The organism is Kitasatospora sp. NPDC057692 (assembly GCF_042799475.1).
Classification (GTDB): domain Bacteria; phylum Actinomycetota; class Actinomycetes; order Streptomycetales; family Streptomycetaceae; genus Kitasatospora.
Genome location: NZ_JBHVIV010000026.1, coordinates 2,874 through 99,245 on the forward strand (window position 1 = coordinate 2,874; position 96,372 = coordinate 99,245).

At 74.9% G+C, this 96,372-nt stretch carries 82 protein-coding genes, 1 pseudogene and 2 riboswitches; of the genes and pseudogenes, 41 read left to right on the forward strand and 42 right to left on the reverse strand.

The annotated features are described in order from the left end of the window. The first annotated feature begins 474 nt into the window (after nucleotides 1-474). On the forward strand, nucleotides 475-2,118 hold the full coding sequence (locus ACFVFS_RS16700) for an alpha/beta hydrolase (protein WP_380624694.1): 1,644 nt from the start codon (nucleotides 475-477) through the stop codon (nucleotides 2,116-2,118). Nucleotides 2,119-2,386: 268 nt separating this feature from the next. On the opposite strand, the gene ACFVFS_RS16705 is transcribed toward ACFVFS_RS16700, so the two are convergent. The 3 genes from ACFVFS_RS16705 to ACFVFS_RS16715 all read right to left on the reverse strand — a co-directional run bounded on the left by ACFVFS_RS16705 (nucleotide 2,387) and on the right by ACFVFS_RS16715 (nucleotide 4,160). After that, nucleotides 2,387-2,755 carry a hypothetical protein gene (locus ACFVFS_RS16705; protein ID WP_380624696.1) on the reverse strand — a complete coding sequence of 123 codons (369 nt, stop codon included), beginning with the start codon at nucleotides 2,753-2,755 and terminating at the stop codon, nucleotides 2,387-2,389. Next, nucleotides 2,752-3,312: a universal stress protein gene (locus tag ACFVFS_RS16710; RefSeq protein WP_380624698.1), complete on the reverse strand. Its 561-nt coding sequence runs from the start codon at nucleotides 3,310-3,312 to the stop codon at nucleotides 2,752-2,754. Before ACFVFS_RS16710 ends, ACFVFS_RS16705 begins: the two co-directional genes overlap by 4 nt. 161 nt (nucleotides 3,313-3,473) lie before the next feature. Then, a complete protein-coding gene (locus ACFVFS_RS16715) occupies nucleotides 3,474-4,160 on the reverse strand; it encodes a TetR/AcrR family transcriptional regulator (RefSeq protein ID WP_380624700.1) in 687 nt (228 codons plus the stop codon). A 70-nt stretch (nucleotides 4,161-4,230) separates the two neighbouring features. Between ACFVFS_RS16715 and ACFVFS_RS16720 the strand changes: the two genes are divergently transcribed. From ACFVFS_RS16720 to ACFVFS_RS16780, 13 genes are all read left to right on the forward strand, one after another. Continuing rightward, nucleotides 4,231-4,857: a DJ-1/PfpI family protein gene (locus tag ACFVFS_RS16720; protein ID WP_380624702.1), complete on the forward strand. Its 627-nt coding sequence runs from the start codon at nucleotides 4,231-4,233 to the stop codon at nucleotides 4,855-4,857. Nucleotides 4,858-5,049: 192 nt separating this feature from the next. Continuing rightward, nucleotides 5,050-6,141, forward strand: a complete 1,092-nt coding sequence (locus ACFVFS_RS16725) for a substrate-binding domain-containing protein (RefSeq protein WP_380624704.1) — start codon at nucleotides 5,050-5,052, stop codon at nucleotides 6,139-6,141. 41 nt (nucleotides 6,142-6,182) lie between these two features. After that, complete coding sequence (locus ACFVFS_RS16730; protein WP_380624706.1) at nucleotides 6,183-7,274, forward strand: hypothetical protein; 1,092 nt, start codon at nucleotides 6,183-6,185, stop codon at nucleotides 7,272-7,274. A gap of 296 nt (nucleotides 7,275-7,570) precedes the next feature. Beyond that, nucleotides 7,571-8,620 (forward strand): substrate-binding domain-containing protein, encoded by a 1,050-nt coding sequence (locus ACFVFS_RS16735; RefSeq protein ID WP_380624708.1) that lies wholly within the window; start codon nucleotides 7,571-7,573, stop codon nucleotides 8,618-8,620. 39 nt (nucleotides 8,621-8,659) lie between these two features. After that, nucleotides 8,660-9,709, forward strand: coding sequence for a substrate-binding domain-containing protein (locus ACFVFS_RS16740; protein WP_380624710.1), 1,050 nt, complete (start codon nucleotides 8,660-8,662; stop codon nucleotides 9,707-9,709). A 37-nt stretch (nucleotides 9,710-9,746) separates the two neighbouring features. Continuing rightward, on the forward strand, nucleotides 9,747-10,802 hold the full coding sequence (locus ACFVFS_RS16745) for a substrate-binding domain-containing protein (RefSeq protein WP_380624712.1): 1,056 nt from the start codon (nucleotides 9,747-9,749) through the stop codon (nucleotides 10,800-10,802). Between the two features lie 205 nt (nucleotides 10,803-11,007). Beyond that, nucleotides 11,008-12,537, forward strand: coding sequence for a carboxyl transferase domain-containing protein (locus tag ACFVFS_RS16750; RefSeq protein WP_380624714.1), 1,530 nt, complete (start codon nucleotides 11,008-11,010; stop codon nucleotides 12,535-12,537). Between the two features lie 151 nt (nucleotides 12,538-12,688). Continuing rightward, nucleotides 12,689-13,045, forward strand: a complete 357-nt coding sequence (locus ACFVFS_RS16755) for a CU044_2847 family protein (RefSeq protein ID WP_380624716.1) — start codon at nucleotides 12,689-12,691, stop codon at nucleotides 13,043-13,045. A gap of 49 nt (nucleotides 13,046-13,094) precedes the next feature. Continuing rightward, nucleotides 13,095-13,988 (forward strand): trypsin-like peptidase domain-containing protein, encoded by an 894-nt coding sequence (locus ACFVFS_RS16760; RefSeq protein ID WP_380624718.1) that lies wholly within the window; start codon nucleotides 13,095-13,097, stop codon nucleotides 13,986-13,988. 549 nt (nucleotides 13,989-14,537) lie between these two features. Next, a complete protein-coding gene (locus ACFVFS_RS16765) occupies nucleotides 14,538-14,927 on the forward strand; it encodes a transglycosylase SLT domain-containing protein (protein WP_380624720.1) in 390 nt (129 codons plus the stop codon). Nucleotides 14,928-15,211: 284 nt separating this feature from the next. After that, complete coding sequence (locus ACFVFS_RS16770; RefSeq protein ID WP_380624722.1) at nucleotides 15,212-16,432, forward strand: ROK family transcriptional regulator; 1,221 nt, start codon at nucleotides 15,212-15,214, stop codon at nucleotides 16,430-16,432. 103 nt (nucleotides 16,433-16,535) lie between these two features. Continuing rightward, nucleotides 16,536-17,561, forward strand: a complete 1,026-nt coding sequence (locus ACFVFS_RS16775) for a hydroxyacid dehydrogenase (protein ID WP_380624724.1) — start codon at nucleotides 16,536-16,538, stop codon at nucleotides 17,559-17,561. Nucleotides 17,562-17,564: 3 nt separating this feature from the next. Then, a complete protein-coding gene (locus tag ACFVFS_RS16780) occupies nucleotides 17,565-18,857 on the forward strand; it encodes a sulfatase (RefSeq protein ID WP_380624726.1) in 1,293 nt (430 codons plus the stop codon). Nucleotides 18,858-18,864: 7 nt separating this feature from the next. Here ACFVFS_RS16780 and ACFVFS_RS16785 read toward each other — a convergent pair whose 3' ends face one another. Continuing rightward, nucleotides 18,865-19,320: an HD domain-containing protein gene (locus tag ACFVFS_RS16785; RefSeq protein WP_380624728.1), complete on the reverse strand. Its 456-nt coding sequence runs from the start codon at nucleotides 19,318-19,320 to the stop codon at nucleotides 18,865-18,867. Nucleotides 19,321-19,447: 127 nt separating this feature from the next. On the opposite strand from ACFVFS_RS16785, the gene ACFVFS_RS16790 reads away from it, so the two are divergent. Next, on the forward strand, nucleotides 19,448-20,374 hold the full coding sequence (locus ACFVFS_RS16790; RefSeq protein ID WP_380624730.1) for an AEC family transporter: 927 nt from the start codon (nucleotides 19,448-19,450) through the stop codon (nucleotides 20,372-20,374). A 42-nt stretch (nucleotides 20,375-20,416) separates the two neighbouring features. On the opposite strand, the gene ACFVFS_RS16795 is transcribed toward ACFVFS_RS16790, so the two are convergent. Both ACFVFS_RS16795 and ACFVFS_RS16800 read right to left on the reverse strand, forming a co-directional pair. Next, on the reverse strand, nucleotides 20,417-22,156 hold the full coding sequence (locus ACFVFS_RS16795) for a glycoside hydrolase family 3 protein (protein WP_380624732.1): 1,740 nt from the start codon (nucleotides 22,154-22,156) through the stop codon (nucleotides 20,417-20,419). A 56-nt stretch (nucleotides 22,157-22,212) separates the two neighbouring features. After that, nucleotides 22,213-23,502: an MFS transporter gene (locus tag ACFVFS_RS16800; RefSeq protein WP_380624734.1), complete on the reverse strand. Its 1,290-nt coding sequence runs from the start codon at nucleotides 23,500-23,502 to the stop codon at nucleotides 22,213-22,215. 97 nt (nucleotides 23,503-23,599) lie between these two features. Here ACFVFS_RS16800 and ACFVFS_RS16805 point away from each other — a divergent pair, with 97 nt between their 5' ends. Further along, nucleotides 23,600-24,250, forward strand: coding sequence for a TetR/AcrR family transcriptional regulator (locus tag ACFVFS_RS16805; protein ID WP_380624736.1), 651 nt, complete (start codon nucleotides 23,600-23,602; stop codon nucleotides 24,248-24,250). Between the two features lie 33 nt (nucleotides 24,251-24,283). Here ACFVFS_RS16805 and ACFVFS_RS16810 read toward each other — a convergent pair whose 3' ends face one another. From ACFVFS_RS16810 to ACFVFS_RS16845, 8 genes are all read right to left on the reverse strand, one after another. Continuing rightward, nucleotides 24,284-24,688, reverse strand: a complete 405-nt coding sequence (locus ACFVFS_RS16810; protein WP_380624738.1) for a hypothetical protein — start codon at nucleotides 24,686-24,688, stop codon at nucleotides 24,284-24,286. A 34-nt stretch (nucleotides 24,689-24,722) separates the two neighbouring features. Beyond that, nucleotides 24,723-26,747, reverse strand: a complete 2,025-nt coding sequence (locus ACFVFS_RS16815; protein WP_380624740.1) for a PQQ-binding-like beta-propeller repeat protein — start codon at nucleotides 26,745-26,747, stop codon at nucleotides 24,723-24,725. Between the two features lie 31 nt (nucleotides 26,748-26,778). Continuing rightward, nucleotides 26,779-28,641, reverse strand: coding sequence for a dipeptide ABC transporter ATP-binding protein (locus ACFVFS_RS16820; protein WP_380624742.1), 1,863 nt, complete (start codon nucleotides 28,639-28,641; stop codon nucleotides 26,779-26,781). Beyond that, nucleotides 28,638-29,501, reverse strand: a complete 864-nt coding sequence (locus ACFVFS_RS16825) for an ABC transporter permease (RefSeq protein ID WP_380624744.1) — start codon at nucleotides 29,499-29,501, stop codon at nucleotides 28,638-28,640. Before ACFVFS_RS16825 ends, ACFVFS_RS16820 begins: the two co-directional genes overlap by 4 nt. Next, entirely contained in the window at nucleotides 29,498-30,457 is a 960-nt protein-coding gene (locus ACFVFS_RS16830) for an ABC transporter permease (RefSeq protein WP_380624746.1), read from the reverse strand. The genes ACFVFS_RS16825 and ACFVFS_RS16830 overlap by 4 nt, the downstream gene beginning before the upstream one ends. A gap of 182 nt (nucleotides 30,458-30,639) precedes the next feature. After that, the gene (locus ACFVFS_RS16835) at nucleotides 30,640-32,205 is read right to left on the reverse strand and encodes an ABC transporter substrate-binding protein (RefSeq protein ID WP_380624748.1); all 1,566 of its coding nucleotides are present in this window, start codon (nucleotides 32,203-32,205) and stop codon (nucleotides 30,640-30,642) included. Nucleotides 32,206-32,258: 53 nt separating this feature from the next. Further along, nucleotides 32,259-33,110: a polysaccharide lyase gene (locus ACFVFS_RS16840; RefSeq protein ID WP_380624750.1), complete on the reverse strand. Its 852-nt coding sequence runs from the start codon at nucleotides 33,108-33,110 to the stop codon at nucleotides 32,259-32,261. Between the two features lie 79 nt (nucleotides 33,111-33,189). Beyond that, nucleotides 33,190-34,770, reverse strand: a complete 1,581-nt coding sequence (locus ACFVFS_RS16845) for a DUF3604 domain-containing protein (protein WP_380624752.1) — start codon at nucleotides 34,768-34,770, stop codon at nucleotides 33,190-33,192. Nucleotides 34,771-35,035: 265 nt separating this feature from the next. Between ACFVFS_RS16845 and ACFVFS_RS16850 the strand changes: the two genes are divergently transcribed. Further along, entirely contained in the window at nucleotides 35,036-36,022 is a 987-nt protein-coding gene (locus ACFVFS_RS16850; protein ID WP_380624754.1) for a hypothetical protein, read from the forward strand. 88 nt (nucleotides 36,023-36,110) lie between these two features. Here the strand turns inward: ACFVFS_RS16850 and ACFVFS_RS16855 are convergent, their stop codons facing one another. Beyond that, nucleotides 36,111-36,545: a MarR family transcriptional regulator gene (locus ACFVFS_RS16855; RefSeq protein WP_380624845.1), complete on the reverse strand. Its 435-nt coding sequence runs from the start codon at nucleotides 36,543-36,545 to the stop codon at nucleotides 36,111-36,113. A gap of 116 nt (nucleotides 36,546-36,661) precedes the next feature. Between ACFVFS_RS16855 and ACFVFS_RS16860 the strand changes: the two genes are divergently transcribed. Together ACFVFS_RS16860 and ACFVFS_RS16865 are read left to right on the forward strand one after the other, a co-directional pair. After that, nucleotides 36,662-37,576, forward strand: a complete 915-nt coding sequence (locus ACFVFS_RS16860; protein ID WP_380624756.1) for an alpha/beta fold hydrolase — start codon at nucleotides 36,662-36,664, stop codon at nucleotides 37,574-37,576. 64 nt (nucleotides 37,577-37,640) lie between these two features. After that, nucleotides 37,641-38,405 (forward strand): GNAT family N-acetyltransferase, encoded by a 765-nt coding sequence (locus ACFVFS_RS16865; RefSeq protein WP_380624847.1) that lies wholly within the window; start codon nucleotides 37,641-37,643, stop codon nucleotides 38,403-38,405. A 218-nt stretch (nucleotides 38,406-38,623) separates the two neighbouring features. On the opposite strand, the pseudogene ACFVFS_RS16870 reads toward ACFVFS_RS16865, so the two are convergent. Next, a pseudogene (locus tag ACFVFS_RS16870) lies at nucleotides 38,624-38,815 on the reverse strand (oxidoreductase C-terminal domain-containing protein); the annotation flags it as partial. Nucleotides 38,816-38,868: 53 nt separating this feature from the next. Next, nucleotides 38,869-39,627, reverse strand: coding sequence for a TetR/AcrR family transcriptional regulator (locus ACFVFS_RS16875; protein WP_380624758.1), 759 nt, complete (start codon nucleotides 39,625-39,627; stop codon nucleotides 38,869-38,871). Between the two features lie 107 nt (nucleotides 39,628-39,734). On the opposite strand from ACFVFS_RS16875, the gene ACFVFS_RS16880 reads away from it, so the two are divergent. Beyond that, on the forward strand, nucleotides 39,735-41,312 hold the full coding sequence (locus tag ACFVFS_RS16880) for an MFS transporter (RefSeq protein WP_380624760.1): 1,578 nt from the start codon (nucleotides 39,735-39,737) through the stop codon (nucleotides 41,310-41,312). On the opposite strand, the gene ACFVFS_RS16885 is transcribed toward ACFVFS_RS16880, so the two are convergent. Further along, a complete protein-coding gene (locus ACFVFS_RS16885) occupies nucleotides 41,306-41,569 on the reverse strand; it encodes a dsRBD fold-containing protein (RefSeq protein WP_350547934.1) in 264 nt (87 codons plus the stop codon). The two genes, ACFVFS_RS16880 and ACFVFS_RS16885, sit on opposite strands and share 7 nt — an antisense overlap. Before the next feature lie 337 nt (nucleotides 41,570-41,906). Here ACFVFS_RS16885 and ACFVFS_RS16890 point away from each other — a divergent pair, with 337 nt between their 5' ends. Both ACFVFS_RS16890 and ACFVFS_RS16895 read left to right on the forward strand, forming a co-directional pair. Continuing rightward, the gene (locus ACFVFS_RS16890) at nucleotides 41,907-42,899 is read left to right on the forward strand and encodes a DMT family transporter (protein ID WP_380624762.1); all 993 of its coding nucleotides are present in this window, start codon (nucleotides 41,907-41,909) and stop codon (nucleotides 42,897-42,899) included. An 18-nt stretch (nucleotides 42,900-42,917) separates the two neighbouring features. Beyond that, nucleotides 42,918-43,598, forward strand: a complete 681-nt coding sequence (locus tag ACFVFS_RS16895) for a DUF6629 family protein (protein WP_380624764.1) — start codon at nucleotides 42,918-42,920, stop codon at nucleotides 43,596-43,598. Here ACFVFS_RS16895 and ACFVFS_RS16900 read toward each other — a convergent pair. The 4 genes from ACFVFS_RS16900 to ACFVFS_RS16915 form a co-directional block, all read right to left on the reverse strand. After that, the gene (locus tag ACFVFS_RS16900; RefSeq protein WP_380624766.1) at nucleotides 43,595-44,089 is read right to left on the reverse strand and encodes a DUF6882 domain-containing protein; all 495 of its coding nucleotides are present in this window, start codon (nucleotides 44,087-44,089) and stop codon (nucleotides 43,595-43,597) included. The genes ACFVFS_RS16895 and ACFVFS_RS16900 overlap by 4 nt on opposite strands. Nucleotides 44,090-44,192: 103 nt before the next feature. Continuing rightward, the gene (locus ACFVFS_RS16905; protein WP_380624768.1) at nucleotides 44,193-45,563 is read right to left on the reverse strand and encodes an MFS transporter; all 1,371 of its coding nucleotides are present in this window, start codon (nucleotides 45,561-45,563) and stop codon (nucleotides 44,193-44,195) included. Continuing rightward, nucleotides 45,560-46,192, reverse strand: coding sequence for an ArsR/SmtB family transcription factor (locus ACFVFS_RS16910; protein ID WP_380624771.1), 633 nt, complete (start codon nucleotides 46,190-46,192; stop codon nucleotides 45,560-45,562). The genes ACFVFS_RS16905 and ACFVFS_RS16910 overlap by 4 nt, the downstream gene beginning before the upstream one ends. Nucleotides 46,193-46,379: 187 nt before the next feature. Then, nucleotides 46,380-47,324, reverse strand: a complete 945-nt coding sequence (locus tag ACFVFS_RS16915; RefSeq protein WP_380624773.1) for a hypothetical protein — start codon at nucleotides 47,322-47,324, stop codon at nucleotides 46,380-46,382. Between the two features lie 343 nt (nucleotides 47,325-47,667). Between ACFVFS_RS16915 and polX the strand changes: the two genes are divergently transcribed. Beyond that, nucleotides 47,668-49,398, forward strand: a complete 1,731-nt coding sequence (gene polX, locus ACFVFS_RS16920) for a DNA polymerase/3'-5' exonuclease PolX (RefSeq protein ID WP_380624775.1) — start codon at nucleotides 47,668-47,670, stop codon at nucleotides 49,396-49,398. Between the two features lie 269 nt (nucleotides 49,399-49,667). On the opposite strand, the gene ACFVFS_RS16925 is transcribed toward polX, so the two are convergent. From ACFVFS_RS16925 to ACFVFS_RS16935, 3 genes are all read right to left on the reverse strand, one after another. Beyond that, a complete protein-coding gene (locus ACFVFS_RS16925) occupies nucleotides 49,668-50,351 on the reverse strand; it encodes a response regulator (protein ID WP_376090468.1) in 684 nt (227 codons plus the stop codon). Nucleotides 50,352-50,389: 38 nt separating this feature from the next. Next, entirely contained in the window at nucleotides 50,390-50,878 is a 489-nt protein-coding gene (locus tag ACFVFS_RS16930) for a hypothetical protein (protein ID WP_380624777.1), read from the reverse strand. 116 nt (nucleotides 50,879-50,994) lie between these two features. Further along, nucleotides 50,995-52,326 carry a histidine kinase gene (locus tag ACFVFS_RS16935; protein ID WP_380624779.1) on the reverse strand — a complete coding sequence of 444 codons (1,332 nt, stop codon included), beginning with the start codon at nucleotides 52,324-52,326 and terminating at the stop codon, nucleotides 50,995-50,997. Nucleotides 52,327-52,541: 215 nt separating this feature from the next. Here ACFVFS_RS16935 and ACFVFS_RS16940 point away from each other — a divergent pair, with 215 nt between their 5' ends. Beyond that, nucleotides 52,542-53,267, forward strand: a complete 726-nt coding sequence (locus ACFVFS_RS16940) for a (2Fe-2S)-binding protein (protein ID WP_380624781.1) — start codon at nucleotides 52,542-52,544, stop codon at nucleotides 53,265-53,267. Between the two features lie 226 nt (nucleotides 53,268-53,493). Here the strand turns inward: ACFVFS_RS16940 and ACFVFS_RS16945 are convergent, their stop codons facing one another. The 5 genes from ACFVFS_RS16945 to ACFVFS_RS16965 all read right to left on the reverse strand — a co-directional run bounded on the left by ACFVFS_RS16945 (nucleotide 53,494) and on the right by ACFVFS_RS16965 (nucleotide 60,432). Further along, a complete protein-coding gene (locus tag ACFVFS_RS16945) occupies nucleotides 53,494-54,576 on the reverse strand; it encodes a hypothetical protein (RefSeq protein WP_380624783.1) in 1,083 nt (360 codons plus the stop codon). A gap of 163 nt (nucleotides 54,577-54,739) precedes the next feature. Then, nucleotides 54,740-56,338, reverse strand: coding sequence for an alpha-amylase family glycosyl hydrolase (locus tag ACFVFS_RS16950; RefSeq protein WP_380624785.1), 1,599 nt, complete (start codon nucleotides 56,336-56,338; stop codon nucleotides 54,740-54,742). A gap of 305 nt (nucleotides 56,339-56,643) precedes the next feature. Continuing rightward, a complete protein-coding gene (locus ACFVFS_RS16955; protein ID WP_380624787.1) occupies nucleotides 56,644-57,300 on the reverse strand; it encodes a bifunctional 4-hydroxy-2-oxoglutarate aldolase/2-dehydro-3-deoxy-phosphogluconate aldolase in 657 nt (218 codons plus the stop codon). Between the two features lie 163 nt (nucleotides 57,301-57,463). Next, nucleotides 57,464-59,125, reverse strand: a complete 1,662-nt coding sequence (locus tag ACFVFS_RS16960; RefSeq protein WP_380624789.1) for an amidohydrolase family protein — start codon at nucleotides 59,123-59,125, stop codon at nucleotides 57,464-57,466. Further along, nucleotides 59,125-60,432: an amino acid deaminase gene (locus ACFVFS_RS16965; RefSeq protein WP_380624791.1), complete on the reverse strand. Its 1,308-nt coding sequence runs from the start codon at nucleotides 60,430-60,432 to the stop codon at nucleotides 59,125-59,127. Before ACFVFS_RS16965 ends, ACFVFS_RS16960 begins: the two co-directional genes overlap by 1 nt. Nucleotides 60,433-60,612: 180 nt before the next feature. Here ACFVFS_RS16965 and ACFVFS_RS16970 point away from each other — a divergent pair, with 180 nt between their 5' ends. The 4 genes from ACFVFS_RS16970 to ACFVFS_RS16985 all read left to right on the forward strand — a co-directional run bounded on the left by ACFVFS_RS16970 (nucleotide 60,613) and on the right by ACFVFS_RS16985 (nucleotide 64,024). Then, a complete protein-coding gene (locus ACFVFS_RS16970; protein ID WP_380624793.1) occupies nucleotides 60,613-61,887 on the forward strand; it encodes a sugar kinase in 1,275 nt (424 codons plus the stop codon). Next, nucleotides 61,884-62,636: an IclR family transcriptional regulator gene (locus ACFVFS_RS16975; protein WP_380624795.1), complete on the forward strand. Its 753-nt coding sequence runs from the start codon at nucleotides 61,884-61,886 to the stop codon at nucleotides 62,634-62,636. The genes ACFVFS_RS16970 and ACFVFS_RS16975 overlap by 4 nt, the downstream gene beginning before the upstream one ends. An 86-nt stretch (nucleotides 62,637-62,722) precedes the next feature. Continuing rightward, nucleotides 62,723-63,130 (forward strand): RidA family protein, encoded by a 408-nt coding sequence (locus ACFVFS_RS16980; protein WP_380624797.1) that lies wholly within the window; start codon nucleotides 62,723-62,725, stop codon nucleotides 63,128-63,130. A gap of 147 nt (nucleotides 63,131-63,277) precedes the next feature. Further along, nucleotides 63,278-64,024 carry a DUF2470 domain-containing protein gene (locus ACFVFS_RS16985; protein ID WP_380624799.1) on the forward strand — a complete coding sequence of 249 codons (747 nt, stop codon included), beginning with the start codon at nucleotides 63,278-63,280 and terminating at the stop codon, nucleotides 64,022-64,024. 22 nt (nucleotides 64,025-64,046) lie between these two features. Here the strand turns inward: ACFVFS_RS16985 and ACFVFS_RS16990 are convergent, their stop codons facing one another. Together ACFVFS_RS16990 and ACFVFS_RS16995 are read right to left on the reverse strand one after the other, a co-directional pair. After that, on the reverse strand, nucleotides 64,047-65,612 hold the full coding sequence (locus ACFVFS_RS16990) for an APC family permease (protein ID WP_380624801.1): 1,566 nt from the start codon (nucleotides 65,610-65,612) through the stop codon (nucleotides 64,047-64,049). A gap of 417 nt (nucleotides 65,613-66,029) precedes the next feature. Beyond that, on the reverse strand, nucleotides 66,030-67,022 hold the full coding sequence (locus ACFVFS_RS16995) for a peptidoglycan DD-metalloendopeptidase family protein (RefSeq protein ID WP_380624803.1): 993 nt from the start codon (nucleotides 67,020-67,022) through the stop codon (nucleotides 66,030-66,032). Between the two features lie 2 nt (nucleotides 67,023-67,024). Continuing rightward, nucleotides 67,025-67,192, reverse strand: a riboswitch (cyclic di-AMP (ydaO/yuaA leader). 210 nt (nucleotides 67,193-67,402) lie between these two features. Between ACFVFS_RS16995 and ACFVFS_RS17000 the strand changes: the two genes are divergently transcribed. After that, nucleotides 67,403-69,049 (forward strand): MFS transporter, encoded by a 1,647-nt coding sequence (locus ACFVFS_RS17000; RefSeq protein WP_380624805.1) that lies wholly within the window; start codon nucleotides 67,403-67,405, stop codon nucleotides 69,047-69,049. Nucleotides 69,050-69,065: 16 nt separating this feature from the next. Here ACFVFS_RS17000 and purB read toward each other — a convergent pair whose 3' ends face one another. After that, nucleotides 69,066-70,496, reverse strand: coding sequence for an adenylosuccinate lyase (gene purB / locus ACFVFS_RS17005; protein WP_380624807.1), 1,431 nt, complete (start codon nucleotides 70,494-70,496; stop codon nucleotides 69,066-69,068). A 118-nt stretch (nucleotides 70,497-70,614) separates the two neighbouring features. Here purB and ACFVFS_RS17010 point away from each other — a divergent pair, with 118 nt between their 5' ends. Next, nucleotides 70,615-72,843, forward strand: coding sequence for a HelD family protein (locus ACFVFS_RS17010; protein ID WP_380624809.1), 2,229 nt, complete (start codon nucleotides 70,615-70,617; stop codon nucleotides 72,841-72,843). Here ACFVFS_RS17010 and ACFVFS_RS17015 read toward each other — a convergent pair whose 3' ends face one another. The 3 genes from ACFVFS_RS17015 to ACFVFS_RS17025 form a co-directional block, all read right to left on the reverse strand. Then, nucleotides 72,844-73,290 carry a MarR family winged helix-turn-helix transcriptional regulator gene (locus ACFVFS_RS17015; protein WP_380624811.1) on the reverse strand — a complete coding sequence of 149 codons (447 nt, stop codon included), beginning with the start codon at nucleotides 73,288-73,290 and terminating at the stop codon, nucleotides 72,844-72,846. Nucleotides 73,291-73,384: 94 nt separating this feature from the next. Continuing rightward, a complete protein-coding gene (locus tag ACFVFS_RS17020; RefSeq protein ID WP_380624849.1) occupies nucleotides 73,385-73,777 on the reverse strand; it encodes a DUF3037 domain-containing protein in 393 nt (130 codons plus the stop codon). A gap of 194 nt (nucleotides 73,778-73,971) precedes the next feature. Beyond that, nucleotides 73,972-74,727 carry a HipA family kinase gene (locus tag ACFVFS_RS17025; protein WP_380624813.1) on the reverse strand — a complete coding sequence of 252 codons (756 nt, stop codon included), beginning with the start codon at nucleotides 74,725-74,727 and terminating at the stop codon, nucleotides 73,972-73,974. Between the two features lie 191 nt (nucleotides 74,728-74,918). Between ACFVFS_RS17025 and ACFVFS_RS17030 the strand changes: the two genes are divergently transcribed. Then, nucleotides 74,919-76,277 carry an NAD(P)/FAD-dependent oxidoreductase gene (locus tag ACFVFS_RS17030; RefSeq protein WP_380624815.1) on the forward strand — a complete coding sequence of 453 codons (1,359 nt, stop codon included), beginning with the start codon at nucleotides 74,919-74,921 and terminating at the stop codon, nucleotides 76,275-76,277. Between the two features lie 90 nt (nucleotides 76,278-76,367). Here the strand turns inward: ACFVFS_RS17030 and ACFVFS_RS17035 are convergent, their stop codons facing one another. Continuing rightward, entirely contained in the window at nucleotides 76,368-77,732 is a 1,365-nt protein-coding gene (locus ACFVFS_RS17035; RefSeq protein WP_380624817.1) for an aminotransferase class I/II-fold pyridoxal phosphate-dependent enzyme, read from the reverse strand. Nucleotides 77,733-77,766: 34 nt separating this feature from the next. Here ACFVFS_RS17035 and ACFVFS_RS17040 point away from each other — a divergent pair, with 34 nt between their 5' ends. The 6 genes from ACFVFS_RS17040 to ACFVFS_RS17065 all read left to right on the forward strand — a co-directional run bounded on the left by ACFVFS_RS17040 (nucleotide 77,767) and on the right by ACFVFS_RS17065 (nucleotide 83,530). After that, nucleotides 77,767-78,450: a pyridoxamine 5'-phosphate oxidase family protein gene (locus ACFVFS_RS17040; RefSeq protein ID WP_380624819.1), complete on the forward strand. Its 684-nt coding sequence runs from the start codon at nucleotides 77,767-77,769 to the stop codon at nucleotides 78,448-78,450. Between the two features lie 13 nt (nucleotides 78,451-78,463). Then, nucleotides 78,464-79,126 carry an FMN-binding negative transcriptional regulator gene (locus ACFVFS_RS17045; RefSeq protein WP_380624821.1) on the forward strand — a complete coding sequence of 221 codons (663 nt, stop codon included), beginning with the start codon at nucleotides 78,464-78,466 and terminating at the stop codon, nucleotides 79,124-79,126. Between the two features lie 119 nt (nucleotides 79,127-79,245). After that, nucleotides 79,246-80,658 (forward strand): sugar porter family MFS transporter, encoded by a 1,413-nt coding sequence (locus ACFVFS_RS17050; RefSeq protein WP_380624823.1) that lies wholly within the window; start codon nucleotides 79,246-79,248, stop codon nucleotides 80,656-80,658. Between the two features lie 113 nt (nucleotides 80,659-80,771). Beyond that, entirely contained in the window at nucleotides 80,772-81,473 is a 702-nt protein-coding gene (locus ACFVFS_RS17055; RefSeq protein ID WP_380624825.1) for a dienelactone hydrolase family protein, read from the forward strand. 81 nt (nucleotides 81,474-81,554) lie between these two features. After that, the gene (locus ACFVFS_RS17060; RefSeq protein ID WP_380624827.1) at nucleotides 81,555-82,889 is read left to right on the forward strand and encodes an MFS transporter; all 1,335 of its coding nucleotides are present in this window, start codon (nucleotides 81,555-81,557) and stop codon (nucleotides 82,887-82,889) included. A gap of 110 nt (nucleotides 82,890-82,999) precedes the next feature. After that, on the forward strand, nucleotides 83,000-83,530 hold the full coding sequence (locus tag ACFVFS_RS17065) for an HAD domain-containing protein (RefSeq protein WP_380624829.1): 531 nt from the start codon (nucleotides 83,000-83,002) through the stop codon (nucleotides 83,528-83,530). On the opposite strand, the gene ACFVFS_RS17070 is transcribed toward ACFVFS_RS17065, so the two are convergent. Together ACFVFS_RS17070 and ACFVFS_RS17075 are read right to left on the reverse strand one after the other, a co-directional pair. Further along, nucleotides 83,508-84,296 (reverse strand): CPBP family intramembrane glutamic endopeptidase, encoded by a 789-nt coding sequence (locus ACFVFS_RS17070; RefSeq protein WP_380624831.1) that lies wholly within the window; start codon nucleotides 84,294-84,296, stop codon nucleotides 83,508-83,510. The two genes, ACFVFS_RS17065 and ACFVFS_RS17070, sit on opposite strands and share 23 nt — an antisense overlap. Before the next feature lie 125 nt (nucleotides 84,297-84,421). Further along, entirely contained in the window at nucleotides 84,422-85,927 is a 1,506-nt protein-coding gene (locus ACFVFS_RS17075) for a glutamate--cysteine ligase (RefSeq protein ID WP_380624833.1), read from the reverse strand. A gap of 369 nt (nucleotides 85,928-86,296) precedes the next feature. Here ACFVFS_RS17075 and ACFVFS_RS17080 point away from each other — a divergent pair, with 369 nt between their 5' ends. Both ACFVFS_RS17080 and ACFVFS_RS17085 read left to right on the forward strand, forming a co-directional pair. Further along, nucleotides 86,297-86,917 (forward strand): hypothetical protein, encoded by a 621-nt coding sequence (locus ACFVFS_RS17080; RefSeq protein ID WP_380624835.1) that lies wholly within the window; start codon nucleotides 86,297-86,299, stop codon nucleotides 86,915-86,917. Between the two features lie 337 nt (nucleotides 86,918-87,254). Continuing rightward, a complete protein-coding gene (locus tag ACFVFS_RS17085; protein WP_266273201.1) occupies nucleotides 87,255-87,446 on the forward strand; it encodes a DUF5999 family protein in 192 nt (63 codons plus the stop codon). An 87-nt stretch (nucleotides 87,447-87,533) separates the two neighbouring features. Here ACFVFS_RS17085 and gcvP read toward each other — a convergent pair whose 3' ends face one another. Further along, entirely contained in the window at nucleotides 87,534-90,434 is a 2,901-nt protein-coding gene (gcvP, locus tag ACFVFS_RS17090; protein WP_380624837.1) for an aminomethyl-transferring glycine dehydrogenase, read from the reverse strand. A 240-nt stretch (nucleotides 90,435-90,674) separates the two neighbouring features. Further along, nucleotides 90,675-90,778: riboswitch (glycine riboswitch) on the reverse strand. A 215-nt stretch (nucleotides 90,779-90,993) separates the two neighbouring features. Between gcvP and ACFVFS_RS17095 the strand changes: the two genes are divergently transcribed. Both ACFVFS_RS17095 and ACFVFS_RS17100 read left to right on the forward strand, forming a co-directional pair. Further along, complete coding sequence (locus ACFVFS_RS17095) at nucleotides 90,994-92,178, forward strand: PRC and DUF2382 domain-containing protein (protein WP_380624839.1); 1,185 nt, start codon at nucleotides 90,994-90,996, stop codon at nucleotides 92,176-92,178. Between the two features lie 147 nt (nucleotides 92,179-92,325). Further along, on the forward strand, nucleotides 92,326-93,816 hold the full coding sequence (locus ACFVFS_RS17100) for an MFS transporter (RefSeq protein ID WP_380624841.1): 1,491 nt from the start codon (nucleotides 92,326-92,328) through the stop codon (nucleotides 93,814-93,816). Nucleotides 93,817-93,966: 150 nt separating this feature from the next. Here ACFVFS_RS17100 and ACFVFS_RS17105 read toward each other — a convergent pair whose 3' ends face one another. Further along, nucleotides 93,967-95,373, reverse strand: coding sequence for a DNA polymerase IV (locus tag ACFVFS_RS17105; RefSeq protein ID WP_380624843.1), 1,407 nt, complete (start codon nucleotides 95,371-95,373; stop codon nucleotides 93,967-93,969). A gap of 52 nt (nucleotides 95,374-95,425) precedes the next feature. Then, nucleotides 95,426-96,130, reverse strand: coding sequence for a vancomycin high temperature exclusion protein (locus ACFVFS_RS17110; RefSeq protein WP_380624851.1), 705 nt, complete (start codon nucleotides 96,128-96,130; stop codon nucleotides 95,426-95,428). Nucleotides 96,131-96,372 lie beyond the last annotated feature (242 nt).

Here is a 96,372-nt window from a genome sequence, read left to right on the forward strand (position 1 = left end):
CGGGCCCTTCCGACTTGGAGCGCCAGGCCCGGGTCGCACGGACTCTCCCCACTGAAAGTGGGACGTGCTCTGGTAGCACCACTGACGCCTGACGAGGAATCATCTCCCTCGCGACAGGAAGAACACTACCAGGTCGGAACGGGTGCCCGAACCGCAGGAGAACCTTCGGCAACCACTCACCCGCACACGCGGAAGGGCCCGGCACCTGAACGAACAGGTGCCGGGCCCTTCCGACTTGGAGCGCCAGGCCCGGGTCGCACGGACTCTCCCCACTGAAAGTGGGACGTGCTCTGGTAGCACCACTGACGCCTGACGAGAGATCATCTCCCTCGCGACGGGATGAACACTACCAGGCCGGGCGGGGTGCGCCGGACCACGAACGGTCGCCGGCACCGAACCACGCTGCCGTCACAGCTTCATAACGTCCCGTCAGTCGAGTAGCTGTGCCATTGCACATATCACATCATGCTCCCCATGAGAAAAGTCATCGCCTTACTGTCCACCGCCACCGCCATCGCCGTCCTCGGCGGCGCCGTCGCCGTCGGGGCCGAACCCGGGGCCGGCGGGCTCGGCCCCGAGAGCGTGCTCGCCGACACCGGGCAGGGCACCCTGGCGTGGAGCTCGTGCGAGGACCCGGCCACGCCCGCGCTGCAGTGCGCGATGCTCGACGTGCCCGTGGACTACTCCGAGCCGCGCGGACGCAAGATCAAGATCAAGCTGAACCGGCTCCCGGCCACCGCGCCCAAGGAGAAGCGCCAGGGGCCGATCCTGCTCAACCCCGGCGGTCCGGGGAACTCCGGCCTCTGGATGCCCGCCTTCATCTCCGGGCAGATCCCGGCCGACGTCGCCTCGACCTACGACTGGATCGGCTTCGACCCGCGCGGCACCAACGGCAGCGAGCCCCATGTCGTCTGCGACCCCGACTACTTCGACGCCGAGCGCCCCGACTACCAGCCGAGCCAGGGCACCGCGAAGGCCTGGCTGAAGAAGGCCGCCGGGTACGCCTCCGACTGCGCCGCGCAGTGGTCCTGGCTGCTGCCGCACATGACCACCGTCGACAACGCGCGCGACCTGGACAGCATCCGGCGGGCGCTCCACGAGCCGAAGATCAACTTCTACGGCGGCTCCTGGGGCACCACGCTCGGCTCGACCTACGGGCAGCTGTTCCCCTCCCGGGTGCGCCGGATGGTCCTCGACAGCATCGTCGGGCCGACCATCACCTGGTACGAGCACAACAAGCTCCAGGACAAGGAGCACCAGCGCCGCTTCGACGCCTTCGCCGCCTGGACCGCCAAGGCCGACTCCGTCTACCACCTCGGCACCGACCCGGCGGGGGTGAAGCGGGCCTACGACCAGGTCGAGGCCGCCCTGCGGACCGACCCGGTGGACGCCGCCCCGGCCGTCGGGAAGATCGGGCCCGCCGAGTTCGAGGACACCTTCTACGGCGGCGGCTACAACTTCCTGCGCTGGCCCCGGATGGCCACCGTGATCTCCGCGTACGTGAACCAGCACGACACCCGGCCGCTCGCCATCGCCTACAACCGCTACGCGGCCCCCGGCCCGGACGACGGCTCGTTCCCGGCCTACAACGCGGTCCAGTGCACCGAGAACGCCTGGCCCCGCGACTGGGAGTACTGGAAGAAGGACCAGGCCGAGGTCAACGCCGTCGCACCCTTCTACACCTACAACAACATGTGGTACAACGCCGCCTGCATGTTCTGGCCCTACGAGGGCAACCGGGCCGGCCGGCTGAAGATCACCGGAAAGGGCCTGCCGCCCGTCCTCCTCTTCCAGTCCACCGAGGACGGCGCCACCCCGTACGAGGGCGGGCTCGCCATGCGCGACGCGCTGCCCAGCGCCAAGCTCGTCGTGCAGGACGGCGGCAGCTTCCACGAGATCCTGTTCCACGGCAACGCCTGCCTGGACGACGCCTTCACCGCCTACCTCCGCGACGGCAGCCTGCCGAACGGCAAGGGCCGGATCGCCAAGACCTGCGCCCCCACCGCCGAACCCGCCCCGGTCTACGTGACCCCGCCGCCGGCCGCCAAGGCCGCCACCGATACCGCCGCCCCGCTCTCCCCCGCCGACCCCGAGGCCGTCCGCGGCGTCCTGCGCTGACGGACCGCCGGAAACGCGAGCGGGCCCGGTACCTGAAGAGGTACCGGGCCCGCTTGACCATGGAGCGCCAGGCCCGGGTTGCACGGACTCTCCCCACTGAAAGTGGGACGTGCTCTGGTAGCACCGCTGACGCCTGAGGAGGAATCACTTCCTCCCGACAGGAAGAACACTACCAGGTCGGAACGGGTGCCCGAACCGCCGGTGAACGGCGGTCCGGCCGGGTGGTTCGCGCCGGGTGCTCCAGGCCGGGTGGTTCAGGCCGGGTGGTTCAGGCGGCGAGGTCGTAGGGGGTGCGTCCGGTCCGGGGGCTTCCGGTCCCGGGGCGTCCGGGGAGGAGCGCGGGGGCGAGGGCGGTGGCCGCGAGCAGGAGGAGGTGGAGGGCCTCCGGGGCGGACGCGGTGAGGGTGCCGTGGTGGTTCTCGACGAAGCCGTTGTGGAAGAGCCAGGCGGCCAGGCCGATCAGCGGGGCGGCGGGCGGGCGGGAGCGGCGGCCGACGGCGGCGCAGAGGGCGGCGTAGGCGGCGAGGGCCACCCAGGTGGGGCGGAGTTCGCCGAGGACGGCGAGCGCCGGAAGCAGCGCGGCGGAGGCGGTGAGGGAGACCGCGAGCGCCGCCGAGGGGGCGAGGCGGGCCGTCATGCGCTCGCCGTCAGTCGGGTGCGCGGGTGGCGCTGCAGGGCCTCCAGTTCGCGTTGGAGGGGCGGCTTGGGGACGGCGAGGACCGGGCAGCCGGCGTGGCGGGCGCAGTAGGCGGTGATCGACGGGTGCAGGACGCGGGCGAGGGTGCCGCGGCCGCCGGCGCCGAGGACGAGCAGGTCGTCCGGGCGGTCGGCGCAGCGGACCAGGGCCTGGCCGGTCTCGCCGCGGACGGCGATGCTGCGCAGCCGGACGCCGGACCAGGCTCCGGCGAAGGCCTGGTCGAGGGCGTCGCGCAGCCGGGTGGCGGCGGCGTCGCGACAGGCGGACAGCAGCGGCGGGCAGGGCGAGCGGCGGTAGCCGAACTCGCCGCCGACCGGGGTCCAGCAGTGCACGGCGAGCACCTCGGCGTCGAGCCGGCGGGCCTCGGCCACGGCGCGGTGCAGGGCGGCGAGGCTGCCGAGCGAGCCGCTGACGCCGACGACGACCCGGCCGCGGCCGTCGTCCCCGGGGACCGGAAGCCCGGTCGCGCTGGTGAGGTCTGTCGGCTCGTCCGCCATGGTGCTGTCCGTCCTCGCGGGTGGTGGCTGGTGCTGTCGGATCCAGCCAAGCCGGGGCGGAGGGGGGCGGGCGGTTCGTTGACGGAGCCCTGACGCGGGCGGGCCCGGTCCGTACGGGTTCCTGACGCGGCGGCGGAGGCCGCTCAGGCGGTGCCGGGTGCTCAGGCGGTGCCGGGCCCGTCGGCCTCCCAGAGGTCGGCGAACATCCGGTCCAGGTGCTCCTCGCCGATCGGCGGGACCGGCAGCGGGTGGGTGGCCCGGGTGCGGAAGCCGTCGAGCAGCAGGGCGAGGTAGCGGCGCCACAGGTCGGGGCGCAGGTCGGTGGTGGCGGGCAGCGCGCGGCAGAGCGGGCCGAGCATGAACAGCAGGTCCATGGTGACGACGTCGGTGCGCAGGGTGCCCTGCTCCTGGGCGCGGGCGACCAGGGCGCCGACCGTCTCGGCGTTGCGCCGGCTGATCTCGATCATCCCGGGGACGGTCGGGATGGCCTGGGTGACCAGGTCGTTGATGCCCCGGTCGGCGGCGACCAGTTCGAAGATCCGCGCGAAGTAGCGCTCGATGGCGCTCCAGGCGTCCTCGGTGGCGAGCGCCTCGGCGCCGGCCTCGTCCAGCAGATGGGCGGCGTCCGCGAAGACCTCGCCGATCAGCGCCTCGCGGGTCGGGAAGTGCCGGTAGAGCGTGGCGTTGCCGACGCCCGCCTCCTTGGCGATCTGGTCGAGCGGCACGTCCAGCCCGTGCGCGGCGAACAGGTCCCGGGCGGTGGCGAGCAGCAGGTCACGGTTGCGCTGCGCGTCGCGCCGCAGCCGTGCCGGGGGGTTCGCTCCGCCGCCCGTTCTGCTCGTTGCCATGCCCCGACCCTAGCAACCGGGTCGTTTATTGCCGGGCGGGAGCGTCGGGACCCTGCTTGAATCCAGGGCCATGGACACCAGCGCCCAGACCGGCGGGCCGCCCGAACGGCTCCGCCACATCGCGATCCTGCTGTTCCCCGGCGTCGAGGAGTTGGACGCCATCGGCCCGTGGGAGGTGCTCGCCTACTGGACGCGGAACTTCCCCGAGGACGGCTGGCGGGTTTCGTGCGTCTCCCGGGACGGCGGGCCGGTGGAGTGCGCCAAGGGACTCACCGTGCAGGCGCACCACTCGTGGGCGTCGATGCCCGCCCCGGACGTGGTGGTGCACCCCGGCGGGCAGGGCACCCGGCCGCTGCTGGCGGACGAGGAACACCTGGCGCGGGTGCGGGAGCTGGCCGCCGCGGTGCCGCTGATGACCAGCGTCTGCACCGGCGCACTGGTGTACGCGAAGGCGGGCCTGCTGCGCGGCCGGCCGGTCACCACGCACTGGGCCTCGCTCGACCTGCTGGCCGAGCTGGAGCCGACCGCCGAGGTGCGGCGGGAGGACCGGTTCGTCGACGACAGGGACGTGATCACCTCGGCGGGGATCTCGGCGGGGATGGACATGTCGCTGCACCTGGTGGCCCGGCTCGCCTCGGTGGAGCGCGCCCGCCGGGTGCGGTACGGGATCCAGTACGACCCGCGGCCGCCGGTGTAGCCGGGGGTGGGAGGGGCGGTGACCGGGGGGACACCGGTGGAAGAACAGGCGGTGGCGGGATCCTCCGGGCGACGGGGGTGACCTGCGGGGGTCGCGTGCGCCGGATTCCCGGGCACTTCCGGGGGTGGGACGGACGGACCGAGGATGCCCGTGATGGGAACATCCACCCTCGGTTGCAAGGGAGTTCACACCATGCTCCGCCTCGCCACCCGGGCCGTCTCGGCCCTCGCCGCCGCCTCCGCGCTGGCCCTCACCGCCATCACCCCCGCCGGCGCCGACCCGCTCGCGCTGCCGGCTGCGACCGACATCGTCGGCGTGGGGGCAGGCGTCACCGAGACCCTGCTCACTCAGTTCTCCACCGACTACAACGCCTTCCTCGCCGCCTCCGGGGACACCACCTCGGCCCGCCTCTTCAGCTGGGACACCACCGGCACTCCCCAGATCACCACCAAGACCGGCGCGACCCCGATCAACCGTCCGGACCAGAGCGGCGCGGGCCTGGCGGTACTGAACGCCACCACCAGCAGCACCGTCGACTTCGTCCGCACCACCCGCTTCCCCGGCGCCAACGACCTCCCCGGCAACCTGTTCGTGGCGTTCGCCAAGGACGCGGTCAGCTGGGCCGCGCCCGCCGGCGGCAACGCCCCACAGAACCTGACCACGTCCGACCTGTCCAACATCTACAACTGCCGCGTCACCAACTGGAAGCAGATCGACCCCGCACTGCCCGACGCCACCATCGTCCCCGTGCTCGCCGGCCACCTCTACGTCGACCGGTGGGGCGTCACCGGCTCACCGATGGAGTCCTCGGATTTCCTCCTCAAGGCCATCAACTACCCGCCCGCGGGCACCGACGGCCCCAGCGACCGCTCGTGCGTGCGCGTCGTCGAGCGGGGGGACCAGGGCTGGGACGCACTCCTGCACGACCCCAACGCGATCGTCCCCTACTCCGTCGGCCGCTTCATCGGCCAGGCCTACCGCGGACACTCCCGCCCCGGCGACGACCCCGTCATCCTCACCGTCCGCAGCATCGACGGAATCGCCCCGGTGGACTCCTTGGACAGGAGTATGTCCCCCACCTTCTCGAACACGTCCTACGGTCGGGTCCTCTTCAACGTGGTGCGCGAGGCCGACTGGAACAGCGCCTCCACAACGAACGCCCTGCGCAAGGTCTTCGGCAGCACCGGGTGGATCTGCAAGAACGCCGGCGCCACCGCCACCATCAAGAGCTACGGGTTCCGGGTCCTGCCCGTCGGAGCCTGCGGCTCGACGCGCCACGCCTGACCGAACGTCCACGGCCCCTTCCACCACCTGGAGTCCGCCCCGTGCTCCGATTCGCCGCCCGGGCCGCCTCGGCCCTCGCCCTCACCACCGCCCTGGCCCTCACCGCCACCACCCCCGCCGGCGCCGACCCGGCCGTGCTGCCCGCCGCCACTGACATCGTCGGCGTGGGAGCGGGCGTCACCGAGACCCTGTTCACCCAGTTCTCCACCGACTACAACGCCTTCCTCACCGCCTCCGGGGACACCACCTCGCCCCGCCTCCACAGCTGGGACTCCACCGGGACCACGGCGATCACCCCCAAGGCCGGCGCGACCACGATCGCCCGCCCGGACCGGACCGACCCGGGGCTGACGGCGTTGAACGCCACCACCAGGAGCAGCATCGACTTCGTCCGCACCACCCGTGTCCCGAACGCCAACGACCTCCCCGGCAACCTGTTCGTCGCCATGGCGTGGGACGCGGTCAGCTGGGCCGCGCCCGCCGGCGGCAACGCCCCGCAGAACCTGACCACCCACGACCTGTCCGACATCTACAACTGCCGCGTCACCAAATGGAATCAGATCAACCCCGCACTGCCCGACGCCACCATCGTCCCCGTACTCGCCGGCCACCTCTCCGTCGACCGGTCGGGCGTCACCGGCGCACCGATGGAGTCCTCGGACTTCTTCCTCAAGGCCATCAAGTACCCGCCCGCGGGCACCGACGGCCCCAGCGACCGCTCGTGCGTGCGCACCGTCGAACGCGGCGACCAGGGCTGGGACGCGCTCCTGCACGACCCCAACGCGATCGTCCCCTACTCCGTCGGCCGCTTCGTCGGCCAGGTCTACGGCGGCCACACCCGCCCGGGTGACGATCCCGTCATCCTCACCGTCCGCGGCATCGACGGAATCGCCCCGGTGGACCCCACGAACAATCGGATGTCCAGTGCCTTCTCGAACACGTCCTACGGGCGGTGGCTCTTCAACGTGGTGCGCGAGGCCGACTGGAATGGCACCGCGACAGCCGCCGGCCTGCACAAGGTCTTCGGCGTCACCGGGTGGATCTGCAAGAACGCCGTCGCTGCCGCCGCCATCAAGAGCTACGGGTTCCGGGTCCTGCCCGTCGGCGCCTGCGGCTCGACGCGCCACGCCTGACCCGACCTCCCGCGCCCTCCTTCCACGACCGGGAGTCAAGGCCATGCTCCGCCTCGCTGCCCGGGCCGCCTCCCGCGGGTCGGTGACCCGACCACGAACGCGGACGCCGCGATGGCGGGGGAGACGGTAGCCGGGGGGCCACCGGTGGAAGAAGAGTTGGCGGCGGGGTGCGGGCCCGGCGGGAATGACCTGCGGGGACCCGGAACCCCCAGGTTCCTGGGGGTTCCGGGCGCGGGCGGGCGGGCCGAGGATGCCGGTGCCCCGCCCGCCACCGTCCCCGACCGGGAGTCCACGCCGTGCTTCGCCTCGCCGCCCGGGCCGCCTCGGCCCTCGCCCTCGCCTCCGCACTGGCCCTCACCGCCACCACCCCCGCCCTCGCCGACCCGCCCCAACCCGCCGCCACCGACATCGTCGGCGTCGGATCCGGGGTGACGGCAGCGCTGTTCAACCAGATCTCCGCCGACTACAACGCCTCGCTCGCCGCCGCCGGGAACACCACCTCGCCCCGCCTCTACAGCTGGGACGCCACCGGCACGACGTACATCACCCCTGCGGCGGGGGCCGTCCCGATCTTCCGCCCGTCCGGCACCAAGAACGGAATCACGACGCTGGACAACACCGACTCCAAGACCGTGGACTTCGTCCGCAGCAACCGCCCGCCGCAGCCCGGCGACATCCCCACCGACCTGTTCGTCCCCCTGGCGAAGGACGCGGTCAGCTGGGCCGCGCCGACCGGCGGCCACGCCCCCGGCGAGCTCTCGAAGATCGCCCTGAACAACATCTACGCCTGCGCGATCACCAACTGGCGGCAGCTGGGCGCCGCGTTCCCCGACGCGGCCATCCGGCCCGTCCTGCCACCGTACGGCACGGACGCCCGACGGGCGTTCCTCCAGGCGCTCGGCCTCACGGACCGACCCGTCATGCCCGGCTCCTGCCTGACCGAGGTCGCGCAGGAGAACCAGGGCGCGGACGCGATCCTGCACGACCCCGACGCGATCGTCCCCTACTCCGTCGGCCACTACATCGGCCAGGTGTACGGCGGCCACGCCCGCCCCGGCGACGAACCCGGCGCGCTGGTCCCCCGCCCCCTCGACGGGATACTCCCGGTGGACCCGGTCACCCACACCCTCTCCAACATCTTCGGCAACACGGACTTCGCCTACGCGCTCTTCACCGTGGTGCGCCAGAGCGAGTGGAACGCCACCAGCCCCCAGGGAACAGCCCTGCGCGACATCTTCGGCCGGAACGGGTGGATCTGCCGCTCCAACAGCGGCCTGCCCGTCCTCCGCAGCTACGGCTTCCTGCCGCTGCCCGTCGGCGCCTGCGGATCGTCCCTGCACGCCTGATCCACCACCGGTCCTCTTCCCAGAGCGGGAGTCCACTTCGTGCTTCGCCTCGCCGCCCGGGCTGCCTCGGCCCTCGCCCTCGCCCTCGTCTCCACCCTCGCGCTCACCACCACCCCCGCGCTCGCCGACCCGCCCCAGCCCGCCGCCACCGACATCGTCGGGGTGGGAACGGCGATCACGGAGCAGCTGTTCAACCAGCTCTCCACCGACTACAACGCCTTCCTCACCGCCGCCGGAAACACCACCTCACCCCGCCTCTACAGCTGGGACACCACCGGTACGACGTACATCACCCCCAAGACCGGGGCCACCTCGATCTACCGGCCGAACACGAGCAACGCGGGCATCACGGCGTTGACCATCACCACCAGCGGCACAGTCGACTTCGCCCGCAGCACCCGCGGGCCGCAGGTCGGCGACGTGTCCAGTACCGTGTTCGTCGCGATGGCGAAGGACGCGGTGAGCTGGGCCGCCCCGACCGGCGGACACGCCCCCGGCAGTCTCACCACCGGCCAGCTGGCCGACATCTACGCCTGCAACGTCACCAACTGGCGGCAGATCGACCCGGCCCTGCCCGACGCGACCATCAAGCCGGTCCTGCCGATCATCTCGTCGGAGGTCCGCCAGATGTTCCTGCGCTCCGTGGGCCTGACGGGCCTGCCCGGCGTCGGGAACTGCGTGGTCAGCGGCGTCGAGGAGAACCAGGGCACCGAGGCGTTCCTGCACGACCCCGACGTGCTCGTCCCGTACTCCGTGGGCCGCTACGTCGGCCAGGTCTACGGCGGGCACGCCCGTCCGAGCGACGAGCCCGGCGTGCTGGTCCCCCGCGCCGTCAACGGGATCGCCCCGGTGGACACGTCCAATCGGCAGATCAGCCAGCCGTTCGCCGCGACGGCCTTCAGCCGGGTCCTGTACAACGCGGTGCGCGAGGCCGAGTGGACGGCATCCGACGCCCACGGCCAGGCGCTGCGCGACATCTTCGGCCGGTCCGGGTGGATCTGCCGGACCAACGGCGGCGCACCCCTCATCCGCAGCTACGGCTTCCTGACCATCCCCGCCGGCGCCTGCGGCTCGACCACGCACATCTGAACCACCACCCACCCTTTCCCGAAGGGGAGTTCACGCCATGCTCCGCCTCGCCGCCCGGGCCGCCTCGGCCCTCACCCTCGCCTCCGCCCTGGCCTTGACCGCCACCACCCCCGCCCTCGCCGACCCGCTGTCCCAGCCCACCGCCACCGACGTCGTCGGTACGGGATCGGCGACCACGGAGCAGCTGTACAACCGGCTCTCCACCGACTACAACGCCTCCCTGGCCGCCGCCGGGGACACCGTGTCCCCCCGGCTGTACAGCTGGGACGCCACCGGGGCGTCGCCGATCACCCCCAAGGCCGGTGCGGCGGCCATCAGTCGCCCCTACGGCCCCAACAGCGGTATCACCGCGCTGACCGCCTACCCCGACACCGTCGACTTCGCCCGCAGCAACCGCGGCCCACAGCCCGAGGACCCGGTCACGGACACCTTCGTGGCCCTGGCCAAGGACGCGGTGGCCTGGGCCGCCCCGGTCGGCGGCAACGCTCCGGTCAACCTCTCGGCGTCCGAGCTGCGGCTCATCTACAGCTGCCTCCACACCAACTGGCGGCAGATCAGCCCGTCGCTGCCCGACGCCGAGATCCGGCCGGTCCTTCCCCGCTTCCCGTCGGAGACCCGTCGGGCGTTCCTCCAGATGCTGGACAGTCTGGAGGGCCCCGGCCCGTTCCCCACGCCCGGTCCGTGCGTCACCACCGGCGAGCAGGAAAACCAGGGCACCGACGCGCTCCTGCACGACCCCAACGCGATCGTCCCCTACTCGGTCGGCCACTACATCGGCCAGGTCTACGGCGGACTCGGCCGGCCCGGCGACGAGCCCGGCCTCCTCACGCCGCGCGCGATGAACGGGATGGCCTCGCTCGACCCGGCCGCGGCCGTGGTCCCGGCGGCCTACTCCGCGAGCTTCGGATTCGTGCTCTACACCGTCGTGCGCGAGGTCGACTGGATCAGCCCGGGCGCCCGCGGCCAGGCGCTTCGCAACATCTTCGGCCGGACCGGCTGGGTCTGCCGGTCCCCCGACGCGCAGTACGCCATCCGCATCCACGGGTTCCGGCCACTGCCCGCCACGGCCTGCGGCTCGACGACGCACTCCTGACACCACCCTCCGTCGGCCCCGGGCGCGCGGCGCGTCCGGGGCCGACGGCTTGCCGGGGCGGGGTCGGCGACGGGCGCCCGGGCGGAGCACGGCCCGAGGCTGTCGGCCTCCTCACACCCGCCGCGCAATCCCGCCCCGCGCTCCGCGCTCCCCCTAGGGTGATCTTCGTCGGCGCGGACCCGGATCACGCGATGGGGTGGAACAGATGGGCGTCTCCTTGACAGCGCACCAGCTGATCGGGCTGCTGGTCGACCCCGGAAGCTACCGGAGCTGGGACGAACCCACCGCCGGGTCCGCCGCCGAGCCCGCCGACCCCGGCTACCGGGCGAGCCTCGCCCGGGCGCGGGAGCGGACCGGCGTGGACGAGGCGGTGCTCACCGGCCTCGGCCGGATCGGCGGGGAGGCGGTGGCCCTGGTCGCCTCCGAGTTCGGCTTCCTCGGCGGGTCCATCGGCGTGGCCACCGCCGAACGGATCACCCGCGCCGTGGAACGGGCCACCGCCGAACGCCTCCCGCTGGTCGCCCTGCCGGTCTCCGGCGGGACCCGGATGCAGGAGGGCACGGCCGCCTTCCTCTGCATGCTGCGGATCACCGCCGCCGTCCAGGCCCACCGGGCGGCGGGACTGCCGTACCTCACCTACCTGCGCAACCCGACCATGGGCGGGGTGTTCGCCTCCTGGGGAACGCTCGGGCAGCTGGTGTTCGCCGAACCGGGGGCGCGGCTGGGCTTCCTCGGCCCGCGGGTGTACGAGGAACTGCGCGGCGTCGAGCTTCCCCCCGAGGTCCAGTGCGCCGAGACGCTCGCCGAACGCGGCCTGGTGGACGCGGTGGTGGAGCCCGAGGAACTGCGCGAGGTGCTGCGCCGCTCGCTGTCCGTCCTGACCCGCCGACCGCTGCCCGTCCCCACCGCCGGACCCGCGGCGTCCGCCGAACCCGCCGAACCCGCCGAACCCGCGGAGCGCCCCGACGCCTGGGAGGCGGTCCTGCGCACCCGCCGACCCGACCGCCCCGGCACCCGCGAGCTGCTGCGCCGCACCGCCGAGGAACTGGTCCTGCTCGACGCCCCGGGCGGCCGCGACGGCGCGCTCGTCCGGGCGCTCGCCGTCCTGGACGGGCAGCCCGCCGTGGTCGTCGGCCAGCAGCGCCAGGCCGGCGCCCGGGAGCGCCCCTTCACCACCGCCGACCTGCGCGCCGTCCGCCGCACCGCCCGCCTCGCCGAGCAGCTCGGCCTCCCCCTCGTCACCGTGGTCGACACCGCGGGCGCCGAACTCTCCGTCCAGGCCGAGCTGGACGGCGTGGCCGTCGAGATCGCCCACTGCCTCACCACCCTGCTCGCCCTGCGCACCCCCGTCCTCGCCGTCCTCCTCGGCCAGGGCTCCGGCGGCGGCGCCCTGGCCCTCCTCCCCGCCGACCGCGTCCTCGCCGCCGCCAACGCCTGGCTCGCCCCGCTCCCGCCGGAAGGCGCCTCCGCCATCGTCCACCGCGACGGCGCCCACGCCCCCGAACTGGCCCGCGCCCAGGGCATCACCGCCCACGACCTCGCGGCCGTCGGCCTGGTCGACACCGTGGTCCCCGAACTCCCCGACGCCGCCGACGAACCCGCCGCCTTCTGCGCCCGCCTCGGCCACGCCGCCGCCACCGCCCTGGCCGCCCTCACCGCCGTCCCCGAACGCACCCGCCTCACCGCCCGGGCCGCCCGCCACCGCCGTCTGGGGGACGTCCTGGCCGCCGAGTGACCCGCACCCGGTCCGGTGCCGGCCCGCCGGGGCGCGAGCGGCCCGGGCCCCGGGCCGGGGTCGTCCGGATGGCCGGACCCGGGTGCAGCGCTCCTGACTGCGGATGACGATGCGAGGAACCGCGACGCGCACGACGCCGAAGGAGGGGGCCATGGCAGGTCTGGCTCGCATTCCCCTGGAGGACGGCGGCTGGGTGCTGATCGAGGCACCCGGCGGCGCGGAGGGGCCGGTGAAGGCCGGCCGGGTCGGCGAGGCCATCCGCGAGCTGCCGACGACGCTGCGGGGAGCCCTCGTCCCGGTCACCACGGCCGCCCACGTGGCGCTCGACGAACTGCGCCGGATCGGTCCCGACGAGATCGCGGTGGAGTTCGGCGTCGACCTCTCGGTCGAGGCCGGGGCCGTGATCACCAGGAGCGGCGCCAACTGCCACCTGCTGGTGAGAGCGCTGTGGCGGCAGGGCGGCCCCGGCGCTCCGGCCGCCGGCCGACCCGGCCCGTCCGGTGGCTGAGGCGGACCGGCCGCCGATCGGTGGTCGCGCGGGTGAGCTGCTTCCGGCCGTGGCCCAGGTGCTCGGGCCGGACGGCGCGGTCGTCGGAGCGGGCTTCCTGGTCGGCGAGGACGTCCTGCTGACCTGTGCCCACGTCGTGCGCGCCGCCGGGGCCGGCCCCGGCGAACAGGTGCGGCCGGCCTTCCCCAACGTGGCGGGCGCGCCCCTGGTCGAGGGCGACGTCCTGGCGGAGCCGTGGCGCGAGCACGACGGCGAGGACGTGGCCGTCGTCCGCCCGGCCCGGACCGTCCCGGGGACGGCGGCGTTGCCGCGGGGTTCCCCGGAGGGCTGTCGGGGCCACCAGGTGCGGTCGTTCGGGGCCGGCACGATCCGCAACACGGCCACCTCCACCGGAACCCCGCCCCGCGGCGAGCCCCCGGTGTCGCCGCCGTCCGAGACCACCGTCCTGTCCAACGGACAGGGCGCCCTCGACCTGGTCAAGACCGCCGAAACCACCGACGTCAACGGCAACGGAAAGACCGACACCGGCGACACCATCCAGTGGAAGCTCACCGTCGCCAACCAGGGCACCATCACCGTCACCGACATCAAGGTCAACGACCCCACCGCCGGCGAAGTGACCTGCCCCCGGACCAGCCTGGCCCCGGGCGGGACGATGACGTGCACCACCAAGCCCCACACCGTCACCACCGACGACGCCCAGCGCGGCAAGGTCGTCAACACCGCCACCGCCGCCGGCAACGGAGCCACCTCCCCCGAGGCCACCGCCACGGTCAAGGTCGAACCCGAACCGGTCGCGCCCGGCAAGCCCGCGGCCCCCGAGCCGACCGGCATCCTCGCCCGCACCGGCACCGCCGTCCTCACCGTCGCCGGCATCGCAGGCGCACTGCTGATCATCGGCGGACTCACCCTCGCCCTCACCAGGCGCCGCCGCAACCACTGAGATCAGTGACCGGCTGTATGACTGGTGCCCCGCCGGGTGTCGCGGATTCCATCCGTGCCACCCGGCGGGGCACCGGCACGAGGCGGCTCGGACCACTCGAAATCCCAGTCCCGGCACACCCGTTGTGGTGCCGGTCTCAGATCAACCGCGACTCGGCGTGGAGTCGCCCGTGGCGGTGGGTGACGTCCGGGGGCGCCGGGCGGTGAGGGCGCTCACAAGGATTCCCTCGGCACGACGGGCGGTAGTGCTCGGGCCGGTACCGCGGCGGGGACGGCTGCGCCGCAGGTCAGCGGGCCCGGCGGGGGGCCTTCGAATCGACGGTGCGCGAGATCGCTACGACGCGGCGTCGTAGCGGAGGGGTCTTGGCAGCGGGCAAACCCATCTGGCAACAATTGGTCTCGTCGCCGGCCGCACTCGGTACCTGTCCCACCGGAGTGCGGCTCTTCACCACGACTGTCCGGCGCACGCCCCGCGACCGTTTCGGCCCCTGTCCGGCCACGGTCCGGGCGGGGCGAACGCCGGCCCAACCTGATTGAGGTCTTGTTCTTCATGCCCGCTTTCAAGCTTCGTATGCGCACCTCTGCCGCCGTTCTCGCCGGCGCCGCCGCCGTGACCGCCCTCGGTGCCGGCCTGGTGCCCGCCACCGCTTCGGCCGCCACGCCGCAGACCATCGCCGCGCAGATCGTGCCCGCGAACCAGCTCGCCTCGTTCAGCCAGATCATCGCCCACGAGTCCAGCTGGAACGTGACCGCGACCAACCCGTCCTCGGGCGCGTACGGCCTGGCGCAGGCGCTGCCGGGTTCGAAGATGGCGACGCACGGCGCCGACTGGAAGACCAACCCCACCACCCAGATCCGCTGGGCGCTGGACTACATGAACGACCGCTACGGCAGCCCGAACAACGCCTGGGCGTTCTGGCAGACCCACCACTGGTACTGAGCCGACCAGCGGTAGTCGACTTCACCGGACCATCTGTCCCCCCTCACCCCGGGGTCGGACAGGGACCACCGGGGTGACCGAAGGCCCGGCCGCGCGCAATCCGCGCGGCCGGGCCTTCGGGCGTTCCCGGACCGTCACGCTCCGTACCGGGCCGATCCGCCCCGGACGGGACGGCCCCGCTCCGCGCACGGCCGCCCGGATCCGGCTCGGATATATTCGGGCCGAGACGAAGTCCCGCCACGCCGCCGTTCGGGCCCCGCCCGGCCCCGCCCGAGGAGCACCCGGTGCCCAAGTCCCCCCGCACCCCGGCGACCGCCACCACGCAGACCGTGGCGCAGGTCAACCAGACCGTGCTGCTGGAGGTGCTGCGCCGGCACGGGTCGCTGTCCCGGCAGCGGCTGGCCGCCGAGAGCGGGCTGTCGACGGCGACCGTGCACCGGCTGGTCGAGGTGCTGCGCACGGCCGGCCTGGTCGTGGTGGAGGCCGAGCGGGCACCGTCCAGCGGCGGCCGCCCGCCGCAGCTGATCCGCTACAACGCCGGGGCGCAGACCGTCCTGGCGGTGGCGATGCGGCCGCGCCGGATCGTCGGGGTGGTCACCGACCTGCACGGCGCCGTGCTGCACGAGGCCGAGCACCACTGGGCGGCCGGCCTGGGACCGGAGCGCGACCGCGAGCCGTCCGCCGAGGACCTCACCGGGCCGCTGCTGGCCCTGGTCGAGGGGCTGCGGGCGTGGGCCGCGCGGCACGCGGGCGCGCCGCGCGCGCTGGTGGTGGGGGTACCGGGGGTGGTCCGCGACCGGACCGGGCTGGTCGAGTTCGCCCCGGCGCTGGACTGGCCCGGCCTGCGGCTGCGCACGCTGCTCCAGGAGCGGCTGGGCGTCCCGGTGGCGGTCGAGAGCAATGTGGACCTGGTCGCGCTGGCCGTCCAGCACGGCGAGGAGGCCGCCGGGGTGGGCGACCTCGCCGCGGTGGTGGTCGGGATCGAGGTCGGCGCCGGGATCGTGCTGGGAGGCCGGCTGCACCGGGGCCGGCTGGGGTCGGCGGGGGCGCTGGGGTATCTGATGGGCGACCGCCGGGCGCTGGACCGCCCGCTGGGCCGCACCGGCGACACCCAGGCGCGGATCGGGGACCACGCCGTCGACCGGCGGATCGCGGAGGCCGGACTGACCGTCTCGGGGACGTCGGCCGAGCGGGTGGCCGAGCTGTTCCGGCTGGCCCGGGAGGGCGTGCCGGCGGCGGTGCGGCTGGTGGACGAGTTCACCGACGACCTGGCCCTGCTGGTGGCCAATCTGACGAGTGTGCTGGGGCCCGAACTCGTCGCGCTCGGCGGGCGGTTGCTCTGGGAGAGCGGCGGCGAGATGCTGCCCGCGATCGAGTCCCGGCTGCAGGGCCGGGTCCCGGTGCTGCCGCGGCTGGTGATGGTGCACTCGACCACCACGGAGCTGGTGGGCGCCGCCGCGGCCGCCGTCCGACTCGTCGACGGGGCCACCTTCATCACGCACTGAGCCGACCCGGCCGGGCCACACCCCGGCCACACCCCGGCCACTCTCCGGGCCGCATCCGGGCCGCCCCCCGCCCCACTATTTCTCAGTGTGATAGAAACTCCTCGTGGCCACTCGACCAAAGGAGACCCGGATGTTCGCGGCCGCCTTCGCCATGGACCCGGCCCGGTTCCCCGACGTCTACGGCCCCGAGGCACGCGCCCGGGTGCTCGCACGGGCGGAACCGGTCGAGGACCCCGGCGCCCCCGGCGGGGTCTGGTCCCCCGAGCGGCTCGCCGCGACGCCGGACGCCCTGCGGGACGTCGAGGTGCTGTTCACCGGCTGGGGCGGGCCCGTGCTCGACGCGGCCGCGCTGCAGCGGATGCCCCGGCTCGCCCTGGTGCTGTACGCGGCCGGGTCGGTGCGCCGGATCGCCACCGCGGAGTTCTGGGCGGCCGGCATCCCGATCGCCACCGCCGCCCACGCCAACGCCGTGCCGGTGGCCGAGTTCACCGTCGCGCAGATCGTCTACGCGCTGAAGGACGGCTGGCGGAACGTGCTCGCCGCCCGCGCCGCCCGCGCGCCGGTCCGGGTCGGCCGGGCCCCCGGCGCGTACGGCGCCACCGTCGGCGTGCTGTCGCTCGGCGAGACCGGGCGGCTGGTCTGCGAGCGGCTGCGCGCCTACGACCTGCGGGTGGTCGCCCACGACCCGTACGCCGCACCGCCGCCCGGAGTGCGGGCGGTCGGCCTGGAGGAACTCTTCGCCACCGCCGACGTGGTGAGCGTCCACACCCCGCTCGTCCCGGAGACCCGGGGCCTGGTCGGCCGGCGTCTGCTCGCCTCGATGAAGCCCGGCGCCACCCTGGTCAACACCGCGCGCGGCGCCGTCCTCGACGAGCCGGCCCTGCTCGACGTCCTCGCCGAACGGCCCGACCTGTTCGCCGTGCTGGACGTCACCGACCCCGAACCGCCACTGCCCGGCTCGCCGCTGTTCAGCCTGCCGAACGCCGTGGTCACCCCGCACCTCGCCGGCAGCCAGGCGCTGGAGCGGCGCCGCCTCGGCGACCTGGTGGTCGGCGAGTTCGAGCGGTGGACCCTCGGCGAACCGCTCCGCCACGCCCTGGAGCGCCACGCCTACGAACGGATGGCCTGACCCGTGTCCCGTGACCTCCCCGATGTGCTCGTCGTCCTGACGGACCAGCAGACCGCGGACGCGATGGGCGCCGCCGGGAACCCGCACCTCGCCACCCCGCACATGGACGCGCTGGCCGCCGCCGGCACCCGCTACCGGCAGGCGTACTGCGCCCAGCCGCTCTGCGCGCCCTCGCGGGCCAGTCTGCTCACCGGGCGGCTGCCCAGCGCACTCGGCGTCACCGGCAACGAGGCCGCCGCCGCCGACGGGACGGCACCGGAACCGCTACTGGGCCGGGTGTTCGCCGAGGCCGGGTACAACTGCGCCTACGGCGGCAAGTGGCACCTGCCCGAACTCGACCTCCCCGAGGACCGCGGCTTCCGCCGCCTCCACCCGGCCGGGGACGACGCCGGACTCGCCGACGCCGCCGCCGGGTTCCTCCACGGGCCGCGCCCGCGCCCGTTCCTGCTGGTGCTCTCCTTCCTGGAACCGCACGGCATCTGCGAATGGGCCCGCGGCCAGCAGCCGAGGACCGGCCCGCTGCCCGACCCGCCGCCCGTCGCGCAGTGCCCGCCGCTGCCCGCCAACTTCCCGCCCGCGCCGTACGAGGCCCGGCTCCCCCGGCTCGCCCAGCGGGCCTGGGCGCACACCCACCCCACCGCCGAGTGGCGCGAGGACGACTGGCGGCGCTACCGGCAGGCCTACTACGCGCTGGTCGAGCGGGTGGACGCGCACCTCGGCACCGTGCTGACCGCGCTGCGCGAGCACGAGCGGGCGACCGGCCGGGAGGCCGTCGTGGTGTTCACCTCCGACCACGGCGACGGCGCCGGCGCGCACGGGTGGAACCAGAAGTGGGCGCTGTTCGAGGAGTCGGTGCGGGTGCCCTTCCTGGTCGGCGGGCCCGGCAGCACGCCGGGCGAGGTCAGCGACCGGCTGGTGTCGACCGGCCCCGATCTGCTGCCCACCCTCTGCGACCTGGCCGGGATCCCCGCGCCGCCCGGCCTGCCCGGGCGCAGCGTGCGCGCGCCGGAACCCCGGGAGACCGTGGTGGTGGAGACCCGCTGGGAGCTGCCTGGGTTCAACAACGCCCTCGGCCGGATGATCCGGGACGGGCGGCACAAGTACGTCTGCTACGCCTGGGGGGACCACCGGGAGCAGCTGTTCGACCTCGCCGGGGATCCGGGCGAGATGGTCAACCTGGCGGTGGACGCCCGGCATTCGGCCCTGCTCGACCGCTTCCGCGCGCTGCTCGCCGGGCACTGCGCCCGGTCCGGCGACCCGTTCGCCCGCTTCCTTCCCGCTGTCGACGGGAATTGACGGTCCGTCAGTCCGAGGCCGGATCGAGGCCGAGCAGTTCGCGGGTGCGGCGGTACTTGGCGGCGAGGCGTTCGGCGGTGGCCGGGTCCAGCCTCGCCAGCCGGACCGGGTCGGAGTTGTGCGCGAGGTCGGCCTGCTTGACGACGAGCGCGCCGGGGGTGGCCAGGATCCGCGCGGTGTACTCCTCCAGCGGTTCGCCGGGCCGCTTGGTGAGCGCGTCCACGATGGCCTTGGTGGTGGCGCTGAGGGCGGCGCCGGCCAGCCACTCACGGGTCAGCGCGTCGTCCTCGACGGCGTCGTGCAGCCAGCCGGCCGCGATCTGCTCCTCGCTGCCGCCGCGCGCGGCCACGCCGCGGGCGACCGCCGCCAGGTGCTCGGCGTAGGGGTGGCCGTTCTTGTCGGTCTGCCCCGCGTGCGCGCTGCGGGCGATCCGTTCGACCTCGGCCAGGCTCAGGTGCTCCATCCCGCCATGGTAGCCACCGGCTCCGCCGGACCGCGCGGGGGCCTGCCCGCCGGGGCCGCCAAGGTGCCTGATTGACTGCCGACGCCCGGCCGATCCCGGCCCCGCCGGCGACCGCACCGAGGGAGTCATGCCCAGCCCGCATCCGCTGCTGTCCGGTTTCGCCCCGATCTGGGCGCTGACCGGCGTCGGCTACCTCCTCGGCCGCGGCGGCCTGCTCGGCGAGCAGGCCGAGCAGGTGCTGAACCGGTTCGTCTTCCACGCGGCCATGCCCGCGGCGCTGTTCCTGATGATCGCCCGCACTCCGCTGGACCGCTTCGCCAATCCGTCGATGGCGGCGTTCGTCGCGGGCACGGTGGTGGCGGGCGGGCTCGGGCTGTTCGCCGCGTACCGGCTGTTCGGCCGCGGGGTGCCGGAGCGGACGCTCGGCGGGATGGCCGCCGGGTACGTCAACTCGGCCAACCTGGGCATCCCGATGGCCACCCAGGTGCTCGGTGACGCCTCCTTCGTCGGCCCGGTGGTGCTGTTCCAGATCCTGGTGGTCACCCCGGCGGTGCTGACCGTGCTGGACTCCGGGCGGGCCGGTCTGCGGGCCGCGCTCACACTGCCGCTCCGCAACCCGATCCTGCTGGCGGTGGGGCTCGGCGCCGTGCTGTCGGCGACCGGGTGGCGGCCGCCCGCCGAGCTGAATCGTTCCTGCGAGCTGCTGGGCGGCGCGGCCGTGCCGACCGCCCTGGTGGCCCTCGGCCTCTCGCTCCGCCACCCGCCCGCCGTCACCGGCGCCTCCCGCTACCTGGAGGTCGGGACGGCGGTCGTGCTGAAGACCCTCGTCCAGCCGCTGACGGCCTGGGCGGTCGGCGCGCTGGTGCTCGGCCTGCCGCCGCAGCAGCTGCTCACCGTGGTGCTGTTCTCGGCCCTGCCGACCGCGCAGAACGCGTTCACCTACGCGCGCGAGTACGGCCACGGGGCCGCCTTCGCCCGGGACGCGGTGCTCGCCTCGACCCTGGTCTCGATGGCCACCCTGTCCCTGGTCGCCTGGGCGCTCGGCCCGGCGTAGCGGCCCGCCGCCGGGTGGGCGGCGGGCCGTACGCGGCCGGGATCAGCCCTCGTAGCGCAGGCCGTGCCCGAAGCGGAACAGCGGGTCGGCGGTGTCGAACGGCACGTCCGAGCGGCTGGCGGCCACGGCCGCCATCGAGGACGGCAGGTCGAACGGCAGCGAGCCCTGCGGCCGCTCCTCGCCGAACAGGACCTTCACGAAGGCCTCCGGCGCCGCACCGAAGTTGACCGTCAGCGAAGCGGCGCGGCCCGCGATCGGGGTCAGGATCGCCGGGCGGTCCAGGTAGACGTCGACGACGGTCGGCACGGTGGCGCAGATCCGCCGCACGCGCTCGATCTCCTCCTCGGGGAAGTCCAGCGAGCCCGCGTGGAAGAAGGACTCCAGGGTGCCCGCCTCGCCGCGCGGCTCGAACGGGGCCGCCAGCCGCAGCACCGCGATGTCCGCCTCCTCGGGCGTCGCGACGAGCGTGGCGCGGTCGCCCAGCGCCTCGGCGGACAGGCCCTCCGCGTAGACCTTCAGGCCGCCCGAGACGAGCGGCAGCCGCGCCGGGCCCTCGGCTGCGTTGGCCAGCAGGACGGACGCCGCCGCCTGCGCCGCCAGTCCCTCGGCGCGCGCCTCCGCGGCGCCCACGCGCACCACGGCGGCGGCCTCGTCCACGTACGGCCGGTCGAACAGGCCGAGCCGGAACTTCTCGCGCAGCAGGCGGCGCGCCGAGGCGTCGACGCGCTCCTCGGTCGTCTTCCCTCCCCTGACCAGGTCCACCAGCACCTGCGGGCGGAACTCGCCGCCGAACTGGTCCACCCCGGCGTCCAGTGACTTGAGCATGCGCTCCTCGTACGTGAGCTCCTCCACGCCCCAGAACTTGTCGTTGAGGATGGCCCAGTCGGTGCAGACGATGCCGTCGTAGCCGAGCCGCTCGCGCAGCAGGCCGGTGATGACGCCCTTGTTGAAGCCGAAGCCGACCTCCTCGTGCGCGGTGCCGACCGGCATGCCGTAGTAGGGCATCATCTGGGCGACGCCGGCCTCGATGACGGCCTCGAACGGCTTGAGGTGGTAGTCGAAGTGGTCGCCCGGGTAGACCTGCTCGCGACCGTACGGGAAGTGCGGGTCCTCGCCGTTCAGCTGCGGGCCACCGCCCGGGAAGTGCTTGGCCATCGCCGAGACCGACTCCGGCCCGACCTCCTCGCCCTGGAGCCCGCGCACATAGGCGACGGCCAGCCTGGAGGTGAGGTCGGCGTCCTCGCCGAAGGTGGTGCTGATGCGCGCCCAGCGCGGCTCGGTGGCGAGGTCGATCTGCGGGTGCAGCGCGACCCGGATTCCGACGGCCAGGTACTCGCGGCGCACCGTGTCCGCCCAGCGGCGCACCAGGTCGGGCGAGCCGACCGCGGCGAAGCCGAGCGGTTCGGGCCACTGCGAGAACGGGCCGGCCAGCAGGGCGGTGGCCGGGTTGTCGGTGAAGGAGTGGCGCGGGTCGCTGGAGATGGTGACCGGGATGCCCAGCGGCCGCTCCAGAACGGTGCGCTGGAGGTTGTTGTACCAGGCGGCGAGGTCGCGCGCGGTGGTCGCCCAGAGGATGTTGAAGTGGTTGATGCGCCGCTCCAGGAAGGTGGCCATCGACGGCATGCCGAAGAGGCCGGGCGCGTCGAGGGCGCCGGTGTCGCCCAGCGGGTGGAACATCAGGCCGGCCTTGTCCTCCAGCGGCAGGCGGCTCAGCAGGTCCTCGACGCGCCGGTCGACGGAGAGGCTCGGGTCCTGGTAGGGGAAGCGCGCTTCGGTGCTCATGAGAGGGGGCCTTTCTCGGTGGTGCGGGGAAGATCGGGGGTCTGTGGTGGGTGCGGTCAGACGGCGCTTCTGATCCTGGTCACGAGCAGCGCTCCGACCAGGCAGAACACGGCGGCGAGGCCGAACCAGAGGGAGTAGCCGGCGCCGCCGAGCAGGGCGTTGCCGACGGGGACGACGACCACGCCGGCCAGGAACGGCGAGAGCGAACTCGGCAGGGCGTTGGCGATGTTGAGCACGCCCAGGTCCTTGGCCGTGTCGTCCTGGCTGGGCAGCAGGCTGATGGCGAGCGCGTTGTCGACGGCGAAGAACAGGCCGGCGCCGATGCCGAGGAGGGCTTCGAGGACCAGCAGGGCCACCAGGCCGGAGTCCCCCAGGTACGGGGTGATCGTGACGACGGCGAGGACCGCCGCCATGATCAGGCCACCGCCCGTCACGAACGGCTTGCGGCGGCCGAGGCGGTCGGAGAGCACACCGCCGACCAGGCTGGAGACCACCAGGGTGGCCACGCTCAGGCCGTTGGCCAGGGCGTTGAAGCGAAGCTGCTCGTCGGTGTCGTCCATGCCGAACTCCGCGGCCAGGAACAGGGTCAGATAGCCGGCCAGGGCCCCGTAGCCGAGCATGATGAGGAACTTGCTCAGCCACACCCAGCCGAAGTCCGGGTGCTTGCGCGGGTCGAAGACGAAGGAGAGCAGCAGACTGCGCGGGTTCAGCGGCTCGGTCGGCGGCTCGGCGCGCACCCGGTCGGGCAGGCGGGCGGCGAACCAGAGGCCGAGCACGACGGCGATGGCGGCCGGCACGGCGAACCGCAGGAAGTCGCCGGGCAGGACGGAGAGCAGGATCGAGCCGACCAGGATGCCGACCGGCGTGACCGCCCCGACGATGCCGGACACGCTGCCGCGCCGGGACTCGGGCACATGGTCGGCGACGGTCGCGCCGGCGGCGGCGAAGGCGAAGTTGCCGGCGCCCTGGGCGGCGCACCAGGCGATCAGCAGGACCGGGACGTTGGGGGCCGCGGCACAGACCGCCAGGGCCGCCGCCATGACGGATACTCCGCCGACGAGGAAGGGGCGGCGCATCCCGAAGCGGGAGGTGCAGCGGTCCGACAGCCGCCCGGCGAGCGGCTGGGCGACCATCGCGAACACCGCGCCCGTCCCCGCCACCAGCCCGAGCTGGGCCGGGGCCGCGTCCAGGCCGACCAGGTGCTGGATCTTGACGGACAGGCCGCCCATCACCGGGGCGAGCACCGCGAGGTACAGGCCGAACTGACCGAGGGCCAGTCTTCGCACGAAGCCGGGGGGTGCCTGCGGAGCGGGGGCCTCCGCGGGCAGTGGGGGGGAGTCGAGCATGGGGGAGCTCCTTGGGGACCGGCCACGACGGCGTGGCGTGGGCCCAATTGCTACACAGGTGTAGCTTTCTGTCAAGCAATCCTGCTACCGTTCCCCCATGACCACCTCAGGAGCCGGAACGGCGGCCTCCGGCGGCTACGCCAAGGGCCGCGCCCGCCGGGCCGCGATCATCCAGACCGCCGCCGAGCACTTCGCCCAGCGCGGGTTCCGGGCGGTGACGATCCTCGACCTCGCCGCCGCGTGCGACATCTCCCGGGCCGGTCTGCTGCGCTACTTCCCCGACAAGGACGCGCTGCTCCAGGCCGTCCTGGAGGACCGCGACCGCCTCGACCGGGAGCGCTTCCGCCCCTACACCCGGCTCGGCGGCGGGATCGGCGTGCTGCGCGGGATGGTGGACCTGGCCGGGCACAACGAGCTGGTCCCCGGGCTCATCGAACTGTTCGTCCGGCTCTCCGGCGAGGCCTCCGACCCGGAGCACCCCGCCCACGCCTACTTCGCCGAGCGCTACGAACGCATCCGGCGCGGCACCGCCCAGGCCCTGCACGGGGCCCGCGAGGCCGGGCACCTGCGGGAGGACGTGGACCCGGGGGAGGCCGCCGTGCGGCTCACCGCGCTGATGGACGGGCTCCAGGCGCAGTGGCTCTTCGACCGGTCGGTGGACATGGCCCGCCATGTGCGGGCGGCGGTCGTCGCGCTGCTCACCGAGCCGGGCGCGGCGGCCTTCGACGCACTCGCCCCGACCGGCTGACCGGCCCGGCCGACCGACCGGCACCCGCGTCCGTCAGCCGTCCTCCCCCGGCGCGGGCTCCGGCCCGGCGGCGGGGACCGCGGCGGGCCCGCCCGCCCCGGCCTCCCGGCGGGCGCGGGCGAGGTCGGCCCGGCTGCGGGTCAGCTCGGCGACAGCGCCGATGATCTTGGACGCGCTGACGCCGACCGAGGTCACCAGTCCGGCGACCGCGCTGATCGTCGCCGCCGAACCGAAGTCGAACCCGGCCGGCGCCGCGGTCTGCGTCTCCCCGCCCGGAGGAGCGCCGGACGTGTTGGGATCGATCCGGTCCGCCGGACCGTCGTCCGCCGCCCACCACGCGAAGAGCATCACGCAGATGAACGTCACCGCGAAGACGCGGACCGCGCGGCGCACCCAGCGGGACCGCTTCGCACCCGACGGACCCCTCAATTCCCCCATGGGGGCAGCCTAGTGCGTCCGGGGCGGCCCCGCTTCAGCGGTCCCGGACGGCGATCAGCTCACGGCCGCGCAGGGTGTACAGCACCCCGTCCTCGTCGGCCGCCACCCGGGCTCCGCTGTACCACTCGGCGTCGACCTGGACCAGGACGGTGGCCGCCAGCGTCGCGGGGTCCAGCCGGAACAGCGTCCGCTCGCTGATCCCGTACAGCCGGCCGCGCGCCACCAGCAGCCGCGGGTTGGCCGAGGTGATCGCCCGCAGGTCGGCCCTGGTGTCGATCACCGGTGCGCGGCCCGGCCGGGCGGTGCGCAGGTCGGCGGCGAAGGCCTGCCCGTTCACCGTGATGCCGAACAGCCGGTGCCCGTGCACCACCAGGCTGCTGACGCCCGAGCCGAAGTCGGTCGCGGTGCGCCACAGTTCGCGCCCGGCCACCGGGTCCCAGGCCGCCAGGTCCCCGCGCGGGCCGGTGGCCTTCGCGTTGTCGCCGCCGAGGAAGGCCTGTCCGCGCCCGGCCGCCACCGCGCGCACCAGCTGCTCCGGGCCGAGCGGGTCGACGTGCACGGCGGGCTGCCCGCTGCCGGGCCGGTAGGTGACGAACGAGCCGCCGCCGGTGGTGTCGGCCTGTACCCCGAGCAGCAGCAGGCGGTGCTCCTCGTCCCAGCGCACGGCCTGCGGCCGGTTCTGCTCCTGCGGCAGCCTCGCCTCCTGGACCGGCACCTCGTCGGCCCACGGCCGGTACCGCCAGATCCCCTGCGAGGAGTAGACGCCCAGGTAGAGGGTGCCGTCGTCGAGGACCACGGTGTCCTTGGCCTCGCCGGGGACGGGGAGCTTTCGCACCGTCCCGGCGTTGAGGTCGTGCAGCGCGACCGAGCCGTTGCCGCCGACGTACACCCGGCCGTAGCGGGCCGCCAGCGACATGCCGAGCTGGGCCTCGGCCGGCGCGCCCGCGCTCACCAGGTCGGTCGTGGTGACGGCGCCCGTGGTGGTGGAGAGGGTCCAGGCGGTGCCGCCCTCGGTGACCCCGGCCAGGGTGTCGCCGATCCGGCCCAGGCCCCAGGAGTTGCCGTCCGGGACGGGCACCGCGAAGGCCTCCACGCTGTCCGTGCCGAGCCGGTGGCGCCAGACCGTGCCGTGCTCGGTGGAGGTGAACCAGACGGTGTCGCCGAGGCGTTGGAAGTTGGTGACGCTCTTGGTGCCGGGCACCGCGAAGGACCGCAGCACGGTGTGGGTGGCCGGGTCCAGGAAGGCGACGTGGGCCGGCCTGCCCTCGGTGGAGACGGCGAGCAGGTCGTCGCCGAGGGCGGTGATCTGGCGCACGATGGTGTCGGCGGCGAGTTCGGGCGGGGTGATGTCGGTGACCCGGCCGGTGGCCCGCTCGACCGCGAACAGCGAGGCGAGGGTGGCTCCGCCGCCGCCCGCCAGGTTGCTGCCGACGCCCAGGTAGGCGTGGGTGGCGGTGGCCTCGACGGCCCGGCCCTGGGTGGCGTTCGGCGCGGGCGAGGCGACCTCGGTCAGCGCGCCGGTCCCCGGGTCATAGGCGTACAGGCCGGGACCGGCCGCCCGGCCCTTCTGCCGACCGGTGGCGAACACCGTGCCGTCGGGGGCGACCGCGACGTCCCGGACGTCGGCGCCGGGCACGTTGGCCAGGCCGCGCACGCTGCCGTCGGCCGGGTCGAGGCGGTAGAGGTTGACGGCCTTGGGCGCGTCCGTCACCCCGAGGTACAGCACGCCGCCGTGGGCGGCCGAGCCCTGCACGAAGTTGCCGGTCGGCAGGATCGCGGTGCGGGTGACCCGGCCGGTCGGCAGGTGGTGGCCGACCACCTTGGCCGGGGCCAGGTTGCGCGAGCCGATCCACAGCGTCTCGCCGATCAGGGTGGCGCTCATCAGCGGGAAGTCGGCGTTGCCCGGGCCGAGTCCGGTCACCCGGGGGGTGCCGGACGGTCGGCCGGACGCGGCCGAGGCGGGCGGCGCGCCGACCGCGGCCAGGGCGGTCAGCGCGGTCACGGAGCCGGCCCCGCGCAGGAGTTGGCGGCGGGACGGTCGGGCGGGCGGCGGCGTCATGGTGCTCCTCGGGCGGGGACGGTGGCGGGTTTCAGTGCTGCCCGGCGGCGGCGAGCAGCCGCCGGGTGTACGGGTGCTCGGGCGCGGTGAACAGCCGCTCGGCGGGGGCCTGTTCGACCACCCGGCCGTGCCGCATCACCAGCACCTCGTCACAGAGGTGGCGGACCAGCGCGAGGTCGTGGGAGATGAACACCAGGCCGATGCCGGTGCGGCGGCGCAGGTCGAGCAGCAGGTTGAGGATCTGCGCCTGCACGGAGACGTCCAGCGCGGAGGTCGGCTCGTCCGCCACCAGCACCTCCGGGCCGACGGCGAGTGCCCGGGCGATCGCCACCCGCTGGCGCTGTCCGCCGGACAGCCGGTGCGGCAGCGCGTCCAGCAGCCCGGCCGGGAGACCGACGAGTTCCGTCAGCTCCTCGATGCGCCCGAGCGGCAGCCCGTGGGCGAGCAGCGGCTCGGCGAGCGCCTCGCGGACGGTCATCCGCGGGCTGAGCGAGGCGTACGGGTCCTGGAAGACGAACTGGACCCGGCGGCGCAGCGCGCGCTCCTCGGCCGCGGTGGCGCCGTCCCAGGACCGGCCGCCGACCCGGACGCTGCCGGACCACGGGGGCAGCAGCCCGAGCAGGGCGCGGGCCAGCGTCGACTTGCCGGAGCCGGACTCGCCGATCACCCCGACGGCCCGGCCGGGCGCGGCGCTCAGGCCGACGCCGTCGAGCGCGGGCGCGCCCCGGCGGCCGTAGCGGACGGTGAGGTTCTCGGCGACCAGCACCGGCTCGGCGGCCGCTACCGGCTCAGCGGCATCCGCGGACTCCTCGGGCGCGGCCGGGGCGGCCTCGGCCCGGGTCCCCTCCCCCGCTGCCACCGGCACGTGGCAGGCATAGCCGCGCTCCCCGCCCGGCGCCGGCTCGGTCACCCACCCGGGCGGCTCCTGCGCGCAGCGCTCCACGGCGGCGGCGCACCGCGGGGCGAACGCGCAGCCCGGCAGCGGCTCCCCGGCGGCGGGCGGGCGGCCGCCGATCACGGCGAGCGGCAGCCCGCGCGGGCCGTCCAGCCGGGGCACGGCCGCGAGCAGCCCGGCCGTGTAGCGGTGCCGCGGCGCGGCCGACAGCGGCTTCACCGGCGCGCGCTCGGCGATCCGCCCGGCGTACATGACCTGGACGGTGTCGCAGGTCCGGGCGACCACGCCGAGGTCGTGGGTGATCAGCAGGAGGGCGGTGCCGGTCTCGTCGCGGAGCCGGACGAGCAGGTCGAGGATGTCGGCCTGGGTGGTGGGGTCGAGGGCGGTGGTGGGTTCGTCGGCGATCAGCAGGTCGGGCCGGTTGGCCATCGCCATGGCGATCAGCACGCGCTGGCGCATGCCGCCGGAGAACTCGTGCGGGCGGTCGCGGTAGCGGCGGACCGGCTCGGGGATGCCGACCAGGTCGAGGAGTTCCAGCGCGCGGGCGCGGGCGTCGGCCCGGCTCGCGCCGTGCACCAGGGCGGCCTCGGCGAGCTGGCGGCCGATCGGCATCCGGGGGTTGAGGTAGGCGAGCGGGTCTTGGAAGACCATGCCGATCCGCCGGCCCCGTACGGCGCGCACGGCGGGCTCGGGGAGGGTGAGCAGGTCGGTGCCGTCCAGGCGGACGCTGCCGGCGGTGGTCCGGCAGCCGGGCGGGAGCATCCGGTTGGCGGCCAGCGCGGTGAGCGTCTTGCCGGAGCCCGACTCGCCGACCAGGCCGAGGATCTCGCCGGGGCGGATCGCGAAGTCCACGCCGTGGACCACCCGGTGCGGCCCGGCGGTGACGTGCAGCCCGGACACCTCCAGCAGCGGCCGGGCGGCCGTCGGAGGCGTCGGGGCCGTCGGGGTGTTGGTCGTCGGGGTGTTGGTCGTCGGGGTGTTGGTCGTCGGCGCGGTCACCGCAGCTTCTCCCGGTTGAACGAGTCGGCGAGCAGGGTCAGTCCGAAGACCAGCAGGCCCAGCAGCAGCACCGGCGCGAGGGCGTAACCCGGGTGCAGGAAGAGGTACTTGCTGCCGGTGTTGATCATCGTGCCGAGCGAGGGGGTGGGCGGCTGGATGCCGAAGCCGAGCACGCTCAGGCCGCCCTCGATCTTGGCGGCGTGCGCCATCGCCACGGCCAGCAGCGCGGTGGCGGCGTCGGTGACGTTGGGCAGCACGTAGCGGCGCAGGGTGCGGGCGCGCGGCACGCCGAGCACCTTGGCGGCCACCACGTGGTCGCGGGCGAGCTGGGCGAGCAGGGCGGCCCGGGCCTGGCGGCCGAAGGCGGGCAGCGCGCTGAGCACCACGGTGACCACGACGCTGCCGAGGCCGGGGCGGACGATCAGCGCGATGGCCAGGCCCAGCAGCAGTCCGTGGAAGCCGAGCAGCAGGTCGAACAGCCGTTGGACGGCCTCGCCGAGCAGCCGGTTCAGCCCGCCGAGCAGCCCGAGCAGGGTGCCGAGCACGGCGGCGGCGGGGACGGCCAGCAGGCAGACCAGCAGCTCGATCCGGACCCCGTACAGCGCGCGGGCCAGCAGGTCGCGGCCGACCTCGTCGGTGCCGAGCGGGTGCGACCAGGACGGTCCGGCCAGCGCCTCCCGGCCCTGCTGATAGGCGTCGGCGGGGAGCAGCAGCGGGCCGAGCAGCCCGAGCAGCACCACCAGGGCGACCAGCACCGCCCCGGTCCGGCCGCGCCGCCCGCGCAGCGCGGCGGGCAGCGCGGGCCGGCGCCGGCGCCCCCCGGTGGTGGACGTGGCGGTGGACGTGGCGGTGGTGCTCATCGGGCCTCCCCGGTACCGGCGCGGGCGATCCGCGGGTCGAGCCGGCCGACCAGCAGCTCGGAACCGAGCTGCACGGTGACGGCCACCGCGACCGCGAGCATGATCAGGGTCTGGGCGACGGGGTAGTCCCGCTGGTTGATCGCGTCGAGCAGCAGCTGCCCGAGGCCGTGCCGGGCGAACAGCTGCTCGGCGACGACGGCGCCGCCGAGCAGCTCGCCCAGGTTGAGGCCGAACTCGACGCAGAACGGCGCGAGGCTGTTGGGGACCACGTGCCGCAGCAGGATCCGCCGGGGCGGGGCGCCCTTGGCGATCGCGGTGAGCACGAACTCCTCCTGCCGGGTGCGCCGGATCTCGGTGGCGAGCAGCCGGGCGAGCACCACCGAGCCCGGCAGGGCGAGCGCGACGGCGGGCAGCGCCAGGTACTGCACGGCGAGGTCCGGCGCGGTGAGGAGGTCCTTCTCACCGCCGGCCGGCAACACCCGCAGCAGGACGGCGAAGACGAAGACGAAGAGCACCGCCGTGACGTACACCGGCAGGGCGAGCACGGCGGTGGTGAGCGGGTCGAGGGCACGGGCCAGCCGGCCGCGCCGCTCGGCGGCCAGCGCGGCGCCCAGCAACAGGCCGAGGACGAGCATCAGCAGACCGGCGGCGAGGGCGAGTTGGAGGGTCGATCCGAGGCTCTGGCCGATCATCCGGGTGACCGGTTCGCGGTAGTGGAAGGAGAGGCCGGGGTCTCCGCCGAGCAGGCCGCCCAGCCAGCTGAGGTACTGGGCGGGCAGCGGCCGGTCCACGCCGAGCTGCCGGCTGAGGTGGTCGCGCTGCTCCTGGTCGGCCTCGGCTCCGAGCGCGGCGGAGACCGGGTCGCCGGGGGCCAGGTGGAGCAGCAGGAAGACGGCCACCGAGGCGAGCCAGAGGGTGGCCAGGGCTCCGGCGGCCTTTCTGGTCCAGTACGGCACGGGGTTTCTCCGGGGGTGGGCGGGGCGGCGTACGGGGACGGTCGGGCGGGGAGGTGCGGGCGGGGCGTGCGGGGCGTGAGGGACACCGTCCCCGGGCGGTGGGGGTCGTCCGGGGACGGCGGTCGGCGGTCGGCGGTCGGCGGTCGGCCGTCGGCCGTCGGTCCTGGCGGAGGGCCGGCGGCTCAGGCGTCCCGGCGGGTGTCGGTCAGCCTCAGGTAGCCCAGCGCGCTGGTGGACACGTCCCGCACCGAGGAGGCGAAGGCGTAGGTCTCCCAGGCGTGCGCGAGAGTGATGTGGAAGGACTGCGTGAGCAGGTACTCGGACAGCTCGTGGTTGACGTCGGCCCGGGCCTGCTCGTCGGCGGCCGCGAAGGCGCGCGCCTGGAGGTCGGCGTAGGCCGGGTCGGTCACGTGCGAGGTGTTCCTGCCGACCTGCAGCGGCCCGGAGACGGTGATCCCGCTGAGCGGCGAGACGCTGACCATGCCGTGGTTGGCCACGAACAGGCCCTCCAGGGTGCCCTGCTGGATCTTCGGCTGGATGGCGGCGTTGTCCAGCAGCTGCACGTCGACACCGAACCCGGCCTGCTCCAGGTCGTACTTCACCAGCTCGACGAGCGAGCTGAACACCGGCGAGTTGGCGGCGGTGAGCGGCACCCGCGCGCCCTCCGCGCCGGCCTCGCGCAGCAGCCCGCGCGCCTTCTCCGGGTCGTGCCCGTAGCGGGTGACCTGGTCCGGGGTGACGCCGGGGGTGTTGGACGGCCAGGGCAGGCTGCTCGCCTCGGCGTGGCCGCCGTAGACCTGGGCGACGATCCGCTCGCGGTCCACCGCGTACTGCAGCGCCTGGCGGACCCGGAGGTCGTCGAAGGGCTTGGACGCCACGTTCACGCCGAGGAACGCCTGCTGGTAGGAGGCCTTGGCGGACTGCACGGTGAAGCCGGGGTTGCCCGCCAGCACCTTGAGGTCCCGCCCGGGGACGGCCCCGATCAGGTGGCCCTGCCCGGACTGCAGGGCGGACAGCGCGGCCTGGCTGCTGGTGACCGAGCGGACGGTGATCCGCTCGAAGCGCGGGCGCCCGCTCTGCCAGTACCGCTGGTTGCGGACCAGGTCGAGCTGGTTGCCGCCCTTGAAGGACTGCCAGGAGAACGGGCCGGTGCCGTTGACGGTGTCGCTCGCCCGGCCCTCGGCGTAGGTCCGCGCGTCGACGACCGGGTTGAAGGCGAGCGCGTCGAACAGGTTGCTGGTGGGCTTGGCGAGGGTCAGGGTGACCTCGTTCCGCGCGCTGGCCTTCACATCGGCGAGCCGCTCCAGCAGCGGCTTGACCTGGGAGGACTTGGTGGCACCGACCAGCGAGAAGACGACGTCGTCGGCCTCCAGCGCGCGGCCGTCGTGGAAGGTGACGTCCTCGCGCAGCTTGAGCACCAGCTTCAGCCGGTCGGCGCTCCACTCCCAGGAGGTGGCCAGCCACGGCACCGGCTGGAGGGTCGCCGGGTCGAGGTCGACCAGCCGGTCCAGGACGAGGTTGACGAACGCCGGGGTGTCCGGGCCACGGTGGAGCAGCTGGGTCGGGTCCGGGGCGCTGCCGTACACGATCTGCAGGTCGGGCGCGGACGCCGCGGCGCTGCCGCCGGGGGCGGCGCCCGCGTCCGGGTCGGTGGCCGAGCGGCAGCCCGCCGCCAGCAGGGCCGCTCCGGCGCTCAGGCCGAGAAAGCCTCTTCGGGGCAGGCCTGGGTGACGGGCCGCTTCGCTCATGGTGCTGCTACCTCTTGGTGGTTGGGGGGTTCGGCGGGACCGGGACGGCCTGCTCAGTACTGGGTGACGACCACGCTGTCGCTGTAGAGCACGACGTCGGGTCCGCCGGTCGGGTACGGGATGCCCTTGGCGGGGTTCCAGTTGGCGCGGTAGATCCCGGTCTTGAAGTACGGGGCCTGGTTCTGGTGGTAGTTGTTGAGCCCGCTGTGCGCGCCGACCTGCACACCGTCGCGGTACACGGTGATCGAGCCGGGCGTGCTGTCGGTGGACCAGGTGATGTCGAACGCCCACTGGTTCCAGTGCCCGAACTGGACGGCGCCGAGCGGGACGACCGCCTCGGCGACGGTCGTGGGGCCGGTCAGCCAGTGCACCTTGAGGCGCCAGTTGCCGTCCTTCACGGTGAGCGCGATCGGCGGCTTGGTGTCGCTGCCGTCGGAGAGCGGGTAGCCGTGCCACTGGGCGACGATGGTCTCGGTGGAGGTCTGCACCCAGTCGGCGGGCAGGTAGTCGGCGAGGGCGAAGCGGTAGGCGCCCCAGCCGAGGGCGTTCACGGCCACCTCGGAGCGGTAGGACGCGCCGTCGTTGGGGACGCTGAAGCGGGCGGCGAGGCCGGAGCCGCCGGCGGGCGCCCCGGTGACGGTGATGCTGCCGTTGCCGTCGATGCGCTGGCGGGTCCAGCGGGAGACGCCGCCGGACTCGAAGTCGTCGGCGAACACGGTGCCGGCCGTCGTGGCGGCGGCGGCGTCGGCGGCGGCCGTGACGGTGTCGGCGACGGTCGTGACGGTGTCGGCGGCGGTCGTGACGGTGCCGGCGACGGCCGCCGGGGCGGCGAGGGTTCCGGTCAGCAGGGCGGCGGCCAGCGCGGTGCCGGCGGTGCGGCGCGCGGAGGTGATGAGGGCGGACATGGGGTACTCCTCGATCGGTACGGGTCGGTGGAACGGCGGGCGGTGACCGGGGCGGCCGGCCGACGACGGCGGGCAGGCGTCAGCCGGCCCGTCGACAGGAGGCCGCCGGTCCGCCGGCGCGGCCCACCCAGACCGGGCTCGACCAGGCCCACTGGTCGTTCAGCTGCCGGACCCGTACGTGGTAGAAGTCGCCGTCCCCGCCCGGCCGTTCGTCGACCAGGTCGAGCTCGGCGGTGAGCTCGCGGCCGGGCACCGCCCGGTCGAAGCGGTAGGCGCCCGAGACGAATCCGCCGATGAAGCCGGTGCGCGGCCCCTCCCGCAACTCGCCGACGCTGTAGGAGGTTTCGACGCCGTTGACGAGCGCCGTCAGCCTGGTCCGGTCGTCGCCGGAGACGGCCAGCGAGAAGCCCTGGGTGGCGTCGGTCGCGGTGTTCGGGTTGCCCTCGGTGACGCTCCGCAGCCGCACCTCGCCGGGCCCGGTGCGCCACCAGTCGTGCGGCCGGTAGCCCGCGGGCTCCGCCTCGGCCGGGGCCACCGTCTCCGAGCCGCGCAACCGGGGCTGGACGTCCAGCAGTTCACCGCCCTCGACCCGCAGGACGACGTCCCACTGCACCGCCGTGTCGCGCCGACCCCAGCCGACGGCGAAGCCGAGCGTACCGTCGAAGCCCCCGTCCCCGGCTGCGGCGGCGAGGAGTTCGGGCCGGGAGAGGCGGTGGATCGGCACGCCGTTGCGGACCACCTCGACGTGGTCGAGGGCGTCCCGTCCGCGCACGGTGACCCGGATCCGGCGGCGGTCGGCGGACGGCGCCTCACCGCCCATCGGCACGCCGTTGACCGAGGCGGCGAGCAGGATGCGGTCACCGGTGATCGCGTAGGCGCGGCGCGCCTGGACCGCGTCCCAGACCGCCGGGCGGGTCAGCTCGGGGGCCCACACGGCGAGCCGGCCGTGCCCGTGGCTGCCGGGGAAGGCGCTGTGGTGGTCCGTGGAGCCGATCAGCCCGAACCGGTGGCCGAGCCGGAGCCCGTGCACGGCGGTCCCGGTGGTGTCGCGGGGCCCCATGGTGTGCAGATAGGTGCGCGGCGCCTCGTCGGACTCGGCGCAGCCGTGCATCGACATCACCTCCACCACCGGGGCGAACTCCTCGGTGTACGCGGACCAGTTGATGCCGCGCCGCCCGGTGCCGTACCCGATGTGGTGCGGGAGCGCCCAGGTGCGCACGCCCCGGGCGGCCAGTTCGCGCAGCCGGGTGCGCAGCCCGTCCAGGTCGGCGGCGCGGATGATCTCGCCGCGCGGGCCGTCGAAGTACACGCAGTGGTCGCCGTAGGCGAGGCTGTGCCACTCGAAGGACTGGAAGGTGACGAAGCGGCCGTCCTGGTGGGCGGCGGCGGTGACCTCCTGGACGTGCTCCCAGCGGTCGGCGAGCCGGGCGAAGCCCTCGGTGTGGTAGTCGACCAGGCCGGCCAGCTCGGGGGTGCGCTCGGGCAGGTCGTGCCACCAGCCGTGGCCGGTGACGCTGGCGAAGTCGAGCTGGAGGCGGGCGTTGGCGTAGGCGTCCTCGATCGGGCCGTGGCCGTAGCTGATCCCGCAGTGGTTGTGGAGGTCTCCGACGTAGAGGCCGAGACCGCCGTAGCCGGGTGCGTCGGTGGTGGGGGCTGTCATCGGGATCGGGGCTTCCTCTGTTTGATCGACTCTGAGAAGAAGTTTTTCCCGATCTTGAGAGAAGGGTCAAGACCGGGCCCGGCGGCGTTGTCCGATCGCCACAGGGGGAAACATTCGATTCACAGAATCACTCCATGTGACATGCCGCTTGCTGCGGAGGCCCGGCCCGACGGCCGCACCCGGGAGCCCCTTCGCCACTTTCTATCGATCTGATAGAAAGTGGCGAAGATCCCGCCCCCTGCCCCGTGAGGACGACCCGCCGACCATGCCGATCACCACCCCTCCCACCGCTCCCGACCTCTCCGGCTCCGCCCTGGTCCGCGCCCCCGAACGCCCCGAGCCCGGCTACTGGGCCGGCTGCCCGAGCGTGCGCTACGAGCCCGACCACGACCGCTTCCTGCTCACCTACCGCGAACGCCGCCCGCGCGGTGCGGGCGGCGGCCAGGACCGGGGCTGGCGCTGCGCGGTGGCCGAGAGCCGGGACGGCGTGGAGTTCCGCGACCTCTGGTCGGTGGAGCGCGCCGACCTCGACTCGCCGTCCATGGAACGCTTCGCCCTGCTCCGCCGCGACGGCGGCTACCTGCTCCACCTCAGCTACGTCGACCCGGCCGACCGGCGCTGGCGGATCGACGCCCTGCGTGCCGACACGCCCGAGGCCTTCGACCTCGCCACCCGCACCCCGGTCCTCACCGCCGCCGACACCGGCACCGAGGGGGTCAAGGACCCCTATCTGCTCGAACACGACGGCGGGGTCCGGCTGTTCGCCACCGTCTCGCGCGCCCGCACCTTCACCGCCGAGGAGCGGGCCCGCGCCCACGCCGCCGCCGACATCCACACCACCGGCCTCACCGTCCAGCCCACCGCGCTCGCCGACTCCGCCGACGGCCTGCGGTTCACCGCCCCGCCCGGCCGCGCCGCCGAGGTCCTCGACGTCGGCCCGGACACCGCCTGGGACGCCTACGAGTCCCGGATCACCGCCGTCCTGCCCGACGGCTCCGGCGGCTGGCTCGCGCTCTACGACGGCTCGGCCGACGCGGCCGGCAACTACGAGGAGCGCTGCGGGCTGGCCGCCTCCGACGACCTGAAGCAGTGGCGGCGCCTGACCCCGGACGGCCCGTGGCTGGACGTCCGCTACGCCGACGTGGTCGCGGCCCGGGGCCGCTGGTACCTGTACTACGAGCAGACCCGCCCGGACGGCGCGCACGAACTGCGGGTCGCCGTCCTCGACGAGTTCGCCGGCCTGCGCCCGTAGGGCGTGCCCGACCGCCCCCGGGGCCCGGCGCGGCTTTCCCGCCGGGCCCCGCTGCGCCGCGCCTCTCCGCTCCGGAACGCTCCCCGGCTCACTCCGCCCGGGCCGCGGCCACCACCTCGGCCATGGTCGCCAGGAAGCGCCGGGCCACCGCGAGTTCCGCGTCCCCGAACGCCTCCATCGCGGCCACCAGATCGGCGATCAGCCCGCCGAAGAAGCCCTCGCCGAGCTCGATCGCCCGCTCCTCCACCAGCAGCCGCACCTTGCGGCGGTCCTCCGGATCGCGCTCGCGCCGGATCAGCCCGAGCCGCTCCAGCCGGTCGACCAGCCCGGTCGTCCCCGCCGAGTTCAGCCCCAGCGCCCCACCGAGCCGCCCCGGCGTGACCACCGTCCCGGCCCGCGCGGCGTCCAGCAGATGGATCAGCGCCCGCAGATCGGTCGGGTGCAGGCCGTTCCGCGCGGCGAACTCGGCGCCGAACAGGTCGAGTTCCACGGTCAGCCCGCGCAGCAGATGCACCAGCTGCATCGGCGTCCGCTCCGGCTCCACCTCAGCTCCTTCCCTCGGGGGTCCCCTGGACGTATTCTCTCGCTGAGCGAGATACATGCTCACCGAGCGAGTACGTCGATCCCTGGGGGAAGACTATGTCCGCGCGCCCTGCCACCGACCCCGCCCCCTCCCCCGCCGCCACCGCCCTCGGCGCCTTCCTCGCCGCCTACGACGAAGCCCTCGCCCGCTGGCCCCTCCCCGTCGAGGCGCTGACCGTCCCCACCCCGTACGGCGCCACCCGGGTCAACGCCTGCGGCCCGCGCGACGGCCGCCCCCTCGTACTGCTGCCCGGCGGCGGCGCCACCGCCACCTGCTGGTCCGCCAACGCCGCCGCCCTCGCCGGGGCCGGCCACCGGGTGCTCGCCGTCGACCTCCTCGGCGACCCGGGCCGCAGCACCCTCGACCGCCCCCGCCTCGGCGGCGTCCCCGAGCTGCTCGGCTGGCTCGACGCCGTCCTCGACGGTCTGGAGGTGCCCGCCGCCGACCTGGCCGGCCACTCGTACGGCGGGTGGACCGCCCTGCGGTACGCCCTGTACGCCCCCGCCAGGATCCGGCGGCTCGCACTGCTCGACCCGACGGGGTGCTTCACCGGCTTCCGGGCCCGCTACCTGCTGCGTGCGCTGCCGCTCCTGCTGCCGCCGCGCACCGCCGCCAAGGCCCGCTCCTACCTCGACTGGGAGAGCCGCGGCGGCGCCGGTCCCGACCCCGCCTGGCGCGAGCTCTACGCCCTCGGCCTCGCGGGCTTCCCCGCCGCCCGCCCGGTCACCGGCCCCCGCCCGAGCGCCGCCGAACTGGGCGCCCTCACCGCCCCCGTCCTCGTCCTGCTCGCCGGCCTCAGCCGCACCCACGACGCCCGCACCGTGGCCGCCCTCGCCCGCCGGGCGCTGCCGCACGCCGCGGTCACCGTCCTGCCCGACGTCTCCCACCACACCCTGCTGACGGCCCGCCCCGACGAGGTGAACCGCCACCTCACCGCCTTCCTGGCCCCCGACCCCGCTGACGGCGGATGAGATCGTGTCGGACATGAACGAGACGCAACGACCCGTCCACGACGAGCCCGACCTGCTCGGCGCGATGGAGCGGAACCTCGCCGAACACGCCTGCCACCTGCACCGCCACCTGAAGCACGCGACCGTCGCCGAGACCGCCGATCTCCTGATCGCCGACAGCGGACTCGACGACGACACCTTCAACATCGTCGCGGCCGCGCGCTTCACCGACGACACCGCTCCCGGCCGGGTGGCGGCGACGGTCCGGACACTGACCGCCACTGGCCGGCCCTTCTCCTGGTGGGTCGGCCCCGCCACCACGCCCCCGGGCATCGCCGGGTACCTCACCGGCGCCGGACTCGACGCGTCCGAGACCGAGACCGGCATGTGGAAGGACCTGCGCACCGCCCCGCCGGAGCCGTCCGCCGACGGCCTGGACATCCGTCCCGTGACGACTCCCGGACAGCTCGCCGACTACGCGACGGTCCTGGCCGCGAACTGGGACCCGCCGGCCGCCACGGTCCGCCGGTTCTTCTCCGACGCGGCCGAGTGGGCCCTGGACCCCGCCTGCCCCGCGCGCTACCTCGTCGGCTACGCGGACGGACGACCGGTCTGCTCGGCCGAGGTCTTCCTCTTCGCCGGTGTCGCCGGGATCTACAACATCGCGACCCTCGCTTCCGACCGCCGCCGCGGCTACGGCGGAGCCATCACCCTGGCCACCCTGCGCACGGCCCACGACGCGGGCTACCGCACCGCCGTTCTGCAGGCCTCCCCGGACGGCGAACCCGTGTACCGCCGCCTCGGGTTCCAGGCCTGCGGCCGGTTCACCGAGTACGCGGCCAGGGGCTGAGGGCCTGCACGGGCCCATCGGCTCCTGCCGCGCGCGGGTACGCCGAATGGCTTCCCACTCGCCCGGGGAAGGCCCGGGACAGCCTCGACCGGCTCCGGCGACGGCGGTGCGGAAGGCCGGCCGACGGCCGCACCGGCGGCCGGGCCGGAGGAGGCCGAACGGCAGGCCTCGTCCGGCCCGCGGGGCGGGCACCGATCGACGCCGGATCGGCCGGCCGGTCAGCCCCCGGCCGCGGCGGGCTCCTGCCGGTGGCTCGCCAGGTGGCCCCGGAACGTGAAGCCGTCCACGGCGGCGGCCTCGGGGCTCAACGCGACGCCGCTCTCCAGGAGCTGTCGGGCCGCCAGGTGGTCGACGGGCCGGTTGACCGACTCGACCGCCTGGAGTTCGCCGGCCCGGAACAGCAGCACCGAGAAGGCGTCCGGGCCTTCTGCCCCGACGCCCGACGCCGGTCACCGGTCGCCGGTCAGCGGCCGGCCAAGCCGCCGATCAGCGCCGCCAGCGCGGTCTCCAGGTCCCCGCAGCTCTCGCCCACTCCCACAAAACCCACCTCCGCCAGCACCCGCCCCAGCGCGGGCAGTCGCTCGCGGTCCGCGGCTTCGATGACGGCGCGGCGCTGGCTCGGCTCGCGGGGAGGGCTGACGGGGTGTTCGGAGAGCAGTTCGCCGAGGACCAGCTGCCAGCAGGCGCGGAACGCGCTCAGCGCCCGCCCGGGCGGAAGTCCGGCGGCCATCAGGTCGGCGAGGCAGGCGTCGTTGAACGCCAGCGCGTTCCGGGCGACCAGCTCGCCCCGGATCAGCACGTGCAGCACCCAGGCGTGGCCGACCATGTAGTCGTGGGCGCCGACCAGGCGCCGCAGCAACCGCTCCTGCGGCCCGGTGCCGGGCACGTCGACCGGGATGCCCTCGGCGATCTGCTCCAGGACGGCGATCAGCAGCGCTTCGCGGTCGGTGACGTGCCGGTACAGCGATGCGGGCGCCGTTCCGAGTTCGGTGGCGACGGCCCGCATGGTGAGCGTGTCGATGCCGTCGCGCTCGATCACCCGGCGCCCGGCGGCGACCACCCCCGCTGTGGTCAGCCCCGGGCGCGGCCGCTTGCGACCGTACCTGCCGCGCTCGGCGCCGTCCGGCCCGCCCGGGGCCGACCCGTCCGTGGTCGGCGGCCGGGCGTCCGGCTCGCCCGTCTCGTGGTCGCCGACACCCGGTCGGCTGCTCCGTTCTGACACCCCGCCATCCTGCCATGCCTGCGCCAACCCGCTTCCGACCTGGACGCTTGCACCTCTCACCAGGTAAGGCTTACCTTACGCGAACAACGTTCGCATTGGAGGTCGCCATGCCCGGCACCGCTCCGTCCCGCCGCACCACCCCACCTGCCACGGCCCCACCCGCCGCCGGCCCACCGGCCGCCGCCCCGTCCGGTGGCCACGAGCGCCTCACCACCCGGCCCGGCCTGGTCCTGGCCACGGTCTCCGTCTGCCAGCTGATGGTCACGCTCGACGCCAGCATCGTGAACATCGCGCTCCCCGCCATGGGCGGGTCCCTCGGCTTCGCCGACAGCTCGCTGCCGTGGGTGGTCAACGCCTACGCGCTCGCCTTCGGCGGGCTGCTGCTGCTCGGCGGCCGGATCGCCGACCTCGTCGGACACCGCCGCGCGGTGCTCTCCGGCCTGGTGCTGTTCGGACTCGCCTCGGTGGTCGGCGGGTTCGCGCAGACCCCCGCCCAGCTGGTCGCGGCCCGGGCCGGCCAGGGCGTGGCGGCCGCCGTGCTCGCCCCGATCGGGCTGACGCTGATCATGGTGACCTTCGCCGAGGGGGCCGCCCGGGCCCGGGCCGTCGGCATCTGGTCGATGGTGACGGCGGGCGGCAGCGCGCTGGGCGTCCTGCTCGGCGGTGTGCTGACGGACCTGCTCGACTGGCGCTGGGTGTTCTTCGTCAACGCGCCGATCGTGCTCCTCGGCCTCGCCCTGGCGGTCCGTTCGGTGGCCGCCGTGCGCCCGTCGCCCACCGGCCGCCCCGATGTGCTCGGCGCCGTGCTCGGCACCGGTGCGACGACCGTCCTGGTCCTCGGCCTGATGGAGACCGAGCGCCACCCGTGGGGTTCGGGCCGGACGCTCGGAACGCTCGGCGCCGCCGTCCTGCTCGGGATCCTCTTCCTGCTCTGGGAGACCCGGTTCGCCAGTGCGCCGATCGTCCGGCCGGGCCTGCTGCGCGGCCGGACGGCCTGGGTGTCGAGCCTGCTCGTGACGCTGCTCGGCGCTGGCATGCTGGCCGGCTTCTACTTCTGCTCGCTGTTCCTGCAGAACGTGCTGGGCTACGGGCCGCTGGCGGCCGGCGCCGCGTTCCTTCCGTTCTGCGCCGGAACGGCGGCGGGCAGCATGCTCGCGGGCCGCCTCACCGCCCGCTACGGCGGCCGGGCCACGCTCACCGGCGCGCTGCTGCTCACCGCGCTCGGGATGCTCTGGTTCGGCGCGCTCGACCTGGACTCCGACTACCTGACCGGCTTCGCCGGACCGTCGATCGTGACCAGCCTGGGCGTCGGCATCTGCATGGTCGCCAACACCGCGATGGGCACCTCGGGCGTCGACCCGCGCGAGGCCGGGCTGGTCAGCGGACTGCTCAACGCCGCCCGCCAGTGCGGCGGCAGCATCGGGCTCGCCGTCCTGTCGACCGTCGCGGTCGCCGCCACCCGCCGGGCCGCCGCGGACGGGGACGCCGCGCGGGCCGCCCTCGCCGCCGGCTACGACCGGGCCTTCGTGGTCACCGCCGGGGTGCTCCTCGTGGCCACCCTGCTGGCGCTGCTCTTCGCCCCGTCCCGCCGCTCGGCCGACCGGACGGCGGCCGCGACCGGGGCCGGGGCCGGGGCGGCGACCGCAACCGGGACGGCGAGCGCGGCAAAGCCGTCCCGTCAGTAGATCAGATAACCCGGCCGGTGCCCCTCGTCCTCGATCTCGCCGTCGGCCTGCGCCTTCAGCTTGCGGGACAGCGCCTCCAGGGCGCGCGAGGCCGCGACCTCCTCGCCGATCCTGGCGAGCGGCCGGTCGTCCACGCTCCGGGTCGACTCCCCGTGCGCGGTGAGGCCCGGGGCCCGGGCACCGGTCAGCCTCGCCTGGCATCCGGTGTGGACACCGTCCTCCTCGAAGCTCAGCTCCACATCCCACTGGTTGTGCATGCCACACCTCCTGGCGCCGGTCCCCCGTCGCGCCTGATCGGGCCGGTACGGGCGGTGCTCCCGGGACGGCCGCTCACACCAGCGTGCGCCCCCCGGTGCGGCGGCGGCAACCGGGCACCGGGCCGGGCCGCCCGGCCTCGCACATCCGCCGCGACCCGCCGGACGGCGCCGCTCCACGGGTCGGCGCCCCACCCCGGCGGTAGGCTGGCCCCAACGCGCCGATGCCGCGGGACACCCCGTGCCGGATCGCCGGGCCGCGCGGGCGGACCCGCCCGGGCAGCCGCTCCGGAGACCGGCGGCGGTGCGGTGCGGTCAACAACCCTCGGGTGGTCCCTCCGTGGCGGTCTTCGTCCTGGCTCTGAGCGCCGCCTGCTTCCTGGGCCTCGGATTCGTCCTCCAGCAGCACGCGGCGCAGCAGGCTCCGCGCGCCGATCTGCTGCACTGGCGGCTGCTGCTGGACCTGCTGCGGATGCCGCAGTGGCTGCTCGGCACCGGCTTCATGATCACCGGGCTGATCCTCTCCGCGCTCGCCCTCAACAAGGGCGAGGTCTCGCTGGTCGAGCCGCTGCTCGCCACCAACCTCATCTTCGCGATGGCGCTCGCCCGGGTGCTGACCCGCCAGACGCTCGGCCGCTCGGGCTGGGCCGGGGTGCTGCTGCTCGCGCTCGGCGTGACGGCGTTCATCGTGGCCGGCCGGCCCACCGGCGGCGGGCCCCCGGCCGGCGAGCTGCGGCACTGGCTGGTGGTCGGCACGGTGGTCGGGCTGACGCTGCTGCTGATCTCCACGGCCCGCCGGCTGCCGCTGTTCGAGGAGGCGACCGTGCTCGCCCTGGCGGCCGGCCTGCTCTACGGACTCCAGGACGCGCTCACCCGCACCACCACCCAGCGACTCGACCACCAGGGTCTGGAGGCCGTGCTGCGCAGCTGGCAGCCGTACGCGGTGGTGGCGGCCGGGGTGGTGGGACTGCTGCTGGTCCAGAGCGCCTTCGAGGCCGCACCGCTGCGGATGTCCCTGCCCGCGCTGACGGCCGCCCAGCCGATCAGCGGGATCTTCTGCGCGGTGGGCTTCCTCGGCGACCGCCTCCGGGTCACCCCCGGCGCCCTGGTCTGGCAGGCGGCCGGGCTGGCGGCCATCGTCGTCGGCGTGGTGGTGATCGGCCGCCACCCGGCGCTGCCCGGCACCGTCGGCGACACCCTGGAGTCCGCCGGCGAGGCCCCGGGCGACACGGGCGACGACGTCGCCGGGGGCACGACCGACAGCGCGGACGACGCCCCGCGGACCGACCCGCGCGTCGACCCGCCCGCCGACCCGCCGACCGACCCCGACTGACCCGCCGCAGGAGCCCCCATGTGCTGGAGTGCCCGGGCGGACCTCGTCGTCGGCGGCGCGGTGACGGCCGTCGGCGTGCTCGGCCTGGTCCGCGCCCACCGGGCGGGCCGACCGGAGCGCCTGCCGCTGGCCGCGCTCCCGCTCGTGCTCGGCGCGCACCAGCTGATCGAGGCCGCGGTGTGGCTCGGGGCCGACGGCGACCTGCCCGCCGCCCCGGCCGGCTGGGCCCGCACCGCCTGGGCGGTGATCGCCCTGCCGCTGCTCCCCCTCCTGGTACCGCTCGGCGTGCGCTGCGCGGCCCTCGACGCAAGCCGGTCCAGGCGGCGGGTGCTCACGGCCCTGGTCCTCCTCGGCCTCCTGGTGGCCGTGCCGCTGGCCCACGCCGTCGCGACCCACCCGGTCGGCGTCACCGCCCACGCCCACACCCTGGAGTACCGCATCGGTGTGCCCCACCCCGCCCTCCTACTGGCCGGTTACCTCCTCGCCACCGTCGGCGCGCCGCTCGTCAGCGGCGACCGTCTGCTGCGCCGCCTCGGCCTGCTCACCGGCGTCGGCGCGGTGGTCTGCGCCCTCCTCTGGCGGCTGGCCTTCATCTCCACCTGGTGCGCCCTCGCCGCGCTGGCCTCCGTCCTCCTCCTCCGCTGGACCTCCTCCCCCGCTCCCGCCCACCCCCACCGGCCGCCGCCGCGGCCCGTCTAACGGCCGGCGGCCGCGGGGGTGAGGACCAGGTCGTGGACCAGGAAGTGGAGTTCCATGTCGTCGGTCGAATCCGCCCACAGCCCCTCGGCGTCGAGCACGGCTGCCGCGACCGTCCGGGCCTCGGCCACGAGTTCCGGGTGGTGGGCGAAGCCCGGCCACGGCAGGACGGGGTGGCCGTGCTCCTCGCCGAACCGCCGGACCCGCTCGATGTCGCCCAGGACGGCGGCCGGCAGTGCGTCGTTCGCCCAGGACCACAGCCACGACCGCTGGGCGCGGCTGACGCTGCCGATCATCGTGAGTCGGCCGGTGAGGAACACTTCTCCGCCGCGCGACCAGGTGATCCGGGCGTCGTCCATCGACCACTCGTACTGCACGTCACCCGACAGTCCGAAGCGTTCGACCATGAGGGCCTGCCGCGCGCGGGCCCGTTCGCGGGCCGCGCGCACGACCTCCTCCCAGCCGGAGTGGTCATGCGTCGAGCGGTCGTCCACTGCGCCTCCTCGCCAAGAACCGTCGGCGGGATCCTTTCATCCGGCTCCTCGATGCAGGGGCTGCCGGGCCGTCCGCTCCCTCCCCCGCTCACCACCGCCTCCTTCACTCCGTCGTCGACGCTCCCACCGGCAGGTGTGCCTGGTCGGGAGCCGTCCTCTCCGGTTCGCTGCTCGCGGCGGCGGCCGCCTTGGCGTGGCCGCGTTCACGGTCCATCTGCCGCCACTCCGGTCGCAGGCCGGACAGCACCGTGGTGACGAGGTACAGACCGCCGCACGTGAGCAGCACCGGTATCAGCCCCGACAGCGACACCGCGACGCCGGCCAGCAGGCCGCCCAGCGGGATGCCGGCCCAGGCGAGCGAGTCGCCCAGGGCGTTGACCCGGCCCAGCAGGTGGCGCGGTACCCGCTCGAAGAGCACGGCGCCGAGGATCGGGTTGAGGAATCCGGAACCGAAGCCGCTGAGCGCGAACACGGTGACCACCACGCTCATCGGCGCGTCCAGCGCCAGGACGACGAACCTCGGGGCGCCGCCGAGCAGGAAGCCCGCGAAGAAGACCGTACGGCGCGGAAGCCGGTGGGCGACCGCCGCCGCGATCAGACTGCCGGCCACCGCCGCGATCCCCCAGACCGTCCCGGTCAGGCCGATCGCGGCCGGGCCGCCGCCCGACTCCCGGGCCCAGACCGGGACCAGCACGGTGATGAACGCCGCGTCCAGGAGGTTGGTCACCGCGATCATCACGATGATCGTCAGCAGCAGGGGTTCACGGCGGAGGAACGCGAAGCCCTCCCGGAACAGCTGCCAGTAGCCGGCGGGCCCGCCCTCGTCCTCGGCGGCGGTCGGGGGCGCGGCGGCGGCCCGGCCCGTTCCGCGCGGCAGGGCGACGGCGATGACCAACGAGCCGAGCGCGAAGGCGATCGCGTTGACCGTCAGACCGGCCATCGGACCGAGCAGGGCGACCAGTCCGCCGCCGACCGCCGGGCCGACCGTGGTCGCCAGCCGCTCCGTCACACCGGCCAGTCCGGTGGCCCGTTCCAGCGGGACCCGGCCCCGGTCGGCCGCCTCGGGGACCATGACCTCCTTGGCGAGGTCCCCCGGGCCGCGCGCCCCGCCGATCACCGCGACCATCACCAGCAGCAGCCAGAACGGCAGCAGCCCCAGCGCGTGCAGCAGCGGCACCAGGCCGGCCGCGACGGCGCTCACCGCGTCCGTGCTCCAGGAGACGACCCGCGGCCCGAGCCGGTCGATCACCGGACCGGTGAACGCCTTCACCAGCACGTAGGGGGCCAGTTCGACGAAGGCGACCACGCCGGTCATCGTGGCGCTGCCGGTGGTGGCGAGCACGAACCACGGCAGGGCGATCGCCGACACCCGGGTACCGGTCAGCGAGATGGCCATCGCCGCCAGCACGCCGGCCATCGGCCGCAGGCTGCGCGGCGGCGCGGCCGGTGCGGTGGCCGTGGCCCGCGCGGTCATGACCGCGCCTCGGGCTCGTCGGCGGCCGCGCCGCCCTGCGGCTCGGGCAGCACCTGGACCACCACGGCCACCCGGTCCGTCCCCTCCGGGACGGGTTCCCCCGGGGCGATCCGGCGGTAGCGGGCTATCACCGCCGAGAGGTCCCCGGCCAGCGCCCTGGCCTCCTCCGGGGTCAGCTGGAGCACCATGTCGCTGAGGTCCAGCGCGTGCCGCCACTCGACCGGCATCGTCTCGTACGCGTTGAGCGCCGTCTGCGCGGTCAGGGTGTGAGCGGCCACGATCGAGCGCAGGTAGCCGAGCGCCGCCTCCGGCTCCTGTTCCGAGAGGTCGCTGTCCGTCCACCACGTCACCTGGTGGACGGCCTTCCACCAGCGGTCGCGGGCGTTGCCGCGCCCGGTGTCCTCGGCCACGAAGCCCGCGGCGGCCAGCTGGCGGAGGTGGTAGCTGGTCGCGCCGGAGTTCAGCCCCAGCTGCTCGGCCAGCCTGGTCGCCGTGGACGGCCCGTTCTTGCGGAGCAGCCCGATCAGTTGCACGCGAACGGGGTGGGCCAGGGCCCGCAGGCCCTTGGCGTCGATCACGACATCGGTCTGCGGGTCCGGACTGTGCGGCCACCTGCGGTCATCGGTCATGGCAGCACGATAGAACCGCAAAGAACTCTTCGCAAAGGGTTTTTGCGAAGAACTCTTTGCGGATTCGAACAGGCCCGGCTCTCCCGCACCCGGGCGGAGCACCCGGGCGGAGCACCCGGGCGGAGCACCCCGGCGGAGCGGCCCGGCGCCGCACCCGGGCTGCGCCGGGCCCCGCCGGGCGCCCCCGTCAGTCCCGCGCGACGGTCAGCGCCACCACCACCGTGAGCCCGCCGCCCGGCGTCTGCTCCACCGACAGCCGGCCCCCGGCCGCCCGCACCAGACCCGACAGCGACGGCCCGACCCGTCCGCCCCCGCCGCCTCCGCTTCCGCCCTCCGACCCGCCCGTCCCGGCGTCGCCCGTCCCGGCACCGGACACCGCGGCGCCGGCCACCCCGCCGAGCAGCCACTGCCGCGCCTCCGGCTGCTCCGACGCACCCCGGTCCACCACCCGGAGCTCGACCCGGGCCGGCTCCACCGCCCAGGGCTCCGGCCCGCCGAAGACATCGGCGAGGTCCGCCCCGCCCGCGCCGTCCCACCCGCCCGCACCGCCCCGACCGCCGAACCGTCCGCCGCCCCGACCGCCGAACCGTCCGCCGCCCCGACCGCCGAACCGTCCGTCCGGCCCCGGCAGCGGATCGGCCCGGACCAGCACCCGGGCGCCCGACGGACTGCGCCGGATCGCGTGGTCCACCAGCGCGGCCAGCGCAGCCTCCAGTCGCACCGAGTCCGCGACCACCACCGGCAGCCCCACCGGCACCCGCACGGTCACCGCCGACGCCCGGCCACCGCCCCGCAGCACCCGCGCCACCAGCTCGGCCGGCTGCACGTGCCGCGCGTCCGGCACGCAGCCGCCGGCCCGGTCCGTCCAGCGCAGCCGCTCCAGCTCCGGCCGTGACAACGGCTGCGGCCCGGCCATGCCGCCGGCCCCGGCCCGCCCCTGCCGACGGGCGCCCGCCGCTCCGGCCCCGCCGCCGAGCACCCCCGCGCGCCCGCCCGGTTCCTGCCGCCCGCCCCCGCCGACGCCCTTGACCAGCCGCGCGCCCGCCGACGCCCCGGACCGTCCGAGCGGGCCGAGCCCGCCCAGCGCCCGGGCCCCCGACGCGACGTAGCCCCAGAGCTTCCCGCCTGCCATCGTCCTGCCCCTCGTCCCGCGCGAACCGGACCCGCCGCCTCCACGACGGCCCGGTGCGGGCCGCTTTCCCCGGCCCTGCGCCAAGCCTGCGCCCCCGCCGCCCGGGTGACAATCCGGCCCTCGGGCCCCGGGAGGCACTGCCACCCCTCCGACCAGCGGGGCCACCACCCGTCGACCGGCGGGAGCACCGCACCGGCGCGCGGCGCCCGCCGTGCGCCCCCCACACCCACCCTGCACCCACCTCGCACCCGGCCTGCCCGGCACCCCTCCCCTCCTCCCGCGCGGCCGCCGTCCCGCCCCCGACGCCCGGGCCGGACCCGGGCCGCGACCCTAGACTGGCCCCATGGCCCGGCTCAACGACAAGGTCAGGGAGCTGCTCCAGGAGTACGCCGACCTGATCTCGATCACCGGTGGCGACGCCTTCCGTGCCCGCGCCTACGAGAAGGCCGCCCGGGCGGTCGGCGGCCATCCCGAGGACATCGACGGCCTAGATGCCAAGGGCCTCCAGCAGATCCCCGGCGTCGGGAAGTCCACCGCCGAGAAGATCGCCGAGTACCTCGCCGACGGACGGATCGAGGCGCTGGAGACGCTCCGGGCCGCGATCCCGGCCGGGGTCCGCGCCATGGTGTCCGTACCCGGCGTCGGTCCGAAGCGCGCCCTCGCCCTCTACCGCGACCTCGGCATCGCCTCCGTCGACGAGCTCGCCGAGGCGATCCGGGCCGACCGGCTGAGCGAGGTCCCGGGCCTGGGCGAGCGCAGCGGCGAGAAGATCCTGCACGGCATCGAGCTGATGCGGCAGTCCGGCGGCCGGACCCTGCTGGACGCCGCCACCGCGCTGGCCGACCAGCTCGTCGCGGCGCTGAGCGCCGTCCCGGGCTGCACCCGGTGCGCGTACGCGGGCTCGCTGCGCCGGATGCGCGAGACGGTCGGCGACATCGACGTGCTGGCCACCGCCGAGGACTCGGCCCCGCTGATGGCCGCGCTCACCGGGCTCCCCTTCGTGGCCGAGGTGATCGGCACCGGGCCGACCAAGACCTCGGTGCGCACCACGGAGGGCGTCCAGGTGGACCTGCGGGTGGTCCCCGAGGAGGACTGGGGCGCGGCGCTGGTCTACTTCACCGGCTCCAAGGCGCACAACATCAGGCTCCGGACGATGGCGGTCCGGGCCGGGCTGAAGCTCTCCGAGTACGGGCTGTTCGAGGCCGAGGGCGGCGAGAAGATCGTCTCGGCGAGCGAGGACGAGGTGTACGCGGCGCTCGGCCTGCCGTGGATCGCGCCGCCGCTGCGCGAGGACCGGGGGGAGATCGAGGCCGCGCTGCGCGGCGAGCTGCCGGAGCTGGTGACCGAGGCGGACCTCCGCGGCGACCTGCACACCCACACCGACCTGACCGACGGGCTGGCCACCCTGGAGGAGATGATCGACACCGCGGCCGCCCGCGGCTACGCGTACTTCGCGGTCACCGACCACGCCCCCGACCTGGTGATGCAGCGGATGACCGACGAGAAGATGCTCGCCCAGCGCGAGCGGCTGCGCGAACTGGCCGGGCGCCACCGCCGGATGCGGCTGCTGCACGGCACCGAGCTGAACATCGGGCCGGACGGCACCGTGGACTGGTCGGCCGAGTTCCTGGCCGGGTTCGACGTCTGCGTGGCGTCCGTCCACTCGCACTTCGGCGCGGACCGGGACGCCCAGACCCGCCGGCTGATCCGGGCCTGCGAGAACCCGCACGTCCACGTCATCGGTCACCTCACCACCCGGCGGATCGGCCGGCGCGGACCGATCGACGTCGACCTGGACGCCGTCTTCGCGGCCGCCGCCCGGACCGGCACCGCGATCGAGATCAACAGCTCGCCCCAGCGCCTCGACCTGCGGGACGAGGACGTGCTGCGGGCCAAGCGCCACGGCGTGAGGTTCTCGATCGACAGCGACGCGCACGCGACCCCGCACCTGGCCTACCCCCGGTACGGGATCGGCACCGCGCAGCGCGCCTGGCTGACCGCCGAGGACGTGATCAACACCTGGCCGTGGCAGCGTCTGAAGCGGTTCCTGCGCAAGGACGCGCTGCGCGACTGAGCCGCCCGGGACGGCAACTGTCCGAATTCAGTGGATTTGTTGGATATTTTCCTGAAACCCTCTGGTGCATCCGCCGCGCCGGGCGCATGATGGTGGTGGACCTGCGGGGTCGCAGAGGAAGTTCGACCGCAGGAGGCAGTGGCGACAGATCGAGACGGATCTAAGGTCTGCCGCTGGTACCTCGGTCGACGATCGAACCATTAGGCCGGAGGACTCACAATCCGGAGGCCACCTCCACCTCGCAGGTTCCGCACGCCGTACGGCCCGCGTCACCGCACGGGCGGCACCGCGTACCCCATCTCCCAGGCATGCACCGCGATGCCGACGCGGTTCTGCACGCCGAGCTTGCGCTGGATGCTCGCCACATGGGTCTTCACCGTGCCGGGGGAGATGAACAGCTCGGCGGCGATGTCCGCGTTGGTCCGCCCGGCCGCGACCTGGCCGGCGATCTCCACCTCGCGTTCGGTCAGCGGCGCGGCCGGGGCGGAGCGGCGGTCCACCCGCCGGGGCGCGGTCACGTGCTGCAGCAGCCGCACGGTGACCGACGGGCTGATCAGGCTCTCCCCGCCCGCCGCCGCCCGGACCGCCTCGGCCAGCAGCGCCGGCCCGGACCGCTTCAGCAGGAAGCCCGAAGCCCCGTGCCGCAGCGCCGGATAGACGTACTCGTCGAGGTCGAAGGTGGTCAGCACGACCACCCGGACCGGCGTCGCCGCCCCCGGAGCGGCCAGCCGCCTGGTCAGCTCCAGCCCGTCCATCCGGGGCATCCGGATGTCCACCAGCGCGACGTCCGGGCGCAGTTCCGCCGCGAGTTCGAGCGCGGCGACCCCGTCCGCCGCCTCGCCGACCACGGTGATGTCGGGCTGGGCGTCCAGGATCCGCCGCACGCTCCGGCGCACGGCCTCCTGGTCGTCGGCGATCAGGGTGCGAATGGGCTCCGGGTTCGGACTCGTCACGCACGGCAGTCTCGCACGACACCCCGCGGCGGCCGGACTCAGGCCGCCCCGGTTCCCTTGAGGTCGGTCGCCCGGCCGTCGCGCTGCACGGCCATGTGCGTCGGCACCTCGACCCGGAACCGCGCGTCGCAGTTGGCGAAGCCGGAGCAGCTCGCCTCCAGGGTGAGGGTGTCCCCCTCCAGCGTCCAGCCGGTCCGCTCCCTGCCGATCCCGTCCGCCTTGAACCAGCGGGTCACCTTGACGTCCTGACGGTCCGCCGCCACGAGGTCGGCCGGGACGTGGTGCCGCGCCACGACGTTCAGCGTGCTGCCGCGGTAGCCGAAGACCGTCGACTCGGGCTTCGCGTCCGCCGCCTTGGCACAGCCGGTGACAGCGGCCAGCAGGAGGGCAGCGGCCGCGGCGGCGCCCGCGGCGGGCACCCGGCCGGCGAACCGCCTCCGGGCCGTCGGGGCGGGCTCGTTGCGGAGGTTCGGAACAGCGGGTACGGCGGCCATGGCGGCTCCCCCTTCGACGGGCGTCTCGGTCACGGCTACGAGCATCGCCTCCCGGCGCACCGCCGCCATCTGCCGATCGGCAGATCTTCGGCGGGCGATTTCCGCCCCCGCCCCCGCCCCTGCCCCTGCCCCTGCCCCTGCCGATCGGCCTACCGGACGGGCAGTTCACAGCCGGTCCGCCAACCCGCCGGGCGCAGCGGGCCCGCCTCCAGCGTGCCGCCGTGCGCGGCGAGCCGTTCGGCGAGCGCCACCAGCCCGGTGCCGCCGCTGCCCGGCCGGCGCCGGAGCAGCCCCCTGACACCGGATCCGCCCGCGCCGTCGTCGCTCACCGAGACGACCACGGCGGCCACTCCGCCGCCCGCCGGCGGCTCCGCCCGCGCCGACGCCCGCGCCGACGCCCGGGCGGTCCGGGCGGTCGCCCGCACCTCCACCCGCACGACCGCCTCGGCGGCCCCCGGCGCGTGCCGCCGCACATTGGTGAGCGCCTCCAGCACCGCCGCGTACGCCGCGGCCTCCGCCTCCCCGGTGAGCAGGCCCGCGGCCTCCGGCGCCGCCTCCAGCCGGGCCCGGGTGGGCCCGGTCCGGCTGAACCGGCCCACCAGCTCCGGCAGATCGGCCAGCCCGTACACCCGGGTGGCGCCCGCGGCACCGACGGCACCGGTCGGCGCGTCCGCCCCGTCCTCGCGCGGCTCCCGCAAGGCGCCCACCATGGCGTCCATCGAGTCCAGTGCGCGCAGCCCGGCCTCCTCCAGCCGGTGCAACAGCGCGGCCATCTCCTCCGGCCCCTGGCCCGGCAGTTGCCCGGCCTGCGCCTCCAGCACGATGCCGGTGATCTCGTGCGCCACGAAGTCGTGCAGCCCGCGCGCCACCTCCAGCCGCTGCTCACGCCGGGCCCGGGCGACCGCGCGCTCGCGCCGCGCGTCCAGCACCCGCAGGTAGAGGCCGGCGCCGACGACCACCGCCAGCGCCAGCAGCGAGAGCAGCACGACGATCGCCGAGCCGGTCCAACCCCCCTTCGGTGTCCGGACGGTGAAGCGCAGCGGCGCGGCCGCCACGGCCAGGACGGTCAGCGGGCCGACCACCGCGGCCCACCGGCCCCGGGAGCGCCGGGCCACCCGCCCCGCCAGCACCAGCAGCGCCGTCCACTCGAACGGCAGCCAGAACGCCGGCAGCCGGTACGGGCCCGGGTAGGCGAGGTCGAGCAGCAGCGAGAGTGCCGCCACTCCCCCGGCGGCCTCCGTGAGCGTCACCCGCCGCCAGGGCCACGGCACCGCGGCCGCCAGCACCGCCGCGGCGGCCGCCACCGCCAGGAGCAGTGCGGCCGCGCGCTGCCCCGGGTGCGCCAGCGCGACGGGCAGCAGGACGACCACCGCCGACGCCACCCCCGCCGGTCTGCGGAACCGCGCGCCGAGGACGGCGGAGGCGCTGGAAGCCGAGGAGGAGGCGGCGGAGGAGGACTCGGGGGCGGACTCGTCGGGCATGCCTCCGAGCCTAAGGTCCGCGGATCGGGGCGGCGGAGGAGTGCTGACACATGATCGGCAAGGCCCTCGCCGACCACCGCCGCATCGGGCCCGCCCCGGCGTCCCGCCCCTCCCGGGACGCCCCTCCCAGGACGCCTCGGGCCCCCGCCCGGTAGCGTTCGTCCGGACCGGCCCCGGCGACCCCGCCGTCCGCCCGGAGAAGGAGGACCGGCCCGATGAACGACGCGCCGCCCGACCACGGCCGGCTCGCCGCCGTCGGCCCGTACTTCGCCCTGGACTCCGCCACCGCACCCGGCCAGGAGCCGCCGCCGGGCTTCCTGCCGCTGCGGGAGTTCTACGCCCCGGGCCCGGACGGCCCGTTGGCGCACCGGGTCCGGGAGGTGGCCCGGCGGCTGGGCACCGCCGAGCCCCGGGTCGCGGCCTCCGTCCTTCATCTCGGCCTGGCCTCCCGGTTCTGCTCGGTCGGCCTTGGCGCGGCCGTGCTGCTCGGCGAGGTGCCCGACCTGGGCCCGGACCGGGCCTGGATCCGGGTGCCCGAGCAGGGACCGGTCGACCTGTGGCTGCCGCTCGGGCCCGCCACGACCGGCCCGGCACCGCTCGCCGACCGCTTCCGGCGGACCGTGGCCGAGGGGTGCTTGACCGACCTGGCGGCGGCGGTCCGGTCGGTGGTCCCGCTCTCCGACGGACTGCTGCGGGGCAACGCGGCCTCCGCCCTGGCGGGCGCGCTGCGCGTCCTGGACGCCCACACCGCCCAGGGCGCGGCCCGCGCGCTCGTCTCCGAGGTGCTGGACCGCCCGCCGCTGGCCGGGACCGGCACGCTCACCGGGGCCCCGGGCAGCACCGCGTTCCGGCGCACCAGCTGCTGCCTCTACTACCGGATCGGCCCGCGGGCGGGGGTCTGCGGCGACTGCTGCTTCACCCGCGCCCCGGGCCGCCGCTGAACCGGCCCCCGCAACCTCCGAACGCCACAACGCCACAACGCCCGAACACCGCAGCACCGCCCCGCCCCCGACGACGCCGCGACCGCCGACGAGGCCCGCACCGACGACGAGGCCCGCGACCGGCGTGTCCAGGGCCGGTCGCGGGCCTCCGATCCCCACCGGCCGCCGATGCCCACGGCAGCCGGTGAAGCCTTCCGACGGCGGTGAACCGCCGGGCGGCCGACCGTCAGGCCGCGACCGCCGACTCCTCCAACTCCTCCTCGGCCGAAGCCTCTCCGCCCTCCCCGTCCTCCGGGCCCGCCCCCACCGCCGCCCGGCCGCGCCGTTCGTACAGCGCCGCACCGGCCACCAGCACGCCCGCGGCCGCCAGCCAGAGCGCCAGCACCAGCAGGTGCCCGCCGAACCCGGCACCGCCGTCGAAGTACAGCAGGCTGCGCGCCCCCTCCAGGAAGCCCGCGCCGGTCCAGAAGGAGTGCAGCCCGCCGAAGAACCCGTTCTGCAGGTCCGGCCGGTAGACACCGCCCGAGCTGGTGAAGTTCAGCATCACGAACAGCACCATCATGACCAGCGTGGTCCACCGCCTGAGGAAGCCGTGCAGGCCGATGCCGATGCCGATCACCCCGGCCGCGTACAGCCAGCCGAGCGCCCAGACCCCGGCCAGGTCGTGGTCCACCACGTGGAAGACCGGCCCGGCGGTGACGATCCCGATCAGGCTCACCACGAGCGAGACGCCGAGGCCGACCAGGACCCGGATCCGCATGGCCAGCGCCGCGCCGGCCGCGCCGATCACGGCGACGCTGCCGTAGGAGCCGATGCTGAGCGCGACCAGCAGGAAGAACAGGCCCTGGCCGGTCGGGTCGCCCTCGCTCGGGGTGGTGAGGTCGGTGACGGCCAGCGGCAGGCCCTGCTGTCCGGCGACCTTCTGGAACACCTTCTCGGCCGCCATCGCCGAGGTGTCCGAGTTGGCCCTGGCGACCAGCAGCTCCGGGCGGCCCGGGTCCGGCAGGAACGCGCCGACCAGCTCCCGGTCGTGCAGCCGCTGCTCGGCGGTGGCGCGATCGGGCAGCGTGGCGACGTCCAGCGCGTCGCCCGCCGCGCCCTGCACCGCTCCGGCCAGCTCCCGCGCCTGCGGCGTGGTGCCTACGACGGCGACCTTCAGGTGGTGCGGCTCAGGCTGGTGGAAGGCGCCCTGGTAGGCGAGCGCCATGCCGAGGCACATCAGCAGCGGGGTGAGCAGGTGGACCGCCAAGTGCTTGAGCGCGCGCCCCGGGGCGGGAGCTGCGGCGGCGGTCGTCCTGGGTGTGCTCATGGGGTTCGATCCGTCCTCCGGCCACCCCTCGTCGAGATGGGTGGTAAATGCAACTATCTGGATGCAGTCTACAACCACTTCGGGGGCGGACCGAAGCCCGCCCCCGGTGATCGAGGTCTCACACCCGTCGCACACCCGTCGCACGCCCGCTGTCCGGGCGGCGTCACCCCAGCTCGAACACGCCGTACGAGAAGCCCTCCGCCGTCAACTCGCCCCCGGCGTCGATCCGCACGCCCTGGACGTCCAGCGGCCGGGCCCGGCCGAACCCGCGGAGCGCCGCGTCCGCCGGGACGACCGCCGGCTCCCGCCGCGGATTGACCGCCACCAGGTAGCGTCCGGCCCGGGTGTACACCAGCGGGTACCCGGCGTGCCGCACCTCCACCGCACCCCGCGCGCCCAGGCCCGGGTGCGCCCGGCGCAGGGCGATCAGCCGCCGCACCGTGTGCAGCAGCGAGGTCGGGTCGGCCCGCTGGGTGGCGACGTCCGGCCGGTGCGGGTCCGGGTCGACCGGCAGGTAGAGCCGCTCGGCGGGCGCCGTCGAGAAGCCAGCGGCCGGGCCGGGCGTCCACTGCATCGGCGTGCGCGAGCCGGCCCGGTTGTACGTCGGGCCGAGCACGCTGCCCTCGGTGTCCGGCAGGTCCGGCACGTACCGCATGCCGATCTCGTCGCCGTAGTAGACCGCCGGCAGGGTCGGCCAGGTGAACAGCAGGGCGAAGGCCGGGGCGAGCTGCTCGGCGGTGCGCGGACCGGTGGCCAGCCGGGAGAAGTCGTGGTTGGCGGTGGGGAGCGCGATGTGCCCGGCGCCCTCGGTCAGCTCGGCCGCCGTACGCCAGGCGTCCAGGAACACCTGCGGCGTACCGCGCCCCTCCGCCTCGAAGTAGCACGGGCCCTGCTTCCAGTACTCCTCCACCGTCCCGGCGTTGTTGTTCCAGAGCGACCGCAGCGGCAGGCCGTGGTCCGAGCCGCCGAACTGGAGGAGGAAGTCGGCGTGGAATCCGGCGGTGACGGCGGCGGCCGGGTCGCCCCACTCGGCGAACAGGGCGGCCTGCGGGTGGTCGCGGTCGAGCCAGTCCCGCAGTTCGGTCCAGAGCTTGCCGGTCTCGACGAAGCCGGGGTCGTCCTTGACCAGCGAGGACGCCATGTCGACCCGGAAGCCCGCCACGCCCAGGCCGAGCCAGTGGGCCATGATCGCGCGCAGCGCGGCGCGGTTGGCGCGCGGGCCCTCGGCGTCCACCGGCTGGCGCCAGGGCTCGTCCGGGTTCTCCCGCGCGTAGCCGAAGTTGAGCGCCGGCTGGCAGTCGAAGAAGTTCGGCCGGTACCAGCCGGAGCGGCCGCCGGGGGAGGCGACGAAGCCGTCCACCGGCCGCTCGGACCAGATGTAGCGGTGGTCGGACGGGTCCTGCGCCGAGGCCCGGAACCAGGGGTGCTGGTCGGAGGTGTGGCCGGCCACCAGGTCCAGCAGCACCCGGACGCCCCGTCGCCGCGCCGCCTCGACGAGGGCGGCGAGGTCCGCGGCGGTGCCGTAGCGCGGGGCGGGGGTGAAGTAGTCGGTGACGTCGTACCCCGCGTCGCGGAACGGCGAGGCGAAGCACGGGTTCAGCCAGACCGTGTCCACGCCCAGCCAGGCGAGGTGGTCGAGGTGCTCGGTGATGCCCGCGAAGTCGCCGATGCCGTCGCCGTCGGAGTCGGCGAAGGTCTGGGGGTAGATCTGGTAGAGCACGGCGTCGGTCAGCCACGCGGGGCCGGGGCGGGTCGAGGTCATGGGTGGGATCCTCCTGCCGGGTGCCGGGGGCTACCGATTCTCGTCGAATCGCGGCCGCCCCAACAGCCCGGCCAGGCCACTCCCGGTGACCCGCGACGCGGTTACCGGAAGCAGCCCCGGGCCGTGCCGCGCGCCCTCCCGAGCCCCTTCCGCTCCCCCGCGCCCCTGTCTCCCGCCCGTTCCCACCCGGCCGCCGGGACCCGCAGTGACCTACGCCGGGACCCGCCGGGACCCGCAGGAGCCGCCGGGCCCGGGCGGCGGCGGCCGACCCGCCCGCACCCGGGACCGGCCGCCGGTGACCGCGGCTACCGAACCGCGCAGGCCTCGGTGAACGCCCGCGCCCGGCGGGTGACCTCGGCCCAGTCCCCGGCCGCGACCACCTCCGGCGCCACCACGTCCGTCCCGGCGCAGACCGCCAGCGCGCCGTGGGCCAGGAACTCCGCCGCGTTGCCCGCGTTGACGCCTCCGGAGGCGACCAGCGGAACGTCCGGGTACGGCCCGCGCAGGTCCTTGAAGTAGCCGGGGCCGAAGGCCCGGGCCGGGAAGATCTTCACGGCGGCGGCGCCGAGGTCCACCGCCTGGGCCACCTCGGTCGCGGTGAGCGCGCCGAGCACCACCGGGACCCGGGCGGCGTGCGCGGCGTGCGCCACCTCGGGCCGCAGACCGGGGGTGACCAGGAAGGACGCGCCGGCGGCGAGGCCGCTCTCGGCCTGCTCGGCGGTGAGCACCGTGCCGACGCCCACCCGGTGGCCGGCCTGCGCCGCCTTCGCCAGATGGGTCGTCACATCCGGGGTGGTGAAGGTGAACTCGGTCCAGGTGATGCCGCCCTCGGCCAGCGCGGCGCAGAGCGCGGCGGCGTCCGGTATCCGCGGGGCGCGGACGACCGCGATCACCGGCTCGGCGGCGAGCGCGGCCCGCGCCGCCGCCACCACGGCCTCCTCGGCGACGGCCTTCCGGTTCACGGAAGCCGGACTCGCCGGACTCGCCGGACTCGCCTTCTCGGCGCTCTCGGGGTTCGCATTCACGGGGTTCGCGTCCAATCGCTCGGATTCACAGGGCACTCTGCTTCAGGGGGTGTCGCACACGGGCTGCCGCACACCACGGTCACGCCGCCACGCTCGGACCTCATCGGGCCTCCGCCCCCCGCCCGGTCCGGCGCAGCGCCCGGCCGGGGCGCGCACCCGTGGCACGGCCCCCGTCCACGACGGCGGTGCCGTTCACGTACACCTGCTCGATGCCCGCGGCCGGCCGTCGGGGCTGCTCGAAGGTGGCGGTGTCCCGGACCCGCTCGGGGTCGAACAGGACCAGGTCGGCGTGGTACCCGGTGGCGATCCGCCCGCGCCGGTGCAGCCGCAGCCGGGCGGCCGGCCGGCCGGTCATCCGGGCGACGGCCTCCTCCAGCGTCAGGACACCCGACTCCCGCACGTAGCGGGCCAGGTAGCGCGGGAAGGTGCCCCAGGCGCGCGGGTGCGGCCGGGCGCCGACCAGCAGCCCGTCGCTGCCGACCGTGTGCGCGCGGTGGCGCATGATCGCCCGGACGTTCTCCTCGTGGCCGACGTGCTGGAGGATGGTGGTGGCCAGCCCGTCCCGGAGCAGCAGGTCGAGGAAGACCTCGGTGCCGCTGCGGCCCTGGTCGGCGGCGAGTTCGGCGACGGTCCGGCCGACCGTGTCGGCGAGTTCGGGGGCGCCGACGCCGGAGAGCTGGATGGTGGCCCAGTCGGTGACCACGCCGTGGCAGCCGTCGCTGCCCTTCTCCTCCACCTCGTAGCGGATCCGCTCGCGCGCCGCCGGGTCGCCGAGCCTGGCCAGGGTGGCCTGCGGGCCGCCCTCGGTCGCCCAACTCGGCAGCAGCGCCGCCAGGGTGGTGGACCCGGGAAGGTAGGGGTAGCTGTCCAGGGTGAGGTCCACGCCCTCGTCGAGCGCCCGGTCGACCAGGTCCAGCAGTTCGCCGGCCCGGCCCTCGTTGACGCCGAAGTTCATGGTGGCGTGGGTGAGGTGGAGCGGGCAGCCGGACCGCCGGGCGATCTCGACCATCTCCGCGTACCCCTCCAACGCGCCCGCACCGTACGAGCGCTGGTGCGGCGCGTGGAAGCCGCCGTACCCGGCGACCACCCGGCAGAGCTCGACCAGCTCCTCCGTCCCGGCGTACATCCCGGGGGTGTACGTCAGGCCGCTGGACATGCCGACCGCGCCCTCGGCCAGGCCCTGCGCCAACAGCTCGCGCATCCGGTCGAGTTCGGCCTCGCTCGGGGCGCGGTTGTCCCAGCCCATGGCGAGCATCCGCAGCGAGCCGTGCGGCACCAGGTAGCAGGCGTTGACGGCGGGGCCGGTCCGGTCGAGCCGGTCCAGGTAGCCGCCGACGGTCCGCCAGTCCCAGGCGAAGCCGTCCGGATCGCCGTTCCAGCCGGCGATCTGGCGGCGCAGCGCGGGCAGCGTGGTGTCGTCGACCGGCGCGTAGGAGAGGCCGTCCTGGCCGAGGACCTCGCAGGTCACGCCCTGGGTGACCTTGGCCGGGTGCTCGGGCTCGCGCAGCAGGGCGAGGTCGGAGTGGGCGTGCATGTCGATGAACCCGGGGGCGAGCACCAGCCCGTCCGCGTCCACCGTCCGGGCGGCGCCGCCCGCCGCTCCGGCGCCGGTGACCTCGACGATCAGCCCGTCGGCGATCCGGACGTCCGCCCGGTGGCGCCCGGCGCCGGTCCCGTCGACGACGGTGGCGCCCCGGAACACCGTCCCCCGGAGCGCCGCACCCCGTCCGGCGGTGTCCGCACCGCCAGGTTCGCCGCCCATCAGAAGAACGTCCTGACCAGTCCGGTCACCTTCGGCTCGGCCGCCGAGGCGTCGTCCAGCACCGGGATCAGCGCCCACTTGTCGAAGGCGGTGCACGGGTGCGAGATCCCGAGCCGCAGCACGGCGCCGACCGGGGCGAGGTCGCCCGCGTCGCGCAGGAAGGCGTGCTGGTCGTTGAGCGCGGTGATCCGCGCCGACGTGCCGGTCAGCGGCGCGCCGCCGCGCACGGACTGCGGCTCCGGCAGGCCCTCGTCGAACGGCAGGTCGCGCTTGCCCGCGTCCAGCAGGGCCAGCTGCGGCTCCGGCCGGGAGACCACCCGGGCCCAGCCGTGCAGCGCGGCGCGCAGCGCCCCGCCGTCGCCGCCGCCCCCGCGGGCGAGCGGCGAGATCCCCCGGTAGAAGCCGTCGTCGTGCGCGATGTACGCGCCCGAGCGCAGCACCACGAAGGCCTCCGGCAGCGCGGCCAGCTCCTCGGCCACCAGGTCGAAGTAGGCGCTGCCGCCGGCCGTCACCACCGGCGCGGCCCCGTCCGCGTAGCGGCCGGCCAGTCGCCCGTGCAGTTCGGCCAGCGACCGCAGGTAGCCGCGCACGGCGGCGAGGCCGCCCTCGCTCGCGTCGTGCGCCAGCGCGCCCTCGTAGCCGCCGATGCCGGCCAGCCGGAGGGTCGGCGCGCTCCCGACGGCGGCGGCGATCTCCACCGCCGCGTCGACGCCGCGTGCACCGGTGCGCCCGCCCGGGCCGCCGAGTTCGACCAGCACCTCGACCGGGCGCTCGGCCCCGGCGGCGCGCAGCGCCTCGTCCATCAGCCGGACGCTCTCGACGGAGTCCACCCAGCAGGCGAAGGCGAAGTCCGGGTCGGCGGCCAGCTCGCCCGCCAGCCAGCGCAGGCCGGCCGGGTCGAGCAGGGAGTTGGCGAGCAGCAGCCGCCGCACGCCGAAGGCCCGGGCGACCCGCAGCTGCGGCAGGTTGGCGAGGGTGATGCCGTGGCTGCCGGCGGCCAGCTGCGCCTGCCAGAGCGCGGGCGCCATGGTGGTCTTGCCGTGCGGGGCGAGCGCCACGCCGGCGTCGGCGCACCAGCGGGCCATGGTCCGCAGGTTGTGGTCGAGCGCGCCCGCGTCGAGGGTGAGCAGCGGGGTGCCGAGGTCGGCGAGGCCGGGGCCGGTGGCCAGGTACTGGCGGACGGTCAGCCCCGCGGCGGCCGGTGGCAGCGCTTTGAACCGCCAGTCGAGCACCTCCTCGGCCAGCGCCGCCACCGCTCGGGTGTCGAGGCCGGGGCCGGTGCCGCTGCTTGCGAAGGTCTGGTCCACCGTCTTCCTCCATCTGCCATGTTGCAACATGCGCAATGAGGGTTGCACATGCTGGCAACACGGTTCTAGCATCGGCGCCGGACGAAGGTCAACGACAGCCGCCCGCCGCACGCGGGTCAGGCCGGCTCGCCGCAGCACCCCCCACCCGGCCGGGCCGCAGCACCCCGAGGAGCCCAGCAGATGCCACGCCAGGACGCCGCCGTGACCCCGGGCACCCCACCGCCCGGCCGTCCGGCGGCCGCCCCGTCCGCCCCCGGCCCGGCATCCGCCGTCGACGCCCCGGAATCCGGCCCCGCCGCGCACACCGCCCCGGAGCCCGCCACCGCGGCGCACCCGGCCCCGGTGGCCGTCTGCGTGGGCGAGTCGATGGCCGTCCTCCTCCCGGACCGGCCGGGACCGCTGGAGTCCGTGGAGAACTTCAGCCTCTCGGTCGGCGGCGCCGAGTCCAACGTGGCCGGCGCCCTTTCCGCCCTGGGCGTGCCCAGCGCCTGGATCAGCCGGGTCGGCGACGACGGCTTCGGCCGCCGCCTGCTCGGCGAGCTGACCGCCCGGGGCGTGGACGTCTCCGCGGTCGCCGTCGACCCGCACCGCCCGACCGGCGTCTACCTCAAGGAGGTCGGCGGCACCACCGGCGAGCGCCACGACCTCGGCCCGGGCCGCAGCCGGCTGCACTACCACCGGCGAGGCTCGGCCGCCGCCGCGCTCTCCCCCGCCCTGCTGGCCGACCCGGCCGCCGCCCGGCTGCTGGCCGGGGCCAGGCTGCTGCACCTGTCCGGCATCACCGCCGCCCTCTCCGACGACTGCCTCGCGCTGACCCGCGCCCTGCTCGCCGACCGCCGCCCCGGCCGGCTGGTCAGCTTCGACCTCAACTGGCGCCCCGCGCTCTGGCGCGAGCGCGACCCCTCGGTGCTGCCGCCGCTGCTGGACGCCGCCGATCTGCTGCTGCTCGGCGCCGACGAGGCCGAGACCGCCTTCGGCACCGGCGACCCGCACGCGCTGCGCCGCCGCTTCCCCTCCCCCGCCACCCTGGTGGTCAAGGACGCCGCCCGCGTCGTCACCGCGGTCGAGCGCGACGGCACCGCCGTCTGGGAACCGGCGCTGGCCGTCGAGGTGGTCGAGGCCACCGGTGCGGGGGACGCCTTCGCGGCCGGCTACCTGGCCGGCACCGTCCGCGGCCTCGACCAGCGGCGCCGTCTGCGGCTGGGCCACCTGAGCGCCGCCTGCGCGCTGACCGCGCACGGCGACCAGGCCGAGCTGCCGCCCGCCGAGGTGGTCGCCGCCCTGCTCGACGCCGCTCCGGAGGACTGGGCGGCCACCCGGGTCTCGGCGGATGGCATCGTGTCTCCTGTCCTGTCCGCACCGGGCGCCCCCGCGCACACCACGGAGACCGCCGCCCCCGGGGGCGGTGCCGCCGACCCTCGACCGGCCGCCGCCCCGGCCCTTGGAGCACCATGAGCCAGACCGTCACCCGCGCCCTGCGCATCCTCGCCGAGCTCGGCGAGGGCGAGCGCTCCCTGGACCAGCTGGCCGAGGTGCTCGGCGTGCACAAGACGACCGTGCTGCGACTGCTCCAGTCCCTCGAAGAGGAACGATTCGTCTACCGGGACGCCGGTTACCGCTACCACCTGGGCGCCGGGCTGTTCGCCCTCTCCGGCCTGGCCCTGGAACAGCGCGGGGTGCGCCGGATCGCCGCCCCGCACCTCGCCGAGCTGAACGCCGCCACCGGCCAGACCGTGCACCTGGCCGCGTACGAGGGCGGCGAGGTGGTCTACATCGACAAGTACGACTCCCGCCACCCGGTGCGGATGTACTCGCGGATCGGCCTGCGCGCCGCCCTGCACAGCGCCGCCGTCTCCAAGGTGCTGCTCGCCGACCTGCCCGCGCCGGAGCGGCGCCGGGTGGTCGCCGGGATCGACTTCGTCCCGCACACCCCCCGCACCCTGGCCACGCCCGAGGCGCTGCTCGCGGAGCTGGAGAAGGTCGCCGTCCAGGGCTGGGCGCAGGACCACGCCGAGCACGAGTCCTTCATCAACTGCGTCGCCGCCCCGATCCGGGACGCCAGCGGCCGGGTGGTCGCCGCCGCCTCGATCTCCGTCCCGGACGTCGTGCTCCCGTACGAGCAGGTGCTGGAGCTGCTGCCGCAGCTGCTCGCCACCACCCGGGCGATCTCCGCCGACTGCGGCCAGACCCCGAACCACCCCTGATCCCGCCTCTGGCCCCACGAACCGTCCCGATCCCCCGCACCACCCCCGTCCCGACCGCACCCCACCGAGGAAGCGAACACACCCGCATGAGCGACAAGACCGAGATCCGCACCGACGGCGCCCCCGCCCCGGCCTGGATGTTCTCCCAGGGCGTCCGCAAGGGCCCGATCCTCCAGGTCTCCGGCCAGGGCCCGCAGGACCCGGCCACCGGCGAGTACCTGTACCACGGCGACGTGAAGGCGCAGACCCGCCGCACGCTGGAGAACGTCAAGGCGATCGTCGAGGCCGGCGGCGCCACCATCGAGGACGTGGTGATGTTCCGGGTGTACCTCACCAAGCGGGCCGACTTCCCGCTGATGAACGAGGTCTACGCCGAGTTCATCGACGAGAACATCAAGCCGGGCGGCGTGAAGCCGTGCCGCACCACGATCTTCGCCGAGCTGCCGCAGGAGCCGATGCTGGTGGAGATCGACGCCCAGGCCGTCGTCGCCTGATCCCGCCCGTGCGACCGAAGGGCCCGGACCCCGCGTCCGGGCCCTTCGCGCATCCGCCCGCTCCGGCGCCTTGCCCTCCCCCCTCCGGGTCGTTAGGTTAGGCTCACCTAACTAACAGGCAGGCAGCCAGCCGGAGGTCCCGAACCCATGAGCCCGCACCCCCTCGACGCCGAGACCGCCGAGATCCCCGAGATCCCCGAGATCCCCGAGCCGAGCGCCGCCGAGCGGATCGCCGGCCTGCTCACCGCCGCCTCCTCGGTGGTCCTGCGGGCCTGCGGCGAGCACCACGAGCTCACCACCCCCGTCTCGGTGCACGGCTCCCGGCTGCGGCTGCGCGCCCCGCTCGACGCCCCGCTGACCGTCGCCGCCGCCCGCGAGCAGGACGGCCTCGCCGTCGTGCTCGACCTCACCGACATCGCCCCGGTCGCCGTCCGCGACCGGGTCCGCGGCCGCCTCACCCTGGCCGGCCGGCTCCACCTCGCCCACCTCGCCGACGACGGCCTCAGCGTCCACCTCCGCCTGGACGTCGCCCACGCGGTGATCTCCACCCCGTACGGCACCACCGCGATCACCGGCGCCGACCTCGCGGCCGCCTCACCCGACCCGCTGGCCCGCTACGAGGCCGGCCTGCTCACCCACCTGGCCGACGGCCACCCCGACGCGCTCGCCGTGCTCACCCGCCTGATCGACCCCGACCTGCTCGCCGCCCACCCCGCCGTCCGCCCGCTCGCGCTGGACCGGTACGGCCTGGTGCTCCGGCTGGACCACCCGCACGGACACCGCGACGTCCGCCTGGTCTTCCCCGAACCGGCCCGCGACGCCGACGAGTTCGGCCACCGGGTGCACCAACTCGTGGCCGCCGCCGAGCAGGTGCTGCCCGCCCGCCGCCACTGAGGCAGCGTGGGCCGGCGCACCGTCAGGCCCGCACCGGGGCACCGTCGTCGGAGCGCTCCACCGCGTCCTCCAGGACGATCCGCCCCATCCGGGCGTACCGCTCCGGCCGACGGGCGCGCATCCACAGGGCCAGCCCGGTCCCGCCCAGGAAGGTGCCGATCACCAGGTACGGGATCAGCCGGAAGAGCAGCGTCCCGGCGGCCGCCCCGGCGGCGGCGCCCCTGTTGACCACCAGCAGGGCCACCACCCCCGCCATCGCCACTCCGCCGACCAGCGGCGCGACCAGCGTCCGGAACCAGTGCCGGGTCCGCGGATGCCGCCCCTGCACGTGGAACCAGCCGACCACCGCGAACGAGCAGAGCGTCTGCACGATCAGGATCGCCATCGTCCCCAGCAGCGCCAGCACCGTGTAGAGGTGCGCGTACGGGTCCATCCCCGCCGCCAGGAACCCGGCCACCAGCGCCGCCGCGATCACCGACTGGACCAGCGAGGCGACGTGCGGCGAGCCGTGCCGCGGATGGGTGCGTCCGAGCGCGGGGTGGAGGAAGCCCTCGCGCCCGATCGCGTAGAGGTACCGCGCCGCGCACTGGTGGAAGGCCATCGCGCAGGCGAAGGAGCCGCTCACCACCAGCCACTGGAACACCGTGACCGCCCAGCCGCCGAGGTGCGCGCCGAGCGGATCGAAGAAGAGGCTGTTGCCGTCCTTGCCGGGGACCGCGCCGTCGGCGACCTCGACCGCCCGCCGCACGCCGTTGCCGGAGACGATCATCCAGGAGACGAAGACGTAGAACACCCCGACCCCGACCACCGAGATCAGCGTCGCCCTCGGCACCACCCGCTTCGGGTCCCGGGACTCCTCGCCGTACATCGCCGTGGACTCGAAGCCGACCCAGGAGCAGAACGCGAAGAACAGCCCCAGCCCGGCGCCGCCCGTCCCCGTCCCCGCCACACCGCGGAAGGCGTTCAGCGGATCGAGCGACCGCGCGGCGATCCCGTCCGGCCCGCCGCCGGTGAACAGCACCGCCAGCGCGACCGCGCCCAGCACGGCGACCTCCAGCACCAGCGCCACCCCGAGCACCCGCGCGGTCAGGTGCAGGTCGAACCAGGCCATCACCGCGATCACCAGCAGCCCGAGCGCCGCGTACCAGCCCCAGGGCACCTCCACCCCCAGCTGCGCCGCGACCAGTCCGCGCAGCGCGTACGCGAAGAAGCCGATCACCGCCGCCTCGAAGACGATGTAGGCGAGCAGGGCCAGCAGTCCCGACGCCATCCCGGGCACCCGGCCCAGCCCGTGCGAGATGTAGCCGTAGAACGCCCCGGCCGCGGTGAGGTGACGGGCCATCGCCACGTAGCCGACCGAGAAGACGGTGAGCACCAGGGTCGCGAAGACGTACGCGGCGGGCGCCCCGGCGCCGTTGCCCTGACCGATGACGATCGGGAGGTTGCCGGTCATCGCGGTGATCGGCGCCGCCGTGGCGACCGCCATGAACACCACGCCCGCCAGCCCGACCGAGTCCGCCTTCAGCCGGTGCACCCCCGCCCCCGGACTCGCCGCGCCCTCGACCGCGTCCCCGCGCTGGATGGCCATCCGGCCCCCTTCACCCGCCGTGGCTGTGCCGCCCGCCGGTCCGGTCGGGCGCTGACTGCCCGACAGCATCGGGGGCGCGGCGAAGGGGCCGCAACGAGGGGTGATCCGGCGTCAGCACCTCGGGGTTGACGCCGCGTTCGAGCGGGACCCGCCCCGTTCGAGGGCGCACGGCGAACGGCGCGCGGTGACCGGCGCACGGCGAACGACGCGCAGTGACGGCGACCGGCGAACGACGGCAGCCGGCCCGGCTCGCGAGGGAGGTCTCGCGAGCCGGGCCGGCCGGACGGGCGTGTCCCGCGCCCGTCGATCCACTGGAGGTACGGCGATCACCCGGTCGAGCGGTCACCCGACATGACCATTCCGGGGGAGTCGTTTCGCCCCGCACCCAGCGGTGGTGGAGAGGATCCGACCGGAGGGTCAGATCGCGACGCCGTGCGCCCGCAGGTAGGCGATCGGGTCGATGTCCGAGCCGTACTCCGAGCCGGTGCGGACCTCGAAGTGCAGGTGCGGGCCGGTCACGTTGCCGGTGGCACCGGAGAGGCCGATCTGCTGGCCGGCGGTGACGGCCTGGCCGACCTTCACGCCGATCGAGGACAGGTGCGCGTACTGGGCGTACTTGCCGTCGGCGAGCTTGATCTCGACCTCGTTGCCGTAGGCGCCGCCGTTGCCGGCCTTCACCACGGTGCCGTTCGCGATGGCGCGCAGCGGGGTGCCGGTGGCCGCGACGAAGTCGGCGCCGGTGTGGTGGCCGGAGGCCCACATCGAGCCGGCCACGCCGTACGCGGTGCCGAGCTTCGGGTTGGCCAGCGGGGCGACGTAGCCGGAGGTGGCGGCGACGACCGGGGTCGCGGTCACCGGGGCGACGACGGGCTGGACGGCGGGCTTGACGGCCGGAGCGGCCGGCTTGGTCGCCGGGGCGGCCGGCTTCGCGGCCGGAGCGGCCGGCTTCGCGGCGGGGGCGGCCGACTTGGTAGCCGGGGCGGCGGGCTTCGCGGCGGGCGCGGCCGGCTTGGTCGCCGGGGCGGCCGGGGCGGCCTTGGTGCCGAGCGCGAGCTGCTGACCCGGGAAGATCAGGTTCGGGTTGGCGCCGACGACCGAGCGGTTGTGCTCGTACAGCGCCTGCCAGCCACCCTCGACGCTCTTCGCGGCGGCGATCTTCGACAGGGTGTCCCCGCCGACGACCTTGTAGCTCTCCTCGGCCGGAGCGGCCGGAGCGGCCGGAGCGGCGGCCGGGGCGGCCTGGGCAGCCGGGGCGGCGGCCGGAGCGGCGGCCTTCGCGGCGGGGACCTCGTGGGCCTGGGCGGTGACGGTGGTCACCAGCGGGAGGGCGAAGGCGGCACCGGTGACAGCGGTGGCGATGCCGATGCGGGCGGCGCGGGGCAGGGCGATACGACGAGCCTGTGCGGGCATGGAAATGTCCTCTCCGACGCCTGCGAGGTGAGCTGTCGGGTTCGGGCTGGAGTTGCCCGGCCGCTCACAATGGCGGCTTCACCCCAAGCCGGACCGCAAGAAGAAATGGGTCCGGCGACTTACCTGTGGGTCCCCCGCTCCTGCCGTACAGAGTTCGTTGCGTACCACCGGGCAGCGGCAGGACTAGGCGTTCCACCCGGTGGCCACCCGGGCTGACGCCGGGCGGTCGCTGAACTAAAACCCATCCGTTCGGGTGAAGCAATGTCGATCTCCGCACCCCGGGACCAAAGTCCGCAATGCCGTGACGCTCCGCAGGAAAGGCATGCACAGTACGTGCACAATCCATTGACGGTGCGCACGTGATCCGCAACCCTGCGCCGATGTCGGAATCAGTACGCACACGATCACTCACGGAGCGGGCATCCTCCGACACACCCCCGGTGACCCTTGTCACGTGGGCCCCACCGGGCTCACCATGGGCCGTGGCCACCTCCGAGGCCGGCACCCTGCGGTTGGGCACCGCGCAGGGTCGCTGGGTACTTCTGGCGACGGTGCTCGGCTCCAGCATGGCGATGCTCGACGGAACCGTCGTCAACGTCGCGCTGCCCCGGATCGGCGCCGACCTCGGCGCCCAACTCGACGCCCTGCAATGGACGCTCAACGCCTATCTGCTCACCCTGGCGGGCCTGATCCTGCTCGGCGGCGCGCTCGGCGACCGGTACGGCCGGCGCCGGGTCTTCCTGCTCGGCGTGGTCTGGTTCGCCGCCGCCTCCGCGGCCTGCGCCGCCGCGCCCACCATCGAGGTGCTGATCATCGCGCGCGCCGTGCAGGGCATCGGCGGCGCGCTGCTCACCCCCGGCTCGCTGGCGATGCTCCAGGCGGTCTTCCACCCGGACGACCGCTCGGCGGCCGTCGGCCTCTGGTCGGGGTTCGGCGGCGTCTCGGCGGCGGTCGGCCCGCTGCTCGGCGGCTGGCTGGTGGACGGGCCCGGCTGGCGCTGGATCTTCCTGCTGAACCTGCCGCTGGCGGCGCTGGTGGTGGCGGTGTCCGCCCGGCACGTGCCGGAGAGCCGGGACGAGTCCGCGACCGGCCGCTTCGACGTGCTGGGCGCGGCGCTGGCCGCCCTGGCGCTGGGCGCCGTCACCTACGCGCTGACCGCCGCCGGGAAGGGCGTGTCCGCCGAGGTCTGGGTCAGCGGGATCGCGGGCCTGCTGCTCGGCGCCGCCTTCGTCGTGGTCGAGCGCCGCACCCCGGAGCCGATGCTGCCGCTCGGCCTCTTCTCCTCCCGGCTGTTCACCGCCGTGAACCTGGTCACCCTCGCCGTCTACGCGGCCTTCAGCGGCGTCTTCTTCCTGCTGGTCGTCCAGCTGCAGATCGTGTCCGGCTTCTCCCCGCTGGTCTCCGGGCTGGCCCTGGTGCCGATCACCGTGATCATGCTGGTGCTGTCCGCCCGGGCCGGCCGGCTGGGCAAGCGGATCGGCCCCCGGCTGCCGCTCACCGTCGGTCCGATGCTCTGCGCGGCGGGCGTGCTGCTGATGCTGCGGATCGGCCCCGGCGCCTCGTACTGGACGGACGTGCTGCCCGCGGTCGCGGTGATGGGCTTCGGCATGGTGCTGCTGGTCGCGCCGCTGACCGCCACCGTGCTGGCGGCGGTGGACGTGCGGCACGCGGGCATCGCCAGCGGGGTCAACAACGCGGCGGCCCGGGCGGCCGGCCTGCTGGCGGTCGCCGCGCTGCCCGCGCTGGCCGGTCTGAGCGGGGACGCCTACCGGGTGCCGGACGCGGTCGACTCCGCCTTCCGCACCGCGATGCTGATCTGCGCCGGGCTGCTGGTGGCCGGCGGGGTGACCGCGCTGGTCGCCGTCCACGGCAATGTGCTGGCCCCGGCGGACGAGCACCCGGTGGCCGAGCCGGACTGCCGCTACACCTGCCCCACCAACGGCCCGCCGCTCGACCCCGGCCACCCCGCCGCCGTCCCGGCGGAGCACGGCGAGGGCCCCGCCGCCTCCTCGGCGACGGGGCCCTGAGAAGCCCGGCGATCCGTCAGAGAATGTCGCCCGGCGCGTACTTGGCGGCCTCAGGGTACGCGGCCGCGACGGCCTCGACCTGGCGGACGACCTCGGCGACCTGCGCACCGGCGGCACCGGTGAACGACAGCCGGTCGGCCAGCAGCGCGTCCAGCGCGGCCCGGTCCAGCGGGATCCGGTCGTCGTTGGCCAGCCGGTCCAGCAGCTCGTTCTCCCGGGCGCCGGCCCGCATCGCGAGCGCGGAGGCGACGGCGTGCTCCTTGATGACCTCGTGCCCGGTCTCCCGGCCGACGCCCGCGCGCACCGCGCCCATCAGCACCTTGGTGGTGGCCAGGAACGGCAGGTAGCGGTCCAGCTCGGCCTCGATCACGGCCGGGAAGGCGCCGAACTCGTCGAGGACGGTCAGGAAGGTCTCCAGCAGGCCGTCGAAGGCGAAGAAGGCGTCCGGCAGCGCGACCCGGCGGACCACCGAGCAGGAGACGTCGCCCTCGTTCCACTGGTCGCCGGCCAGCTCGCCGGTCATCGACGCGTAGCCGCGCAGGATCACGGCCAGGCCGTTCACGCGCTCGCAGGAGCGGGTGTTCATCTTGTGCGGCATCGCCGAGGAGCCGACCTGGCCCTCCTTGAAGCCCTCGGTCACCAGCTCGTGGCCGGCCATCAGCCGGATGGTCTTGGCCAGGCTGGACGGCGCGGCGGCCAGCTGGACGAGGGCGGTCAGCACCTCGAAGTCCAGCGAGCGCGGGTAGACCTGGCCGACGCTGGTGAGCACGTTCTCGAAGCCGAGGTGCCCGGCGACCCGGCGCTCCAGCTCGGCGAGCTTGTCGGTGTCGCCGCCGAGCAGGTCGAGCATGTCCTGGGCGGTGCCGACCGGGCCCTTGATCCCGCGCAGCGGGTAGCGGGCGATCAGCTCCTCCAGACGGCGGAAGGCGACCAGCAGCTCGTCGGTGATCGACGCGAAGCGCTTGCCCAGGGTGGTGGCCTGCGCGGCCACGTTGTGCGAGCGGCCGGCCATGACCAGCTCGGCGTGCTCGGCGGAGAGCCGGCCCAGGCGGACCAGCACGGCGACGGTGCGGTCGCGCACGTGCTCCAGCGACTGCCGGATCTGCAGCTGCTCGACGTTCTCGGTCAGATCCCGGGAGGTCATGCCCTTGTGGATCTGCTCGTGGCCGGCGAGTTCGCTGAACTCCTCGATCCGAGCCTTGACGTCGTGCCGGGTGACCCGCTCACGGGCGGCGATGGAACCGAGGTCGACCTGGTCGACGACCCGCTCGTAGTCGGCGACGGCGGTGGCGGGCACCTCGACACCGAGGTCCTGCTGGGCCTTCAGGACGGCGAGCCAGAGGTGGCGCTCGAGGACCACCTTGTGCTCGGGGGACCAGAGCTGGGCCAGGGTCGCCGAGGCGTACCGGGAGGCCAGGACATTGGGGATCTGGGGCTTCGCGCTCACGCTTCGCAAGCCTAACAGCCGAGGTCAGCCGGAACGGCCCGGGCTCGGGTAGGCTGGGGCACTTGAGTCGAAACAAGAATGCGCCCTAAAAACTCCTCGCCGCAAGGATACCACACCTGTGAACGGATCTCCAGCGGTTCCCCCTCCGCCGACCGACCCGGACGCCCTCCTCGCCGAGGCGCTGCGCGCCGAACAGGCCCGGCTGACCGGCCTCTACGCCCATCTGGACGCCGCCCGCGAGCGTGCCCGCCGGACCCTCGCGGCGGCCGGCCGCGGCGCCGGCCCCGGCGGCACCCACCAGGCCCGGCTGGAGCGCGAACTGCGCGCCGGCGAGGCCGCCCGCCGCGCCGCCCGGCTGGACGCCGTCGAGCGCGGCCTCTGCTTCGGCCGCCTCGACCACCGCGACGGCACCGTCCGCCACATCGGCCGGATCGGCCTGCGCGACGAGCTGGACGAGACCTACGAGCCGGTGCTGGTCGACTGGCGCGCCCCCGCCGCCCGCCCGTTCTACACCGCCACCCCGGCCGACCCGGACGGGGTGGTCCGCCGCCGCCACCTGCACACCCGCGGCCGCACCCTCACCGGGCTGGACGACGAGGCGCTCGACCTCGCCGCCCTGGACGAGGGCGGACGGCGCGGCCTGGTCGGCGAGGCGGCGCTGATGGCCGCCCTCGACCGCGAGCGCACCGGCCGGATGGCCTCCGTCGTCGCGACCGTCCAGGCCGAGCAGGACCGGGTGATCCGCGCCCCGCTGCCCGGCGCCCTGGTCGTCCAGGGCGGCCCGGGCACCGGCAAGACGGTCACCGCCCTGCACCGCGCCGCCTACCTGCTGTACACCCACCGCGCGGTGCTGGAGCGGCGCGGCGTCCTGGTCCTCGGCCCCAACCCGGCGTTCCTGCGCTACATCGACCAGGTGCTGCCCGCGCTCGGCGAGACCGAGGTGGTGCTGCGCACCGTCGGCGAGCTGTTCCCCGGGGTGCGGGCCACCGCCGAGGACGAGCCTGCCGCCGCGGTGGTCAAGGGCGGGCCGTGGATGGCGGACGCGGTCCGGCGCGCCGTCGAGGCCCATCAGCGGCTGCCCGCCGGCGACCTGCTGCTCGGCGAGGGCCTGCGGCTGCCCCGCCGGGTCTGCGCCGAGGCCCGGCGGGCCGCGCGCGGACTGCGCCTGCCGCACAACGCGGCCCGCGCGTTCTTCCTGCGCACCCTGCTCGACGCCCTCGCGGTGGCGCAGGCGCTCACCCTCGGCCGCCCGTACGACGAGGAGGAGGCCCGCTACGCGCCCGGCGAACTCTGGGCGCAGCCCGGGATCCGCACCGGGCTCGACGCCCTCTGGCCGATCCTGACGCCCCGCCGGCTGGTCGACCGGCTGCTCTCCGAACCGGCCCTGCTGGCCGTCGCGGCCCCCGGCCTCTCCCCCGCAGAACGCGCCGCCGTCCTGCGCCCGGCCGGCGCGCCGTGGACCACCGGGGACGTCCCGCTGCTCGACGAGGCGGCGGAGCTCCTCGGCGAGGACGGCGGCGCGGTCCGGGCCCGGTCCCGCGCCGCCGAGCGGACGCTGGAGGAGGAGCTGGCCTACGCCGAGGGCGTGCTCACCGTCACCGGCCAGCGGGACGACGCCACCCTGGACGCCGGGCTGCTCGCCGAGCGGTTCCGCGACACCGGCCCGGAGCGCACCACCGCCGAGCGCGCCGCCGACGACCGCACGTGGGCGTACGGGCACGTGGTGGTCGACGAGGCGCAGGAGCTGTCCGCGATGGCCTGGCGCGCCGTGCTGCGCCGGGTGCCGACCCGCTCGCTGACCATCGTCGGCGACCTCGCCCAGACCGCCTCTCCGGCCGGGGCCCGGTCGTCCTGGGCCGAGGTCCTGGACCGCGAACTGCAGGGCCGCTGGCGCGAGGAGCGGCTCACCGTCAACTACCGCACCCCGGCCGCGATCATGGCGCCGGCGGCGGCGGTGCTGCGCGCCCACGCGCCCGGCCAGGAGCCGCCCGAGGCCGTCCGGGAGACCCCCGATCGCCCGCACGTCCTGCCCGTCCCGGACGGCGACTACGCCGCGGCCCTGGCCGCCCTGCCCGCGGGCCCCGGCACCCTCGGGGTGATCGCGCCGGACGCCGACGCCGCCGCCCTGGGCGCGCTGACCGTCCGGGCGGCCAAGGGCCTGGAGTTCGACGCGGTCGTCCTGGTCGACCCGGCCGCCCTGCTCGCCCAGGGGGCGGCGGACCTCTACGTCGCCCTCACCCGCGCGACCCGGCGCCTCACCCTGCTCCACCACACCCCGCTGCCGCCCGTCCTCGCGGCGGCCCTGACGGCGCGGCCGAGCCCGGAGGCACGGCCGGCCGGCGGCTAGCTAGGCGGTACGCCCGCTGAGGACCGGAAGGACCTGGACGCAGATCGAGTGCAGCGCCGCGCGCTGCTCGCCGCTCAGGCGCTCGAAGGCCTGGTGGGTGCGGCCCATCTCGCCGCGGATCCGCGCCAGGATCTCCCGGCCCTGCTCGCTGATGACCACGATCTTGACCCGCCGGTCGCCCGCCGAGGCCTCCCGGCGGGCCAGGCCCAGCGCCTCCAGCCGGTCGACGATCCCGGTCACGTTGGAGGCGTCGCAGCCGAGCCGCCCGGCCAGCGCGCGCATCGGCACCGGCTCCTGGACGGCTCCGAGCGCCTTGGCCTGCGAGGAGGAGAGGCCGTGCCGGGCCGCGGCGGCCGCGAAGTCCTGGAAGTACGCACCACCGACGGCGGCCAGCGCCTCCATCAGCTGGGCGTTGGTCGGTACCGAAGTGGTCGTCGTCGAACCCATGAGGATCAGCCTACGACCGACTGCTTCAGTAACTCAAGATTTGAGCACGGCAAAGGTCCGGCGGTTGAACCGCCGGCCCGGGAAGACCCTCCGCTCAGAGCACCAGCTGGTCGAACAGCCGCCGAAGCTCGGTGTCCGGATCGGCGGTCAGCCCCGTGTGCACCGGCCCCGGCTGCACCACCGCGCTGCGCGGCGCGGTGAGCCAGCGGAACCGCTGCCCCGGGCTGTCCGCCGCGGCCGGACCGGCCGAAGGACCGCCCGCGCAGACCGCCTCGATCCCCTGCAGCGCCCTCCGCACCGCGGCCACGTCGGCGACCGGGTCCAGCGCCAGCAGCCGCGCCTGGTCCAGGTGCGTCCGCGCGGCCAGGTGGGGGCCCTGCCGGCAGTACAGCAGCACGCCCACGTTGACGCACTCGCCGCGCTCCACCCGGGGCACCGCCCGGATCACCGCGTACTCGTAGTCCTGCAGCTCGGCCCGGCCGGACAGCGCCGACCGCGCCGCTCCGGGGACCCGCTGCTCCGCCGAGCCCCGGTCGGACGGCCCGGAGCCGGCGGACCAGGAGTCGCCGGACCAGGAACCGCTCGACCAGGAGCCGCCGAACTCCGAGCCGGACAGCCGCGACTCGGACAGCCCGTGGTCGGACAGCCCGTGGTCGGACGGGCCGGACAGGCGGGAGTCGGTCATGCGGACACCTCCGGCAGCCAGTCGCGCGGACCGGCCAGTCGCTCGGTCAACCGGGCCCGGTACGCCTCGCGCACCGCCCCGGGCGAGTCGAACCCGGGCTCGTCCGCCAGCCAGACGTCCGGGATCTGCGCCACCGCCTCCTCGATCGCGGCCTCCGCCAGCGGGGCGAGCGCCTTGTCGGCCGCGAGCAGGTCCGGCTCCGCGCCCCGCAGTGCGTGGTCGGAGGCGTCGTACGGACGGCGGGTCCAGTCGCCGGCGCCCGCCCAGTGGTGGTGGAAGATCAGGCTCGCGCCGTGGTCGATCAGCCGCAGGCCGCCCGTGGCGACCAGCAGGTTGGGGTTGCGCCAGGAGCGGTCGACGTTGCCGATCAGCGCGTCGAACCAGAGCACCTGCCCGGCCAGCCCGGCGTCCACCTCGAAGCAGATCGGGTCGAAGTTGAGCGCGCCGCTGACGAAGGCCATGCCCAGGTTGAGCCCGCCGCTGGCGCGCATCTGGTCCTGGATCCGCGGATCCGGCTCGCTGCGGGCCAGCACCGGGTCCAGGTCCACGGTCACCAGCTCCGGCACGGGCAGGCCGAGCCGCCGGCCGAGCTCGCCGGCCAGCACCTCCGCGACCAGCGCCTTGCGGCCCTGCGCCGCGCCGACCCATTTCAGCGCGTAGAGCCGCCGGTCGTCGGCCTCGACCAGGCCCGGCATCGAGCCGCCTTCTCGCAGTGGCGTCACATAACGGACCGCCGTCACCTCGGGGAGCACGCCGGACAGCCTATCGGGCATATGCACGCGGCGGGTGTCGCCCGGCGCGCTCGCCCGCCCGGGTCGCCCCGGTGGCAGCCCCGGCTGCTCCGTGCGAGTGTGGCGGACAGTAATCGGGGCACCCGACGGCCACGACCCGCAGCGCGACGGCTGCGCCGTGAGGTACCGACCTGCACTGTGAGGGACGCACGATGGAACGAGCCCGGATCCTGATCGTGGGCGGCGGCTTCGCCGGACTGGAGTGCGCGCGCCGCCTGGAGCGCAAGCTCTCCCCCGCGGAGGCGGAGATCTCCCTGGTCACCCCGTTCGGCTACCAGCTCTACCTGCCGCTGCTGCCGCACGTGGCGGCCGGGGTGCTGACCCCCCAGTCGGTGGCCGTCTCGCTGCGCCGCTCGCTGCGGCGCACCCACATCGTCCCCGGCGGCGCGATCGGGGTGGACCCGGCCGCCAAGGTCTGCGTGGTGCGCAAGATCACCGACGAGGTGGTCGCGCAGAGGTACGACTACCTGGTGCTGGCCCCCGGCAGCGTCACCCGCACCTTCGACATCCCCGGCCTGACCGACTACGCGCGCGGCATGAAGACGCTCGCCGAGGCGGCCTACGTCCGCGACCACGTGATCGCCCAGCTGGACCTCGCCTCGGCCAGCACGGACCAGAAGGAGCGCGAGTCCCGGCTGCAGTTCGTGGTGGTCGGCGGCGGCTACGCGGGCACCGAGACCGCCGCCTGCCTGCAGCGGCTCACCACCGCGGCCGCGAACCGCTACCCGCGGCTGGACGCCAAGCAGATCAAGTGGCACCTCATCGACATCGCGCCCAAGCTGATGCCCGAACTGGGCGACGCCCTCGGCACCGCCGCCCTGGAGGTGCTGCGCGAGCGCGGCATCGAGGTGTCGCTGGGCGTCTCGGTGGCCGAGGTCGGCGCCGAGTCGGTCACGTTCACCGACGGCCGGGTGCTGCCCTGCCGGACGCTGATCTGGACGGCCGGCGTCGCGGCGAGCCCGCTGATCGCCACCCTGGACGCCGAGACGGTGCGCGGCCGGATCGCGGTGACGGCGGAGATGCGGGTGCCGCAGTTCGAGGGCGTCTTCGCGCTCGGCGACGCCGCCGCCGTGCCGGACCTCTCCAAGGGCGACGGCGCGGTCTGCCCGCCGACCGCCCAGCACTCGGCCCGCCAGGGCAAGGCGGCGGCCAACAACGTGATCGCGGCGCTGCGCAACCAGCCGCTGGAGCCGTACTACCACAAGGACCTGGGCCTGGTCGTGGACCTCGGCGGCAAGGACGCGGTCTCCAAGCCGGTCGGGGTGGAGCTGCGCGGCGTACCGGCCCAGCTGGTGGCCCGCGGCTACCACCTGATGGCGATGCGCACCAACGCGGCGAAGTTCCGGGTCGGCGCCAACTGGCTGCTCAACGCGACCGCCGGCGACGACTTCGTGCGGACCGGCTTCCTCGCCCGCCAGCCCGCCCGGCTGCGCGACTTCGAGTACACCGACGCCTATCTGACGAAGGACCAGGTCAGGGAGCACGCCCAGGCCCTGCTCGCCAAGGGCTGACCGGCCCCGGCCGTCTCCCCTCCCGCGCGCGGCGGGAGGGGAGACGGCCGCCGGCCGCTCCGGACCGCCGGCGGCCGCCCGGTGCCGCCGTCAGATCAGCCGCGACGCCGTACCGTCCGCGCCGGGCCCGGCGGTGCCGTCCGCCCCGCCCAGCACCGCCGCCAGGTCCCCGGCCAGCCGCCGGGCGTCCGCCGGGTCCAGCCGCGCGACGGTGATCCGCAGCCCGGGCGGCGACTGCAGCCGGTAGCGCGCGCCGGGCGCCGCGACCCAGCCGCGCTGGACCAGCGCGGCGAGCGCGACGGCCTCGTCCGGCACCGGCACCCAGACGTTCAGCCCGCTCGCCCCGTGCGCCGCGATCCCCCGTTCGGCCAGCGCGCCGATCAGCGCCTCCCGGCGCTCCCGGTAGGCGGCGGCCACCCGCGCGACCGGCGCCGCGTCGGCGCGCCACAGCGCGGCCACCGTGTGCTGGAGCAGGTGGCTGACCCAGCCCGCCCCCAGCCGCTGGCGCCCGAGCACCCGTCCGACGGTGTCCGCGTCCCCGACCGCGACCGACAGCCGCAGGTCCGGCCCGTACGCCTTGGCCGCCGAGCGCACCACCGCCCAGTGCGTCGACCCCGCCCCGGCCAGCGGGTGGTAGGGCTGGTCGACGATGCCCTGGCCGTGGTCGTCCTCGATCAGCAGCACCCCGGGGTGGCCGGCCAGCACGGCGCGCAGCTCCGCGGCCCGCCCGGCGGTGAGCGCGGCGCCGGTCGGGTTCTGCGCCCGGCTGGTGACGACCACCGCCCGCGCGCCGCCGTCCAGGGCCTCGGCGAGCGAGGCGGGCAGCGGGCCGGCGTCGTCGAGCCGGACCGGCACGGTGCGCAGGCCGAGCGCCGGCAGCAGGTCGAGCAGGCTTCCCCAGCCCGGGTCCTCGACGGCGACGGCGTCGCCGGGGCGCAGCCGGGTCGCCAGGATCCGCTCGATGGTGTCCAGCGAGCCGGAGGCGACGGCGATCGGCCCGGACGGCAGGCCGTCGGCGGCGAAGGCCGCGCCGGCCAGGGCGAGCAGCCCGGGGTCGGCGGCCGGGTCTCCGTAGCGGACCGGGGCGCGGCGGGCGGCCTCGGCGGCGGCCGCGAGGGCCGCGGTGAGGTCGGGGAGCAGCGCGGGGTCGGGGTTGCCGTCGGCCAGGTCGCGGGCGTGCGGCGGCACCGGCAGCCGGATCTGGTCGCGCGGGGTGTGGGCGGGGCGCGGGCGGATCCGGCTGCCCTTGCGGCCGGCGGTCTCGATCACGCCGCGGTCGCGGAGCAGGCGGTAGGCGGCGGCCACCGTGTTGGGGTTGACGCCGAGTTCGGCCGCGAGGTCGCGCAGCGGCGGCAGCGGCGTCCCGGGCGCGAGGTGGCCGGCGCTGACGCCCCGCTCGATCTCGGCCGCGATATCGCTGGCACGCCGCCCGGTGATCCGATAGTCTCCTAGCACAAAACAGATTATGCACTAGTACATAGAGGTTGTCATGTCGACCACGCCGGACGGCGACACGTCCTATCCCCGCACCCCGCGCACGACCCCCACCCGCTACAAGGACCGCGCCACGTGGGAGCGCGAGGCGATCCACGCGATCCTGGACGCCACCTACCTCTGCCACCTCGGCTTCGTCGCCGACGGGGCGCCGGTCGTGCTGCCCACCATCCACGCCCGGGTCGGGGACCGCCTCTACGTGCACGGCTCCACCGGCAGCCGACCGCTGCGCGGAGCCGGGGGCGGGCAGGGCCTGCCGGTCTGCGTCACCGTCACCCTGGTCGACGCCCTGGTGCTGACCAAGTCGGCGTTCAACCACTCGGTCAACTTCCGCTCGGTGGTCGCCCACGGCACCGCGCACCAGGTCACCGACCCCGAGGAGCTGACGGTCGCGCTCGACGCGCTGGTCGACCAGGTGGTCCCGGGCCGCTCCGCCGAGGTGCGCCCGGCCAACGCCAAGGAGCTCGCCGCCACCGCCGTGATCCGCCTCGACCTCGACGAGGTCTCCGCCAAGTCCCGGGCCGACCTCGCCGACGACGACCCCGAGGACCTCGCCCTGCCGTACTGGGCCGGCGTCGTCCCGGTCACCACCGGCTACGGCACGCCCGTGCCGGACGCCTCGACCGCCGTACCGCTGCCCGCGAACCTCGCCGCGCTCACCGCCGCGCCCGACGCCTGACCGGAGGCCCCCGATGCTGATCCGCTCCTGGGACCGGGGCGACGAGGACGAGTGGCGCGCCTGGCTCGCCGAGGGCCGCGACTTCGGGCTGCTCGCCGCCAACGGCGGGCCCGGCCACGGCCCCGTGCTGGTGCCGACCCACTTCCTCCTGGACGCCGACCGCGGCGAGATCCTGGTCCACCTGGCCGCGCCCAACCCGCTGCTCGCGGCCGTCCGGGCGGACCCGGAGGTCACCCTCGCGGTCACCGACGACTACGCCTACGCCCCCGGCCACTGGCGCGGCGCGCCCGGCACCCCGACCAGCCTCTACGCCTCCGTGCAGTTCCACGCCACCGCCGCGCTGGTCGAGGACGCGGCCGGCAAGGCCGAGATCCTCAACCGCCAGCTGGCCCACTTCCAGCCCGAGTCCCCGCAGCTCCGGGTCGCCCCCGGCGAGGGCGAGCTCGGCCGCCTGCTGCCCGGCCTGACCGGGCTGCGGCTGGCGGTCCGCGAGGTGCGCGCCAAGTTCAAGTACGACGACAAGAAGCCGGTGGACGAGCAGCTCGCGCTGGCCGACCGGCTCGCCGAACGCGCCCGCCCCCTGGACGCCGCCGCCCGCGCCCAGCTGCTGCGCCGCAGCGGACGCCGGACGGCGCGCACCGCGGCCCCCGCGCCCGGCACCCGCGCGTCCACCTGACGCACCGTCACCCGTTCGGCCCAGTCGCCGCGACGCGGGCCCCCCGGCGCTGATCGAATGTGAGACGAACCCTGCCCGCTCGGCCGTGCGGGCGGGACCGTCGACCCCGGGGAGCGCGCGTGTCGAGTACCCACACCCATCCGGCTTCGGGCGAGGCGCACCTCGGGCACGTCGTGTTCATCTCCGCCGCCGCCGCGATGGGCGGCTTCCTGTTCGGCTACGACAGCGCGGTGATCAACGGCGCGGTGACCGGCATCCAGAAGCACTTCGAGGTGGGCCACGGCACGACCGCGTTCGTGGTGGCCATCGCCCTGCTCGGCTCGGCCGCCGGAGCGGTCGCGGCCGGGCGGCTCGCCGACCACCTCGGCCGGGTGCGCACCATGCTGCTGGCCGCGTTCCTCTTCGCGGCCAGCGGCATCGGCTCGATGTTCCCGCCGAACATCGAGGCGCTGGCCACCTGGCGGGTGGTCGGCGGCGTGGCGATCGGCATCGCCTCGGTGATCGCCCCGACCTACATCGCCGAGGTCGCGCCGACCGCCTACCGCGGCCGGCTGGCCTCCTTCCAGCAGATGGCGATCGTGCTCGGCATCACCGTCTCCCAGCTCGCCAACTGGGCGCTCAACCAGGCCGCCGGCGGCGAGTCCACCGGCCACCTCGGCGGCGTCCAGGCCTGGCAGTGGATGCTCGGCGTGGAGGCGATCCCGGCCCTCGTCTACGGGCTGATGGCGCTGGCGATCCCGGAGTCGCCGCGCTACCTGATCGCCGACCACCGGGAGGAGCAGGCCCGCCGGGTGCTGAAGGAGGTCGAGGGCGAGGACGTCGACCTCGACGCCCGGGTGGCCGAGATCCGCGCGGTGCTGGAGTCCGCCCGCAAGCCGCGGCTCAAGGACCTGCTGGGCGGCCGGCTCGGTCTGCTGCCGATCGTCTGGGTCGGCATCGGCGCCTCGGTGTTCCAGCAGTTCGTCGGCATCAACGTGATCTTCTACTACTCCTCCTTCCTCTGGCAGTCGGTCGGCATCAACGAGTCCAACTCGCTGCTGATCAGCCTCTCCACCTCGATCATCAACGTGATCGGCACGGTGGTCGCGATGGCCCTGGTCGACCGGATCGGCCGCAAGCCGCTCGCGCTGGCCGGCTCGGCGGGCATGGCCGCCGCGCTGGGCACCGCCGCCTGGGCCTTCTCCTACCGGGAGGGCACCGGCGACGCCGCGACCCTGGACAACACCCACGCGGTGGTCGCGCTCATCGCCGCGCACGTCTTCGTCTTCTGCTTCGCCTTCTCCTGGGGCGTGGTGGTCTGGGTACTGCTCGGCGAGATGTTCCCGAACCGGATCCGCGCGCTCGCGCTGTCCGTCGCCGCCTCCGCCCAGTGGATCGCCAACTGGGCGATCACCGTCAGCTTCCCCGACCTCGCCGACTGGAACCTGTCGGCGACCTACGTCATCTACGCGGCCTTCGCGCTGCTCTCCATCCCCTTCGTGGCCTTCTGCATCAAGGAGACCAAGGGCCGCGCCCTGGAGGAGATGGGCTGACCCGGCGGGCCCGCGCCGCCCCTCCCCCCGGCGGGCCGACGGGCCCCGCCGTTCCACGCCCCCGGCCACCGACCCGCCGCCGTGCCCGGCGGCCCGTCCCCCGAGAGGAAGCCATGCCTGACCAGGGCGGCTCCCGGCAGAACGTGACCTTCCCGAGCAACGGCCGCCAGGCCCACGGCTACCTGGCCCGCCCGCCGCAGGGCGTCGGCCCCGGCCTGGTGGTGGTCCAGGAGTGGTGGGGACTGACCCCGTACCTGGCCGGCGTGGCCGACCGGTTCGCCGCCGAGGGCTTCACCGTCCTCGCGCCGGACCTCTTCGGCGGCGCGACCACCCACGACAGCGCCGAGGCCGCCCGGCTCAAACGCGAACTGCCGGTCGGACAGGCGGTGCGGGACCTGCGCGGCGCGGTCGACCTGCTGCTCGGCCTGGAGGGCGTGGTCGGCGACGCGGTCGGCGTGGTCGGCTTCTGCATGGGCGGCGGCTTCGCCCTGCTGCTGGCCGCCGCCGAGGGCGACCGGGTCGCCGCCGCGGTCCCCTTCTACGGCCTGCCGCCCGATCCGGACTTCGAGTACCGGGGCCTGACCGCGCACGTCCTCGGCCACTACGGCGAGCACGACCGCGCGATCCCGATGGCCGCCGCGGACGAGGCCGCGATCCGGATCGGCGAGGCCACCGACGTCCGCCCGGAGATCCACTTCTACCCGGCCGGGCACGCCTTCATGAACGAGGAGAACCTGCTCGGCACCTACGACCCGCTGCAGGCCGAGATCGCCTGGCGGCGCACCCTCACCTTCCTCTGGGCCCATCTCGGCTGAGCCCGGAGGCCGCCCGGCCGGAACCCCCACCGGGCTGAGAATCGGATGGACACGGACCATCCGCCCCGGCATAGTCACGGGGTGCAGAGCCAACCCCCGCCTCCGGCCACCGCCCGCCTCGCCTGGGCGAGCCGCAACTTCCGGATCCAGACCGCCGCCACCGTGGTCAGCGGCGTCGGCAACGCCGGAGCCCCGATCGCCATGGCCTTCGCCGTCCTGGACAACGGCGGCTCCACCGGCGACGTCGGCTACGTCACCGCCGCCCGGCTGCTGCCGACCGTCCTGCTGCTGCTGGTCGGCGGCGCCCTCGCCGACCGGCTGCCGCGCCACCACGTCATGGTCGCCGCCAACGTGTTCAGCGCCGTCTTCCAGGGCGCCCTCGCCGCCCTGGTGCTGACCGGCGAGCCGGCCCTCTGGCAGCTGATGCTGCTCTCGGCCGGCGCCGGAGCGGGCTACGCCCTCTACGCCCCCGCCGCCGGCGGCATGATCATGGAGAGCGTCGCCCCCGAGCACGCCGCCCGTGCCTTCTCGGTGTACCGGATGGGCTTCAACGGCTCGCAGATCGGCGGCGCCGCACTCGGCGGCGCGCTGACCGCCGCCGTCGGCGCCGGCTGGGTGCTCGCCCTGGACACGGTCTGCTTCCTGGCCGCCGCCGCGCTGCGCTTCCTGCTGGAGCCGCAGGCCCCCACCGCCCCGGCCGAGGGCGGCGGCATGCTCCGCGACCTGCGCGAGGGCTGGCAGGAGTTCGCCTCCCGCCGCTGGCTCTGGGTGATCGTCCTCCAGTTCTCCGTCCTGGTCGCCTGCGTCGGCGCGGTCGAGGCGGTGTACGGGCCGGCCGTCGCGAAGGAGCGGCTCGGCGGGGCCCAGGCCTGGGGCCTGGCGATGGCGGCCTACGGCATCGGCCTGGTCGCCACCGGCGTGCTGATGGCCCGCTGGCAGCCGCGCCGGATCCTGCTGGTCGGCAACTGGGGCGTCTTCCTGTTCGGCCTGCCCGCGGTCGCCCTCGCGGCCTCCGCCCCGCTGCCGGTGCTCTGGGCGTCGATGTTCCTCTCCGGCGTCGGCGTCACCGTCTTCGGCGTCAACTGGATGATCGCCCTGCAGCAGGAGATACCCCCCGAGGCGTTCTCCCGGGTCATCGCCTACGACGAACTGGGCTCGCTGTCCCTCGCCCCGCTGGGCACCGCGCTCGCCGGCCCGGTCGCCGACCGGCTCGGCCTGTCCGGCGCGCTCTGGTCCTGCGCGGTGATCTCCCTGGCGCTCAGCGCCGCCGTGCTGCTGGAGCCGGAGGTCCGCCGGCTCTCCCGGCGCCGCGCCGCCCCGGACCCGGTGGAGCCCGCCGACCCGCACCCCGCCGACCCGCACCCGGCCCCCGCCGCCACCGCCACCGCCACCGCCACCGCCACCGCCACCGGCTGAACGCGCCGGGCGCACCGCGTGCGCCCCCGTGTGCGCCCTCCGGCGGGCAACCGCCCGAGGGCGCGGCACGTCCGACCAGGTGACGACGGATGAGACCTGGGGGACACCCGATGCCCAAGCCACTGCTGTTCCTGGACGTCGACGGCGTGCTCAACCCGGTCTGCCCCGGACCCGAGGCCGACTTCGACGCCCACACCCTGTTCGGCTACACCGTGCTGCTCTCCGCCCGGCACGGCGCCTGGCTGCGCGAGCTGGCCGAGAGCTACGAACTCGTCTGGGCGACCACGTGGGAGGAGCACGCCAACACCCACATCTCCCCCGCGATCGGCCTGCCCGAACTGCCCTTCGTCCGCTTCACCGGCTACGTCCCGCAGCCGGGCGACCCCCGCGTGCCGATCATGGAGCTGCTCTCCGCCCGCAAGTGGGCGCCGCTGCTGCGCCACGCCGCCGGCCGCCCCTTCGCCTGGGTCGACGACGTCATCCCGCCCCGGCTGGTCCGAAACTCCCTGCTGCGCCGCGACCGCCTGCTGCTCACCGTCGACCCGGGCCAGGGCCTGGAGCGCCACCACGTGGACCGGCTGCTGTCCCGCCCGCCGCGCCCGGGGGCGGTCTCCTCGCTCAGCCGGTGGGCAGCCAGCTGACGTGCCCGGCGAGCAGCGCGTACCCGACGAACGCCACCGTGTCGATCAGCGCGTGCGCCACCACCAGCGGCATCACCCGCCCCCACCGCCGGTACAGCAGGCAGAACACCGCGCCCATCACGATGTTGCCGACCAGCCCGCCGACCCCCTGGTACAGGTGGTACGAGCCGCGCAGCAGCGAACTCGCCGCCAGCGCCGCCGGCCACGACCAGCCCAGCTGCCCCAGCCGGCGCAGCAGGTAGCCGAGGACGACGACCTCCTCCAGGATCGCGTTCTGCCAGGCCGACAGCACCAGCACCGGGATCCGCCACCAGACCTCCGGCAGGCCGGACGGCGCGACGGTCAGGTTGTAGCCGGCCGCCTGCGAGGCCAGGTAGAGCGCCAGCCCCGACCCGCCGATCGCCGCCGCGACGGCCGCGCCCCGGCCGAGGTCGCCGAGTTTGCGGCGGAGGTCGAAGCCGAGCACCCGCAGCGACGCGCCCTCGCGCACCAGCAGGTAGCCGACCAGCACCACCGGCATCAGCCCGCGGCCGATGTAGTAGAGCTGCCAGACCAGGTCCAGCCAGGGCCGGCCGGGCGCGCGCGAGCCGTTCAGGGTGGCCACCTGCTGGCCCAGCCGGATCGTTTCGGTGAGCGAGCCGGTGAAGCTGATCAGCGCGCTGATGCCGCTCGCCCCGAGCGAGAGGCCGAGGACGATCAGCAGCTCCGCCCCGAGCAGGCGGCGGGTCGGCTTCACGGTCTCCGGTGCGGTCGGGACGGTCGTCACGGGGCTGCTCCAGCACGGGCGGCGGACGGGCGGCGCTCCGGGCCGGCGGACGGCCGTCGGCGGAGCGGAGCGATCATCCTTCCACAGCGCGCCCGGCGGGCCGGGGGCCCGGGGACGCGGGGGTCCTACCCCACCGGCCAGGTGTGCACCGGCTCGCCGCCCCGGCTGTGCTCCATGTACCGGCGGGTCATCGCCGCCAGCGCGGCGGGCCGCTCCATCCCGTACTGCTCGCACAGCCGGTGGAAGGTCGCGCTCTGCCAGGACGCGCCGTTGGTGCGGCGCAGGCAGCGCTGTTCGATGATGCCCAGGTAGCGGTCCCGGTCGGCCGGCTCGACGCCCCACGCGTCCAGGCCCTGGTACGCCATCGGCAGCAGCTCGTTGAGCACCAGGTCGACGGCGGACACCGTGGCCAGTCCGCCGCCGCGCCCGGCCCGGCCCTGCCGCGGCCACTGGAACACCGCGTCGATGCCGTACCGGGCCCCCTGCTGGAAGTTCTCGTCGGCCCGCTCGAACGGCAGCCTGGTCCAGATCGGCCGGGACTGCTCGGCCAGCACCCGCACCACGCCGTAGTAGAACGCGGCGTTGGCGAGCGTGTCGGCCACCGTCGGCCCGGCCGGCAGCGCCCGGTTCTCCACCCGCAGGTGCGGCACCCCGCCGCTGACGTCGTACACCGGCCGGTTCCAGCGGTAGATGGTGCCGTTGTGCAGCCGCATCTCGGCCAGCCGCGGCGCGCCGCCGGAGGCCAGCACCTTGGCCGGGTCCTCGTCGTCGCAGATCGGCAGCAGCGCCGGGAAGTACCGCAGGTTCTCCTCGAACAGGTCGTACGCCGAGTCCACCCAGCGCTCGCCGAACCAGGTGATCGGGCGCACGCCCTGGGCCTTGAGCTCCGCCGAACGGGTGTCGCAGGCCTGCTGGAAGAGCACCGGCCTGGTCTCGCGCCACAGCTCCCGGCCGAACAGGAAGGGCGAGTTGGCGCCGAGCGCGAGCTGCGGGCCGCAGATCGCCTGGGCGGCGTTCCACACCGGGGAGAACCGCTCCGGCGTCACCTGGAGGTGCAGCTGCAGCGAGGTCGCGGCGGCCTCGGCGACCATGGTGATCGACTCCAGCTGGAGGTGCTCGACGCCCTCGATGTCCAGCGTGATGTCCTCGCCCCGGGCGGCCAGGATCTGGTCGCTGAGCAAGCTGTACCGCTGGTTGTGGGACATCGCGTCGAGCCCGGTGTGGTCGAGCTCCAGGGTCGGCAGGATGCCGACCATCACGATCCGCGAGCCGGCCTCCGCGGCCCGCCGGTCGGCGTACTTCAGCCCGGTGTCGAGCTCCTCGCGCAGGTCCTCGAAGACGTGTCCGTAGAGCCGGTGCGGCGCGATGTTGACCTCGATGTTGAAACGGCCGAGCTCGGTCTGGAAGTCGGCGGAGCCGATCGCGGTGAGCACCTGGGCGTTGTTCAGCAGCGGCAGGCCCTGCTCGTCGGCCAGGTTGAGCTCGATCTCGACGCCGATGACGCCCTTCGGGCGGTCGAACCGGTCCTCGCGCAGCATCCGGCCGAGCGCGTCGAGGCAGGCCTGGAGCTTGCGCCGGTACATCTGCCGGTCCGACAGGTCCGCCCGGGTCGCCACGACCTTCTCGCCCATGGTCTCCTCCTCCTGAGCCGGCCGGCCCCCGACCGTGCAAGCATCATGCCCACCCCGAAGATCGATACCCGAGAGCTTCTATTGGCTTGCATTGCAAGGAAACTGATGCCGTTTCAGCGCATCTACCGACTTGCCCGGGGCCACCGCCTGTGATAAACAGGTCACCCTGCGCACCTGTTCGAGTAGAATTCGCACTGCGCCACGGCCCGGCCGGCCATCGCCGCGAGACCCCCGGCGACCACGGCCGCGCCGGCACCGCGATCCTGCCCAACCGGACAAGGCCCAGGTTCCGTCACCGCCGACGCACCAGCCAGCCATGCCGGTATGCCGCACTCGCACGCCGATCTCGCACGGAGAGGCGACCTTGCCATGACTCTGCAGACCCCACAGCCCCCGCCCAGTGCCCTGCGCGCGGTCCTCGCCGCGCTCGACTCGGAGACCGCGCTGCGCCAACCGGCCGCCGCCGCGCTGCGTCATCCGACCGGGCCGCTCCTCCCCGCGCACCCGCTCGCCGTCCACGTCCTGGAGGGACCGCGGGCCGAACTCTCCGCCGCCCGCCGGACGGGATGGCGCTTCCTCATCAAGGACGGCACCGAGGTGGCCGCCGCCGCCGAGGTGGTGCAGGGCGCCGAGGGCCACACCTTCTCGCACTTCACCGCCGGTCCGTACCTGGACTCCACGCTCCGGGCGCTGCGCGAGGCCTGGCAGCTCGCCCAGTCCGCCCGCTCCCGCTGCCAGCCGCGGCTGCTGACCTTCCCGGGGCAGTACGCGACGGCCCTGTGGCTGCACAGTCCGGACGGCGGCCCCGGCGCCGACCTGCTGATCCCGCTGGCCCCGGCGCCGATGGGCGTCACCGCGCACCGTGCCCACCCGGCCGCAGAGCTGCTGCCGCTGCTGGCGCGGACCCCCGTCGCCCGCGCCGCGGCCGCCCCCCGGCCGCTGCTGCTCGGCGCGCCGGACTCCGCCCCGCTCGCCTCCGGGGCGCTCTGAGGTCCCGTTCCCGGCCCGCCACCACCCGGACGGGCCATCCGGCATGGCCCGTCCGGGCCGTCCGCCGGATGGCCCGTCCGGCGCCGTCCCGGCCACTCGACCACCTGAACGGGTGATCTCTGGCCGGGGGTTGTGGCGCATGTCACGAAATCGCTGCGCGCGCGTCCGCAGATGCCGACACTGGGAACCAGCGTGGAAGGACCTCCTGTCCTACCCACTTGAGCGCCGGTCCACACCTGGCCCGGCGCCGGACAGGATCCGACCACCGCGGCGGCGCCCGTCGGCCACCGGCGGCACCGCATCACGGGGAGGATCGCAGAGCGAAGCGAGGGTACGCATGTGCCAGCACCGTCCTGAGTGTCCGTCGGCCGAGTCCGAGGACCGCGAGGCCGCCGTCCCGGTGGCCTGTCATCCGGAGCAGGGCTGGAGCCTGCTCTGCAACGGCGTCCTGCTGTTCGAGGACACCGGTGAACTGCTGCCCGACGGCCGGGTGATCGCCCCGCGCCGCCCGGCCGCGAGCGCGGTCTGAGCCGCCGGACCGCCACGGGGAGCGAACGCGACGGGCAGGGCCCCGGCGGACGGATCCGCCGGGGCCCTGCCGTGTGCCGTGCGCCGGTCAGACGCCGTACTCGTCCAGCGGCGGGCAGGAGCAGACCAGGTTGCGGTCGCCGTACGCGCCGTCGATCCGGCTGACCGGGGGCCAGTACTTGTCCGCCGGGTTCACGCCGGCCGGGAAGACCGCCTCCTGCCGGGTGTAGCCGTGCGCCCAGTCGCCGGCCAGGGTGGCGGCGGTGTGCGGGGCGTTGCGCAGCGGGTTGTCGTCCGCCGCCCAGGCGCCGGAGCCGACCTTCTCGATCTCGGCCCGGATCTCGATCATCGCGTCGCAGAACCGGTCGATCTCGTGCAGGTCCTCGGACTCGGTCGGCTCGATCATCAGCGTGCCGGCCACCGGGAAGGACATGGTCGGCGCGTGGAAGCCGTAGTCGATCAGGCGCTTGGCGATGTCGTCCACCGTCACGCCGGTCTCCTTGGTGAGCGGGCGCAGGTCGATGATGCACTCGTGCGCCACCAGGTCGCCGGGGCCGGTGTAGAGCACCGGGAAGTGCGGGGCCAGCCGCTTGGCGATGTAGTTGGCGTTCAGCACCGCGACCTGGGTGGCGCGCTTGAGGCCCTCGCCGCCCATCAGCCGGACGTACGACCAGGAGATCGGCAGGATGCCCGCCGAGCCCCACGGGGCGGCCGAGATCGGGCCGACACCGGTGGCCGGGCCGGCCTCCTCCTGGAGCGGGTGGTTCGGCAGGTACGGCGCGAGGTGCGCGCGCACCGCGACCGGGCCGACGCCCGGGCCGCCGCCGCCGTGCGGGATGCAGAAGGTCTTGTGCAGGTTCAGGTGCGAGACGTCCGCGCCGAACTTGCCCGGCTTGGCCAGGCCGACCAGCGCGTTCAGGTTGGCTCCGTCGACGTACACCTGGCCGCCGGCCTCGTGCACCAGGCCGCAGATCTCGGTGATCTGGGTCTCGTACACGCCGTGGGTGGACGGGTAGGTGACCATCAGCACGGCGAGGTTGTCGCGGTGCTGCTCGATCTTCGCCTTGAGGTCCTCGACGTCGACGTCGCCGTCGACCAGGGTCTTGACCACGACGACGCGCATGCCGGCCATCACCGCGGAGGCGGCGTTGGTGCCGTGCGCGGAGGACGGGATGAGGCAGACGTCGCGCCGGGTGTCGCCGTTGGCGTGGTGGTAGGCGCGGACGGCCAGCAGGCCGGCCAGCTCGCCCTGGGAGCCGGCGTTCGGCTGGAGGGAGACGGCGTCGTAGCCGGTCACCTCGACCAGCTGCTGCTCCAGCCCGCGGATCAGGGTGAGGAAGCCCTCGGCCTGGTCGACCGGAGCGAAGGGGTGCAGCTGGCCGAACTCCGGCCAGGTCACCGACTCCATCTCGGTGGTCGCGTTGAGCTTCATGGTGCAGGAGCCCAGCGGGATCATGCCGCGGTCCAGCGCGTAGTCCCGGTCCGACAGGCGGCGCAGGTAGCGCAGCATGGCGGTCTCCGAGCGGTAGCTGTGGAAGACCGGGTGGGTCAGGTACTCGTCCTCGCGCAGCAGCGCGGCGGGCAGCGCGTCGGCGTTCTCCGCGACCTCGACGCCCTCGACGCCGAACGCGGCCCAGACGCCCGCCAGGTGCTCGCGGGTGGTGGTCTCGTCGGTGGAGACCGAGATCCGGTCCGCGCCGTCCTGGAAGACGTTGATGCCGTTGGCGCGGGCGGCGGCGGCGATCTCGGCGGCGCGGCCCGGGACGACGGCGGTGACGGTGTCGAAGAACTCGCCGTGCAGCAGCTCCACACCGCCGGCCCGCAGGCCCTCGGCGAGGGCGGCGGCGTAGCGGTGGGTGCGGCGGGCGATGGCGGCCAGGCCGTCCGGGCCGTGGTAGACGGCGTACATCGAGGCCATCACGGCGAGCAGCACCTGGGCGGTGCAGATGTTGCTGGTGGCCTTCTCGCGGCGGATGTGCTGCTCGCGGGTCTGCAGGGCCAGGCGGTAGGCGCGGTTGCCGTCGGCGTCGACGGAGACGCCGACCAGGCGGCCGGGCAGCGAGCGGGCGTACTCGGCGCGCACCGCGAGGTAGCCGGCGTGCGGGCCGCCGAAGCCCATCGGCACGCCGAAGCGCTGGGAGGTGCCGCAGGCGAGGTCGGCGCCCAGCTCGGCCGGGGACTTCAGCAGGGTGAGGGCGAGCAGGTCGGCGGCGACGGCGACGATCGCGCCCAGGCCGTGGGCCTGCTCGATCAGCGGGGCGAGGTCGCGGACCACGCCGGTGGCGCCGGGGTACTGGAGCAGCACGCCGAAGACGCCGCGCTCGGCGATCTCGGCCGGGATGCCCTCGGACAGGTCGGCGACGACCACCTCGACGCCGGTGGGCACGGCGCGGGTGTTGATCACCGCGACGGTCTGCGGCAGGGTCTCGGCGTCGACCAGGAAGACACCGCCCTTGACCTTGGTGACGCGGCGGGCCAGGGCCATCGCCTCGGCGGCCGCGGTGCCCTCGTCCAGCAGGGAGGAGCCGGAGGTGGGCAGGCCGGTCAGGTCGGAGACCAGGGTCTGGAAGTTGAGCAGCGCCTCCAGGCGCCCCTGCGAGATCTCCGGCTGGTACGGGGTGTACGCGGTGTACCAGGCCGGGTTCTCCATGACATTGCGCAGGATCACCGGCGGGGTGTGGGTGCCGTAGTAGCCCAGGCCGATCATCGGCGTGAGCACGGTGTTGCGGTCGGCCAGCTCGCGCAGTTCGGCGAGGACCTGGGCCTCGCTGCGGCCGGCGGGCAGGTCGAGCGCGGTGATCGAGCGGATCGCCTCGGGGACGGCGGCGGTCGCCAGCTCGTCCAGCGAGCCGTAGCCGACCTGGGCCAGCATCTTCTCCTGCGCGGCGGCGTCGGGGCCGATGTGGCGGGTCTCGAAGGGGCTGGCCTGTTCGAGCTCGGTGAGGGTCGCGGGGGTGGTGGGGCGTCCCGAGTTCGGCTGGGCGTTCATGGTGGTCGAGGCCTCCTGGTCACGGACCGGCGGGGGTGCGCACGCCGGGCGCCTCGCCGTTGCGGACAACAGCGGAGCGGACCGGTCGGACGAACCCGACAGGCCTCCCCCTCTGTCATCGGGACCTGAGAGCTTCGCCCGCGCGGAGCGCCGTGGGACGCCCCGCCGGCTTGCACCGTCGGTGAGGGTGGGGTCCGCCGGCTCCCTCGCCCGCGATCCTGCCCTGCTTTCCAGAGTGACCTATCCCGCACGGTACGGATGCCTGAGAGATTCCGGGGAGGAGTTGCTCCTTCGGCGCCCCGACCAGCGGCTTCCGCTGTCGGGGACTCTCCCGAGCGGGCTCGGCGGTCGCGCCCAGGGTACCAGCGGGAGGCGCCGCGATCACGGGTGCGTCAGGTCCTTCGGCGACTTCGCGGCTGACGGCGGCGGTGACCCGGCCGGCTCAGCCCCGGGCCCGTCCGGCCGCACCCCGCTCGCGCACGTCCGGTTCATGGCATTTGGTGTGAAGTGGCACTGTCCCGCGGGCGTTCCGCGAGCTCACCGCACTGGAGGAGAAAGAGTGCAGACCGACATCGACCCCCGGGACCTCATCGGCCACAAGGCGGTCGACCGCAACGGGGACAAGATCGGCACCATCGACGAGGTGTACCTGGACGACGCCAGCGGCCGCCCCGAATGGGCCGCCGTCCGGACCGGCATCTTCGGCCGGGACGCCTTCGTCCCCCTGACCACGAGCGAGTTCTCCGGCGAGGAGCTCCGGGTGCCCTACGACAAGTCCCTGGTGAAGGAGTCACCGGACTTCGGCGTGGGCCAGCACCTGTCGCCCGCCCAGGAACTCCAGCTCTACCGCTACTACGGCCTGGACACCCCGGCGGACGGACGGCCGTCGCCGGGCGAGGGCCCGGGGGCGGAACCGGCCGACCTCGACTTCGGCACCACCGCGGGCGCCGGCACCGCGGCGCTGCACGCGCCCGCCGCGAACCGGACGGGCCCGGCCAACGGGACGGGCGCGACCAACGGCACCGGCGCGGACCGCCCGGCCAAGCAACTCACCTTCCACCGGGCAGCCGACCTCGGCAAACCGGCCGACCCCACCCCGGAGGCCCCCGTGCGGCACCTCGCCACCCCTGCGCCCGTCACCCCCGCGGCGCCCGGCACCCCCGCTCCGCCCGCTCCCACCACTCCCGCCCCCGTCGCCGCCGCTCCCGCCGCTCCCAGCGCGGCGCCCGCCCCGCCTCCGCCGGCCGTCGAACCGCTGCCGCAGCCTCAGCCTCAGCCGCGGGCGGCCCGGACGGAGGGCGGCCCGACCGACCCCGCCCCCACCCGCCCGGTGGAGATCACCTGCCGCGAGGAGCGCCTGGACGTCACCACCGAGTGGCACGTCATCGGCACCGCCAGACTGCGCAAGTACGTGACCACCGAACAGGTGGAGCGCCGGGTCCCGGTGGTCCACGAGCGGGTCCGGGTCGAACGGATCCCGGTCGGCGAGGCCGAGCGCGCCGCGCTGGACGAGAAGGAGATCGCCGACGCCGTGGAGGAGATCACCCTCCGTGAGGAGCGCCCGGTGGTCCGCAAGTACCTGGCGCCGCTCGAAAGGGTCCGCCTGGTGGTCGAGCGGTACACCACCGAGGAGGTGGTCCGCGAGGAGCTTCGGCGCGAGCAGGTCGAGATCCACGACGACTCCCCGGCCGCCCCGACCGCGCCGCCGCCCGCCCGCCCGGTGCCGGCCCGCCCGCTCGCCTGACCCTCTCCCCCACCACCCCGGGGCCCCGGCCGCCACGGCCGGGGTCCTTCCTTTTTACCAAGGCTTAACTTATGGATATTTGACACACTGAAGTATCTCCCTGCATGGTTACTTCAGTTCATTCACTATGTACGGGAGGAAGCAACCGTGAGTGAGGCACCACAGCCCACCACCGCGGCCGAGAAGCAGAGCAGCGCCCGGGTCCTGCCGGCCCTCATCCTGGCGATGCTGTCGTTCAGCGTGGTGCAGACCGCGGTCGTCCCGATCCTGCCCTCGCTCGCCAGGGAACTGAGCGTCTCGGGCTCCAGCATCACCTGGCTGATGACGGCCAACCTGCTGTCCGCCGCCGTGCTGACCCCCCTCCTCGGGCGCTTCGGCGACCTGCGCGGCCGCAAGCCGATGCTGCTGATCTCCCTCGCCGGCCTGGTCGCCGGCTCCGCCCTCGCGGTCTCCACCCACTCCTTCACCTGGCTGGTCGTCGCCCGCGTGCTGCAGGGCGCCGGCGGTGGCGTGCTGCCGCTCGCCATCAGCATCGTCCGCGACGAGCTGCCCAAGCAGAAGGTGACCGGCGGCGTCGCCGCCATCAGCGCCTCGATGGGCGTCGGCAGCGGCCTCGGCCTGGTCGCCACCGGCCTGCTGCTGGAGCACTGGAGCTACAAGTCGATCTTCTGGATGGGCCTGGTCTTCGGCCTGATCGCGGTCGCCCTGGTCGCCCTGCGGGTGCCCACCGACCCGGTCACCGACAAGGACGGCGGCGCCGACCCGCTCGGCGCGCTCACCCTCGCCGCCTGGCTCTCCGCCCTGCTGGTCGCGGTCAGCCAGGGCAACCACTGGGGCTGGACCTCCACCAGGACCCTCGGCCTGTTCGCCGTCGCCGCCGTGGTCGCCCTGATCTGGGGCGTCATCGAGGTCAAGGTCGCCCACCCGCTGGTCGACATGGCGATGATGTCCCGCCCGGCCGTCGCCTTCACCAACCTCGCCGGCCTGCTGATCGGCTTCGGCATGTACGGCTCCTTCATGGTCATCAGCAACTTCGCCCAGACCCCGGAGAAGCTCGCCCACTACGGCTTCACCGCCACCGTGCTGCACGCCGGCGTGATGCTGCTGCCCTCCGCCCTCGGCTCGATGGTCGCCGCCCCGCTCGGCGCCCTGCTGATCGCCCGCCGCGGCCCGCGCCCGCCGCTGGTCCTCGGCGGCGTCCTCGGCGCCGTCTCGATGGCCTACCTGGCCCTGCGGCACAGCCACGAGGGCGACATCTACCTCTCCTCGGCGATCTTCGGCCTCGGCATCGGCCTCGCCTTCTCGGCGATGCCCGCCTACATCAACGGCGCCGTCCCGGTCGAGCAGAGCGGCATCGCCAACGGCATGAACGCCGTGCTGCGCACCGTCGGAGGCGCGATCGGCACCGCCGTCATGGCCGCCATCCTCACCGGCGACACCATGAAGCTGCCGATCCCGGTCTCGCTGCCGACCCTGGACGCCTACCGGCACGCCTTCTGGACCGCCGCGGTGGTCTGCGTCGTCGCCGGCGCCGTCCCCTTCCTCATCCGCACCGTCAAGCCGGCCGCCGTCGTGACCGAGGGCAACCGGACGGCGGACCTGACCCCCGGCCGGAAGCCGGTGAAGACCGACGCCTGACGAGGCGTCCGACCCCGCGCCCAGGGACAGGGCGCGGGGACCGGACCCGGACGGTCGCCGAGGGCATCGCGACCGTCCGCGGCCCGGAACCGCACGCGGCCCCACCCGGCCCCCCTGCCGGGTGGGGCCGCTTCGCGTCCCGCCCCGGGCCTACTCCCCGTCCGCGTCCTCCCCCGACGCGACCGGCCACCCCTCGCGCAGCGGCAGCGGCCTGGCCGGCTCCAGCGCCGGGTCCTCGACCGCGAAGGTGCGCACCCGCCCCGGCCCGCTCCACGGCGTCTCGAAACGCACCGTCACCCGCCCCACGCCGCTGCCCTGCACCCACCCCGGCCCCAGCTCCGCGTGGCGCACGTCCTGCCCGGGCAGCCAGCGCCGCACCACCGCGGCCTCCTCCTCGGCCGCCTCCGGCTCCTCCTCCGGGCCGGCCCCGGCCGCCGCCGCGGCCTCCGCCTCCTCCCGGACGGCCTGGGCGAACAGGTCCTCCTGGGTGTAGTCGGCCAGCTGCGCCACGCCGACCCCCAGCAGCCGCACCCCGCCCGTGATGTCCACCTGCGAGACCAGCCGCCGGGCCGTCTCCACGATCACCGTCTCGTCGTCCGTCGGACCGCGCAGCGTCTCGGAGCGGGTCAGCGTCGAGAAGTCGAAGCGCCGGACCTTCAGCACCACCGTCCGCCCCGAGCGCCCGGCCCCGCGCAGCCTCCGCACGCAGCGCAGCGCCAGCGTCTCCACCTCGCGCAGCACCCGGTCCCGGTCCGCCAGGTCCACCTCGAAGGTGTCCTCCACCGAGACCGACTTGGCGTCCTGGTCCGCCACCACCGGCCGGTCGTCCAGTCCTGTCGACATCTGGTGGACGCCCGCCCCGTGCGCCTTGCCCAGCAGCTGCACCAGCTCCGCCTCGCCGGCCTCGGCGAGCTCGGCCACCGTGTTCAGCCCGGCCCGGCGCAGCACCTGTTCGGTGGCCGGACCGATCCCCGGCAGCGCCCGCACCGGCATCGGCCCGAGCACCGCCCGCTCCTCGCCCGGCTCGATCAGCACCAGGCCGTCCGGCTTGGCCCGCTCGGAGGCGATCTTGGCCATCAGCTTCGACCCGGCCGCACCGACCGAGGCGGTCAGCCCGGTGCGCCGCTCGATGTCCGCCCGCAGGTCCTCCGCCAGGGCCAGCACCAGCCGCTCCCCAGTGCCGTGCTCCGCCTCGGCCAGCACCGGGCCGTAGGGACCGGCCTCCAGGTCGACGAAGGCCTCGTCCAGGCTCAGCGGCTGCACCAGCGGCGACAGCTCCCGCAGCAGCGCCATCACCAGCTCGCTCACCTGCCGGTAGGCCTCGAAGCGGCCGGCCAGGAAGGCCGCGTTCGGGCAGAGCCGGCGCGCCTGGGCCATCGGCATCGCCGAGTGCACCCCGAACCGCCGCGCCTCGTACGAGGCGGTCGAGACCACCCCGCGCCCGCCCAGCCCGCCGACGATCACCGGCTTGCCGCGCAGGCTCGGCTTGGCCGCCTGCTCCACCGACGCGAAGAAGGCGTCCATGTCGAGGTGGATGATGCTCGGCAGTGACCGCACCTGCCGATCATGCCGCACGGGTCCGACAACACCGCCGAACCCGGCCCCCGCCTCAGCGCGCCGCCTGCTCCCGGCCCGCCTCCGCCAGCGCCCGCGGTATCCCCGGCTCGCTCGGGCCGAGGAACAGCGGGTCCGGCCGCAGCCAGGCGTTCAGCGCCGCCTTCCCGGCGCCCGGGATCTCCCGCAGCCCGCCGTACAGCCAGGTGGCGTCCCGCACCTCCGGCACCCCCACCGCGTACGACTCGATGCCCGCCGCCTCGCAGAGCGCCAGCGCCCGGCGGACGTGGAAGTCCTGGCTCACCAGCACCGCCCGGTCCACCCCGAAGATCCGGTGCGCCCGGGTGCAGGAGTCCCAGGTGTCGAAGCCCGCGTAGTCGCCGACCACCCGCGCGTCCGGCACCCCGTGCTCGACCAGGTAGTCGCGCATCGCGTCGGTCTCGTCGTAGCTCACCCGGCTGTTGTCACCGGTCACCAGGACCGCCTGGACCTTCCCGGTCCCGTACAGCTCCACCGCCGCGTCCAGGCGGTGCGCCAGGTACGGCGAGGGCCTGCCGTCGAACAGCCCGGCGCCGAACACCACCGCCACCGGGGCCGGGGGCGCGCTCGCCACCGTGCCCACCCGGTCCCCCGCCGCCAGCCACAGCCACGCACTGGGCGCGAGCGCCACCGCGCAGCCGACCGTCACCAGCTGGAACAGCCGCCGCTGCGCCGGCCGCCGGCGCAGCCGCAGCCCGAGCCGCACCGCCCGGCGCGCCAGCAGGCCGGGGATCCCGGTTCCGAACCGCACGTGCCCTCCCTCGTCGGGTGTCACCGGGCACGACGACGCCGTGGGGGGCGGGGGGGGGCCCGCCCCGGCCCCCGCCCGCGCGGGGGGGGGGGATAAAAAAAAAAAACCCCCCCCCCCCACCCCCACACCCCCACCCCCCCCCACAACAACCACCACAACCACAACCCCCCCCCCCACACCCACACCCCCCCCCGCCACCCGCCCCACAACCA

Bases quoted from the DNA above. Each gene is read 5' to 3' on its own strand.
- ACFVFS_RS16715 (WP_380624700.1), bottom strand. From the start codon at position 4,160: ATGGCAACGAGCAGAACGGGCGGCGGAGCGAACCCCCCGGCACGGCTG.
- ACFVFS_RS16850 (WP_380624754.1), top strand. From the start codon at position 35,036: ATGCCGATCACCACCCCTCCCACCGCTCCCGACCTCTCCGGCTCCGCC.
- ACFVFS_RS16725 (WP_380624704.1), top strand. From the start codon at position 5,050: ATGCTCCGCCTCGCCACCCGGGCCGTCTCGGCCCTCGCCGCCGCCTCC.
- ACFVFS_RS17030 (WP_380624815.1), top strand. From the start codon at position 74,919: ATGGAACGAGCCCGGATCCTGATCGTGGGCGGCGGCTTCGCCGGACTG.
- ACFVFS_RS16985 (WP_380624799.1), top strand. From the start codon at position 63,278: ATGAGCCCGCACCCCCTCGACGCCGAGACCGCCGAGATCCCCGAGATC.
- ACFVFS_RS16750 (WP_380624714.1), top strand. From the start codon at position 11,008: ATGGGCGTCTCCTTGACAGCGCACCAGCTGATCGGGCTGCTGGTCGAC.
- ACFVFS_RS16895 (WP_380624764.1), top strand. From the start codon at position 42,918: ATGTGCTGGAGTGCCCGGGCGGACCTCGTCGTCGGCGGCGCGGTGACG.
- ACFVFS_RS16865 (WP_380624847.1), top strand. From the start codon at position 37,641: ATGGAGCGGAACCTCGCCGAACACGCCTGCCACCTGCACCGCCACCTG.
- ACFVFS_RS16700 (WP_380624694.1), top strand. From the start codon at position 475: ATGAGAAAAGTCATCGCCTTACTGTCCACCGCCACCGCCATCGCCGTC.
- ACFVFS_RS16960 (WP_380624789.1), bottom strand. From the start codon at position 59,125: ATGGGCGGCGAACCTGGCGGTGCGGACACCGCCGGACGGGGTGCGGCG.
- ACFVFS_RS17080 (WP_380624835.1), top strand. From the start codon at position 86,297: ATGACTCTGCAGACCCCACAGCCCCCGCCCAGTGCCCTGCGCGCGGTC.
- ACFVFS_RS16995 (WP_380624803.1), bottom strand. From the start codon at position 67,022: ATGCCCGCACAGGCTCGTCGTATCGCCCTGCCCCGCGCCGCCCGCATC.
- ACFVFS_RS16805 (WP_380624736.1), top strand. From the start codon at position 23,600: ATGACCACCTCAGGAGCCGGAACGGCGGCCTCCGGCGGCTACGCCAAG.
- ACFVFS_RS16950 (WP_380624785.1), bottom strand. From the start codon at position 56,338: ATGACCTCGACCCGCCCCGGCCCCGCGTGGCTGACCGACGCCGTGCTC.
- ACFVFS_RS16810 (WP_380624738.1), bottom strand. From the start codon at position 24,688: ATGGGGGAATTGAGGGGTCCGTCGGGTGCGAAGCGGTCCCGCTGGGTG.
- ACFVFS_RS16745 (WP_380624712.1), top strand. From the start codon at position 9,747: ATGCTCCGCCTCGCCGCCCGGGCCGCCTCGGCCCTCACCCTCGCCTCC.
- ACFVFS_RS17045 (WP_380624821.1), top strand. From the start codon at position 78,464: ATGCTGATCCGCTCCTGGGACCGGGGCGACGAGGACGAGTGGCGCGCC.
- ACFVFS_RS16910 (WP_380624771.1), bottom strand. From the start codon at position 46,192: ATGACCGATGACCGCAGGTGGCCGCACAGTCCGGACCCGCAGACCGAT.
- ACFVFS_RS17000 (WP_380624805.1), top strand. From the start codon at position 67,403: ATGTCGGAATCAGTACGCACACGATCACTCACGGAGCGGGCATCCTCC.
- ACFVFS_RS16935 (WP_380624779.1), bottom strand. From the start codon at position 52,326: ATGCCCGACGAGTCCGCCCCCGAGTCCTCCTCCGCCGCCTCCTCCTCG.
- ACFVFS_RS16885 (WP_350547934.1), bottom strand. From the start codon at position 41,569: ATGCACAACCAGTGGGATGTGGAGCTGAGCTTCGAGGAGGACGGTGTC.
- ACFVFS_RS17065 (WP_380624829.1), top strand. From the start codon at position 83,000: ATGCCCAAGCCACTGCTGTTCCTGGACGTCGACGGCGTGCTCAACCCG.
- ACFVFS_RS16815 (WP_380624740.1), bottom strand. From the start codon at position 26,747: ATGACGCCGCCGCCCGCCCGACCGTCCCGCCGCCAACTCCTGCGCGGG.
- ACFVFS_RS16905 (WP_380624768.1), bottom strand. From the start codon at position 45,563: ATGACCGCGCGGGCCACGGCCACCGCACCGGCCGCGCCGCCGCGCAGC.
- ACFVFS_RS16790 (WP_380624730.1), top strand. From the start codon at position 19,448: ATGCCCAGCCCGCATCCGCTGCTGTCCGGTTTCGCCCCGATCTGGGCG.
- ACFVFS_RS17085 (WP_266273201.1), top strand. From the start codon at position 87,255: ATGTGCCAGCACCGTCCTGAGTGTCCGTCGGCCGAGTCCGAGGACCGC.
- ACFVFS_RS16970 (WP_380624793.1), top strand. From the start codon at position 60,613: ATGCCACGCCAGGACGCCGCCGTGACCCCGGGCACCCCACCGCCCGGC.
- polX (WP_380624775.1), top strand. From the start codon at position 47,668: ATGGCCCGGCTCAACGACAAGGTCAGGGAGCTGCTCCAGGAGTACGCC.
- ACFVFS_RS16945 (WP_380624783.1), bottom strand. From the start codon at position 54,576: ATGAGCACACCCAGGACGACCGCCGCCGCAGCTCCCGCCCCGGGGCGC.
- ACFVFS_RS16835 (WP_380624748.1), bottom strand. From the start codon at position 32,205: ATGAGCGAAGCGGCCCGTCACCCAGGCCTGCCCCGAAGAGGCTTTCTC.
- ACFVFS_RS16785 (WP_380624728.1), bottom strand. From the start codon at position 19,320: ATGGAGCACCTGAGCCTGGCCGAGGTCGAACGGATCGCCCGCAGCGCG.
- ACFVFS_RS16800 (WP_380624734.1), bottom strand. From the start codon at position 23,502: ATGCTCGACTCCCCCCCACTGCCCGCGGAGGCCCCCGCTCCGCAGGCA.
- ACFVFS_RS17015 (WP_380624811.1), bottom strand. From the start codon at position 73,290: ATGGGTTCGACGACGACCACTTCGGTACCGACCAACGCCCAGCTGATG.
- ACFVFS_RS16845 (WP_380624752.1), bottom strand. From the start codon at position 34,770: ATGACAGCCCCCACCACCGACGCACCCGGCTACGGCGGTCTCGGCCTC.
- ACFVFS_RS16855 (WP_380624845.1), bottom strand. From the start codon at position 36,545: ATGCAGCTGGTGCATCTGCTGCGCGGGCTGACCGTGGAACTCGACCTG.
- ACFVFS_RS16915 (WP_380624773.1), bottom strand. From the start codon at position 47,324: ATGGCAGGCGGGAAGCTCTGGGGCTACGTCGCGTCGGGGGCCCGGGCG.
- ACFVFS_RS16880 (WP_380624760.1), top strand. From the start codon at position 39,735: ATGCCCGGCACCGCTCCGTCCCGCCGCACCACCCCACCTGCCACGGCC.
- ACFVFS_RS16705 (WP_380624696.1), bottom strand. From the start codon at position 2,755: ATGACGGCCCGCCTCGCCCCCTCGGCGGCGCTCGCGGTCTCCCTCACC.
- ACFVFS_RS16980 (WP_380624797.1), top strand. From the start codon at position 62,723: ATGAGCGACAAGACCGAGATCCGCACCGACGGCGCCCCCGCCCCGGCC.
- ACFVFS_RS16795 (WP_380624732.1), bottom strand. From the start codon at position 22,156: ATGAGCACCGAAGCGCGCTTCCCCTACCAGGACCCGAGCCTCTCCGTC.
- ACFVFS_RS16940 (WP_380624781.1), top strand. From the start codon at position 52,542: ATGAACGACGCGCCGCCCGACCACGGCCGGCTCGCCGCCGTCGGCCCG.
- ACFVFS_RS17040 (WP_380624819.1), top strand. From the start codon at position 77,767: ATGTCGACCACGCCGGACGGCGACACGTCCTATCCCCGCACCCCGCGC.
- ACFVFS_RS16710 (WP_380624698.1), bottom strand. From the start codon at position 3,312: ATGGCGGACGAGCCGACAGACCTCACCAGCGCGACCGGGCTTCCGGTC.
- ACFVFS_RS16975 (WP_380624795.1), top strand. From the start codon at position 61,884: ATGAGCCAGACCGTCACCCGCGCCCTGCGCATCCTCGCCGAGCTCGGC.
- ACFVFS_RS16720 (WP_380624702.1), top strand. From the start codon at position 4,231: ATGGACACCAGCGCCCAGACCGGCGGGCCGCCCGAACGGCTCCGCCAC.
- ACFVFS_RS16990 (WP_380624801.1), bottom strand. From the start codon at position 65,612: ATGGCCATCCAGCGCGGGGACGCGGTCGAGGGCGCGGCGAGTCCGGGG.
- ACFVFS_RS16825 (WP_380624744.1), bottom strand. From the start codon at position 29,501: ATGAGCACCACCGCCACGTCCACCGCCACGTCCACCACCGGGGGGCGC.
- ACFVFS_RS17075 (WP_380624833.1), bottom strand. From the start codon at position 85,927: ATGGGCGAGAAGGTCGTGGCGACCCGGGCGGACCTGTCGGACCGGCAG.
- ACFVFS_RS17055 (WP_380624825.1), top strand. From the start codon at position 80,772: ATGCCTGACCAGGGCGGCTCCCGGCAGAACGTGACCTTCCCGAGCAAC.
- ACFVFS_RS16840 (WP_380624750.1), bottom strand. From the start codon at position 33,110: ATGTCCGCCCTCATCACCTCCGCGCGCCGCACCGCCGGCACCGCGCTG.
- ACFVFS_RS16755 (WP_380624716.1), top strand. From the start codon at position 12,689: ATGGCAGGTCTGGCTCGCATTCCCCTGGAGGACGGCGGCTGGGTGCTG.
- ACFVFS_RS16765 (WP_380624720.1), top strand. From the start codon at position 14,538: ATGCCCGCTTTCAAGCTTCGTATGCGCACCTCTGCCGCCGTTCTCGCC.
- ACFVFS_RS16860 (WP_380624756.1), top strand. From the start codon at position 36,662: ATGTCCGCGCGCCCTGCCACCGACCCCGCCCCCTCCCCCGCCGCCACC.
- gcvP (WP_380624837.1), bottom strand. From the start codon at position 90,434: ATGAACGCCCAGCCGAACTCGGGACGCCCCACCACCCCCGCGACCCTC.